Annotated in this window: 94 protein-coding genes, 6 pseudogenes and 1 riboswitch (2 of these 101 cut by a window edge); of the genes and pseudogenes, 62 read left to right on the top strand and 38 right to left on the bottom strand. The window is 71.5% G+C overall.

Going from position 1 to position 115,343, the window contains the following annotated elements:
- Both QE381_RS17725 and QE381_RS17720 read right to left on the bottom strand, forming a co-directional pair.
- On the bottom strand, positions 1–65 hold the beginning of the coding sequence (locus QE381_RS17725) for a response regulator transcription factor (protein WP_307220320.1). 598 nt of this gene lie to the left of the window's left edge; 65 of the gene's 663 nt are visible here — the first part of the coding sequence; the start codon lies at positions 63–65; its stop codon lies beyond the left edge, outside the window.
- Positions 66–74: 9 nt separating this feature from the next.
- Positions 75–1,364 (bottom strand): class I SAM-dependent RNA methyltransferase, encoded by a 1,290-nt coding sequence (locus QE381_RS17720; RefSeq protein WP_307220318.1) that lies wholly within the window; start codon positions 1,362–1,364, stop codon positions 75–77.
- A gap of 55 nt (positions 1,365–1,419) precedes the next feature.
- Between QE381_RS17720 and QE381_RS17715 the strand changes: the two genes are divergently transcribed.
- Positions 1,420–2,058, top strand: a complete 639-nt coding sequence (locus QE381_RS17715) for a nucleoside triphosphate pyrophosphatase (RefSeq protein ID WP_307220316.1) — start codon at positions 1,420–1,422, stop codon at positions 2,056–2,058.
- Between the two features lie 78 nt (positions 2,059–2,136).
- On the top strand, positions 2,137–3,903 hold the full coding sequence (locus QE381_RS17710; protein WP_307220315.1) for a biotin carboxylase N-terminal domain-containing protein: 1,767 nt from the start codon (positions 2,137–2,139) through the stop codon (positions 3,901–3,903).
- Positions 3,904–3,972: 69 nt separating this feature from the next.
- Here the strand turns inward: QE381_RS17710 and QE381_RS17705 are convergent, their stop codons facing one another.
- Entirely contained in the window at positions 3,973–5,424 is a 1,452-nt protein-coding gene (locus QE381_RS17705) for an NAD(P)H-quinone dehydrogenase (RefSeq protein WP_307220314.1), read from the bottom strand.
- 237 nt (positions 5,425–5,661) lie between these two features.
- On the opposite strand from QE381_RS17705, the gene QE381_RS17700 reads away from it, so the two are divergent.
- From QE381_RS17700 to QE381_RS17690, 3 genes are read left to right on the top strand one after another with little or no spacing between them, the layout of a single operon-like run.
- A complete protein-coding gene (locus tag QE381_RS17700) occupies positions 5,662–6,486 on the top strand; it encodes a purine-nucleoside phosphorylase (RefSeq protein WP_307220312.1) in 825 nt (274 codons plus the stop codon).
- Positions 6,483–8,147, top strand: coding sequence for a phospho-sugar mutase (locus QE381_RS17695; RefSeq protein WP_307220311.1), 1,665 nt, complete (start codon positions 6,483–6,485; stop codon positions 8,145–8,147). The genes QE381_RS17700 and QE381_RS17695 overlap by 4 nt, the downstream gene beginning before the upstream one ends.
- A complete protein-coding gene (locus QE381_RS17690; protein WP_307220309.1) occupies positions 8,144–8,740 on the top strand; it encodes a GNAT family N-acetyltransferase in 597 nt (198 codons plus the stop codon). Before QE381_RS17695 ends, QE381_RS17690 begins: the two co-directional genes overlap by 4 nt.
- 5 nt (positions 8,741–8,745) lie before the next feature.
- On the opposite strand, the gene QE381_RS17685 is transcribed toward QE381_RS17690, so the two are convergent.
- Positions 8,746–11,046: a helix-turn-helix transcriptional regulator gene (locus QE381_RS17685; protein WP_307220307.1), complete on the bottom strand. Its 2,301-nt coding sequence runs from the start codon at positions 11,044–11,046 to the stop codon at positions 8,746–8,748.
- A gap of 406 nt (positions 11,047–11,452) precedes the next feature.
- On the opposite strand from QE381_RS17685, the gene QE381_RS17680 reads away from it, so the two are divergent.
- From QE381_RS17680 to wecB, 5 genes are read left to right on the top strand one after another with little or no spacing between them, the layout of a single operon-like run.
- On the top strand, positions 11,453–12,691 hold the full coding sequence (locus QE381_RS17680; RefSeq protein ID WP_307220305.1) for a choice-of-anchor G family protein: 1,239 nt from the start codon (positions 11,453–11,455) through the stop codon (positions 12,689–12,691).
- Between the two features lie 4 nt (positions 12,692–12,695).
- On the top strand, positions 12,696–12,890 hold the full coding sequence (locus tag QE381_RS17675) for a hypothetical protein (RefSeq protein WP_307220303.1): 195 nt from the start codon (positions 12,696–12,698) through the stop codon (positions 12,888–12,890).
- A complete protein-coding gene (locus tag QE381_RS17670) occupies positions 12,887–14,245 on the top strand; it encodes a glycosyltransferase family 2 protein (protein WP_307220302.1) in 1,359 nt (452 codons plus the stop codon). Before QE381_RS17675 ends, QE381_RS17670 begins: the two co-directional genes overlap by 4 nt.
- Positions 14,242–14,907, top strand: coding sequence for an exosortase S (gene xrtS / locus QE381_RS17665; RefSeq protein ID WP_307220300.1), 666 nt, complete (start codon positions 14,242–14,244; stop codon positions 14,905–14,907). The genes QE381_RS17670 and xrtS overlap by 4 nt, the downstream gene beginning before the upstream one ends.
- The gene (gene wecB, locus QE381_RS17660) at positions 14,904–16,049 is read left to right on the top strand and encodes a non-hydrolyzing UDP-N-acetylglucosamine 2-epimerase (protein ID WP_307220298.1); all 1,146 of its coding nucleotides are present in this window, start codon (positions 14,904–14,906) and stop codon (positions 16,047–16,049) included. Before xrtS ends, wecB begins: the two co-directional genes overlap by 4 nt.
- A gap of 28 nt (positions 16,050–16,077) precedes the next feature.
- On the opposite strand, the gene QE381_RS17655 is transcribed toward wecB, so the two are convergent.
- Positions 16,078–17,985, bottom strand: coding sequence for a transcription antiterminator (locus tag QE381_RS17655; protein ID WP_307220296.1), 1,908 nt, complete (start codon positions 17,983–17,985; stop codon positions 16,078–16,080).
- 122 nt (positions 17,986–18,107) lie between these two features.
- Here QE381_RS17655 and QE381_RS17650 point away from each other — a divergent pair, with 122 nt between their 5' ends.
- The 5 genes and pseudogenes from QE381_RS17650 (at position 18,108) to QE381_RS17630 (ending at position 23,374) form a co-directional block, all read left to right on the top strand.
- A complete protein-coding gene (locus tag QE381_RS17650; protein ID WP_307220294.1) occupies positions 18,108–18,404 on the top strand; it encodes a PTS sugar transporter subunit IIB in 297 nt (98 codons plus the stop codon).
- 17 nt (positions 18,405–18,421) lie between these two features.
- Entirely contained in the window at positions 18,422–20,101 is a 1,680-nt protein-coding gene (ptsP, locus tag QE381_RS17645; protein ID WP_307220292.1) for a phosphoenolpyruvate--protein phosphotransferase, read from the top strand.
- Between the two features lie 29 nt (positions 20,102–20,130).
- Positions 20,131–21,682 (top strand): annotated as a pseudogene (locus tag QE381_RS17640) (PTS mannitol transporter subunit IICB).
- 109 nt (positions 21,683–21,791) lie between these two features.
- A complete protein-coding gene (locus QE381_RS17635; RefSeq protein ID WP_307220290.1) occupies positions 21,792–22,229 on the top strand; it encodes a PTS sugar transporter subunit IIA in 438 nt (145 codons plus the stop codon).
- Complete coding sequence (locus QE381_RS17630; protein WP_307220289.1) at positions 22,226–23,374, top strand: mannitol-1-phosphate 5-dehydrogenase; 1,149 nt, start codon at positions 22,226–22,228, stop codon at positions 23,372–23,374. Before QE381_RS17635 ends, QE381_RS17630 begins: the two co-directional genes overlap by 4 nt.
- A gap of 85 nt (positions 23,375–23,459) precedes the next feature.
- Here QE381_RS17630 and QE381_RS17625 read toward each other — a convergent pair whose 3' ends face one another.
- From QE381_RS17625 to QE381_RS17590, 8 genes and pseudogenes are all read right to left on the bottom strand, one after another.
- Entirely contained in the window at positions 23,460–24,575 is a 1,116-nt protein-coding gene (locus QE381_RS17625) for an adenosine deaminase (protein WP_307220288.1), read from the bottom strand.
- A gap of 20 nt (positions 24,576–24,595) precedes the next feature.
- Entirely contained in the window at positions 24,596–25,888 is a 1,293-nt protein-coding gene (locus QE381_RS17620) for a thymidine phosphorylase (protein WP_307220287.1), read from the bottom strand.
- Between the two features lie 97 nt (positions 25,889–25,985).
- On the bottom strand, positions 25,986–26,387 hold the full coding sequence (locus tag QE381_RS17615; RefSeq protein WP_307220286.1) for a cytidine deaminase: 402 nt from the start codon (positions 26,385–26,387) through the stop codon (positions 25,986–25,988).
- A 7-nt stretch (positions 26,388–26,394) separates the two neighbouring features.
- Positions 26,395–27,672, bottom strand: coding sequence for an ABC transporter permease (locus QE381_RS17610; RefSeq protein ID WP_307220284.1), 1,278 nt, complete (start codon positions 27,670–27,672; stop codon positions 26,395–26,397).
- A pseudogene (locus QE381_RS17605) lies at positions 27,669–28,998 on the bottom strand (ABC transporter permease). Before QE381_RS17605 ends, QE381_RS17610 begins: the two are co-directional and overlap by 4 nt.
- On the bottom strand, positions 28,995–30,509 hold the full coding sequence (locus QE381_RS17600) for an ABC transporter ATP-binding protein (RefSeq protein WP_307220282.1): 1,515 nt from the start codon (positions 30,507–30,509) through the stop codon (positions 28,995–28,997). The pseudogene QE381_RS17605 and the gene QE381_RS17600 overlap by 4 nt, the downstream one beginning before the upstream one ends.
- 111 nt (positions 30,510–30,620) lie before the next feature.
- Entirely contained in the window at positions 30,621–31,745 is a 1,125-nt protein-coding gene (locus QE381_RS17595) for a BMP family protein (RefSeq protein ID WP_373426964.1), read from the bottom strand.
- A gap of 180 nt (positions 31,746–31,925) precedes the next feature.
- A complete protein-coding gene (locus QE381_RS17590; RefSeq protein WP_307220280.1) occupies positions 31,926–33,041 on the bottom strand; it encodes a mannose-1-phosphate guanylyltransferase in 1,116 nt (371 codons plus the stop codon).
- A 196-nt stretch (positions 33,042–33,237) separates the two neighbouring features.
- Between QE381_RS17590 and sdhC the strand changes: the two genes are divergently transcribed.
- The 9 genes from sdhC (at position 33,238) to trpS (ending at position 42,129) form a co-directional block, all read left to right on the top strand.
- Entirely contained in the window at positions 33,238–33,672 is a 435-nt protein-coding gene (sdhC, locus tag QE381_RS17585) for a succinate dehydrogenase, cytochrome b556 subunit (protein WP_307220278.1), read from the top strand.
- Positions 33,672–34,115, top strand: a complete 444-nt coding sequence (locus tag QE381_RS17580) for a succinate dehydrogenase hydrophobic membrane anchor subunit (RefSeq protein ID WP_307220276.1) — start codon at positions 33,672–33,674, stop codon at positions 34,113–34,115. Before sdhC ends, QE381_RS17580 begins: the two co-directional genes overlap by 1 nt.
- A 34-nt stretch (positions 34,116–34,149) precedes the next feature.
- Positions 34,150–35,979 (top strand): succinate dehydrogenase flavoprotein subunit, encoded by a 1,830-nt coding sequence (gene sdhA / locus QE381_RS17575; RefSeq protein WP_307220274.1) that lies wholly within the window; start codon positions 34,150–34,152, stop codon positions 35,977–35,979.
- Positions 35,979–36,749 carry a succinate dehydrogenase iron-sulfur subunit gene (locus tag QE381_RS17570; RefSeq protein ID WP_307220272.1) on the top strand — a complete coding sequence of 257 codons (771 nt, stop codon included), beginning with the start codon at positions 35,979–35,981 and terminating at the stop codon, positions 36,747–36,749. The genes sdhA and QE381_RS17570 overlap by 1 nt, the downstream gene beginning before the upstream one ends.
- Positions 36,750–37,241: 492 nt before the next feature.
- A complete protein-coding gene (locus QE381_RS17565) occupies positions 37,242–38,099 on the top strand; it encodes a helix-turn-helix transcriptional regulator (protein WP_307220271.1) in 858 nt (285 codons plus the stop codon).
- A gap of 16 nt (positions 38,100–38,115) precedes the next feature.
- The gene (locus QE381_RS17560) at positions 38,116–38,943 is read left to right on the top strand and encodes a helix-turn-helix transcriptional regulator (protein ID WP_307220269.1); all 828 of its coding nucleotides are present in this window, start codon (positions 38,116–38,118) and stop codon (positions 38,941–38,943) included.
- Positions 38,944–39,098: 155 nt separating this feature from the next.
- Positions 39,099–40,226, top strand: coding sequence for a YihY/virulence factor BrkB family protein (locus tag QE381_RS17555; RefSeq protein ID WP_373427001.1), 1,128 nt, complete (start codon positions 39,099–39,101; stop codon positions 40,224–40,226).
- A 9-nt stretch (positions 40,227–40,235) separates the two neighbouring features.
- Positions 40,236–41,084, top strand: coding sequence for an exodeoxyribonuclease III (locus QE381_RS17550; RefSeq protein ID WP_307220266.1), 849 nt, complete (start codon positions 40,236–40,238; stop codon positions 41,082–41,084).
- A gap of 40 nt (positions 41,085–41,124) precedes the next feature.
- A complete protein-coding gene (trpS, locus tag QE381_RS17545) occupies positions 41,125–42,129 on the top strand; it encodes a tryptophan--tRNA ligase (protein WP_307220264.1) in 1,005 nt (334 codons plus the stop codon).
- A 126-nt stretch (positions 42,130–42,255) separates the two neighbouring features.
- Here trpS and QE381_RS17540 read toward each other — a convergent pair whose 3' ends face one another.
- Positions 42,256–43,113 (bottom strand): type IV toxin-antitoxin system AbiEi family antitoxin domain-containing protein, encoded by an 858-nt coding sequence (locus QE381_RS17540; RefSeq protein ID WP_307220263.1) that lies wholly within the window; start codon positions 43,111–43,113, stop codon positions 42,256–42,258.
- A 334-nt stretch (positions 43,114–43,447) separates the two neighbouring features.
- On the opposite strand from QE381_RS17540, the pseudogene QE381_RS17535 reads away from it, so the two are divergent.
- A pseudogene (locus QE381_RS17535) lies at positions 43,448–44,429 on the top strand (IS481 family transposase).
- A 66-nt stretch (positions 44,430–44,495) separates the two neighbouring features.
- Here QE381_RS17535 and QE381_RS17530 read toward each other — a convergent pair.
- Positions 44,496–45,221, bottom strand: coding sequence for a FadR/GntR family transcriptional regulator (locus tag QE381_RS17530; protein WP_307220261.1), 726 nt, complete (start codon positions 45,219–45,221; stop codon positions 44,496–44,498).
- Between the two features lie 86 nt (positions 45,222–45,307).
- Here QE381_RS17530 and QE381_RS17525 point away from each other — a divergent pair, with 86 nt between their 5' ends.
- From QE381_RS17525 to QE381_RS17515, 3 genes are all read left to right on the top strand, one after another.
- Complete coding sequence (locus tag QE381_RS17525) at positions 45,308–46,564, top strand: alpha-hydroxy acid oxidase (protein WP_307220259.1); 1,257 nt, start codon at positions 45,308–45,310, stop codon at positions 46,562–46,564.
- 33 nt (positions 46,565–46,597) lie between these two features.
- Positions 46,598–47,155 (top strand): GNAT family N-acetyltransferase, encoded by a 558-nt coding sequence (locus QE381_RS17520; RefSeq protein WP_307220257.1) that lies wholly within the window; start codon positions 46,598–46,600, stop codon positions 47,153–47,155.
- A 114-nt stretch (positions 47,156–47,269) separates the two neighbouring features.
- The gene (locus QE381_RS17515; protein ID WP_307220255.1) at positions 47,270–48,133 is read left to right on the top strand and encodes an Fpg/Nei family DNA glycosylase; all 864 of its coding nucleotides are present in this window, start codon (positions 47,270–47,272) and stop codon (positions 48,131–48,133) included.
- A 6-nt stretch (positions 48,134–48,139) separates the two neighbouring features.
- On the opposite strand, the gene glpK is transcribed toward QE381_RS17515, so the two are convergent.
- The gene (gene glpK / locus QE381_RS17510) at positions 48,140–49,669 is read right to left on the bottom strand and encodes a glycerol kinase GlpK (RefSeq protein WP_307220253.1); all 1,530 of its coding nucleotides are present in this window, start codon (positions 49,667–49,669) and stop codon (positions 48,140–48,142) included.
- Between the two features lie 53 nt (positions 49,670–49,722).
- A complete protein-coding gene (locus QE381_RS17505; protein WP_307220251.1) occupies positions 49,723–51,444 on the bottom strand; it encodes a glycerol-3-phosphate dehydrogenase/oxidase in 1,722 nt (573 codons plus the stop codon).
- Between the two features lie 100 nt (positions 51,445–51,544).
- On the opposite strand from QE381_RS17505, the gene QE381_RS17500 reads away from it, so the two are divergent.
- The 9 genes and pseudogenes from QE381_RS17500 to QE381_RS17460 all read left to right on the top strand — a co-directional run bounded on the left by QE381_RS17500 (position 51,545) and on the right by QE381_RS17460 (position 60,391).
- Entirely contained in the window at positions 51,545–52,510 is a 966-nt protein-coding gene (locus QE381_RS17500) for a sugar-binding transcriptional regulator (protein WP_307220249.1), read from the top strand.
- Between the two features lie 264 nt (positions 52,511–52,774).
- Positions 52,775–53,872, top strand: a complete 1,098-nt coding sequence (ribD, locus tag QE381_RS17495; protein ID WP_307220247.1) for a bifunctional diaminohydroxyphosphoribosylaminopyrimidine deaminase/5-amino-6-(5-phosphoribosylamino)uracil reductase RibD — start codon at positions 52,775–52,777, stop codon at positions 53,870–53,872.
- Positions 53,872–54,498 (top strand): riboflavin synthase, encoded by a 627-nt coding sequence (locus QE381_RS17490; RefSeq protein WP_307220246.1) that lies wholly within the window; start codon positions 53,872–53,874, stop codon positions 54,496–54,498. The genes ribD and QE381_RS17490 overlap by 1 nt, the downstream gene beginning before the upstream one ends.
- Positions 54,495–55,775 carry a GTP cyclohydrolase II gene (ribA, locus tag QE381_RS17485; protein ID WP_307220244.1) on the top strand — a complete coding sequence of 427 codons (1,281 nt, stop codon included), beginning with the start codon at positions 54,495–54,497 and terminating at the stop codon, positions 55,773–55,775. Before QE381_RS17490 ends, ribA begins: the two co-directional genes overlap by 4 nt.
- A complete protein-coding gene (ribH, locus tag QE381_RS17480) occupies positions 55,772–56,245 on the top strand; it encodes a 6,7-dimethyl-8-ribityllumazine synthase (protein WP_307220242.1) in 474 nt (157 codons plus the stop codon). The genes ribA and ribH overlap by 4 nt, the downstream gene beginning before the upstream one ends.
- A gap of 38 nt (positions 56,246–56,283) precedes the next feature.
- Positions 56,284–56,639, top strand: a pseudogene (locus QE381_RS17475) (Fe-S protein).
- Positions 56,640–56,702: 63 nt separating this feature from the next.
- Positions 56,703–58,091, top strand: coding sequence for an MFS transporter (locus tag QE381_RS17470; protein WP_307220241.1), 1,389 nt, complete (start codon positions 56,703–56,705; stop codon positions 58,089–58,091).
- A 75-nt stretch (positions 58,092–58,166) separates the two neighbouring features.
- Positions 58,167–58,379 carry an AsnC family protein gene (locus QE381_RS17465; protein WP_307220239.1) on the top strand — a complete coding sequence of 71 codons (213 nt, stop codon included), beginning with the start codon at positions 58,167–58,169 and terminating at the stop codon, positions 58,377–58,379.
- Positions 58,380–58,422: 43 nt separating this feature from the next.
- A pseudogene (locus QE381_RS17460) lies at positions 58,423–60,391 on the top strand (ABC transporter ATP-binding protein).
- 107 nt (positions 60,392–60,498) lie between these two features.
- Here the strand turns inward: QE381_RS17460 and QE381_RS17455 are convergent.
- Positions 60,499–62,373 carry a phosphoenolpyruvate carboxykinase (GTP) gene (locus QE381_RS17455; protein WP_307220237.1) on the bottom strand — a complete coding sequence of 625 codons (1,875 nt, stop codon included), beginning with the start codon at positions 62,371–62,373 and terminating at the stop codon, positions 60,499–60,501.
- Positions 62,374–62,497: 124 nt separating this feature from the next.
- Between QE381_RS17455 and QE381_RS17450 the strand changes: the two genes are divergently transcribed.
- Positions 62,498–63,940 (top strand): XRE family transcriptional regulator, encoded by a 1,443-nt coding sequence (locus QE381_RS17450; protein ID WP_307220235.1) that lies wholly within the window; start codon positions 62,498–62,500, stop codon positions 63,938–63,940.
- 33 nt (positions 63,941–63,973) lie between these two features.
- On the opposite strand, the gene QE381_RS17445 is transcribed toward QE381_RS17450, so the two are convergent.
- From QE381_RS17445 to QE381_RS17425, 5 genes and pseudogenes are all read right to left on the bottom strand, one after another.
- A complete protein-coding gene (locus QE381_RS17445) occupies positions 63,974–65,242 on the bottom strand; it encodes a monooxygenase (protein ID WP_307220233.1) in 1,269 nt (422 codons plus the stop codon).
- 20 nt (positions 65,243–65,262) lie between these two features.
- The gene (locus QE381_RS17440) at positions 65,263–66,483 is read right to left on the bottom strand and encodes an acyl-CoA dehydrogenase family protein (protein ID WP_307220231.1); all 1,221 of its coding nucleotides are present in this window, start codon (positions 66,481–66,483) and stop codon (positions 65,263–65,265) included.
- 106 nt (positions 66,484–66,589) lie between these two features.
- Positions 66,590–68,002, bottom strand: coding sequence for an LLM class flavin-dependent oxidoreductase (locus QE381_RS17435; protein WP_307220229.1), 1,413 nt, complete (start codon positions 68,000–68,002; stop codon positions 66,590–66,592).
- Between the two features lie 150 nt (positions 68,003–68,152).
- Positions 68,153–69,100, bottom strand: coding sequence for a DUF4436 family protein (locus tag QE381_RS17430; RefSeq protein ID WP_307220226.1), 948 nt, complete (start codon positions 69,098–69,100; stop codon positions 68,153–68,155).
- An 82-nt stretch (positions 69,101–69,182) separates the two neighbouring features.
- Positions 69,183–70,656 (bottom strand): annotated as a pseudogene (locus tag QE381_RS17425) (NAD-dependent succinate-semialdehyde dehydrogenase).
- Between the two features lie 304 nt (positions 70,657–70,960).
- Between QE381_RS17425 and QE381_RS17420 the strand changes: the two are divergent.
- On the top strand, positions 70,961–72,613 hold the full coding sequence (locus QE381_RS17420) for a thiamine pyrophosphate-binding protein (protein WP_307220224.1): 1,653 nt from the start codon (positions 70,961–70,963) through the stop codon (positions 72,611–72,613).
- A gap of 72 nt (positions 72,614–72,685) precedes the next feature.
- The gene (locus QE381_RS17415) at positions 72,686–74,407 is read left to right on the top strand and encodes a Na+/H+ antiporter (protein ID WP_307220222.1); all 1,722 of its coding nucleotides are present in this window, start codon (positions 72,686–72,688) and stop codon (positions 74,405–74,407) included.
- A 74-nt stretch (positions 74,408–74,481) separates the two neighbouring features.
- On the opposite strand, the gene QE381_RS17410 is transcribed toward QE381_RS17415, so the two are convergent.
- The gene (locus tag QE381_RS17410; RefSeq protein ID WP_307220589.1) at positions 74,482–76,365 is read right to left on the bottom strand and encodes an FAD-dependent monooxygenase; all 1,884 of its coding nucleotides are present in this window, start codon (positions 76,363–76,365) and stop codon (positions 74,482–74,484) included.
- Positions 76,366–76,517: 152 nt separating this feature from the next.
- On the opposite strand from QE381_RS17410, the gene QE381_RS17405 reads away from it, so the two are divergent.
- Positions 76,518–77,222, top strand: coding sequence for an IclR family transcriptional regulator (locus tag QE381_RS17405; RefSeq protein WP_307220220.1), 705 nt, complete (start codon positions 76,518–76,520; stop codon positions 77,220–77,222).
- Between the two features lie 48 nt (positions 77,223–77,270).
- Here the strand turns inward: QE381_RS17405 and hpaB are convergent, their stop codons facing one another.
- Positions 77,271–78,728, bottom strand: coding sequence for a 4-hydroxyphenylacetate 3-monooxygenase, oxygenase component (gene hpaB / locus QE381_RS17400; RefSeq protein ID WP_307220219.1), 1,458 nt, complete (start codon positions 78,726–78,728; stop codon positions 77,271–77,273).
- A 29-nt stretch (positions 78,729–78,757) separates the two neighbouring features.
- Positions 78,758–79,303 carry a flavin reductase family protein gene (locus QE381_RS17395; RefSeq protein WP_307220216.1) on the bottom strand — a complete coding sequence of 182 codons (546 nt, stop codon included), beginning with the start codon at positions 79,301–79,303 and terminating at the stop codon, positions 78,758–78,760.
- A 193-nt stretch (positions 79,304–79,496) separates the two neighbouring features.
- Between QE381_RS17395 and QE381_RS17390 the strand changes: the two genes are divergently transcribed.
- Positions 79,497–80,453 (top strand): helix-turn-helix domain-containing protein, encoded by a 957-nt coding sequence (locus QE381_RS17390; RefSeq protein WP_307220214.1) that lies wholly within the window; start codon positions 79,497–79,499, stop codon positions 80,451–80,453.
- A 62-nt stretch (positions 80,454–80,515) separates the two neighbouring features.
- On the opposite strand, the gene QE381_RS17385 is transcribed toward QE381_RS17390, so the two are convergent.
- Together QE381_RS17385 and QE381_RS17380 are read right to left on the bottom strand one after the other, a co-directional pair.
- Complete coding sequence (locus QE381_RS17385) at positions 80,516–80,830, bottom strand: EthD family reductase (RefSeq protein ID WP_307220212.1); 315 nt, start codon at positions 80,828–80,830, stop codon at positions 80,516–80,518.
- A complete protein-coding gene (locus QE381_RS17380; protein WP_307220210.1) occupies positions 80,823–82,067 on the bottom strand; it encodes a styrene monooxygenase/indole monooxygenase family protein in 1,245 nt (414 codons plus the stop codon). The genes QE381_RS17385 and QE381_RS17380 overlap by 8 nt, the downstream gene beginning before the upstream one ends.
- A 274-nt stretch (positions 82,068–82,341) precedes the next feature.
- Here QE381_RS17380 and QE381_RS17375 point away from each other — a divergent pair, with 274 nt between their 5' ends.
- Positions 82,342–83,760 (top strand): aldehyde dehydrogenase family protein, encoded by a 1,419-nt coding sequence (locus QE381_RS17375; RefSeq protein ID WP_307220208.1) that lies wholly within the window; start codon positions 82,342–82,344, stop codon positions 83,758–83,760.
- Between the two features lie 96 nt (positions 83,761–83,856).
- On the opposite strand, the gene QE381_RS17370 is transcribed toward QE381_RS17375, so the two are convergent.
- Positions 83,857–85,230, bottom strand: a complete 1,374-nt coding sequence (locus tag QE381_RS17370; protein WP_307220206.1) for an MFS transporter — start codon at positions 85,228–85,230, stop codon at positions 83,857–83,859.
- Between the two features lie 115 nt (positions 85,231–85,345).
- Here QE381_RS17370 and QE381_RS17365 point away from each other — a divergent pair, with 115 nt between their 5' ends.
- The 6 genes from QE381_RS17365 to QE381_RS17340 are packed head-to-tail and all read left to right on the top strand — an operon-like array spanning position 85,346 to position 91,847.
- A complete protein-coding gene (locus tag QE381_RS17365; RefSeq protein WP_307220204.1) occupies positions 85,346–86,842 on the top strand; it encodes a fumarylacetoacetate hydrolase family protein in 1,497 nt (498 codons plus the stop codon).
- Complete coding sequence (locus QE381_RS17360) at positions 86,839–87,531, top strand: GntR family transcriptional regulator (RefSeq protein WP_307220202.1); 693 nt, start codon at positions 86,839–86,841, stop codon at positions 87,529–87,531. The genes QE381_RS17365 and QE381_RS17360 overlap by 4 nt, the downstream gene beginning before the upstream one ends.
- Complete coding sequence (gene hpaE / locus QE381_RS17355) at positions 87,528–89,051, top strand: 5-carboxymethyl-2-hydroxymuconate semialdehyde dehydrogenase (RefSeq protein ID WP_307220200.1); 1,524 nt, start codon at positions 87,528–87,530, stop codon at positions 89,049–89,051. Before QE381_RS17360 ends, hpaE begins: the two co-directional genes overlap by 4 nt.
- Positions 89,052–89,092: 41 nt before the next feature.
- Complete coding sequence (hpaD, locus tag QE381_RS17350) at positions 89,093–90,256, top strand: 3,4-dihydroxyphenylacetate 2,3-dioxygenase (RefSeq protein ID WP_307220198.1); 1,164 nt, start codon at positions 89,093–89,095, stop codon at positions 90,254–90,256.
- Between the two features lie 20 nt (positions 90,257–90,276).
- Positions 90,277–91,062 (top strand): fumarylacetoacetate hydrolase family protein, encoded by a 786-nt coding sequence (locus QE381_RS17345; RefSeq protein ID WP_307220196.1) that lies wholly within the window; start codon positions 90,277–90,279, stop codon positions 91,060–91,062.
- On the top strand, positions 91,047–91,847 hold the full coding sequence (locus QE381_RS17340; RefSeq protein ID WP_307220195.1) for an HpcH/HpaI aldolase/citrate lyase family protein: 801 nt from the start codon (positions 91,047–91,049) through the stop codon (positions 91,845–91,847). The genes QE381_RS17345 and QE381_RS17340 overlap by 16 nt, the downstream gene beginning before the upstream one ends.
- Before the next feature lie 97 nt (positions 91,848–91,944).
- Here the strand turns inward: QE381_RS17340 and QE381_RS17335 are convergent, their stop codons facing one another.
- The 5 genes from QE381_RS17335 to QE381_RS17315 form a co-directional block, all read right to left on the bottom strand.
- Positions 91,945–92,367, bottom strand: coding sequence for a glucose-6-phosphate dehydrogenase (locus tag QE381_RS17335; RefSeq protein WP_307220193.1), 423 nt, complete (start codon positions 92,365–92,367; stop codon positions 91,945–91,947).
- A gap of 75 nt (positions 92,368–92,442) precedes the next feature.
- Positions 92,443–93,042 (bottom strand): pyridoxamine 5'-phosphate oxidase family protein, encoded by a 600-nt coding sequence (locus QE381_RS17330; RefSeq protein ID WP_307220191.1) that lies wholly within the window; start codon positions 93,040–93,042, stop codon positions 92,443–92,445.
- A 33-nt stretch (positions 93,043–93,075) separates the two neighbouring features.
- The gene (locus tag QE381_RS17325; RefSeq protein ID WP_307220190.1) at positions 93,076–93,861 is read right to left on the bottom strand and encodes a creatininase family protein; all 786 of its coding nucleotides are present in this window, start codon (positions 93,859–93,861) and stop codon (positions 93,076–93,078) included.
- A gap of 109 nt (positions 93,862–93,970) precedes the next feature.
- Positions 93,971–95,293: an FAD-binding oxidoreductase gene (locus QE381_RS17320; protein ID WP_307220189.1), complete on the bottom strand. Its 1,323-nt coding sequence runs from the start codon at positions 95,291–95,293 to the stop codon at positions 93,971–93,973.
- Positions 95,294–95,438: 145 nt separating this feature from the next.
- Positions 95,439–96,641 (bottom strand): amidohydrolase family protein, encoded by a 1,203-nt coding sequence (locus QE381_RS17315; protein ID WP_307220187.1) that lies wholly within the window; start codon positions 96,639–96,641, stop codon positions 95,439–95,441.
- Between the two features lie 122 nt (positions 96,642–96,763).
- Between QE381_RS17315 and QE381_RS17310 the strand changes: the two genes are divergently transcribed.
- Entirely contained in the window at positions 96,764–97,726 is a 963-nt protein-coding gene (locus tag QE381_RS17310; RefSeq protein ID WP_307220186.1) for a PDR/VanB family oxidoreductase, read from the top strand.
- Between the two features lie 106 nt (positions 97,727–97,832).
- Here the strand turns inward: QE381_RS17310 and QE381_RS17305 are convergent, their stop codons facing one another.
- Entirely contained in the window at positions 97,833–99,149 is a 1,317-nt protein-coding gene (locus QE381_RS17305) for an amidohydrolase family protein (RefSeq protein ID WP_307220184.1), read from the bottom strand.
- A gap of 81 nt (positions 99,150–99,230) precedes the next feature.
- Between QE381_RS17305 and QE381_RS17300 the strand changes: the two genes are divergently transcribed.
- The 5 genes from QE381_RS17300 (at position 99,231) to QE381_RS17280 (ending at position 104,366) form a co-directional block, all read left to right on the top strand.
- Positions 99,231–99,704 (top strand): hypothetical protein, encoded by a 474-nt coding sequence (locus tag QE381_RS17300; protein ID WP_307220182.1) that lies wholly within the window; start codon positions 99,231–99,233, stop codon positions 99,702–99,704.
- 195 nt (positions 99,705–99,899) lie between these two features.
- Positions 99,900–100,967 (top strand): LLM class flavin-dependent oxidoreductase, encoded by a 1,068-nt coding sequence (locus tag QE381_RS17295; protein ID WP_307220181.1) that lies wholly within the window; start codon positions 99,900–99,902, stop codon positions 100,965–100,967.
- Positions 100,964–101,635 (top strand): cysteine hydrolase family protein, encoded by a 672-nt coding sequence (locus QE381_RS17290; RefSeq protein WP_307220179.1) that lies wholly within the window; start codon positions 100,964–100,966, stop codon positions 101,633–101,635. The genes QE381_RS17295 and QE381_RS17290 overlap by 4 nt, the downstream gene beginning before the upstream one ends.
- Positions 101,632–102,969 carry an NtaA/DmoA family FMN-dependent monooxygenase gene (locus QE381_RS17285; protein ID WP_307220178.1) on the top strand — a complete coding sequence of 446 codons (1,338 nt, stop codon included), beginning with the start codon at positions 101,632–101,634 and terminating at the stop codon, positions 102,967–102,969. The genes QE381_RS17290 and QE381_RS17285 overlap by 4 nt, the downstream gene beginning before the upstream one ends.
- Entirely contained in the window at positions 102,960–104,366 is a 1,407-nt protein-coding gene (locus tag QE381_RS17280; RefSeq protein WP_307220176.1) for an MFS transporter, read from the top strand. The genes QE381_RS17285 and QE381_RS17280 overlap by 10 nt, the downstream gene beginning before the upstream one ends.
- A 23-nt stretch (positions 104,367–104,389) precedes the next feature.
- On the opposite strand, the gene QE381_RS17275 is transcribed toward QE381_RS17280, so the two are convergent.
- Positions 104,390–105,142, bottom strand: a complete 753-nt coding sequence (locus tag QE381_RS17275) for an SDR family NAD(P)-dependent oxidoreductase (protein WP_307220174.1) — start codon at positions 105,140–105,142, stop codon at positions 104,390–104,392.
- 256 nt (positions 105,143–105,398) lie between these two features.
- On the opposite strand from QE381_RS17275, the gene QE381_RS17270 reads away from it, so the two are divergent.
- The 6 genes from QE381_RS17270 to QE381_RS17245 all read left to right on the top strand — a co-directional run bounded on the left by QE381_RS17270 (position 105,399) and on the right by QE381_RS17245 (position 111,687).
- A complete protein-coding gene (locus QE381_RS17270) occupies positions 105,399–106,496 on the top strand; it encodes an ABC transporter substrate-binding protein (RefSeq protein ID WP_307220172.1) in 1,098 nt (365 codons plus the stop codon).
- Positions 106,496–107,581, top strand: a complete 1,086-nt coding sequence (locus QE381_RS17265) for a zinc-binding dehydrogenase (RefSeq protein WP_307220170.1) — start codon at positions 106,496–106,498, stop codon at positions 107,579–107,581. Before QE381_RS17270 ends, QE381_RS17265 begins: the two co-directional genes overlap by 1 nt.
- Entirely contained in the window at positions 107,578–108,390 is an 813-nt protein-coding gene (locus QE381_RS17260; RefSeq protein ID WP_307220168.1) for an ABC transporter ATP-binding protein, read from the top strand. The genes QE381_RS17265 and QE381_RS17260 overlap by 4 nt, the downstream gene beginning before the upstream one ends.
- Entirely contained in the window at positions 108,387–109,181 is a 795-nt protein-coding gene (locus QE381_RS17255; protein WP_307220167.1) for an ABC transporter permease, read from the top strand. The genes QE381_RS17260 and QE381_RS17255 overlap by 4 nt, the downstream gene beginning before the upstream one ends.
- 12 nt (positions 109,182–109,193) lie before the next feature.
- Positions 109,194–110,234 carry a LacI family DNA-binding transcriptional regulator gene (locus QE381_RS17250; protein ID WP_307220165.1) on the top strand — a complete coding sequence of 347 codons (1,041 nt, stop codon included), beginning with the start codon at positions 109,194–109,196 and terminating at the stop codon, positions 110,232–110,234.
- Positions 110,235–110,346: 112 nt separating this feature from the next.
- Complete coding sequence (locus tag QE381_RS17245) at positions 110,347–111,687, top strand: NtaA/DmoA family FMN-dependent monooxygenase (protein WP_307220163.1); 1,341 nt, start codon at positions 110,347–110,349, stop codon at positions 111,685–111,687.
- 85 nt (positions 111,688–111,772) lie between these two features.
- Here the strand turns inward: QE381_RS17245 and QE381_RS17240 are convergent, their stop codons facing one another.
- Together QE381_RS17240 and glyA are read right to left on the bottom strand one after the other, a co-directional pair.
- Positions 111,773–112,654 (bottom strand): bifunctional methylenetetrahydrofolate dehydrogenase/methenyltetrahydrofolate cyclohydrolase, encoded by an 882-nt coding sequence (locus QE381_RS17240; RefSeq protein ID WP_307220161.1) that lies wholly within the window; start codon positions 112,652–112,654, stop codon positions 111,773–111,775.
- A 222-nt stretch (positions 112,655–112,876) separates the two neighbouring features.
- Positions 112,877–114,151, bottom strand: coding sequence for a serine hydroxymethyltransferase (glyA, locus tag QE381_RS17235; RefSeq protein WP_307220159.1), 1,275 nt, complete (start codon positions 114,149–114,151; stop codon positions 112,877–112,879).
- 36 nt (positions 114,152–114,187) lie between these two features.
- A riboswitch (ZMP/ZTP riboswitch) is annotated at positions 114,188–114,272 on the bottom strand.
- Positions 114,273–114,318: 46 nt separating this feature from the next.
- On the opposite strand from glyA, the gene QE381_RS17230 reads away from it, so the two are divergent.
- A protein-coding gene (locus QE381_RS17230) for a family 20 glycosylhydrolase (RefSeq protein ID WP_307220157.1) crosses the window boundary here: on the top strand, positions 114,319–115,343 show its 5' portion. The gene runs 385 nt beyond the window's last position; the window shows 1,025 of its 1,410 coding nt (coding positions 1–1,025); the start codon lies at positions 114,319–114,321; the stop codon falls past the right edge of the window.

Raw genomic sequence — 115,343 nt, 5'->3', positions numbered from 1 at the left:
AGGCACGCGGCTTCGACCCCGAGGCGCACCGACTCGTGGTCGTCGATGAAGGCGACGCGCGTCATGGCCACATGCTAGCCGCGCCGGTCGACGGGGATGAGCGTCGTGACCGCCTCGATGTGGTGCGAGTGCGGGAACAGATCGACGGCGCGGACCTCGTCCGCCCGATACCCCGCCTCGGCGAACACCGCGAGGTCTCGGGCGAGCGCCACCGGATCGCAGGCGACGTAGACGACGGCGCGCGGCGTCAGCCGGGCCACCGCACGGGTCACCTCGATCCCGGCCCCCGAGCGGGGCGGGTCGAGAACGACGACCCCGTCCGAGATGCGGGCGCGCTCGGCGGGGCTCGCGGTCGCCTGGAGCTGGGCGAGCCAGCGCTCGACGCGGGCGGTCTCGGCGCGCGCCCCGACCCAGTCGGCGAGGTTGGCGCCCGCGTGCTCCGTGGCGCGCTCGTCGGACTCGACGGTCGTGACCTTCGCGCCGGGCCCGATGAGGGCCCCGATCGCCGCGGCGAACAGGCCGACGCCGCCGTAGAGGTCGAGGTGCCGGGCGTCCCCGTCGAGCCCGCCCAGTCCGGCCAGGCTCTCGGTGACCATGGCGTGCAGGGTGGATGCGGCCAGCCGGTGCACCTGCCAGAAGCCGCCCGCATCGAGGCGGAACTCCCGATCGCCGGCCGTCTCCACGACCGTCTCGCGCACGAGCGGGTCGGCCGGCGCCCCGGCCGGCCGCGGCAGCACGCGCACGCGCCCGTCGGCGGGCTGGACCAGGTCGATGCGACCGGGCTTCGTCCCCCGAAGTCGTGCGGCGGCGCGTGCGACGGCCGCAGTCGCGAGCGGCAGCTCGGACACCGGCACGACGGTGTGACTGCGCGCCGCGTAGGGGCCGACGCGACCGTCCTCGTCGACGTGCAGGCTGACACGGGTCCGCCAGCCGGTCCCGTCCGCGCTCTCGGTCGCGGTGACCTCGCCGTTCGCGTCCACCCGAGGCCGGGCGCCCTCGATCTCCACCGGCACGTCGAGTCGCCCGATCCGCGCGAGCGCGTCGCGCACGACGTCCCGTTTGAGCGAACGCTGCCGTTCGAGCTCGATGTGGCCGAAATCGGCTCCGCCCGGCCGCTCGGGTGCGGGGTGGTCCAGCCCCGCCTGCGCCCACACGTGCGGCCGGCGGTCGGGCGAGGCCGTGAGGACCTCTGCCACCTCGCCGCGCCAGAAGCTCTTCTTGCGCGTCTCGGTCAGACGCACCCGCACCCGCTCGCCCGGGAGCGTGTCCGGCACGAACACGACGCGCCCCTCGTGCCGGCCGACGAACACGCCGCCGTGCGCGACCCCGGTGATCTCGAGATCGATGTGCTCACCCGCATCCATCCTCCGAGCCTCGCACACATCACGGGCGCCGGTCCGCGGCCGGTAGCGTGGGCGCATGCGCGTCCTGCTCGCCTCCACCTCCCCCGCCCGGCTCATGCTCCTGCGGCAGGCGGGCATCGAGCCGGAGACGGCGGCCCCGGACGTCGACGAGGAGGCCGTGATCGCGGCGGTCGAGCATGCGGAGGCCCGCACCCTCTCCCCCGACGAGCACGTGCTGCTGCTCGCCCGCCGCAAGGCCGCCGCGGTCGCGGCGACCCTCGACCCCGGCTTCGAGGGGCTCGTGATCGGCGGCGACTCGATGTTCGAGCTCGGCGGCGAGATCCTCGGCAAGCCCTACACCCCCGAGGCGGCGACGGCGCGGTGGCACGACATGCGCGGGCGGACGGGCACCCTGCACTCCGGCCACTGCGTCGTGCGGCTGAGTCCCGGGGCGGCGCCCGGCGAGGCGCACGCCGTGGCCGCCGCGTCCGTCACCTTCGCGGACGACGTCACCGACGCGGAGATCGACGCCTACGTCGCGACCGGCGAGCCGCTGCTGGTGGCGGGGGCGTTCACGGTGGACAGCCTGGGCGGCGCCTTCATCACGCGCGTCGAGGGCGACCCCTCGACCGTCGTGGGGATGTCGCTGTCCACGCTCCGCCGACTCGTCGCGGAGCTGGGAGTGTCCTGGCCCGACCTCTGGAACCGTTCGTAGAGAACCCCACACGATCCACCCGCGACCTTGTAGGGTGCTTGCAAAATATGGGCGGATCGCCTCTGTAGGCTGACAGTCATGCCAGAAATCGCCAAGGTCCTCATCGCGAACCGCGGCGAGATCGCCGTCCGCATCATCCGTGCCGCACGCGACTCCGGACGCGCCGCCGTCGCCGTGTACGCCGATCAGGACCGCGACGCCCTGCACGTCCGACTGGCCGACGAGGCCTACGCCCTCGACGGCGCGACGAGCGCCGACACCTACCTCTCGATCGAGAAGATCCTCTCGGTCGCCCGCCGATCGGGCGCGGACGCCGTGCACCCCGGCTACGGCTTCCTCGCCGAGAACGCCGACTTCGCCCGCGCCGTGATCGCCGCCGGTCTCGTGTGGATCGGCCCCCCGCCCGAGGCGATCGAGGCGCTGGGCGACAAGGTCACCGCCCGCCGCGTCGCGGAGAAGGTCGGCGCCCCGCTCGCACCCGGCACACCGGGACCGGTGGCCGACGCCTCCGAGGTCACGGCGTTCGCGCGCGAGGTCGGACTGCCGATCGCGATCAAGGCGGCCTACGGCGGCGGCGGGCGCGGCCTCAAGGTCGCCCGTGAGCTCGACGAGATCGAGGAGCTGTTCGAGTCCGCCACCCGCGAGGCGGTCACGGCGTTCGGCCGCGGCGAGTGCTTCGTCGAGAAGTACCTCGACCGCCCGCGTCACGTCGAGACCCAGTGCCTGGCGGATGCCGAGGGCACGGTCGTCATCGTCTCCACCCGCGACTGCTCGCTGCAGCGCCGTCACCAGAAGCTCGTGGAGGAGGCTCCCGCGCCGTTCCTCAGCGACGCGCAGAACCGCACGCTGTACGAGGCCTCCAAGGCGATCCTCCGCGAGGTCGGCTACGTGGGCGCCGGCACGTGCGAGTTCCTGATCGGCGCCGACGGCACGATCTCCTTCCTCGAGGTCAACACGCGACTCCAGGTCGAGCACCCGGTCTCGGAGGAGGTCACCGGGATCGACCTCGTGCGCGAGCAGTTCCGCATCGCCGAGGGCGGCACGCTCGAGGACGTCGATCCGGAGCCGATCGGGCACTCGATCGAGTTCCGCATCAACGGCGAGGACCCGGGCCGCGGGTTCCTGCCGCAGCCCGGCCCCATCCACGTCTTCAAGACGTTCGGCGGTCCCGGCCTCCGGCTCGACTCCGGCGTGACCGCCGGCGACACCGTCTCGGGCGCCTTCGACTCGCTGCTCGCCAAGATCATCATCACCGGCCGCGACCGCGAGGAAGCCCTCGAGCGCGCCCGACGCGCGCTCGACGAGTTCGAGGTCGCCGGGCTGCCCACCGTGCTGCCCTTCCACCGCAAGGTCGTGCGCGACCCCGCCTTCACGGCGGAGGACGGCCACTTCGGCGTGTACACGCGGTGGATCGAGACCGAGTTCGTCAACGACATCCCCGCCTGGGACGGCGAGCTCGGCGACCCGGCACCCGCCGAGGCGCGTCACACGGTCGTCGTCGAGGTCGGGGGCAAGCGCCTCGAGGTCAGCCTGCCCGACCGGATCGCCGCCTCTCCGATCGCGCCCGGACGACCCGCCGCCGTGCCGCCCTCGCGCCGCTCGCACCAGCGCACCGGCATGGCCGGCGCGTCGGGCGACGCCGTCACCTCCCCGATGCAGGCGACCGTCGTCAAGGTGGCGGTCGAGCAGGGCCAGCAGGTGCTCAAGGGCGACCTCGTGGTCGTGCTCGAGGCGATGAAGATGGAACAGCCCATCCAGGCGCACAAGGACGGCGTCATCGGCGCGATCGACGCGAGCCCGGGCTCGACCGTCTCCGCGGGACACCAGCTGCTCACGATCAGCTGACGGCTGCCCCCACGACATCCCCTCGCCGGTCCGGCGCACGTCCCCTCGGACGCGCCGGGCCGGCTGCCGTCAGTTCTCCTCGCCCTCCGTGCGCTCGACGAGGTGCATGGCGCGGACGGCGTCGGTGATGCTGCCCGAGAGGGAGGGGTACACCGCGAAGACGCGCGAGAGCTGGTCGACCGTGAGGCGCCGCTCGACGGCGATCGCGATCGGGTAGATCATGTCCGAGGCGCGCGGGCCGACGATCACGCCGCCGATGATCGTTCCACTGCCGGCACGGGCGATGATCTTGACGAAGCCGTCCTTGATGCCGATCATCTTCGCCCGGGGGTTCGCGGACAGCGGCAGCTTGTGCACGACGCCGTTGACCGCCCCCGCCGCGATGTCCTTCTCCTGCAGTCCGACCGTCGCGATCTCCGGCGCCGTGAAGATGTTCGCGGTGATGCGGCGCTGCTCCAGCGGGATGACGACATCCCCCAGCGCGTGGAAGATCGCCGTGCGCCCCTGCATCGCGGCGACCGAGGCCAGGGGCACGAAGGTCGTGCAGTCGCCGGCCGCGTAGATGTTGGGCACCGAGGTGCGTGCGACCCGGTTCACACGGATGTGCCCGGAGTCGGTGAGCTCGACGCCCGCCTCCTCCAGACCGATGCCGCGCGTGTTGGGGATCGATCCCACCGCGAGCAGGCAGTGGCTCCCCTCGACCGTGCGGCCGTCGGCGAGGGTCACGAGAACCCCCGCATCGGTGCGCACCACGCTGTCCGCGCGGGCCTTCGAGAGCAGCGTCATCCCCCCGCGCTTGAACACCTTCTCGAGCACGGCCGCCGCGTCCGGGTCCTCGCCCGGGAGCACCTGGTCGCGGCTGGAGACGAGCGTGACCTTGGCGCCGAGGTTCATGTAGGCCGAGGCGAACTCGGCGCCCGTGACACCCGATCCCACGACGATGAGGTGCTCGGGCAGGCTCTTCATGTCGTAGAGCTGGGTCCAGGTGAGGATGCGGTCGCCGTCGGGCTTCGCGCTCGGGAGCTCCCGCGGCGAGGCGCCCACCGAGACGACGAGCGTGTCGGCCTCGATCCGGTCGAAGTCGGTGCCGCCGGGACCGGTGGAGACCACGACGGCGTCACGGCCCTCGAGACGTCCGTGACCGGAGACGATGCGCACGCCCGCCTCCACGAGCGAGGAGCGCATGTCGTCGGACTGCTGCCGAGCGAGGGAGAGCAGCCGCTTGTTGACCGCGCTGAGGTTGATCGCGATCTCGGGCGTCAGCGGCTTGCCGTCGGCGCCGCGCGCGAACAGCTGCACGCCGAGGTCGCCCGACGCGGCGATGGCCACCGCCGCATCCGCCGTGGCGATGAGCGACTTGGAGGGGACGACATCCGTGATGACGGCCGCGCCTCCGACGCCCGCGCGCTCGACGAGGGTCACCTCCGCCCCGAGCTGAGCGGCGGCCAGCGCCGCCTCGTATCCACCGGGTCCGCCGCCGATGATGGCGACGCTCTGCGCATGCTCGAAGCTCAGGGACATGCCTCCATTCTTCCGTGCGATCCGGGTGCCCGCGCACAGGGGTCCGCCCGCGCGGCGGTGGCGGCTCTCCGCACGTGCGGGGATCGTGTCCGACACGCCGCGCACGGCGGGCGATCGACGGCGCGCCCCGCAGGATCCCCGCAGGTGCGGATGCCGCGTCCGGCCGGCCGGACGCCGCCACACCCGGGCGTGAAACGCGCACGATGCACGCGCGGGGTGAGATTTAGAGTGGTGCCTATGACCGCGAACCCGCTCGACGACCCCACGGCAGACCCCTTCGAGATCGCGCGCGCCGCCGCCGACGACATCGCCCGGGAGACCGGGGTCGACCGGCACGACATCGCCCTGACGCTCGGCAGCGGCTGGGGCAAGGCCGCCGAGCTCGTGGGCGAGACCGTGGCCACGGTCCCGGCCACCGCGATAACCGGGTTCAGCAAGCCGGCCCTCGAGGGCCACGTGGGCACGATCCGCAGCATCCTCGCCCCCAACGGCACCCGGGTGCTCGTGATCGGGGCGCGCACGCACTACTACGAGGGTCACGGACCGCGGCGCGTCGTGCACAGCGTGCGCACCGCCGCCGCGACCGGCGCCCGCATCATGGTGCTCACCAACGGCGCAGGCGGCATCACGCCCACGTGGAAGCCCGGCCAGCCCGTGCTCATCAGCGACCACATCAACCTCACGGGCGACTCGCCGCTCGAGGGCGCCACCTTCATCGACCTCACGGACCTGTACGCGAGGCGGCTGCGCGACATCGCCCGCACGATCGACCCGACCCTGGACGAGGGCGTCTACTGCCAGTTCCGCGGCCCGCAGTACGAGACGCCGGCCGAGGTGCAGATGGCGAAGGCGATCGGCGGCCACATCGTCGGCATGTCGACCGCGCTCGAGGCGATCGCGGCCCGCCAGGCGGGCATGGAGGTGCTGGGCTTCTCGCTCATCACGAACCTCGCGGCGGGGATCTCCCCAACCCCGCTCAGCCATGCCGAGGTCATCGAGGCGGGACGCGAGGCGGAGCCGGTGATCTCGGCGCTGCTGGCCCGCGTGATCGAGGCGCTGTGACCACGCTTCTCGACGCCGCCCGGGCGTGGCGCGACCAGGACCCGGATGCGGAGACCCGCGCCGAGCTCGACGCCCTCATCGCGCGGGCCGAGGCCGGCGAGCCCGCCCCGCTCGCGGACCGGTTCGCCGCGCGGCTGGCGTTCGGCACGGCGGGGCTGCGCGGCGAGCTGGGCGCCGGACCGAACCGCATGAACCGCGTGCTCGTGACGCAGGCCGCCGCGGGCCTGGCGGCGTACCTCGCCGAGCGGGCCGGCGGAGAGACGCCCACGGTCGTCGTGGGCTACGACGGACGCCGCAACTCCGAGGTGTTCGCGCGCGACTCGGCGGAGATCTTCGCCGGCGCGGGGCTGCGCGCCGTCCTGCTGCCCCGCACCCTGCCGACCCCGGTGCTCGCCTTCGCCGTGCGGCACCTCGACGCGGCCGCAGGGGTCATGGTCACGGCCAGCCACAACCCGCCGAACGACAACGGCTACAAGGTCTACCTGGGCGACGCCGACGGCGGATCGCAGATCGTCTCCCCCGCGGACGGCCGGATCGCGGCCTGCATCGACCGGGTGGCCGCGGGCGACATCCGTGATCTGCCCCGGGTGACCGGGTATGAGATCGCCCCGGAGTCGGTCGTGACCGCCTATGTCGCCCAGACGAGCGCGGTCGCGCCCGCCCCCGCCGGAGCGGCGGGGCTGCGCTGGGTGTACACCGCGATGCACGGCGTCGGGTGGGAGACGCTCTCCCGGATCCTGGCCGCGGCCGGGTATCCCGCGCCGGTCACGGTCGACGCGCAGCTGCACCCCGATGCGGCCTTCCCGACGGTCTCCTTCCCCAATCCCGAGGAGCCCGGGGCGATGGACCTCGCGTTCGAGACCGCACGGGAGGCGCGGGCCGAGCTCGTGCTCGCGAACGACCCCGACGCCGACCGACTCGCGGTCGCGGTTCCGGATGCCGACGCCCCCGGCGGCTGGCGCCGCCTGACGGGGAACCAGATCGGTCTGCTGCTCGGATGGCGCGCGGCAAGGCATGCGGCGGCATCCGGGGCCGGCGCCACGGCGACGCTCGCCTGCTCGCTCGTCTCCTCCCCCGGGCTGGCCGCGATCGCAGAGCACTACGGTCTCGGCTTCACGGCGACCCTGACGGGCTTCAAGTGGATCTCGCGCGCCCCCGGCCTCGTCTACGGGTTCGAGGAGGCGCTCGGCTACCTCGTGAACCCCGAGACGGTGCGCGACAAGGACGGCATCTCGGCCGCCGCCGCGATGCTCGGTCTCGTGTCCGAGGCTCGCGGCGAGGGCAGGAGCCTGCAGGACCTCCTCGACGAGTTCGACCGCACCTTCGGCTCGTTCGCCAGCGACCAGATCTCGGTGCGCGTCGAGGACGTCGGCACGATCGCGCAGATCATGCGGGCACTGCGGGCACAGCACCCCGAGACGATCGGCACGGTCGCCGTCCAGCGCGTGGACGACCTCCTGAACGGGTTCGAAGACCTGCCGCCCGGGGATGTGCTGCGCCTCTGGCTGGCCGACGGCTCACGGGTCATCGTGCGCCCGAGCGGCACCGAGCCGAAGCTCAAGCTGTATCTCGACGTGCGCGGTGACGACCCCGCGGATGCCGCATCCCGGCTCGCCGTGCTGCACGAGGGCGCGCAGGCCATGCTCGAGCGTCTGGCATGAGCACGCCCTACGCCGCGACCCCGGTGCTCGCGAACGACCGGGTACGGCTCGTCGCCCTGGCGCCCGAGCACGCCGAGGAGCTTGCGACAGCGGTCGCCGAGCACGAGCTGTGGCGCACGTGGTACACGCGCATCCCCTCTCCCGACGGCATGCCTGCCGAGATCGAGCGGCGACGAGCGCTGCAGGACGCCGGGCGCATGGCGGCATGGGCCGTGATCGACCCGAGCTCGGGCCGAGCCGTGGGCATGACGACCTACATGAACCTCGATCCCGACAACCGACGGCTCGAGATCGGCTCGACCTGGCTCGGAGTGTCCGCACAGGGCACCGGGATCAACCCCGCCGCCAAGCTCCTGCTGTTGGAGCGCGCGTTCGAGGAGCTCGGGTGCGTGGCGGTCGAGTTCCGCACGCACTGGCACAACCACCAGTCGCGCGCGGCGATCGCACGTCTCGGCGCGAAGCAGGACGGCGTGCTGCGCAACCACACGGTGATGCCCGACGGCACGCTGCGAGACACGGTCGTGTTCTCGGTCATCGAGGGCGAGTGGCCCGCCGTGCGTTCGGGGCTGGAGCACCGGCTCCGCATCCGCTGACGCGCTCAGAAGCGCTGGCTGCGTTCCATGCCCAGGCGCGTCCTTGCATGGTGGAGGTGGGACTCGACCGTGCGGATCGACAGATGCAGCCGCCCCGCGATCGCCGCGTTCGACATCCCCGACATCACCATCAACACGATCTCGCGCTCCCGCCGGGTGAGGCTCGCGAGCGCCAGCGGGGCCTTCCCGTCCAAGGCCGAGCGCAGATCGGCCATGAGCTTCGTCAGACTCGTGAGGTCCAGGCGCGACTCGTAGCCCGAGGCGCGGGCGAGCACCTCCGGAGTCGGCATGCCGGCCTGCCACGCCACGCGCAAGAGCGTGGGAAGCAGGAAGGGTGCGTGCGACTCCGCGTCCGGGAGGACCGAGGTGACGGCGTCGACCGCGTCCTTCGGGCGGCCGTCACGTTCGTTGAACACAGCCCGCACGAGCGCCCGCGTGACACCGAACAGTCCGCGCGCCCAGGGCGCAGGGACACGGTCGAGCTGCGAGAGGAGAGAGGAGCAGTGCAGCAGATCGCCCGTCTGCGCATAGGCGCCCGCACGCAGCACGTCGAACCAGATGCGCGTGGTCTCGTGCGGCACGACGTCCAGGAGGCCCAGGGTAGCGAAGACGCCCCGCCCCGACCCGTCCATGGCGTGCAGGGTCGCGTACAGCAGAGCGAGATCCCGCAGCACGTCCTGGCGGTCCTCCCACCTGGCCGCCAGCAGACGGCGCCGGGTCGCCCGGCGCACCTGGGATGTCTGGTGTCCCAGCAGCACGTGCACGAACGCGTGGCGGAGGAAGATGTCGGTCTCCGGCTCGATCTCCAGGCCATGGGTCGACGCACGCGGCTCGAGCAGGCGCAGAGCCGCCGTCCCCTGTCCGCTCAACGCGGCGATGAGCGCATCCGCCGCGTCGCGCAACGCGCGTGTCTCCTCGGACACGCCGTCCTGCTCCGGCGGCGAGAGCACACCGGGCTGGCCGCCGATCCGTGAGAAGACCCGGAAGCCCCCGTCGATGCGTTCCTGCAGCGATGCGTCGTCCGCGAACCGTTCGGAGATCTCCGTCAGATGGGCACGTGCGCGATCCCCGCCGGACTCCAACGAGAGGAGGTGCGTCATCGAGGCCTCGATCACGAGATCGGCCTCGGCCCGATCGCGTGGCGAGGGCATGTCGCGGAAGGCCTCCTCCGCCTTCTCGGGCCGGCCGATCGCGTGGTGAGCCATCACCAGGGCGGTGACGGCCCGCACGTCCCGCTCCTCCGTGGTGAGTGCCTGCGCGACTCGGATCGCCTCGGCCGGCTGTGAGGACCGCGCCAGCGTCAGCATGGCGTCCGGGATCGCGGAGCGGAAGGACTCGATGTCCAGGCGGCGCGCGCGGCGCGCGCAGAACGCCGTCAGGACCGGACTGAGCCGCGCGCCCTGCGCACGGACGGCGATGAGGCGTTCGGCGACGATCGCCCGCGTGAGACCGAGCGCTTCCTCGTCCGCGTTGGCACGGGCGACGTGGGCCACGACCTCGCTCGTGTGCACCACCCCGGGGTCGGTCGAGGGCGAGAGGAGCCCGCACGCTTTGATCCGCGCCACGTCTTCGGCTCCGATCAGCTGGTGCAGGTACGACGCCGGCACGGGCCCCAGCTCGCCGAGGACCGCGACGACGCAGCGCTGCGCGGCCGTCAGCGGCGCGAGCATGGCGTGCGAGATCTCGATGAGCCGCGGCGAGAGGGCGTCCAGGCGCAGATCGAGCGGCATCAGTGCATCCACGTCGGTGTTGAGCTCGGCGATGCCGACCAGCTCGTGGATGAGTGCGGGGCTTCCTCCGCTCAGTCGGTGCAGCGCGAGAGACCATGCGTCATCGCCCGGCCCCGTGCCGTCGTTCTGCCTCGATCGCACGCTCGCCGCCATCGCCGTGGTCGCGGCGAGCCCGAGGGGCTCCAGCGAGATCAGAGTCGGTGCCGCACCGTCGAGCACTGAGGGAAGGACGCATCGCCACGGACCGAACACCGACTCCGGCACCAGCGGAGAAGGCGCCGTCGCGATGACCGTCAGGCCGGCGTAACGGGCGGCCTCGATCGACTCCTGGAGCGTCGACGGCGGCACGCCATCGGCGTCGTCGATGGCGAGGACACGCACCCGCGTGTCGTCGCGGATGATCGAGGCGACGGGGTCCGTGGCTTCGAGGGGACCTACGGGGAACGCGCCGTTCCCCTTCAGGGAGAACCCTCGGAGCATGTCCGGCCGCAGCAGGAGCGCGGGGTCGGCGAGCGAAGAGAACACGGCGTCGAGAAGGCGCGAACGCCCGATTCCGCGCGCGCTGACCACCACCACGTCGCGTCCGAGCGCAAGCGCGCCGCGCGCTCGAGAGACCTCTTCTCCGCGCCCGACTATCGGAGAAGCAAACATCCCAAACCCCCCTCGCCCGTGAAGCATCGTGGTCGCTCCGAACAAGCTGCATCCATTTCTCTAACACAGTCCGGGTGGGTGGATCCCGATTACGGAGAGAGATCAGTGTTCTTCACCCGCTACGTAACCCTCTTTGCGGGAAACATCCGTAACGCGTACGGATGCCGTGCTCGCGTCGCCGCTCCTATGGTTCCCCCCAAACCCGCGCCCCGGTGCCGCATGGTCGACGCCAGGGCATCCACTCCGACAGGAATCAGGTGCTCCCGTGCCCAAACAGATCAGTCGCCCTCGCTCTCACCCTCTTGCCTCGACGGCCGCGGCCACCGCGATCGTGGCCGCCCTCATCGTGCCGGCGGCGTCCGCCTCCGCCGCGACCGTGGTGTCCCAGGGCACGGGCCGCCTCGTGGAGACGTCGCTGCTCAGCTCCAACGTGCTCGACACGCTCGTCGCGCTGCGCGGCGCCGTCGCGGTCAACCCGGACGCCAGCGGCGATGTCACGGTCGATCAGCCCCTGGACGCCTCCGCGATCGCCGGCCTCATCGGGCTGAGCGCGGGATCCACCGCCCTCTTCGGCGACAACGGGATCATCCGCCTGGGCGCGGTCGGTCAGTACGCCCAGGCCCGCGACGACGGGAGCTCCTCCGCGTTCTCGGGCGCGGTCTCGGCGGCGCCGAGCCTGCTCGGAGTGGGCACGAGCGTGACCGGCTCCTCCGTGGGATCGCCCACCGCGGGAGACACCGCCTCCCTCGCACTCGGCTCGTCGAGCGACCTCGTGGGTCTTCGGGTGGACCTGGGCGTGCTCGCCGCATCGGCGCAGCAGGCCGCCGATGGCACGCAGACCGGTCAGTACGTGCTCTCCGACGCCGGGTTCACCGTCGACGGGACGATCGTGTCCGGCGCGCTCGGGGTCATCAACCCCGCGCTGAACACGCTGATCACGCTCGCCAACGCGAGCGGCGCCGGGCTGACGAACCCGTTCGCCAGCGGAGCCGTGGAGCTGTCCCTCGATGACCTCACGGCCGTGGCCGGCGTCGCCAGCGTCAACGACCTGCCACCGGGAACCGACCTCCTCTCCTACGTGCCCACCGCGATCGCGCAGAAGATCACCGCGCAGGTGCAGCAGGTGCTGAACGCCGCGAGCGCCTTTGCCACGCAGCTCAAGCAGAACGTCCTGACCCTCGCCGCCGGTGTCGCCCTCGAGACTGCCGTCGCCACCGCGAACGCGACCATCGTGCCGGTGCTCAACGGGCTGACCAGCACGGTGGTGACGCCGCTCGGGAACGCGCTGACAACGCTCGCCCAGCTGCAGGTCAACGTGCAGTCGACCGGATCGGACGGGTCGTTCACGCAGACGGCGCTCCGTGTGGGTCTCGGCCCGTCGGGTTCGCTCGCCGCCGTGAACCTCGCCAGCGCGACGGTCGGACCGAACGCCGGACAGCTGGCCGTGCCGATCGCCGGCCCCGAGTCCGCCGTCCTCATCGGCGGGTTCGTCGTCCTGGCAGGGCTCGTGCTCGCCGCCCTCGTCGCGCGTGGGCGCCGCGCTCGGACCGTCGGCACGGCACGGGGCTGATTCCATGTACCGAACGGGAGGAGCGATCGGCGTCGCCGGCGGACTGGCGGTGACGGGCATCGCGGAACCGGTGGGCACCATCGTGACCGTCGGCGTCGCCGCCGCGTTCGTCGGGGCGCTCATGGTATGGCGCTCCCTCCACGTCCGGCGCTGCGTCGAGCCGCGGAAGCCCGCGGGGGCGGGAGGAGTCGAGCGATGAGCGCGCTCGACCCGCTGTTCTCCTTCTCCTTCGTGCTGCTCGTGCTCTTCCTGTGCTACACGACGCTCATCGTCGTCCCCTTCCTCCGCCGACGTCCGGCGGAGGAAGGGGACGCGAGCGCCTTCGAGTGGCACGCCTTCATTCCGTGCCGCGACGAGGCCGCCGTCGTGCACGACACCCTGACGCGCACCCGGGCACGCTTTCCCGGTGTGCACCTCTGGGTGATCGACGACGCCAGCACGGACGGCACGGCACGGATCGTCGAGCAGATCGCCGCGGCGGATCCCTCCGTCCACGCGGTCCTGCGGCGGCTGCCCGAGGCGCGGCAGGGAAAGGGCGCCGCACTGAACGCCGCATACGCGGCACTGCTGCGATGGCGTGCCGAGAAGGGCACGGCATGCCGCGAGGACGATCGCACGGTCGTGATCGTCCTCGACGCGGACGGCAGCCTCGCGCCGAACGCGCTGGCTCAGGCCGCCGGGCCGATGGCGTTCGGCGCACCGCACGTGGGCGCGGTCCAGGTCGCCGTACGGATGACGAACACGGAGGACCCCCTTCCGGGCCGCGGTCGCGTCGCCCGAGCCTGGGCGCGGTACCTCGTGCGGATGCAGGACATCGAGTTCCGCACCACGATCGCGGCCATGCAGAGCCTGCGGATGCGGACCGTGTCGGTCGGGCTCGGCGGCAACGGCCAGTTCACGCGGCTGAGCGCTCTGCAGGCCGCCTCCGCCGAGCGCAGCGCCCCCTGGGGGAACGCCCTGCTCGAGGACTACGAGGTGGGGCTGCGGATCATGCTCGCGGGGTATCGCACCGTCTACACGCATGACACCCACGTCTCGCAGGAGGCGCTCCCGTCGGCGCGACGGCTGCTCACGCAACGCACGAGGTGGTGTCAGGGCGGCCTGCAGTGCGTGCGCTATCTGCCGCGGATCTTCACATCCCGCACCTTCACCAACGCGGGCGCGCTGGAGGCCTGCTACTTCCTCGCGATCCCCTACATCCAGCTGATCGGGCTCGTCGTCTGGCCGACCGTCGCCATCGCGGTGCTGACGAACGGGATCATCGCCACCGGGAGCCTGATGGCCTGGATGGAGACGTCCGCGTGGGTGATCCCTCTCTGGCTGCTCACCGGGATCGTGCCGTTCGCGCTCTGGCCGATCGTCTACGCGCGGCGAGAGGAGCGTCATTCGCTGGGCAGGGCGGCGCTGTGGGGAATGGGGTACTGGCTGTACATGTACCAGAGCTACGTCTGCGTGGTCAGGGCGTTCGCCCGTATGCTGGCGGGCCGGCGGGGCTGGGCGAAGACCCGCCGCAACGGCGAGGTGGGCGGCCGGCTGCTGGCGGTGGAGACATGACGGTCCTCGCGGGTGCGCCGATACGCCGCACCCGTGTGGGCGGCGTATCGCGGCTCCCCCTGTCCCTGTCCCTGCTCGCGACGGCCGGACTGCTCGCGCTCGCCCAGGAGCGCGTCCGCGACGGCGAGGCCCAGCTCGCCCGCCTGCTCATCGGGCTGATCACCCCGGGTCGCGCGAGCGCCGCCGGCCCCATCGTCTACTTCGGCATCGGGACCGGCGAGGTGACGGGCCTGTCGATCACGACGATGTGCTCGACCACGGTGCTCATCCTGCCGCTGCTGCTCATCGCGGCCGTGGTGGCCGGGCTCGCCCGGACGGCGCAGCCGCGGATCATCGCCGGGCTCGCGGGAGCGCTGGCACTCGCGGTGACCTGCAACGTGATCCGGTTCGCCGGCGCCGCCTGGGCGTACGCCGCGTTCGGGATGGACGGATTCGACCTGGTCCACCGCTACATCGGCTCGCTCTTCGTCATCGCGGGCTTCATCGCCGCGATCGTGCTGTTCCTGCGGGTCTCGCTCCGCGAGCCGCGCTCGCGCCGCGCGCAGCGCCGCGCCACGGACGCGCCGGCGCCTCAGCTCGCCCCGGGAGCGCTGCGCCGAGACCTGCACGCTCGCGAGGGACGCCGAGCACACCACGACAAGGGAAGGAGACCCCGACGGTGACACGCCCACGGATCGAGATCGTCTACGGCACCCGTCCGGAGGCCGTGAAGTGCGCGCCGCTGGTCGCGGAGCTGATCGCGCGCGAGGGGGTCGACACGATCGTCACGGTGACGGGTCAGCACAGGGCCATGACGGATGAGGTCAACGACTACTTCGCCATCCGTCCCGACGCGGACCTCGACGTGTTCCGTGCGGACAGCACCCTCGCCCAGACGGCGCCGCGCATCTTCGCCGCGCTGTCCGAGCGGTGGAGCCGGGACGCCCCGGACGCCGTCGTCGTCCAGGGCGACACGGCGAGCGCGGCGCTGGCCGCGGTGGCGGCGCACTACGCCAAGGCGCTCGTCATCCACCTCGAGGCGGGCTTGCGATCGGGCGATCTCTTCTCGCCGTTCCCGGAAGAGGGCAACCGCCGGCTCATCACCTCGCTCGCCTCGCTGCACCTCGCCCCGACGGATCTCGCGGCGGGCAACCTGTTGGCCGAAGGCGTGCCGGCGGAGAACGTCGTCGTCACCGGCAACACCGGGATCGACGCCCTGTACCGTCAGCGCGCGCACCCGCAGCCGTTCGACGACCCGGCGATCGAGCTCGCCCTCGAGCACTACCCGCGCCTCGTCCTGGTCACGATGCACCGGCGCGAGTCCTGGGGCGGCGGGCTCGCCGAGGTCACCCGCGGCGTCGCCGACACGATCGCCTCCCGCACCGACACCGTCGCCGTGATCCCGCTGCATCCGAACCCGCTCGTGCGCGGCGAGGTCGGCGCAGCCGTGGCGGGTGCTCCGCGCGTCGTCCTGTGCGACGCCCTCCCCTACGCGCAGTTCGGGCGGCTGCTCGCCCGTGCGCACTGCGTGGTGACGGACTCCGGCGGCGTGCAGGAGGAGGCGCCGGCGCTCGGGGTCCCCGTGCTCGTGGCCCGGGACCGGACCGAGCGCGGCGAAGGGCTTGCGGCCGGTGCGGCGCGGCTCGTGGGGACCGACCGTGCGAACGTCTCGGCGGCACTGGCCTCGGTCCTCGACGACGACGCCGTGCACGCCTCGATGTCCCGCGCCGTGGAGCTCTACGGCGATGGCCGGGCGGCGGTGCGGGCCGCCGACGCCATCGAGACGCTCCTGGGCGTCACGCAGCGCCGCCCCGCGGCGGCCTGAGCGCACCTCGCGGGCGGAGCGGGGATCGTCATCCGTCGATGACGGCGACCAGCTCGTCGAGGAAGGCGGAGAAGTCGGTGCCGCGACGCACGATCCGCTGCACCGACTCCCACTCGCTGAACACCTCCACGAACTGCTCGAAGACGGTCTGGAACGCCTCCCGATCGCCCTCCGAGAACGCGGCGAACGCCACGACCTGCACCCGTCCGCTCCCCCATGGCCGCGGCTGGTCCGCGATCCCGATCGCGATCGCGGTGCGGGACGCCGTCATCCCCAGCGCGTGCGGGACCGCCAGGGCGTCGGTGAACGCGGTCGAGGAGAGCCGCTCCCGCTCGACCGCCCGGTCGAGGTAGTCCTCGTCGATCGCGCCGCGGGCGACCAGCATCCCGCCCAGCCGGCGGATGACGCTCTCCTCGTCGCCGTCGGCGGGCAGCCCGCGCAGGAACGCCGCCGGATCGAAGTACCGCTCCAGCTCCGCGCGGAGCCGGGCGAGGCGCTTGCCGCGGCGGATGCGGCCCGCCACGGCCTGCACCCGTTCGACGTCCGCGGGGGTGAGGAACGGCTGGATGTGCACGAACCGGTCCCCCGCGATGGGCGGATCGATCGTGGTGAGCACGAGATCGGTGTCGATCGAGGCCCAGTCCGGATCGACGCGCGTCGTCACCTCGACGACCTCGATCGCCTGGCCGAGCGAGCGGTCGATGCTCGAGCGCAGGAGCTCGTGCAGCTCGTAGTAGCCGGGGCACACGATCGTCGCCGACAGGAGCTGATCGGCGCGGCGGCTGCGCTCCAGCTGTCCGCCGACGTGCATCGCGATGTAGGCGATCTCGTCATCCAGCAGCGGGATGTCGAGGCGCTCGTGCAATCGGCTCGCGATGTACACGGCGACCTCGAAGATCATCGGGTAGGTCGCCTTGAGCGACTTCGTCAGCGGGTTGCGGCTCCACGCCTGCTCGCGCGCCCGGGCACGCAGGTTCTGCACGTGCAGCCCCAGACGCTGGACGAAGTCGGGGGCGGCGATCTCGACGAGGAACTCGGCGGCCGCCTCCGCCACGACCTCCCGCACGACCTGCTCGACCTCGGGGTCCAGGGGCGCCCGGGCCTCGGCGGCCGCGCCCGGCGCGACGACACGGGTGAGCACGAGCGTCGCCAGGTGGAGGAGGTCCCCGGCGCCGAGCACGACGTCCATGTGCTCCCCGATGAGCCGCTCCAGCAGCTGCGCGACGGCCCGCTGGGCGGGCGTGGCGACGCCGACGCCCTCCTCGAGGGGTCGCCCGGCGGCGACCCGGTCGGCCGCGATGCCGATGTGGGTGATGACGTCCGCGATGCCGTACTCGTTGACGAAGTAGCCGAGATCGGTGAGCCCGGCCACGAGCGCCGTCTTGAACGGGCCGAACGCGCGGGGGGCGACGGATCCCTCGCCGAGCGTGCGCCGCAACGCCACGAGGTCGAAGGATCCGGCATCCATCTCGTCGTGCACGAGCCGGGAGAGCAGTCGCCGCGTGCCCATCTCGGCACCGGTGAGCCGGGCGCGCGAGGCGGACCGCTCGAGCGTCAGCTCGGTGCCCGAGAGCAGACCGCGGATCCGGGAGAGATCGGCCTCGATCGTCGCGGAGCTCACGAAGAGGCGGTCCGCGGTCTCGAACACGTCGATGCCCTCGGGCACGTCCAGCAGCGCCCGGACGATCGCGTGGAGGCGGTCGCGCGGGGTCGCCGCATCCGAGGTCTCCTGCAGCGCCGCCGGCGCCTCGCTTCCGGCCCGGTACCCCTGCGGTCCCGACTCGATCGCGCCCGCCGCGCGTGCGTTGAGGGCCGTGACGTAGCTGCGGATGCTGCGGGGTGTCACGCCCAGGGCGTCCGCGAGGGCCGCCGCCGTCATCCAGTCGTGCTCGCGGACGAGCAGCGCCAGCACGCGGTCCTGTCTCGCTCTCGTCACCGGTTCCTCCGCTTCCCTCCCATTCCATCACGCCCCGGAGCCCGCTTTCCTCGGGGGCGGAAGAACATCTGGTTGAAGCCTTGTGGGCGGTTTCCCAGGATGGAGAGGAAGGAGGCGGGTCGGTGCAGATCCTCGTGGTGTGCGGCGCTGGGGCGTCGAGCACCTTCGTCGCGCAACGACTGCGGTCGGCGGCGAGCGCGGCGGGCATGGACGTCGATGCGTCGGCGGTGTCGCGGACGGCTCTCGATGCACGGCTCACGAGCGCAGATGCGGTGCTGATCGGACCGCATCTGCCGGATGCGGCCGACGTCGAGGCGGCTGCCGCGCGCCTGGGCGTGCGCGCGCTCGTCCTTCCCGCCGATGTCTTCACGGACCGCGACGGCTCCCGCACTCTCGAACTCCTCTCCACCCTCCGCTGACGAAGGAACACCAGAACATGACGCAGATCCACGGTGTCGGAATCGGACTGGGCGTGGCCGCAGGCCCCGTCGCCCGCATGGCCGCTCCCCTGCCCGCCCCCGCCGACGAGCCGAGCACGATCGGTGCCGAGGCGGAGGCTGCCCGCGCCCGCGAGGCCGTGCACGCTGTCGCCCGTGAGCTGGAGGCACGAGGAGCGCAGGCGGGCGGCGCCGCGCAGGACGTCCTCGAGGCGCAGGCCATGATGGCCGAGGACCCGACGCTCGAGTCCGAGATCACCACGCGGCTGGAGCAGGGCAAGACCGCGGAGTGGGCCGTCGCGGACGCCTTCGCCACCTTCCGCGACCAGCTCACCGCGGTCGGCGGCTATCTCGGCGAGCGCGCCGCCGACCTCGACGACGTGGCGCAGCGCGTGATCGCCCGACTGCGCGGGGTCCCCGCCCCGGGAGTGCCCGACCCCGGCCATCCCTTCGTTCTCGTCGCGACCGACCTGGCGCCCGCCGACACGGCTCTCCTCGACCTCGACCAGGTGCTTGCACTCGTCACGAGCGACGGCGGCCCGACCTCGCACACCGCGATCCTGGCCCGCGAGAAGGGCATCGTCGCGGTCGTCGGCGCGGCCCAGGCGGCCGGCCTCCGCGACGGCGAGACGGTCGTGGTGGATGCCGCCGCCGGCGCCGTCGTGCAGGACCCCTCCGACGCCGAGGTCGCCGATGCGCACCGACGTGCGGCGGAGCGCGCCGCCGCGGCGACGGCTCCCCTCACGCCCGGCGCGCTCGCGGACGGCACCGCTGTGCCGCTGCTCGCCAACCTGGGGAGCCCCGCAGGGGCCACCGAGGCGATCGAGCTCGGCGCGGAGGGCGTCGGCCTGTTCCGTACGGAGTTCCTGTTCCTCAGCTCCGCCGACGCCCCCACGGTCGCCGAGCAGCGCGACGCGTATCAGCGACTCCTCGAGGCCTTCCGCGGCCGCAAGGTCGTGGTCCGTGCCCTCGACGCGGGCGCGGACAAGCCGCTCGCGTTCCTCAACGACGCGCACGAGGAGAACCCGGCCCTGGGGCTGCGCGGGCTGCGCGCGCTCCGCGCGAGCGAGGACATCCTCCGCGAGCAGCTGACGGCGCTCGCCGAGGCGGACGCCGCGGTCGCCGCGACGGGTGAGGCCGCCGATCTGTGGGTCATGGCGCCCATGGTGGCCACCGTGGAGGAGACGCGCTACTTCACGACGCTCGCGCGGGAGTTCGGGATCCGCACCGCCGGGGTGATGGTGGAGGTCCCCTCCTCCGCGCTGCTGGCCGACCACGTCATGCGCGTGGCCGACTTCGCCTCGATCGGAACGAACGACCTGACCCAGTACACCCTGGCGGCCGACCGTCTGCTCGGCTCCGTCGCGAGCTATCAGGACCCGTGGCACCCCGCCGTGCTGCGCCTGATCCGCGAGGTCGGCACGGCCGGTGCGGCGCACGGCAAGCCCGTCGGCATCTGCGGCGAGGCCGCAGCCGACCCGCTGCTCGCGGTCGTCCTCGTCGGCTTGGGCGCGACCTCCCTCTCCATGGCGCCCGCGGCGCTCGCGGACGTGCGCGCTTCCCTCGCGCAGCACGGTCTCGACGACGCGCGCCGCATCGCACAGGCCGCTCTCGAGGCGGAGGATGCGGACTCCGCGCGCGCGGCGGCACGGGCGGTGGCGGCCACCAGCTCCTTGTAACACGCACCACCACACAGAAAGAGACGGATATGACAACGACGTCAGCCACCACGGGTGGCGGCAACCGCGCACGCGTCGGGATCCAGCGATTCGGCACGTTCCTGTCCGGCATGATCATGCCGAACATCCCGGCGTTGATCGCCTGGGGCATCTTCACGGCGTTCTTCATCCAGGTGGGGTGGACCCCCAACCCGGCGCTCGCGACCTTGGTCGGCCCCTTCATCCACTATCTGCTGCCGATCATCATCGCCTACACCGGCGGGAGCATGGTCTACGGCATCCGCGGCGGCGTCGTCGGCGCGATCGGGACGTTCGGCGCGATCGCGGGCTCCGACTATCTGATCGCGCAGTTCAACCTCACACAGCCCGCCGACAACCAGTTGGGCGAGATCCACATGTTCATCGGGGCGATGATCATGGGGCCGTTGTCGGCGTACACGATGAAGCTCCTCGACGGGCTGTGGGAGGGCAGGATCCGCGCCGGGTTCGAGATGCTCGTGAACATGTTCTCGGCCGGCATCTGGGGCTTCATCATGGCGATCGCGGGTTTCTACCCCATCGCGTGGCTCGTGAACGGCCTGATGGAGGCGCTCAGCACGGCGGTCAACTGGCTCGTTCAGAACAACCTCCTGCCCCTCACGAGCATCCTCATCGAACCCGCGAAGGTCTTCTTCCTCAACAACGCGATCAACCACGGCGTGCTGACGCCGCTCGGCACGCAGCAGGCGTCGGAGTCCGGCAAGTCGATCTTGTTCCTCTTGGAGGCGAACCCCGGCCCTGGTCTCGGCCTGCTGCTGGCGTTCGCGTTCTTCGGCATCGGCGCGGCGCGCGCCTCGGCGCCGGGCGCCGCGATCATCCAGTTCCTCGGCGGCATCCACGAGGTGTACTTCCCGTTCGCACTGATGAAGCCCGTGCTGATCGTGGCCCTCATCGCCGGTGGCATGACCGGGGTCACGACGAACATGCTGCTCGGCGGCGCCTTGCGCGCACCCGCGGCGCCAGGGAGCATCCTCGCGGTGCTGCTGCAGACCGCGCCCGGCGCCTATGCGGCGGTCATCCTATCGGTGGTCCTTTCGGCCGCCGTGACGTTCCTCATCGCGGCGGCTATCCTGCGAGCCTCCCGCAAGCGGGACCTCGCCGCCCTCGCGGCCACCGACGACGCCTTCGGCGCGGCGATCACGCAGACCGAGGCGTCCAAGGGCAAGTCCAGCGACCACCTGGAGAATCTTCGTGGTAGGGCGACGACCCAGGCGGACGACGGTGCCGCCTCCGCCACGACGGTCGAGCGTCCGATCACGAACATCGTGTTCGCCTGCGATGCCGGCATGGGCTCCTCCGCCATGGGGGCGAGCGTCCTCCGCAACAAGATCAAGAAGGCGGGCGTCGAGGGCGTCACGGTCACCAACAAGGCGATCGCGAACCTTGACGACTCCGCGGATCTGGTCATCACGCAGAACCAGCTGACCGATCGCGCCCCGCCAGCAGGCGCCCGACGCCATCCACGTCTCGGTCGACAACTTCATGAACTCGCCGCGGTATGACGAGGTCGTGGACAGGGTGGCCCAGCAGAAGGCAGAGTGAGGACCAGGGGGAGCCGCGGTATCCGGCTCCCCCTTCTCCCTTCGACCACACGGCCGGTCGGACCGGCCGGAACCCCCACAGCGCAGACAGAAACACGGAAGGACGGATCATGGCGGGCGAGGTTCTCAACATCGGGCAGGTACGCATCCATCCGGGCTCGGCGAGCCGGGACGAGGCGATCCGCGAGGCCGCCGACATGCTCGAAGCCGCCGGCGCGGTGACGCCCGCGTACTTCGACGCCATGCTGCAGCGGGAGGAGACCGTCTCGACCTATATGGGCAACGAGCTGGCGATCCCCCACGGCACGAACGAGACGAAGGACGCGATCCTCTCCTCGGCCCTCGCGGTGATCCGCTACGACGGCGGCGTCGACTGGGACGGCAACCCGGTCCGGTTCGTCATCGGGATCGCGGGCCGCGGCGACGAGCACCTCGAGATCCTGTCGCAGATCGCGATCCTGTTCTCGGACGAGGACGACGTCGAGCGGCTGAAGGCGACCCGGACCCCCGAAGCGCTGTTCCAGGAACTGTCCATGGTGAACGAATGAAGGCCGTCCAGGTCGGCGCCGGCAACATCGGCCGCGGCTTCGTGGGCCTGCTGCTGCACGAGGGCGGCTACGAGGTCGTGTTCTCCGACGTCGCGACCGCGCTGGTCGATGCGATCAACGCCGTCGACTCCTACACGGTGCACGAGATCGGCGACGGTGGCGTCGACGTCGAGGTGACCGGTTTCCGCGCGGTCGACAGCGGACGCGATCCGCAGGCCGCCGTCGACGAGATCGCCACGGCGGACGTCCTGACCACGGCGGTCGGCCCGAACGTGCTGCGCTTCGTGGCCCCCACGCTCGTTGCGGGTCTGCGGGCCCGGTCGAGCGCACTCCCCCCGCTGCAGGTCATGGCGTGCGAGAACGCGATCGGCGCGACCGACACCCTGCGCGCGCTCGCAGCGGAGTCGGCCGGCGCGGACTGGCCCGAGCTGGCCACCCGCGCCGTGTTCGCGAACACCGCGGTCGACCGCATCGTCCCGGGCCAGCCGGAGGGCATCGGAGTGGATGTCGTCGTCGAGCCGTACTTCGAGTGGGCGATCGAGCGCGCGCCCTTCGGCGACCGGCTGCCGAGCATCCCGGGCGCGCACTTCGTCGACGAGCTGACCCCCTACATCGAGCGCAAGCTCTTCACGGTCAACACGGGCCACGCGGCCACGGCCTACTTCGGAGCGCGGGCCGGCATCGAGCGGATCTCCGACGCCCTGGCGGTCGCCGAGATCGCCGAGGCGGTCTCTGCGACTCTGGCCGAGACCTCGGCCGCGCTCGTCGCGAAGCACGAGTTCGCGCCGGACGAGCTGGCGCGCTACCGCGAGACGATCATCGGCCGCTTCCGCAACCCCCGGCTGCCGGACACGGTCTGGCGAGTGGGACGTCAGCCGCTGCGCAAGCTCTCACGGCACGAGCGCTTCATCGGTCCGGCGGCGGAGGCCGCGGAGCGCGGCCTGTCCACCACGGCGCTCGTGGCGACGATCGCCGCGGCGCTCGAGTTCGCCGCTCCGGCGGACCCGGAGGCGGTCGAGCTGCAACGGCTGCTGCGCGAGCGCGACGCCGCATCCTTCACCGAGCAGGTGACGGGCCTCGACCCCGCGCATCCGCTGTTCGCGCCCGTCGCCGCGGCCGTCTCCGCGCGCCAGTCCGCCCTGTAGCCCCGCCCGCGGGTGTCCCCGCCGTCCGGCGGCGGGATCGCAGCCGGACGGCGGGTGTTCCGCGCTCGCGCGGAGGGGACACGGGCTAGGAGGCGAAGCCGTCGGAGATGAGGTCGATGAGCTCCTCGCGCTCCTCCACGGGCAGGAACGCCCCGGCCGCGGCGTTGAGCTGGAACCGCTCCAGGTCGTCGAGACCGTAGTCGAACGTCTCCGCCAGCAGTGCGAGCTCGCGCGTGAGGGAGGTACGGCACATCGTGCGGTCGTCGACGTTGACCGTCACCGAGAACCCCAGCTGATACAGCAGGTCGAAGGGGTGGTCCTCGACCTCTTCGCCCCAGGCCGCGATCGCCCCGGTCTGCAGATTCGAGGTCACCGACAGCTCGAGCGGTATCTCGCGGTCGCGGATCCAGCGGGCGAGGTCGCCGAGCACGACCTCGACCGTCTCACCCGAGCGCGAGACGACCTCGATGTCCTGCGCGATGCGCACACCGTGGCCGAGCCGGAGCGCCCTGCCGTCCAGGAGCGCCGAGCGGATCGAGGCGAGTCCGTCGGCCTCGCCGGCATGCAGGGTCACGGGGAAGAACGCGTCCGCCAGCATCGTGAGGGCCGGACGGTGCTGCGAAACGGGGAAGCCCTCCTCCGGGCCTGCCAGGTCGAAGCCCACGACCCCGCGTTCGCGCAGATCGATCGCCAGGCGCGCGACCTCGGCGGAACGACCGTTCTGCCGCATCGCCGCGAGGATCTGCCCGACGCGGATGTCGCGGCCCGCGTCGGCGGCGGCGTCCTCGCCCTCCTCGATGCCCTCCTGCACGGCCTCCACCGCCTCGGCCATGCTGAGCCCGCCCGCGACGTGGTTCTCCGGCGCCCAGCGCGTCTCGCCGTAGATGACGCCGTCGGCCGCGAGATCCTCGACGAACTCGCGCGCGATGCGACGCAGCCCCTCGCGGGTCTGCATCACCTGCGTCACGACCTCGAACGGCTTGAGGAAGTCGACGAGCGAGCCGCTGTCGGCCTGCTCTCCGATCCAGTCGCCCAGATCGTCGGCGTCCGCCACCGGCAGGGTCACGCCCATCTCGTCGGCGAGCTCCACGATCGTGTCGGGGCGCACGGCGCCGTCCAGGTGATCGTGCAACGACACCTTGGGAAGGCTCCGGATCGACACACCGTCGAGGCGGGCGTCTCCGTACTGGTCGATCGGCATGGGGTTCTCCTCGGTTCGGGTCAGGCGGTGAGACGTTCGAGTACGCGCGGGGATGCGGCCGGCTCGGTGTCCGAGATCTCCCAGGCACCGTCGACCGCCGCCAGCGCCCGCTCGAACCGGGCTCCATCATCCGCCGAGAGGGTGAACAACGGCTGACCTTGTGCGACGCGCTCCCCGAGTCCGACGTGCAGGTCGATGCCGGCGGCGTGGACCACGGCGTCGCTGGCACGGGCGCGCCCCGCGCCGAGCCGCCACGCGGCGACGCCGAAGGGAAGCGCGTCGATGCGGGAGACGACGCCCGATCGGCCCGCCGTGACGGTGTGCGTCTCGCGCGCGACCGGGAGCGCCGCATCCGGATCGCCGCCCTGGGCGCGGATCATGGCGCGCCACGTGTCCATCGCCCGGCCGTCGCGCAGCGCCTCGGCGACGTCGGCGTCGGGGAGCCCCGCGAGCGCGAGCATCTCGCGCGCGAGGGCCAGGGTGAGCTCGACGACATCGGCGGGCCCGCCGCCGGCGAGCACCTCGACCGACTCCCGCACCTCGTTCGCGTTGCCGATCGCCCGCCCGAGCGGCGTGTTCATGTCGGTGAGCAGGGCCGTCGTCGCGACGCCGGAGTCGGTGCCGAGCGCGACCATCGTGCGCGCGAGCTCGCGGGCGCGCTCGAGGTCCTGCATGAACGCGCCCGAGCCGAACTTCACGTCCAGGACCAGCGCGGCGGTGCCCTCGGCGATCTTCTTCGACATGATGCTCGAGGCGATCAGCGGGATCGCCTCGACGGTCCCGGTGACGTCACGGAGCGCGTAGAGGCGCTTGTCGGCGGGCGCGAGCCCGGCGCCGGCCGCGCAGACGACGGCGCCGACCGACGCGAGCTGGGCGAGCATCTCGTCGTTGGAGAGCGAGGCGCGCCATCCCGGGATCGACTCGAGCTTGTCGAGCGTGCCGCCGGTGTGGCCGAGCCCACGGCCTGACAGCTGCGGCACCGCGACCCCGAACGAGGCCACGAGAGGAGCGAGCGGCAGCGTGATCTTGTCGCCCACGCCGCCGGTGGAGTGCTTGTCGACCGTGGCCTTGCCGAGACTCGCGAAGCTCATCCGCTCCCCGGAGGCGATCATGGCGTCGGTCAGGACGCGGATCTCCTCGCGCTGCATGCCGTTGAGCAGCACCGCCATGGCGAACGCCGCCATCTGGGCGTCGGAGACGTATTCGCGGGTGTACGCATCCACCATCCACCGCAGCGCGTCCTCGGGAACCTCTCCCCCGTCGCGCTTGGCGCGGATGACGTCGACCGCGTCGAACGGCTCCACCGCGCTCATGCGGCATCCCTCCGCCCTGCATGTCCCAGTTCGGACCGCTCGTCGCGCCGGCGAACGGCGCAAAGCGGGACACGCACCGGTCGGAAGTGGGACATGGTCATGCGCGATACTCCTCCAGATCGCGGGGACCGAACGCGTCCGGCAGCACCTCGTCCATCGTGCGGATGCCGGACACGGTCTCCAGCAGCATGCCGGGTGCGGAGAACTCGTACAGCACCTGACGGCAGCGTCCGCACGGCATGATCGTCTCGGCGGCGCCGTTCACGCAGACGAAGGCGACCAGGAGGCCGCCGCCCGACATCCTCAGGTCTCCGACGAGCGCGCACTCCGCGCACAGGCCGACGCCGTACGAGGCGTTCTCGACGTTGCAGCCCGACACGATCCGGCCGTCGTCGGTGAGCGCGGCCGCCCCGACGCTGTAGTTCGAGTACGGCGCGTACGCGTGGGTCATCGCGTCCACGGCGGCCGCCCGCAGTGCTGCCCAGTCGATGTCGGTCACGGTGCTCCTATCCCTTGATGTACGGCTTGCCGGATGCGGCGGGTCCCCGGATCTGACCGGCGAAGCCGGCGACCGCGAGGATCGTGACGACGTACGGCAGCATGAGCATGAACTCGCTCGGGATCGGCGTCTTCAGAACCGTGAGCAGGTTCTGCAGGTTCGTCGCGAAGCCGAACAGCAGGGCCGCCAGGGTCGCGCGGATCGGGTCCCATCGGCCGAAGATCACGGCCGCGAGCGCGATGAACCCGAGACCAGCCGTCATCTCCTTGCCGAACTGGGGCACCGACACGAGGGTGAAGTAGGCGCCGCCGATGCCCGCGATCGCCCCGGCGAGCGAGACGTTCCAGAACCTCGTCGGGTTGACCCGGATGCCGACCGTGTCGGCGGCCTGGGGGTGCTCGCCCACCGCGCGCAGCCGGAGACCCCACCTGGTGCGGTAGAGCGCCCACGACACGATGACGACCGTCACGAACATGAGGTAGACGATGAAGGTCTGATCGAACAGCACCGGCCCGATGACCGGGATCTCGCTGAGGAACGGGATCGGCACCCGGCCGAATCGAGCGGGATCGTTGAGCGTGGCCTCGTTCGGCACGAGGAGCGCGCCGTAGAGGAAGCCCGTCAGCCCCGTCACCAGCACGTTCAGCACGACGCCGACGATCACCTGGTCGACGAGGTACTTGATCGCGAAGGCGGCGAGCACGAACGACACCAGCACGCCGCCGACCATCGCGCCCAGGAGACCCACGAAGGGGTTCTGCGTCAGGCTCGAGAGGACGGCCGCCGAGAACGCGCCGAGCAGCAGCTGCCCCTCGATCGCGACGTTGACGACGCCGACGCGTTCGCCGATCACACCGCCGAGCGCGCCGAACACGAGCGGCACGGAGAGCGAGACCGCGCCCACGAGCAGGCTCGGAACGGGCACGAGTCCGCCCGCGCCCGCCCACACGAGGAAGGCGAACACGCCCAGGACCGCGAACGGGATCGTCAGCCAGAGCCGCGCCGGCCGGAAGGACCACGCATCCCAGAAGGCCCAGAGGGTGAGAAGCGCGAGCACCGCCAGCACGATCCAGCACGTGGCGGCCGTCGGGACCCCGATGTCGGCGAGCGAGAGCGCGGCGTCGGGCTCGCCCAGCTTGAAGGTCGACACACCGTCGCGAGGCGAGAAGAGGAACAGCGCCGCGAGCAGGAGCGTGGCGATCGCGAGCGTGATCGGCACCTTGAACCGTCGGCGCGTGACGACGGCGAGCGGGACCGCGGTGTCAGCGGCGCGGGTGAGCGTCATGCCGTCACCGCCTTCTTCGCGGCCTTGGCTCTCGCCCTGGCGGCTTTCTCGGCATCCGTCTTGGGGAGGAAGAAGACGGCGCGCAGCAGCGGCGGGGCGGCGATGAACAGCACGATGAGCGACTGCACGACCAGCACGATGTCGACGGGGATGCCCTGTGCCTGCATCGAGAACGAGCCGGCCTTGAGCGCACCGAACAGGATGCCGGCGGCGAAAGTTCCCCACGCCCGACTCCGGCCCAGCAGCGCCACCGTGATGGCGTCGAACCCGATGCCCGCATCGATGCTGGCCGTGAACCCGGTCGTGACGTTGCCCTGGATCTGGTTCATGGCCGCGAGTCCCGCCAGCCCGCCCGCGAACAGCATCGCGTACACGTAGATGCGCTGCACGCTGATCCCGGCGGCCCCGTGCGGCGTGCGGGTTCTCGCCCACCGCCCGCATCCGGAGGCCGAGGCTCGATCGCTCGATGACCCACCACACCAGCGCCGTCGCGGCGATCACGATGACGAAGCCCCAGTCCAGCTGCGGGAAGAGCGGACCGAGCAGATCCGGGAACTGGGCCGTCGCGGGCGTGGCCTGCGTGATGGGCTGGTTGCCGCCCGGCTTCTGCAGGAGACCGGGGGTACGGATCATCCACAGCAGCAGGTAGAACGCCACGTAGTTGAGCATGATCGTGAGGATGACCTCGTGCGCGCCGGTGCGGGCCTTCAGCAGCCCGACGATGCCGCCCCACAGCGCACCGCCGACGATGCCCGCGATCAGCGTGAGCGGCAGGTGCAGCCACATCGGCAGCTGCAGGTTGAACGCGAAGAGGCCGGCGAACATCGCGCCGATCAGCATCTGGCCGCGTGCGCCGATGTTGAACAGCCCCACGCGGAACGCGAGGGCGACGCCGAGACCTGCCGCGATGAGCGGTGCGGCGAAGCCGAGCGAGTTGGTGAGCGGTCGGATCTGCGCCGCGAAGTCCGGAACGCGCGAGTTGAACACCGCCCCGCGGAACAGCGCCTCGTAGCCGTTGTAGACCGCGCTCCAGATGGCGGCGAGCGTGTCGCCGGGGCGGGCGAAGAAGTAGCCGGACGCTGCCTGCACGTCCTCGTTGGTGACGGCGATGAGGACGCCGCCCGCGACCATCGCGAGCACGATCGCCAGGATCGTGGTCACGGCGCTGCCGCGCAGCAGCTCGCGCAGGAAGATGCTCGAGCGCGGCGCGGGATGCGGCTCCGGCGTCGCTGGCGTCTCCTTCCCCGTCAGCGGGCCCGAGACGGGGGGCAGTCCCTCCGTCGCTCCCTTGCTGTCGCCGGTTCCCGGCGTCTGGTCGGTGCTCATGCGGCGGCCTCCGGCTCGGCGGCACCCGCCATCATGAGGCCGAGCGCCTCGCGGGACGTGTCGCCGGGGACGATGCCGACGATGGCGCCGCGGTACATCACCGCGATGCGGTCGGCGAGGGCGGTGACCTCGTCGAGCTCGGTGGAGACGACGACGACCGGGATGCCGGCATCCCGCGTCTCGATGATGCGTTTGTGGATGAACTCGATCGAGCCGACGTCGACGCCTCGGGTCGGCTGCGCCGCGACCAGCAGGCGGAGCTCGCGGCTCATCTCGCGCGCGATCACGACCTTCTGCTGGTTGCCGCCGGACAGAGTGCCCGCCGCCGTATGAGGCCCTTGGGCACGGATGTCGTACTCGGCGATGCGGTCGCGCGCGAAGCGCTCCAGCTCGGCGCGGCGGAGGGTCCCCGCGCGCACGAACCGAGCGTCGTCCGAACGGTCCAGCACGAGGTTCTCCGCGACGCTGAATCCGCCGACGAGACCGTCCTCCTGTCTGTCCTCGGGGACGAACCCCACCCCTTCTCCGAGGATGGCGTGCACGCTCTTGCCGACGAGCTCCGCGCCGCCGAGGCGGATCGAGCCCTCCACGCGGTCGGCGAGCCCGACGATCGCGTCGACCAGCTCGGTCTGGCCGTTGCCCTGGACGCCGGCGACGGCGAGCACCTCGCCCGGGCGGACGTCGAACGAGACGTCGTCCACCACGACGACGCCCGCGGTGGTCAGGACGCGCAGATCTCGGACCTCGAGGCCGCCCTCCCCCAGTCGCGGCGGCTCCTTCTGCACGGTGAGCTCGACGGCGCGCCCGACCATCATCGAGGCGAGCTCCGCGTTGCTCGCGGTCGGCGAGGCCTCCCCCACGACGCGACCCAGTCGGATGACGGTGATGCGGTCGGCGACCTCGCGGACCTCGCGCAGCTTGTGGGTGATGAAGACGATGGAGGTGCCCTCGGCAGCCAGCCGGCGCATGATCGCCATGAGCTCGTCGGTCTCCTGCGGGGTCAGGACCGCGGTCGGCTCGTCGAACACGAGCACGCGCGCGTCGCGCGAGAGCGCCTTGATGATCTCGACCCGCTGCTGCACGCCGACCGGCAGGTCGCCCACGACGGCGTCGGGGTCGATGTGGAAGCCGAAGCGATCGGCGACCGCGCGCACGTGGCGCCGCGCCTTGGCCAGGTCGAGCCGGCCGAGCCCCTTCGTCTCCTCGTGGCCGAGCATGACGTTCTCGGCGACCGTGAAGACCGGGACGAGCATGAAGTGCTGGTGCACCATCCCGATGCCGGCGGCCATCGCGTCACCGGGGCCCCGGAAGCGCTGGGCGCGATCGTCGAGGAGGATCTCTCCCTCGTCGGCCTGGTACAGGCCGTAGAGGACGTTCATCAACGTCGACTTGCCCGCGCCGTTCTCCCCGAGCAGTGCGTGGATCTCACCGGGCTCGACCGTGAGATCGATGTGATCGTTGGCGACGAGGGACCCGAATCGCTTCGTGATCCCTCGGAGTTCGAGCTTCATACGTTGCACCTTATCCAGTGCCCCGTCGCTGACGGAGGGGCTGTACACGGCCAGGGGAACGGACTCGGGGCGAGCAACGGATTCCGCTGCCCGCCCCGAGATCCGATCAGATCACTGCGCCTTCGGCGAGTTCGGCGAGGTCACCGTGATCTCGCCCGACACGATCTTCTCCTGCAGCGCCGAGAGCTCGTCGGTCAGGCCCGACGGCAGCTTCGACTCGAAGTCGTGGAAGCTCGAGAGCTTCACGCCGTCGTTCTTCAGCGTGCCGACGTAGGGCGTGACGTCGAACTGGCCCTTCGCGGCCGACATCGTGGTGTCGTGCACGGCGACGTCGAGCGCCTTCATGATCGAGACCAGCGTGATGTCGGCGACGCTCGAGTCGGCGACCGCGAGGTCGCTGTCGACACCGATCATGACCGTGTTCTTGCCGCTGTCGGCGATCGCCGCCGCGGCGCTCTGGTAGATCGGACCGCCGACGGGCAGGATGACGTCGACACCCTGGTCGAGCACGCCCTGCGCGGTCTGCTTGGCGGTGTCGTTCGCGGCGAAGCCGCCGGTGAAGGAGCCGGACTGCGTCGCGGTGTCCCATCCGAAGACCTGGACGTTGGCGCCCTTGTCGGTGTTGTACTTCTCGACGCCCATCTGGAAGCCGTCCATGAAGACCGCGACCGAGGGGATCTGGATGCCGCCGAAGGTGCCGACCTTGTTGACGCCGTCCTTGGCGGACCACGCCGCCGCGGCGTAGCCGCCGAGGTAGGCCGCCTGCGCCGTGTCGAACACGAGCGGCTTGATGTTGGGCGCGTCGGTCTTGCCGTCCTGGTCGACATCGGCGTAGTCGTCGATGATCGCGAACTCGAGGGTCGGGTTCGCGGTGGCGGCCTCGACGGTCGCCGCGGCCAGCTTGTAGCCGACGGAGATGATGAGGCTGCAGCCCTCGGACACGGCCTGCTGCATGTTCGGTGCGTAGTCGTTCTCGGACGTCGACTCGAGCTCGAGGCTCTTCACGCCGAGCTCGTCGGCGGCCTTGTCCATGCCGGCCTTGGCCGACTGGTTGAACGACTTGTCGTTCCAGCCGCCGTCGTCCGAGATGAGGCAGGGCTTGAAGCCCGCCGCGACATCCGCAGAGCCGCCGCTGGACGCGGTGGTGGTGGGAGCGGCGCCGCAGCCGGCGAGGATCGCGGCGGTGCCCGCGATCGCGAGGCCGGAGATCAGCGCCTTGGTCATCGTCTTCTTCATGAGTCCTCCAAGCAAAGACGTGGCCACCCCGGGGGATTCCGGGGCAGGGACTCCGTCACGTTACACAGTGTGACGACGGGAGGAGACGTCTATGCACAGGACGCAACCCAATGGTTACAAACCCGTGCACTTTCCGGCACCCGGTGCCACCGCGTCCGCGACCCGGTATCAGCCAGGCGCTCAGAGCACGTCGCCGCGGCCGGTCACCTTGAGCGCATCGACGACCTGCTTGACCCGCTGCGCGTGCTCGCTCGTCGTGACCAGCAGCGCGTCGTCGGTGTCGACGACGACGATGTCCTGCACGCCGATGAGCGAGATGACGCGCTTGGTCTGCGAGACCACGATGCCGCTCGCGGCGTCGGAGAGGATGCGGGCGTTCTCGCCGAGGATCGCCAGATCGTTCTTGCGCCCGTTCGACATGAGCTTGGTGAGGCTGGCGAAGTCGCCGACGTCGTCCCACTCGAAGTGCCCCGGCACGACTGCCAGCCGACCCTTGGCCGCGGCGGGCTCGGCGACCGTGTAGTCGATGGCGATCTTCTTCAGCTCCGGCCAGATGCGGTCCACCGCCGGCCCGCGGCGCTCGCGGTCGTCCCAGGCCTCGGCGAGCTCGATCAGCCCCGCGTGCAGCTCCGGCTCGTTGGCCTCGATCTCAGCCAGCAGCACGTCGGCGCGCGAGATGAACATGCCCGCGTTCCAGGAGTAGGCGCGGTCGGCGAAGTAGCTGCGCGCCGTCTCGAGATCCGGCTTCTCCACGAAGCGCTCCACGAGCGCCGCCTCGGGCGCCCCCTCGACCTCGAGCTCGCCGGCCCGCTTGATGTAGCCGAAGCCGGTGGAGGCCTCTGCGGGCTGGATGCCGATCGTGCAGATGTATCCGGCGCGGGCGACGGCCACCGCCTGACGCACGGCGAAGTCGAACACGCGCGGCCCACGGATCACGTGGTCCGCCGCGAACGAGCCGATGACGACATCCGGCTCGCGACGGACGAGCACGGCAGCGGCGAGCCCGATCGCGGCGGTCGAGTCGCGGGGCTCCGACTCGAGGAAGACGTTGACATCGGGGATGCCCGGCAGCTCCCGCTCCACGGCGGCTCGGTGCGCGCGCCCGGTGACGACGGCGATCCGGTCGTGACCGGCGAGCGGCTCGAGCCGATCCCACGTGTCGCGCAGCAGCGTCTGACCGGACCCGGTCAGGTCGTGCAGGAATTTCGGCGCCTCGGCGCGGGAGAGCGGCCAGAGCCGGCTGCCGACGCCGCCGGCGGGGATCACGGCGTAGAAGCCGTCGATAGGGTTCGCCATGCCCCCACGCTAGCGGCCTCAGGTTGCCGGGAAATGACGGACGGGATGTCTCGACACCGAGATGTTTAGGGTCTCCTAAACGGCGCCTGCGGAATGCCCGGGAATATGATGGCTCACAGCGCCCGAGTGACGCAGGAGTCCGTCTCCCGGAGGAGGCGTCGTCAACTCCGCACGTGTTCGATCAGGGAGGACGACTGTGTCAGCACCAGCACGGGTCACGCCAACGCTCGCCCAGACCACTTCGAAGGTTCCACGGGGCACGCTCTACCGCGGCAACGAGGGCATGTGGTCATGGGTGCTCCACCGCATCACGGGCGTGGCCATCTTCTTCTTCCTGCTGGTGCACATCCTGGACACCGCCCTGATCCGGGTCTCGCCCGAGGCCTACGACGCGGTGATCGGCACCTACAAGAACCCCGTCATGGGCATCGGCGAGGTCTTCCTGGTCGCCGCGATCGCGTACCACGCCTTCAACGGACTGCGCATCATCCTCGTCGACTTCTGGGCGAAGGGGGCGAAGTACCAGCGTCAGCTGTGGTGGATCGTCCTCGGCGTCTGGGTCGTGACGATGCTCGGCTTCGCGCCCCGTCACCTCATGAACGTCTTCGCCGCGACGGGAGGCGGTCACTGATGTCCCAGGCCATCGCCGACCCGCGCTCGCCCTTCTCGGCCCCCCGCCGCCGCGGCCCCAACCTCGAGAAGTGGGGCTGGGTGTACATGCGCGCCTCCGGCGTGCTGCTCGTGGTGCTGATCTTCGGCCACCTGTTCGTGAACCTCATGACGGGCGAAGGCATCCACCAGATCGACTTCGCCTTCGTGGCCGGCAAGCTCGCCAGCCCGTTCTGGCAGTGGTGGGACGTGCTCATGCTGTGGCTCGCCCTCATCCACGGCGGCAACGGCATGCGCACCATCGTGAACGACTACGTCACGCACTCGGCCACGCGCCGCGTGCTCGTGTGGGCCATCTGGATCGTCGCAGCGTTCCTCATCGCGCTCGGCACGCTCGTGGTCTTCACCTTCGATCCGTGCCTGGGCGTGACCAGCGACAGCTCGCTCTGGGAGCTGTGCAAGTAAGCACGTCCGCACGACACAACGACAAGAGGCATTCGTGAGCACCCACTCCAGCGCGGACACCGTCGTCAAGGACGGCGTCTACTACCACCAGTTCGACATCGTGATCGTCGGTGCCGGCGGAGCCGGCATGCGCGCCGCGATCGAGGCGGGCCCCGGCGCCAGGACGGCCGTCATCACCAAGCTCTACCCCACCCGCTCCCACACGGGCGCGGCGCAGGGCGGGATGGCTGCGGCGCTCGCCAACGTCGAAGAGGACTCGTGGGAGTGGCACACCTTCGACACCGTCAAGGGCGGCGACTACCTCGTCGACCAGGATGCGGCGGAGATCCTCGCGAAGGAGGCCATCGACGCGGTCATCGACCTGGAGAACATGGGCCTGCCCTTCAACCGCACCCCCGAGGGCAAGATCGACCAGCGCCGGTTCGGCGGCCACACCGCCGATCACGGCAAGACGCCCGTGCGCCGCGCGTGCTACGCCGCCGACCGCACCGGCCACATGATCCTGCAGACGCTCTTCCAGAACTGCGTCAAGCTCGGCATCAACTTCTTCAACGAGTTCTACGCGCTCGACCTCATCACGGTGAAGGACGCGGACGGCAACACGCAGATCGCGGGCGTCGTGGCGTACGAGCTCGCCACCGGCGACCTCCACGTCTTCCACTCCAAGGCCGTGATCTTCGCGACCGGCGGCTTCGGCAAGATCTACAAGACCACCTCCAACGCCCACACCCTCACGGGCGACGGCGTCGGCATCATCTGGCGCAAGGGTCTGCCGCTGGAGGACATCGAGTTCTTCCAGTTCCACCCGACCGGCCTCGCGGGCCTCGGCATCCTCCTGACCGAGGGCGCCCGAGGCGAGGGCGCGATCCTCCGTAACGCCTCCGGCGAGCGGTTCATGGAGCGCTACGCCCCCACGATCAAAGACCTCGCCCCCCGCGACATCGTCGCGCGCTGCATGGTCAAAGAGGTGCTCGAGGGCCGCGGCGCCGGCCCCCACAAGGACTACGTCTACCTGGACTGCACGCACCTGGGTGCGGAGGTGCTGGAGACCAAGCTCCCCGACATCACGGAGTTCGCCCGCACCTATCTCGGCGTCGACCCCGTGACCGAGCCGGTCCCGGTCATGCCGACCGCGCACTACGCGATGGGCGGCATCCCGACCAACAACAACGGCGAGGTGCTGGCCGACAACACGACGGTCGTGCCGGGTCTGTACGCCGCGGGCGAGTGCGCGTGCGTGTCCGTGCACGGCTCGAACCGTCTCGGCACGAACTCGCTGCTGGACATCAACGTCTTCGGCAAGCGCAGCGGCCGCAACGCCGTCGAGTACGTGAAGACGGCCGAATTCGTGCCGCTGCCGGAGAACCCGGCGCAGGAGGTGCGCGAGATGCTCGAGGGCCTGCGCGCCAACACCGGAACGGAGCGCGTGGCGGTGCTGCGCAAGAAGCTGCAGGAGGAGATGGACGCCAACGCCCAGGTCTTCCGCACCGAGGAGACCCTCACCAACGTGATGGGCACGATCCACGACCTGCGCCAGCGTTACAAGAACGTGCACGTCGACGACAAGGGCACCCGCTACAACACCGACCTGCTCGAGGCCGTCGAGCTCGGGTTCCTCCTGGACCTCGCCGAGATCGTCGCCTACGCCGCCCGCAACCGCAAGGAGAGCCGCGGCGGCCACATGCGCGAGGACTACCCCGACCGCGACGACGTGAACTACATGCAGCACACGATGGCCTACCTCACGGGCGATCCGCACTCCCCTGACCCGGAGGACCACATCCGGCTCGACTGGAAACCCGTGGTCTTCACCAAGAACGAGAAGGGCGAGCTCAACTACCCGCCGATGGAGAGGAAGTACTGATGTCGACCGCTGTCGTCGAACAGGACACCGTCGCAGAAGCGGCAGGCGAGGCCCCGATCCAGTCGTACCTGGTGACCTTCATCGTCCGGCGCTTCGACCCCGAGGTGGATGCCGAGCCTCGCTGGGTCGACTACGACGTCGAGATGTACCCCACCGACCGCGTGCTCGACGCACTGCACAAGATCAAGTGGGAGGTCGACGGCTCGCTCACGTTCCGTCGCTCGTGCGCGCACGGCATCTGCGGCTCGGACGCGATGCGCATCAACGGGCGCAACCGGCTCGCCTGCAAGACGCTGATCAAGGACCTCGACATCTCGAAGCCGATCTACGTCGAGGCGATCAAGGGTCTGCCGCTCGAGAAGGACCTCGTCGTCGACATGGAGCCGTTCTTCGCGTCGTACCGCGAGGTGCAGCCGTTCCTCGTCGCCAAGACGGCCGCCGAGCCCGGCAAGGAGCGCATCCAGTCGATCGCCGACCGTGAGCGCTTCGACGACACGACCAAGTGCATCCTGTGCGCGGCGTGCACGTCGTCGTGCCCGGTGTTCTGGACCGACGGCCAGTACTTCGGCCCGGCCGCGATCGTCAACGCGCACCGGTTCATCTTCGACTCGCGCGACGACGCGGGCGATGTGCGGCTCGACATCCTGAACGACAAGGAAGGCGTGTGGCGGTGCCGCACGACCTTCAACTGCACCGAGGCGTGCCCCCGCGGCATCCAGGTCACCAAGGCGATCGCCGAGGTGAAGCAGGCCGTCCTGCGCGGCGCCTGACCCCCCGTCCCTGACCGCGAGACCAGTCCGCGGCGCCGAGACCGGCGGTTTTCTCGCCGGTCTCGGCGCGCAGGACTGGTCTCGCGGTTTCAGCGACCGCCGAGTGACACGGGCAGGTCCGGCGCATCGGCCTCCGGTGTGCCTTCCCGGAGACGACGACGCCCCCAACATCCACGGCGCCGTCCCCGGGATGCGGACACCTCGTCCCCCGCGTACGGACATCACAGCGGATGGTCGGGCGGAGCCTCGAGCGTTCGGTCGACATCCGGAATTCCCACACCGGTCCGTCGAGCCGGCGCATGTTCCGCTCCGGCCGTGCGCGGACTAGGAATATCCGGACACCCCCAGGTCACGAGACCATTCCGACTCCGGGCCGATGCGGCAGGACAGGCCCGGTGTTTGCATAATGGACCCGACGCCGACCGGCGGGCGTGGGGTCCCGCAGCCGGTTCGCACCGAGTCCGGACCATTGACCCGAAGGTCAGACATCGCATGACGCAGAAGCCGCCTCCGCAGCCCGAGAACGCGCCCTCCCGCGGCGACTCCGTCTCCGCGTTCGCGCTCGACCTCGCCGAGCTGCGGCGCTCCGCCGGAAGCCCGACGCTCGACACCCTGGCGGGAACCACCGGTGTCTCCAAGAGCGTCCTCTCCGATGCCTTCGCCGCGCGCCGACTGCCGACGGAGAACACCGTGCGGCGGCTCACCGAAGCGCTGGGGGCAGACCACGCGGAGTGGGTCACCCGACGCCTGGCCCTGGATCCGCGCAGCGCGGCACCGGCCGCGGACGACCCGCCGCGGGGAGTCCCGCGCGAAGGCGCGGCTTCGGCGCGACCGTCGGCGCTGGCGCGTCCGGTGTCGCTCGGCGTGTTCCTCCTGGGCATCGCCGCGACGGCGATCGTCTCGATCGCCTGTTCCACGCTCATCGGCTGGTCTGCGCGCACGGCTCCGGCCGAGCCCGCGGTCGCGGCGTCCGCGGAGCCCAGCTACCTCCCCTACGCCGACGGCGTCGACCCGATGCAGACCGTCTGCCGGGAGGATGCGGTGCTCGCCGGCGGCGACAAGTTCCTCGACGGGCAGGCGCTGATCGAGATGATGTACTCCAACCGGTGCATGGCGGTCTGGGGCCGTGTCACCCGCTACGACGGCAAGGGATCCGGCAACACCCTGTCGGTGCGCATCTACCCGCGATCGGACCCGGAGAGCTCACGCGACCAAGAACGCACGGACACGGACGTGCAGTCCCTGTACACCACCCTGATGATCGAGCCCGACGTCAACGCCCGCGTGTGCGGAGTGGCCACCGTGACCGTGGACGGCGTGGCCACGACATCCACGCCGGTCTGCATCTGACCCCTGAGGACAGCGGATGCCGGGGGCAGACGACGGGGCGGGCGATCGGGCGGACGATGTGCGCGCCTTCGCGGCAGACCTGCGCGAGCTGCGATACGCCGCCGGGAACCCCACCCTCCAGGCGCTCGCCGCCCGGACGTACATCTCCAAGAGCGTGCTCTCCTCCGCGTTCGCAGGACGGCATCCTCCCACCCCGAACACGACCGAACGCCTGGTGACGGCACTGGGCGGCGAGGCCGAGGGATGGCAGCGGAGGCTGTCCGCGTTGCGCGCCCGCGAGAGCCCGCGTCCCGCTCGGGCCCACGTCCCGAGGACGCCGGCTCCCACGAGGGACGGGACACGGCGACGGCTGATCGTCGCAGCGACGGCCGTCGCGCTCGTGGCCGCCGTCGCCGCGAGCACCGCGGTCTGGTGGGCTCCCGACATCCGGTCCGCATCCGATTCGCGTCGCGCCCCCGCGCGTGCGGGGGCGTCCACGCTGCCGGTGGTCCCCGCCTCGGATCCGATGCAGACGGTGTGCCGTGAGGATGCGCAAGCCCGCGCCGTCGCGCCGCGTCTCGACGGAGCGCTCGTGCTCACGCTGTTCTCATCCCGCTCCTGCGGGGCGGCCTGGGCGGAGGTCACGCGGGAGGACGACACCACACGCGGCGAGCCGCTCACGATCGAGGTGTACCGCCAGGGCGACCGCTACGGCGGTCGGGGCAAGCCGCGAACCTCGACGGATGCGACATCCGTGCGCACGGGCCTGCTGCTCGACGTCGCTGCGGGAAGCGAGATCTGCGCCCTCGTGTCGATGAGCGACGCAGGTGTCCCCGTCGAGCTCGGTCCTCCGCTCTGCGCCTGATCTCCCCTCCCTCACCGCGAGACCAGTCCGCGGCGCCGAGACCGGCGGTTTTCTCGCCGGTCTCGGCGCGCAGGACTGGTCTCGCGGTCATGGGTAGGGTGTGAGCGTGACGGACGACCGGTGGCAGCTGCTGCGCGGAGCGGCTCGATGAGCCGATCGAGCGAGCCACCGACCTCACGCGACGCACGCTGGCCTGGTTCCCGATCCGCGTCTGGCGCCACTTCCTCCAGCACAACGGCTTCCTCCTCGCGGCGGGCATCAGCTACCAGTCGTTGTTCACGATCTTCTCCGGCATCTATCTCGCTGCCGCCGGCGTGGGCCTCTGGCTCGGCGGCGACGAACAGGCCGTCGCAGGCCTCATCGACATCGTCAACTCCTACATCCCCAATCTCGTCAGCGAGCACGGTCTGATCCACCCGGACACGGTGCAGGAGGTCGCCGCCAGAAGCGGCGGGAGCCTGGCCACCATCACCGGGCTCATCGCCCTCATCGTGGTCGTCTGGACCGCGATCGGCTTCGTGACCTACACCCGCCGCGCCGTGCGGGACACGTTCGGGCTGCCCTACGACGACCGCAGCTATGTGGTGCTCAAGGCGCGCGATCTGCTGGCGGCGGCACTGTTCGGGGTCTCGCTGCTCGTCGGCTGGGCGCTCGTGCAGATCACGCTCTGGGCACTCGACGTGATGTTCACCCTGATCGGCTGGAACACCGACAGCACCTGGTCGGCCGTCACGGTGCGCGTGCTGACGCTCCTCGTCGCCTTCGCGATCAACGCGCTCGCCCTCGCGCTCCTGTTCCGATTCCTCACCGGAACCTCCTTGCGCTGGCGGCGCATCTGGCCCGGCTCCCTCCTCGGCGGTGCGGCGCTCGCGGTGCTCCAGCTGGGCGCGGGCGTGCTGCTGCTCTACTCCCCCAGCAACCCGCTGCTGGCGACCTTCGCGATCTTCATCGGCTTCCTGCTGTGGTTCCGCCTCAACGGGATCGTGATGCTCGTCGCGGCGGCCTGGATCGCGGTCGCGACGGCCGACCGCGACCTGCCGCTGGTGGCCATCTCCGAGCAGGAGCGGAGACGCCGCGAACGGGAGGCGCTGCACATCGCCGCGCAGGTGCGTCTGCGCGAGGCCCGGGACGCCCGCACCCACGCCCGCTGGTGGGAGCGTCCGCGGGCTCGAGCCCGGGTGCGCGCCGCGGCGGCGGACCTCGCCCGCGTGGAGGCGGCGCTGCCGGAGTCGCCACGGCGCCTCTACGAGCACCCGACCGACGATGTCGGTGGCTCATCCTAGGCTTGATCCGTGCCCAGAGACCTCCGCATCGCCACCGTCAACGTCAACGGAATCCGCGCCGCCGTGCGCAACGGCATGGCCGGATGGCTCGATGCTGCGGATGTCGACATCCTCGCGCTGCAAGAGGTGCGCGCCGAGCGCGTCCACCTCGAGACGGCGCTGCCCGGGTGGGAGCTTGTCCACGACGAGTCGCACACCAAGGGCCGCTCCGGCGTCGCCGTCGCGAGCCGCCTGCCGATCCTCGCGTCGCGGACCGAGCTCGGCGACGACACGGTCGACTCGCAGGGCCGCTGGCTCGAGGCCGATTTCGACGTCGACGGGGAGCGCTTGACCGTCGTGAGCGCCTATGTGCACTCCGGAGAGGACGGCACCCCCAAACAGGACGCCAAGTACGGCTTCCTCGACGCGATGACCGTGCGCCTGCCCGAGCTCGCGTCGGACGGCGCGCTCGCGGCCGTCATGGGCGACCTCAACGTCGGCCACCGACCGCTCGACATCAAGAACTGGCGCGGCAATGTCAAGAAGGCGGGGTTCCTCCCCCGCGAACGCGCCTACTTCGACCGATTCCTCGGCGACGAAGGCGCCGAGATCGTCGGTGTCGACGGCTCGACCGGGACCGGTCTGGGCTGGGTCGACGTGGGGCGCCGATTCGCCGGCGAGGTCGACGGCCCCTACACGTGGTGGTCGAACCGCGGCCAGGCGTTCGACAACGACACCGGCTGGCGCATCGACTACCACCTCGTCACGCCGACGCTGGCGGAACGCGTCGTCGACTATCGTGTCGCGCGCGCCGCCGCCTACGCGGAGCGATGGAGCGACCACGCACCGGTGATCGTCGACTACCGCGTCGGCGTCTGAGCCCACGGGGTCCGTCGTCACGGTTCCCTAGACTGGAGCCGTGACCAAAGCGCGCCTCTACTCCGGAATGCAGCCCTCCGCCGATTCGCTCCAGATCGGCAACTACATCGGGGCTCTGCTGCAGTGGCGCGACCTGCAGGAGTCCTACGACGCGTTCTTCTCCGTCGTCGACCTGCACGCGATCACGGTCGCGCAGAACCCGGCCGAGCTGCGCGAGAAGACACGGCGCACGGCCGCGCAGTACATCGCGGCCGGCATCGAGCCGTCGAAGTCGACGCTGTATGTGCAGTCGCAGGTGCCGGCCCACGCCGAGCTCGCCTGGGTGCTCAGCACGATCACCGGCTTCGGCGAGGCCGGTCGGATGACGCAGTTCAAGGACAAGTCGCAGCGCTACGGCTCGGACGCCACGAGCGTCGGCCTGTTCACCTATCCGATCCTCATGGCCGCCGACATCCTGCTGTACCAGACCGACATCGTCCCGGTGGGCGATGATCAGAAGCAGCACGTCGAGCTCACCCGTGATCTCGCGGAGCGCTTCAACTCCCGCTTCGGCGAGACGTTCCGGGTTCCCACCCCCGTCATCCAGCAGGAGACCGCGCGGATCTACGACCTGCAGAACCCGACGGCGAAGATGTCGAAGTCGGCCGAATCGGATGCCGGCGTGCTGTGGCTGCTCGACGACCCCGCAGTGACGGCGAAGAAGGTCATGCGGGCGGTGACCGACTCGGAGGGGTCGGTGCGCTACGACCGGGAGAGCAAGCCGGGTGTGTCGAACCTGCTCGTCATCTACGCGGCGCTGTCCGGTCGTCAGATCCCGGCGATCGAGGACGAGTACGCCGGCCGCGGCTACGGCGACTTCAAGAAGGGCCTCGCCGAGGTCGTCGTCTCCGAGTTCGGGCCCGTGCGGGAACGCGCTCTCGAGCTGCTCGCCGACCCCGCCGAGCTCGACCGCGTGCTTGCGCACAACGCCGACCGCGCGGCATCCGTCGCCGAGGCGACGCTGGCGGACGTCTATGACCGGATCGGGTTGCTGCGCCGCCGCTGACCCGAGCGCCAACGCGCATAACTCAGGCAGAACCTGCCTCTCGGGCCGTTCTCGGCCCAGCGGCGGCAGTTCTGCCTGAGTTACGCGCAGGTGCGGTCTCGTTCACGGGTCGTGCACCGGCGCCTGTCAACCGCGACGACGACGGGCCGCGACGAGCCCGCGCACCGCGGCGACGACGTGCTCACGCTCGAAGAACAGGTCCTCGGCGAGCGGACGGAGTGTCGTCAGACCCCGCGCGGCGGCGGCGAGATCGCGGCGCCGATCCTCGCGCTGCTTCGCCCACCCCTCATGATGGGCGCGGCTGTCGCACTCGATCACGAGCCATCCCTCGACGAGGAAGTCGACTCGTCCGACGCCGCGGATCCGCACCTGCGCCTGGTAGCGCAGCCCCAGCTGCCGCAGCACGAGCCGCATGAGCGTCTCGGCGCCCGATTCGGCCGAGGCGTCCGCAAGCGAGAGGATCACCGCGTACCGCCGCGGCAGCGACGCGAAGACATCCTGCACCTCCGCGTGCGTCATCAGCCCGAGATGGAGGATGCTGTCGACCGTGGCGACCGCCGCTCTCGCCGTCTGGCAGCGCACCGCCTGAGCCAGGGCGTCGGCGAGAGCGACCACGCCGAGGGCCGGCACGTCGGACAAGGGCCACCAATGCAGCCGCGCGCGGGTCGTGTCGGCCCGACTGAAGCGCCGTGAGCGGTCGTCCGGGGAGCGAAGCCGCGACATCGTCCGTTCGAGGTGCACATGGAGCCTGCTCGTATCCAGGACGAACACTCCGAGCACCGCCAGCAGTGACACGCAGGCGAGGCGACCGCCGATCCGCACCGCCTGGTCGATCCCGTGCTGCGGCGCTCGCATGTAGCGGTCCCGTCGCAGACGTATCAGCTCACCGTCCCGCACGGCACGGGTGATGCGTCGGGGACGATACCCCGCGGCGAGCAGATCAGCCCGGCGGAGCACACCGTCGCTCCGCTCGGGATGTGTCATGCCCTCCACCGTGGCTTGCCGACATCCGCGCTGGCGCTTGCCGGGCGCAGATGTGGACATCCCGCGCCGCCGGGGCGGCTGGGGAGGAGCCGATGCCTGCGCATAACTCAGGCAGAATCGGCCGCGCAGGGGTCCGCGGACTGCTCGAGAGCGCTTCTGCCTGAGTTATGCGCAGTGGCCGGGGCGCGAAGGGCGGGGCGGAACGCGAGGGCGAGCCGGGGCGCGAAGGGCGAGAGGGGCTAGCTGTACTGACCCGGATCGTTGTTGACGTAGGAGAGACCTCCGGGGTCGAGTTGGAGTTGTCTAGGTTCCCTCGAGTCCACGGAGGTCTCTCGTGTCCCACGCTAACGCCCGGCTGACGCCGGCTGGCAGGTTGATCATGGTCCAGCGCATCCAATCTGGGCGCCCGGTCTCGCATGTTGCGGCGGAGATGGGGATCTCTCGCACGGCGGCGTGGCGGTGGTGGGCGCCGCTTCCGGGAGGACGGACCGGCGGGGCTGATCGATCGGTCCAGCGTGGCCGCGTCGCATCCTCGTCGCACGGCCCCATGTGTGGAGACGCGGGTGTTGATCATTCGGCATCTCAGCCGTCGTGGCCCGGTGTTCATCGCGGGCAGACTCGGCATGCACGCGTCGACGGTGGGGCGGGTGCTGCACCGCCACCGAGTCCCGTTGATTCGCGAGCTGGATCCCGTCACGGGCAGAATCATCCGCGCGAGGCGGGCCACTGCGGCGCGCTACGAGCACGACCACCCCGGCTCGCTGATCCATGTCGACGTGAAGAAGCTCGGCAGGATCCCGGACGGCGGCGGGTGGCGCGCGGATCCGACCCAGACCGTCGCTGTTCATCGGACGTCGCATCTGAAGATCGGATACGACTACGTCCACACCGCCATCGATGACCATTCCCGGGTCGCTTACGCCGAGGTCCACGACGACGAGAAGGGTGTCACCGCCGCGGGGTTCTTAGATCGCGCTGTCGCGTTCTACGCCGCCCTCGGAGTGAGGGTCGAGCGGGTCATCAGCGACAACGCGTTCGCCTACCGTCACTCCACCGCATTCCGCGGCGTGATCAACGCGCACGGAATCACTCAGAAGTTCATCCGCCCGCACTGCCCCTGGACCAACGGGAAAGTGGAACGCCTCAACCGAACCCTCGCGACCGAGTGGGCCTACGCCCGACCATGGAACTCGAACACCGACCGCACCGCAGCCTTGCCCACCTGGCTCGATCACTACAACCTAGACAGACACCACCTCGGCATCGGCGGCATCCCCATCGACCGAATCAACAACGGTCGAGGTCAATACAGCTAGCCGGGGCGCGGGGCGAGCGAGAGGGGTGGGGTCAGAGCGGGGGCGCGGGGTTGGCGGGCGGGGCGGTCAGGCGAGCGCGAGCGCCGCCTCCGCATACCGGATGTGCTGCTCCATGAGGTCGGCGGCGCGCGCCCCGTCACCGCCGCGAAGGGCATCGAGGATGCCGTGATGCTGCCGCTGCAGGTCGGCCGCCGTCTCATCCCAGCCCCCGGCGGACTCGATCGCCCGCAGCAACGGGTCGCGCAGCGCACCGCGGATGGCGACCGCCAGGGAAGCGACCAGCCGGTTGCCGCTGGCCTGCGCGATCGCGATGTGGAGCTCCGCGTCCGCGGCGTTGAACGCGGCTCGGTCGAGCGCCGGGTCGTCCATCCGCTCGACCAGAGCGGCGATGCCGTCGAGCGCCGCCTCCGTGGCGTGCGCGGCGGCGAGCGCGGCCGACGTGCGTTCCAGGGCGATCCGCGCGGCGATCACATCGGACATGGGGAAGTTCGCGAGCGCCACGTGGAGCCGTAGGAACCGGGTCAGCGCCGCGTCGGGCAGCGCGGCCACGAACGTGCCGGCCTCGGCGCCCGAGCCGACGCGGGATCGCAGCACGCCCTGACCCTCGAGGACCCGCACGGCTTCTCGCACGCCCGCACGGCTGACGCCGAGCCGCGCGGCGAGCTCCCGTTCGGGCGGCAGCGGGTCGGCCACGCGCAGTGCACCGGAGGTGATCTGGTCCTCGATGGCCTGGATGACGAGCTCGTGGGCCCGTGCACGCACGACCGGCTCCCACATCGCTGCGTCACTCATTCGTCCATCCTCCCGTGTCGGATTGACGACGCCGTCCGACACGCCTAGCCTACTCAGTGGTCAGACCACTAAATTAAGGATGCCGCATGAGCCCGATCCGTCGTCAGCTGCCCCACCCCGCGGAGCTCTTCGAGCTCATGCAGTTCAAGAAGCCGGACCTCAACGCCCGCCGTCGGCGGCTCAGCTCCGCGCTCACGATCGCCGACCTGCGCCGAATCGCCAAACGTCGCACCCCCGCCGCCGCGTTCGATTACACGGACGGCGCGGCGGATGCCGAGATCTCGCTCGCCCGCGCCCGCCAGGCGTTCCGCGACATCGAGTTCCACCCCTCGATCCTGCGCGACGTCTCGCACGTGGACACCTCCACGACGATCTTCGGCGGCCCGTCCGCCCTCCCCTTCGGCATCGCTCCGACCGGCTTCACGCGCCTCATGCAGACAGAAGGCGAGATCGCCGGCGCGGGCGCCGCTGGGGCAGCCGGCATCCCCTTCACGCTCTCGACCCTCGGCACGACCTCCATCGAGGACGTGAAGGCGGCGAACCCGCACGGACGCAACTGGTTCCAGCTGTATGTCATGCGTCAGCGGGAGATCTCCTACGGCCTCGTCGAGCGCGCGGCGAAGGCCGGCTTCGACACGCTCTTCTTCACGGTCGACACGCCGGTCGCGGGCGCGCGCCTGCGCGACAAGCGCAACGGCTTCTCGATCCCGCCGCAGCTCAGCCTCGGCACCGTGATCAACGCGCTGCCGCGGCCGTGGTGGTGGATCGACTTCCTCACGACGCCGAAGCTCGAGTTCGCCTCGCTGTCCTCGACGGGCGGCACCGTCGGCGAGCTGCTCGACTCGGCCATGGACCCCTCGATCTCCTTCGACGACCTCGAGATCATCCGGTCGCTGTGGCCCGGGAAGATCGTGATCAAGGGAGTGCAGAACGTCGAGGACTCCCGCCGGCTCGTCGACCTGGGAGTCGACGGGATCGTGCTCTCCAACCACGGCGGCCGCCAGCTCGACCGGGCTCCCGTGCCGTTCCACCTGCTTCCCGAGGTGGTGCGCGAGGTCGGCGCCGACACCGAGATCGCGATCGACACCGGGATCATGGACGGCGCCGACATCGTCGCCTCGATCGCGATGGGGGCCCGCTTCACGCTCATCGGCCGCGCCTATCTGTACGGCCTCATGGCGGGCGGCCGCGCGGGTGTCGACCGGGCGATCCAGATCCTCGCCGAGCAGGTCGTGCGCACCATGAAGCTCCTGCAGGTGCAGACGCTCGAGGAGCTCACCCCCGCGCACGTGACGCAGCTGGACCGGCTCGTGCCGCGCGGCTCGGCCTCGGTGCGCGTCTGACCCGCGGCCGACGCGGCGCATAGGGTGGCGGACATGGAACCCGTCACCCTGCGCACCGATCGGCTCGAGCTCTCGATACCGCGCGGAGCGGACGCGGACGCGATCTTCGTCGCATGCCAGGACGACGGCATCCAGCGTTTCACGACCGTGCCGAACCCGTACACGCGCAGGGATGCCGCGGGCTTCCCCGTGAAGGCGGCCGCCGGATGGGCGGAGGTGAGCGAGACGACGTGGGCGCTGCGGCGGGACGGCGTTCTCGCCGGGATGATCGGCCTGCACGGCCTCGGCCGCGGCGCGGGAGAGATCGGGTACTGGCTGGCGCCGGGGTCGCGCGGCGAGGGGCTCATGACGGAGGCCGCGGCCGCCGTCGTGGACTGGGGCTTCGAAGGTCCCCTCGGACTCGCGCGCATCGAGTGGCGCGCCGTCGTGGGCAACACGGCGTCTGCGCGGGTCGCGGCCTCCCTGGGCTTCCGCTACGGCGGCGGTCTGCGCCGCGCGCTCGTGAACGGCTCTGGCGTGCGCAGCGACGCCTGGATCGCCGACCTGCTCCCCGGAGACCCGCGGGAGCCCGTGACGTGGCCCGTGCTCTGAGCCGCCCGCACCGGATCAGGCCATCTCGCGGGAGCAGGATGTCTGCGCCGCAGACCCGCCTGTTCTCGCCCACGGGCCTGCCCCGGCGTGGGCACACCGTGGCAGGATGTCGGCATGCCTGAGATGCCGGAGGTGCAGGGACTCGTCGACTTCCTCGGCGAGCGCATCACCGGGCTGCGCATCGAGCGCGCACGCGTTCTCGCGATCTCGGCGCTGAAGACCTATGCCCCGCCGATCGAGGTGCTCGAGGGCGCCCGGGTGGCCGCCGTCGCGCGGCACGGCAAGTTCGTGGACATCGCGACGGATGCCGGTGCGCACCTCGTGTTCCACCTCGCCAAGGCCGGGTGGCTGCGCTGGTACGACGAGGCCCCGCGCACGCCGGTGCGCCCCGGCCGCAGCCCGCTCGCGCTGCGCGTGGCGTTCGAGGACGGCTCGGGGTTCGATCTGACCGAGGCGGGAACCAAGAAGTCGCTCGCGGTGTACGTGGCGGCGGATCCGGCGGACGTCCCCGGCATCGCCCGGCTCGGCCCGGACCCCCTGGATGGGACGTTCACGCGCGAGACCCTGACGGGACTCCTCGCCGGACGCCGCACGCAGATCAAGGGCGTGCTGCGCGATCAGTCGATCATCGCGGGCGTCGGAAACGCCTACTCCGACGAGATCCTGCACGCCGCTCGGATGTCGCCCTACGCGCTGGCGGCGACACTCGACGACGCGGAGGTCGACCGCCTGTTCGGCGCGATGCGGGAGACCCTCGCGGATGCGGTGGCCACGGCGTCCGGAAAGCCGCCCGCCGACCTCAAGGACGCGAAGCGGCGCGGCATGCGCGTGCACGGACGGCGCGGCCAGGCGTGCCCCGTGTGCGGCGACGAGGTGCGCAGCGTCTTCTTCGCCGACAACAGCCTGGAGTACTGCCCGACCTGCCAGACGGGCGGGAAGCTCCTCGCCGACCGGCGGCTGTCGCGGCTGCTGAAGTGAGACGCGTCAGCCCGTCGTGCCCATGAGGATGCGGGCGTCCTCGTCGACCCAGTCGAACGAGCGACGTACGGCCTTGCGCCACATGCGGATGCGGCGGTCGCGCTCGTCGCCGTCCATCCGCGGCTCCCACCGCTCCCCCTCGCGCCAGTGGGTGCGCAGCTCGTCGAGGTCGGCCCACACGCCGACCGCGAGGCCGGCCGCATAGGCGGCGCCGAGCGCCGTCGTCTCGACGACCTCCGGACGCACCACGGGGATGCCCAGCAGGTCCGCCTGGAACTGCATCAGCAGGCCGTTGCGGGTCATGCCGCCGTCGACGCGCAGCTCGGTGAGCGGCGTCCCGGTGTCGGCGACGACCGCCTCGATCACGTCGAGGCTCTGGAAGGCGGTCGCCTCGAGCGCGGCCCGAGCGATGTGGCTCCTGTTGACGTAGCGCGTGAGGCCGACGAGCGCGCCGCGGGCATCCGGTCGCCAGTACGGGGCGAACAGACCGGAGAACGCCGGCACGAAATAGGCACCGCCGTTGTCCTCGACGGACTCGGCCAGCCGCTGCACGTCGCTCGAGTCGGAGATGAGCCCGAGGTTGTCGCGCAGCCACTGCACGAGGGAGCCGGTCACGGCGATCGAGCCCTCCACCGCGTAGTGGGCCGGCTCGCCCTCGCGCTGGTAGGCGACGGTCGTGATCAGTCCGTGCTGCGAGCGCACGATCTCGGTCCCGGTGCCCACCAGCAGGAAGTTCCCCGTGCCGTAGGTGTTCTTCGACTCGCCGGCCGCGAACGCCGCCTGCCCGAAGGTCGCGGCCTGCTGGTCGCCGAGGATCCCGGCGATGGGGACGCCCGCGAGCGATGACGGGTCGGCGATCTCGGCGACCACGCCCGAGGACGGCACGATCTCGGGCAGCATCGCGCGCGGGATGCGGAACACGTCCAGCATCCGCTCGGACCAGTCGAGGGTCGACAGGTCCATGAGCAGCGTGCGGCTCGCGTTGGTCACGTCCGTGACGTGACGCGCGCCCCTCGTGAGGTTCCACACGAGCCAGGAGTCGGGCGTGCCGAACAGCAGGTCCCCCGCCTCCGCCGCGGCGCGGGCGCCCGGCACGTTGTCGAGGATCCAGGCGATCTTGGAGGCCGAGAAGTAGGTCGCCAGCGGCAGGCCCGTGACGTCGGCGTAGCGGTCGTACCACGCGTCGTCGCCGGCGAGCTGGTCGATCGCCGGCTGGGTCCGCGTGTCCTGCCACACGAGGGCGTTGTGCACCGGCAGACCGGTGCGCCGGTCCCAGACGATCGCGGTCTCCCGCTGGTTGGTGATGCCGAGGGCCGCGATGTCGGCGGCCGCGAGCCGCGCCTGGGAGAGGACGGTCTCCAGCGCCCACACCGCATTGGTCCAGATCTCGGTCGCGTCGTGCTCGACCCGCCCCGCGCGGGGGAAGATCTGCTCGTGTTCCCGCTGCGCGGTCGCGACGATCCGTCCGCGCGCGTCGAACACGATCGCGCGCGTGGACGTCGTGCCCTGGTCGAGGGCGATCACATGCTCGGCCACGTCGTCGTGCTCCTCCCGGGCGGCGTCTCCGCCCGCGTGTCGATTATCTCGGCTCAGTGTGCGGCGGCGTGCGCACGGGTCGCGGCGGCCTTCGCGGGCTCGGCGGCGCGGACCGCGGCGAGGCCGGCGTCGACCTCCGCCTCGCGGCGGGCCTCGTCCCAGCCGAGGACGGGCGCGATGACGGTCGCGACCTCGTCCGCGGCCGCGACGGCACCGCCCGTGAAGGCCAGGTCCGTGCGGCGCAGCAGCACGTCGGCGAGGTGCACGACGCGCTCCGTGTGGGCGAGGTGGCGCAGCTCCGCCGTGGAGTAGGCCGGTGCCGTCGCGAGCGGGGCGTCGTCCGCGTCCGCCGTGATCGCGGCGATGACCTGGCTCGCCCGCGTGCCGTATCGCTCGAGCAGCTGCGCCACGCGCGGGCGGGGCAGCCCGGCGCCGTTGTCCTCCACCCATGCGGCGAACTGGCGCGGGGTCTTCGGGTAGTCGCGGCCGCCGCCGATCGCGAGCCCCTGCGTCGAGAGGCGGCGATCGCGGCCGAGGATGCCGAGCACGTCGTCGGCGAGACGTTCGGCCGAGGCGCGGAAGGTCGTCCACTTGCCGCCGACGAGACTGAGGACGGCGGTGCCGCCGGGCAGCTCGCGGTGCTCGATCCGGTAGTCGCGCGAGACGAAGCCCGGGGCCACATCGCCGTGGCCGGGGAGGGGACGCACGCCGGAGAACCGGTACACGATCTGCTCGCGCGAGACGGCGATCGTGGGGAAGACGTGGCGGATGAGGTCGAAGAAGTAGTCGACCTCCTCCTCGGTGCACACGGCGGGCTCCGCCATGTCGTGCTCGAGGTCGGTCGTGCCCACCAGCACGCGCCCGTGAAGCGGGTAGACGAGGACGATGCGGCCGTCGTTGTGCTCGAAGAAGATCTCACGCCCGCCCGTCGCCGCCAGCAGCTCGGGGTTGTCGAGCACGATGTGCGAGCCCTTGGTCCCGCCCATGAAGCGGGACGGCTCGCCCAGCGCCGCGTTGGTGAGATCCGTCCAGGGTCCCGAGGCGTTGACCACGACGGATGCGCGGAAGACGATCTCTTCGCCGCTCTCGGCGTCGCGCAGCACGACGCCGCCCTCCGCGGCCCCGGCGGCGGCGGCGACGTAGGTCGCCGCCCGCGCACGGTCGCCTCCGGCGTCGATGCCGTCGCGCAGCACGTCCAGCCCCAGCCGCTCGGGCTCGCGCAGCGAGGCATCCCAGTAGGTCGCGGTGTACCGGAGCGAGTCGTTGAGGTCGGGCAGGAGCTCGAGCGAGCGACGACGGCCGTGGAAGGCGTGGGGCCGGACCTGCCCGCCGCCGCGCGAGAAGGAGTCGTAGATCATGAGGCCGATCTTGATGAGCGCCGCGCCGCGTTCGCGCGGCCTCGACGATCCGTGGCGGAGCAGGCGCAAGGGTGCCGCGAGGATGCCGGAGAACGTCGAGAAGATCGGAATGGTCGTCTGCAGCGGACGCACGTAGTGGGCGGCCGTGCGCAGCAGGTCGTTGCGCTCGACGACGGCCTCGTGCACGAGCCGGAGCTCGCCGTTCTCGAGGTAGCGCACACCGCCGTGGATCATGTGGCTGGATGCGGCCGAGGCGCCCGAGATGACGTCGCCCTTCTCCACCAGCACGACGTCGACGCCCTGCAGGGCGAGGTCCCGGAACGTCGCGACGCCGTTGATGCCACCGCCGACGATCAGCACCTCCGCCTGCGGTCGTTCGGTCAGCGCTCGCCATTCGGGGCGTGTCGCGGCATCCATCGTGTTACCTCCTGTCGGCGTCGAGCGCGCCGTCATCACATCGTTTCCGCTCTCGGACCATCGTTGCAACTCCGGTGCACGAACGTGCAAACTGTTCTCCGTGACCGATGCGACCCTCCCCCGCGATCTCTCGTCCGCACTGTCCGCTGCGACGGCGTACTACCTCCACGGCGACACGATGGAGGCGATCGCGCAACGCATGGCGGTCTCGCGCTCGACCGTGTCGCGTCTGCTCAAGCAGGCTCGGGACACCGGACTCGTCGAGATCCGGGTGCGGTCGCCGCTCGAGGCTCCGCGGCTTCTCGCCCAGCAGCTGCGGCGCAGCTACGGCATCTCCGCCCGCCCCGTCCCCGTGCCCGAGGAGGCGAGCGACGTCGAGCGCCTCGAGCTGGTGGCGACCGCGGCCGCCGAGCTGCTGGAGACCCGCATCGGTGCACATATGACCGTGGGCGTGGCCTGGGGATCGACGATCGCGGCGGTGTCCCGGCACCTGCGTGCCACCCCGACGACCGGCACGGTCTTCGTCCAGCTCAACGGCTCGGGGAACACCCGCACGACCGGCCTCGGCTACGCGAGCGAGATCCTCTCGCGGTTCGGGCGTGCGTTCGCGGCGCAGGTGCAGCAGTTCCCCGTGCCCGCCTTCTTCGACGATCCGGACACGCGCACCGCGTTCTGGCGCGAACGGTCGATGCAGCGCATCCTGTCGTTGCAGGAACGGATGGATGCGGTCGTGTTCAGCGTCGGATCGGCCGACTCGTCCGTCCCGAGCCACGTGTATGCCGGCGGCTACCTCGACCCCGCCGACCTCGACGAGCTCGGGCGCTCCGGCGTCATCGGCGACGTCGCGACCGTGTTCTACCGCGCCGACGGCTCGAGCGCCGACATCGGCCTCAACGCACGGGCGACCGGCCCCTCGCTCGACCGGCTGGCCCGGGTGAAGCGAAGGATCTGCATCGTGTCCGGCTCCTCCAAGCTCGCGAGCCTGCGCGGCGCGCTGGCGGCAGGGCTCGTCACCGACCTCGTGATCGACGAGCCGACCGCACGCGCGCTCGCCGAGCTTCCGTGACGTTTCTGGACGGGGAATTCCCCGCCGCCACCGGCGTTGAGTAGGATCAGTGCAACAACGTGCTCCGGGGTCGGTGAGAATCCGAACCGGCGGTGACAGTCCGCGAGCGCCGGGCCTGCGAAAGCAGTCCGGTGCCGATCCGGTGGAATTCCGGGACCGACGGTGATGCGATGCCCAGGCGTCGCGAGTCCGGATGGGAGGCAGCACGCGCGTCAGCCGTACGCGCCGCCCGTCGACCCTGCCCCGGAGGGATCAGGAGAACGGATGTCGGCGACCGCCGCGGAACGCGAGGCGATGGCCCGCGCGCTCGCCGCCGCCCGGCGCGGCCCCCGGGGGCTCAATCCCCAGGTCGGCGCCGTCATCCTCGCCCCCGACGGCGGCGTCATCGCGGAGGGCTGGCACGGCGGGGCCGGAACACCGCACGCCGAGGTCGACGCGCTCGCGCACCTCGCGCCGGGAGCGGCTCGCGGAGCGACGGCCGTCGTGACGCTCGAGCCCTGCAACCACACCGGGCGCACGGGCCCCTGCGCACAGGCGCTCATCGATGCGGGCATCGCCCGCGTCGTGTACGCCCTGGACGATCCGACCCCGGTCGCGGCGGGCGGCGCGGAGCGGCTGCGGCGCGCGGACGTCGAGGTCGAGGGCGGCGTGCTCGCCGACGAGGCCCGTGCGCTCCTCGACTCGTGGCTCGTCGTGCAGCGACTCGGGCGCCCGCACGTCACCGTCAAGTGGGCCCAGAGCCTCGACGGGCGCGCCGCCGCGGCCGACGGCACGAGCCGGTGGGTCACGGGCCCGGCCGCGCGCGCCGATGTCCACCGGCGTCGTTCGGAGGCCGACGCGATCGTCGTCGGCACGGGCACGCTCCTCGCGGATGACCCCACGCTCACGGCCCGCCGGCCCGACGGCACGCTCTACCCCGACCAGCCGCTCCCGGTCGTGCTGGGCGATCGGCCGATCCCCGCGGATGCCGCGGTCCGGCGGCATCCGCGGGGGTACCTGCACCGCAGCGGCGCCGACCTCTTCGGCGAGCGCGACGGCGACGCCCATCCGGCATCGTCCGCGGACTCGGTGCTCGGGCAGCTGCGACGAGAGGGCGTCCACCGCGTGTTCGTGGAGGGCGGCCCGACGATCGCGAGCGCGTTCCTCCGACAGGGGCTGGCCGACGAGATCCTCGTCTACGTCGCCCCCACCCTGATCGGCGCGGGCTCCGACGGAGCCGACCGCCCGGCGCTGCGCGCGATCGGCGTCGACACGATCGCGGATCAGCGCCGCCTCGATCTGCACGGTCTCGACCGTCTCGGCGACGACCTGCTCCTCATCGCACACCCCCGACCCCTCGCCCCGACCCCTCAGGAGGCCTGATGTTCACCGGAATCGTGGAAGAGCTCGGCACGATCACCGCGGTCGAGCCCGCCGGCGACGGCCTGCGCCTGACCGTCCGCGCCCCTCTGGCGGTCTCGGACGCCGCCCACGGCGACTCGATCGCCGTCTCCGGGGTGTGCCTCACGGTCATCGACCAGGGCCCCGACTGGTTCACGGCCGATGTCATGCGCCAGACCGTGGACATGACCGCCGTGGGCCGGCTCGCCCCCGGCGCGGTCGTCAACATCGAGCGGGCCACGGCTGCCGGCGGGCGCCTGGGCGGCCACATCGTGCAGGGCCACGTCGACGGCACGGGCCGGGTGCTCGAGGTCCGGCCCGGGGAGAAGTGGCAGGTCGTGCGCGTCTCGATCCCCGCCGAGCTCGCCCCGCTCGTGGTCGACAAGGGCTCGATCACGCTCGACGGCGTCTCGCTGACCGTCAGCGCGGTCAGCGAGGCCACGGCCGCGGAGCACTGGCTCGAGGTGTCGCTCATCCCCGAGACGCTCGCGGCCACGACGCTGGGCCGGCGCGAGCCCGGCGACGTCGTCAACCTCGAGACCGACGTGCTAGCCCGCCACGTGCAGCGGATGCTCGCGTTCGCCACCACAGAAGGGGGCTCACGATGAGCCTTTCCACCATCCCCGAGGCGATCGACGCCCTCCGCGCGGGTCGCCCCGTCATCGTCGCCGACGACGAGAACCGTGAGAACGAGGGCGATGCGATCATCTCCGCCGAGCTCGCGACGCCGGAGTGGATCGCCTGGATCGTGCGCCACTCGAGCGGCTTCATCTGCGCGCCGATGCCGGCGGACTGGGCCGACCGGCTCGACCTGCCGCCCATGGTCGCGGTCAACGAGGATGCCCGCGGCACCGCCTACACCGTGAGCGTCGACGCCGCGGACCGCGTCAGCACCGGCATCTCGGCCAGCGACCGCTCGCACACCCTCAACGTGCTGGCGAACCCCGCGTCGACCCCGCAGAGCGTCATCCGCCCCGGCCATGTGCTGCCCCTGCGGGCCGTGGACGGCGGCGTGCGCGAACGCGGCGGGCACACCGAGGCCGCCGTGGACCTCATGCGACTCGCGGGGCTGCAGCCCGTCGGCGCCATCTGCGAGATCGTCGCCGACGACGGCAGCATGATGCGTCTGCCCGGGCTGATCGAGCTCGGCGCGCGCGACGACATCCCGGTCATCACGATCGAGCAGCTCGCCGCGTATCTCGACGAGACCGCACCGGACGGCGCCGCCACGACGACCGCGCCGGCGCGGCGTCGGGTGAGCCTGCGTGCGCAGTCGACCGTCCCCACCTCGCACGGCGTCTTCCGCTTCCTCGCGTACAAGGACCGCGTGACGGGGACCGATCACCTCGCCGTCGTCTCCGGCGACCTGGATGCCGAGGCACCGCTCGTGCGCGTGCACTCCGAGTGCCTCACGGGCGAGGCCTTCGGCTCGCTCAAATGCGAGTGCGGGCCCCAGCTGGATGCCGCCCTAGACGCGATCGAGCAGGACGGCGGCGTCGTGATCTACATGCGCGGCCACGAGGGCCGCGGCATCGGGCTCATCAACAAGCTCCGCGCGTACAGCCTGCAGGAGCGGGGACTGGACACGGTCGACGCGAACCTCGCGCTCGGGCTTCCGGCGGACGCCCGCGACTACGCGGCGGCGGCCGGCATCCTCGCCGATCTCGGCATCGAGAAGGTGCGGCTGCTGACCAACAACACGGACAAGGTCGCGCAGCTGCGCGCTCTCGGCCTCGAGATCGTCGAGCAGGTTCCGCTGCTCGTGGGCGTGGGCCCCAACAACCACCAGTACCTCGCGACGAAGCGCGACCGGATGGGGCACGTGCTGCCCGACGCCGAGTTCGCGGACGCGATCGAGCACATGAAGGAGAACGCGGAGCGATGAGCGGCAAGGGAGCGCCCCAGGCGCAGGCAGTGGACGGCACGGGACTGCGGGTCGTCGTGGTCGCCGGCGCCTGGCACGAGACGATCACGGAGGGGCTGATCGCCGGCGCCGCGCGCACGCTCGACGCGTCCGGCGCGGAGTGGTCACTCGTGCGCGTGCCCGGATCGTTCGAGCTGCCGGTCGCGGCCAAGACGGCTCTGGAGAACGGTGCGGATGCGGCGGTCGCACTCGGCGTCATCATCCGTGGCGGGACGCCGCACTTCGAGTACGTCTCCGCCGCGGCGACCGACGGTCTGACCCGCGTCGCCCTCGACTGCGGCAAGCCCGTCGGCTTCGGCGTGCTGACGCTCGACGACGAGCAGCAGGGCCTCGACCGGGCGGGCCTGCCGGGCTCGCGCGAGGACAAGGGCGCCGAGGCCGCGGATGCGGCGCTGCGCACCGCTCTCGCCCTGCGCGCCCTGCGCGTCTAGGGAACGGGAGATCGCGAACCTTCAGCTAGGCTGAGGGCATGGAGATCCTGCGACACGTCGTCGTCCTCGTCCACCTCGTCGGTTTCGCGACCCTGTTCGGCGCCTGGCTCGTCGAGGCGGTGAGTCGACGCATCCGCGTCACCCGCCTCATGACCTGGGGCATGGTGATCGCCGCGGTCGCCGGCCTCGCCCTCGCCGCGCCCTGGGGGCCGGACTACCCGCTCGACTACGCCAAGCTCGGCGTGAAGCTCGTCGTGCTCCTGGTGATCGGCGCGCTGCTCGGCATCGGCTCGGCCCGCCAGCGCCGCACGGGGAGCCTGTCGCCCGCGATCTTCCGTGGCCGATCGGCATCCTGACGCTGCTGAACGCGGCCATCGCGGTGCTCTGGCGCTGACCGCCTCGGTGGCGGCGGGCGAGAGGATTAGGATCGAAAGATCGTCTGATCCGAGGTTTCCGCATGTCTTCCGTCGCCACCACAGCCCCTGCCAACCCCCGCTCGCGCGTCATCACCGCGAGTCTGGTCGGCACCACGATCGAGTTCTACGACTTCTACGCCTACGCGACCGCCGCGGTCCTGGTCTTCCCGACGCTCTTCTTCCCCACCGGCGATGACACGACGGCGCTCCTGAGCTCGTTCGCGGTCTTCGGGGCCGCGATGGTCGCCCGCCCCATCGGGGCCATCGTGTTCGGACACTTCGGCGATCGCTTCGGGCGCAAGGCGACGCTGGTCGCATCCCTGCTCACGATGGGGATCGCGACGTTCCTGATCGGCTGCCTGCCCACGTATCAGGGCATCGGCTGGTGGGCGGCCTTCCTCCTGCTCATCCTGCGCCTGGCCCAGGGCTTCGCCCTCGGCGGCGAGTGGTCGGGAGCGGCGCTGGTGGCCACCGAGAACGCCCCGGCCGGCAAACGCGCCTGGTACGGCACGTTCCCGCAGCTGGGTGCGCCGATCGGCTTCATCATCGCGAACGCGGTCTTCCTCACGATCAACTTCGCCCTCCCGCACCCGGACGGAACGGCGCAGCGCTCCGCCGAGTTCCTGGCGTGGGGCTGGCGCGTGCCGTTCTGGTTCTCCGCCGTCATGGTCATCATCGGGCTGTGGGTGCGACTGAAGCTCGTCGAGTCCGAGACCTTCGTGAAGGCCGAGCGCTCGGGCGCGATCCGCCGCTTCCCCCTGGGCGGCGTGCTGCGCCGCCACTGGTGGCACCTCATCCTCGGCACGTTCATCATGCTGGCCACCTACGTGCTCTTCTACCTGATGACGAGCTTCACGCTCTCCTACGGCACGGCCAAGACGACTGCCGCGGTGCCGGGGCTCGGCTTCGCCTACACCGATTTCGTCATCATGCAGATCATCGGCGTGGTGTTCTTCGGCGTCTTCACGCTGCTGTCCGGTCCCATCGCCGACGCCATCGGACGCCGCCGTCTCCTGCTCTGGGTCACGGCCGCGATCGTCGTCTTCGGCTTGACCTTCAACGTCTTCCTCCTGCCCTACGCGGACCCGAAGTTCACGGGCGCGCTCGTGCAGGCCTTCCTCATCTTCGGGTTCATGCTGATGGGAGCGACGTTCGGTCCGATGGGCGCCGTGCTGCCCGAGCTCTTCCCGACGAACGTCCGCTACACCGGATCGGCGATCTCGTACAACGTGTCCTCGATCCTCGGAGCCGCCGTCGCGCCGCTCATCGCGGTGGGCCTGTGGTCAGCGGCCGGCGGGCAGCCGTGGCTCGTGGGGATCTATCTGGCGGGTTCCGGCATCCTCACCTTCATCGCGCTCCTGCTCTCGAAGGAGACCAAGGATGTCGACTACTCCGGCGACCTCGGCGTCGGCGTCACGGGATCGCTCTGACCGATCGCGGCGGTCGGGCGATGGCGCGTCAACGAAGGTTGACCAGCAGACACGGCGTCAACTATGGTTGACGGCATGACGAACGACATCCGCACCGCCCTCGGCGCGGTGGACGGCGGCGAGCCGCTCGCGCAGCTCCGCGAGATCGCGCGGCTGCGCGCCGAGCTCGCCCGCGTCGAAGAGGCACAGGTGCGGCGCGCACGGCTCACCGGCCACTCCTGGGTCGCGGTCGCCGACGCACTGGGGGTCAGCAAGCAAGCGGCGCACAAGAAGTACGGTCGACGGTGAGCACACCGTCCGCCCGGCCGTCACGGCCGGAGAAGGAGCACGCATGAGCACGACCACCCCGCCGCGGCGCGGTCCGTTCAGCCGCCTGGCGAAGGACGAGGGGCCGCGCGCGAGCCTGCGGCAGCTCCTGCCCTTCGTGTTCGAGCAGAAGGGGGTGCTCGCATGGGTGGCGCTGCTCAGCGTCGTGGGTGCGGCGCTCACGCTCGCGCAGCCGCTCGTGGTCGGCACCGTCATCTCGCGCGTGCAGGCCGGCGACACGCTCGGACTCCTGGTGTGGCTGCTCGTCGCGCTCGTCATCGTCTCGTCGGTGATCTCCGGCTACCAGCACTACCTGCTCCAGCGCACCGGCACCGCGGTCGTGTTCTCGAGTAGGCGGCGACTGATCGCACGGCTGCTGCACCTGCCGATCCGCGAGTTCGACGCCCGGCGCACGGGCGACCTCGTGTCGCGGGTCGGCACCGATACGACCCTCCTCTACGCCGTGCTCACGCAGGGGCTCGCGGACTCGGCCGGCAACGCACTCATCTTCGTGGGAGCGGTGATCGCGATGCTCGTGATCGACCCGGTCCTCCTGCTGCTGATCCTCGTCGTGATCGGGCTGTCGATCGCGGCGGTCGGCGGCTTGAGCGTCCGCATCCGCCGCGCGACGCGCCTCCAGCAGGAGAAGGTCGGCGAGCTCGCCTCCGGCGTGGAGCGCGCCATCGGCTCGATCCGCACGGTGCGGGCCGCCGGCGCCTCGGCCCGCGAGCAGGAGGCGATCACCCGGACGGCGCGGGAGGCGTACGACGTCGGGGTCCGGGTCGCGAAGGCCTCGGCGCTCGTCGTCCCGGTCGCGGGGATCGCCCTGCAGCTCTCGCTGCTGGTCGTGCTCGGGGTCGGCGGCTTCCGTGTCGCGAGCGGCGACCTCACGATCGCGTCGCTCGTGACCTTCGTGATGTTCCTGTTCTTCCTCGTGCAGCCGCTCGGCTCGTTCTTCGGGGCCATCACCTCGGTGAACCAGGCGCTCGGTGCGCTCGGCCGCATCCAAGAGGTGCTCGACCTGCCCACGGAGGAGCAGGACGACGCCGCGATCGCCGCATCCGTCGCCACCGACGATCCGCCGCGGAGTGGGACACCCGGGGGAAGGACCAGCCCGGCCGACGGGACCCTGCTCGCCGAGCAGCGCCTCTCGATCGCGGCGGAACCCGCCGCGATCGAGTTCGACGGACGTGCGCTTCCGCTACCCCCGCACGGTGATCCAGGCGCGGCAGCGCGCCGAGTCCGAGGCGCTCGCGACCCTCGCTGGCGCCCGCATCGACACCTCCGCGATCGAGACCGCGACGGAGCAGGACGACGAGGTGCTGCGGGGTGTGTCGTTCCGCGTGCCGCACGGTTCGCGCGTGGCATTGGTCGGCCCCTCCGGCGCCGGGAAGAGCACGACCCTCGCGCTCATCGAGCGCTTCTACGACCCGACCGAGGGAGCGATCCGCCTCGACGGCCGCGACATCCGCACGCTCGCCCGTGAGGAGCTGCGCGCCCGGCTCGGCTACGTCGAGCAGGATGCGCCGACCCTGGCCGGCACGATCGCCGACAACCTGCGGCTCGCCTCCCCGACCGCCTCCGACGGCGACTGCGAGCGGGTGCTGCGGTCCGTGAACCTCGGCGACGTCGTCGATCGCTCGCCGCTCGGCCTGGACGCCCCGGTCGGCGAGGCGGGCGTCATGCTCTCCGGCGGGGAGCGTCAGCGGCTCGCGATCGCCCGCGCCCTGCTGGCCGCGCCCCCGATCCTGCTGCTGGACGAGTCGACGTCCTCGCTCGACGGCCTCAACGAGCAGCGCATGCGCGAGGCGATCGACGCCGTCGCCCACGGGCGCACGCTCCTCGTGATCGCGCACCGGCTCTCCACGGTCGTCGACAGCGACCTCATCGTCGTCCTCGACCACGGCCGGGTGGTCGGCCAGGGCACGCACTCCGAGCTCGTGTCCACGACGCCGCTCTACCGTGACCTCGCGAAGCACCAGCTGCTCGTCTGACCCCGGCCGGCCGTTCATAACTCAGGCAGAACCGGCGCCCGCCGGCCGGAACCCGGCCACGAGGGCGATTCTGCCTGAGTTATGCGCAGTGGCGCGAGCGCCCCGGGTCAGGCCTGCTTGAGCCGGTACCGCAGGGACGAGAGCTCGGCGCGCAACGACGACGGGATGCGGTCGCCGAACGTGTCGTAGAACTCCTCGGTCAGGTCGGCCTCGGCCAGCCATGAGTCGGGATCGATCGCGAACAGTTCCTCGAGGTCGGCTTCGGACACCTCCATGCCGTCGAGGTTGAGGTCCTCGATGCGCGGCAGGCGCCCGATCGGGCTGTCCACCGCGGGCACGCGCCCCTCGACACGGCGGATGATCCAGTCGATCACGCGCGAGTTGTCGCCGAAGCCCGGCCAGAGGAACCGGCCGTCGGCGCCCTTGCGGAACCAGTTGACCTGGAAGATGCGCGGCGCGCGGTCGAAGCGGAGCCTCTGCCCGATCGAGACCCAGTGGCCGAAGTAGTCGGCCATGTTGTACCCGCAGAAGGGAAGCATGGCGAACGGGTCCCGGCGCAGCTCCCCGACGGTGCCCTCCGCGGCGGCGGTGCGCTCGGACGAGATCGTCGAGCCGAGGAAGACCCCGTGCGTCCAGTCGGTGGCCTCGACCACGAGCGGAACGTTCGTGGCACGGCGTCCGCCGAACAGGATCGCGTCCAGCGGAACCCCCTCGGGGGTGTCCCAGTCGGCCGCGATCTGCGGGCACTGGGCGGCGGCGACCGTGAAGCGCGAGTTCGGGTGCGCCGCGGGTCGGCCGCTGTCCGGCGTCCAGGGGTTGCCCTCCCAGTCGATCAGCTCGGCGGGTGCCTGGTCGGTGAGCCCCTCCCACCACACGTCGCCGTCGGGGCGCAGCGCGACGTTCGTGAAGATCGTGTTGCCCCACAGCGTCTCGACCGCCGTGACGTTGGTCGACTCGCCCGTGCCGGGTGCGACGCCGAAGAAGCCGGCCTCGGGGTTGATGGCCCAGAGCCGTCCATCCTCGCCCGGACGGATCCAGGCGATGTCGTCGCCCAGCGTCTCGACACGCCAGCCCGGGATCGTCGGACGCAGCATCGCCAGGTTGGTCTTGCCGCACGCCGACGGGAACGCCGCCGCCACGTGGTAGGCCTTGCCCTCGGGGCTGATCACGCGGATGAGGAGCATGTGCTCGGCCAGCCAGCCCTCGTCGCGGCCGATGACCGAGGCGATGCGCAGCGCGAAGCACTTCTTGGCGAGGATCGCGTTGCCGCCGTAGCCGGAGCCGAAGGACCACACCTCGAGGGTGTCCGGGAAGTGCACGATGTACTTCTCGTCGTTGCAGGGCCACGCGACGTCCTGCTGGCCGGGCTCCAAAGGAGCGCCGACCGAGTGCACCGTCTTGACCCACGGCGCACCGTCGGCGATCTGCCGGACGACCTCGGTGCCGACGCGCGTCATGATGCCGATCGAGGCGACCGCGTACGCGCTGTCGGTCACCTGCACGCCGATGTGCGAGAGCGGGCCGCCGACCGCGCCCATCGAGAACGGGACGACGTACATCGTGCGTCCGCGCATCGACCCCTCGAAGACGCCCTCGAGCGTCGCCCGGATCTCGGCCGGCGCCGCCCAGTTGTTCGTGGGGCCGGCGGCCTCCTCCTTCTCCGAGGCGATGAAGGTACGCGCCTCGGTGCGTGCCACGTCACTGGGGTGCGAACGGGCGAGGTACGACCCGGGCCGCCACTCGGGGTTGAGCTTGATGAGCTTGCCCTCGTCGACCATCTCGCGCAGCAGGTACTCGTTCTCCGCCCGCGAGCCGTCGACCCAGTGGATGTGATCCGGCTGCGTGAGGGCGGCGATCCCTTCGACCCACTCGACGAGGGCCGCCATGCCCGGACCGTCGATGGCGGGGCGTTCGCCGTACGTCGCCGGCAGGCTCCGGCTCGGTCCGGTCTGCGTGCGGGTGACGATGTCGGCGATGGCCATGGTCGCTCCTTCTCGGGGTCTGGTCGTTCAGAACCTCAGTTCTCTCCCACTATCGCTCCCTCCAGGCCCCTCTTCTCCCGACGTAAGCGTGAAAATCTCCGCATTCTTTCGCTATGCTCAAGGAATGCCCCAGGGGACGCTCGAACTCACGACGCTCGGTCACCGCATCCGGCACTTCCGGCTCGCGAAGAACATGACCCTCGACGAGCTCGGGGCACAGGTCGGGGTCGCGGGATCGCACCTCAGCCTGATCGAGAACGGCAAGCGCGAGCCGAAGCTCTCACTGCTCCAGGAGATCGCCGCCGCGACCGGAATCGAGCTCTCGCAGCTCCTCTCCGCCGAGCCGCCGAACCGGCGCGCGGCGCTGGAGATCGAGCTCGAGCGCGCGCAGTCGAGCCAGGTCTTCCGCCGGCTGGGCGTGCCGGCCGTCAAGGTCTCGAAGGGGATCAGCGACGAGACGCTCGAGTCGATCCTCGGACTGCACCGCGAACTGCAGCGGCGCGAGCGCGAGGCCATCGCGACACCCGAGGAGGCGCGTCGGGCGAACACCGAGCTCCGGCTCGGGATGCGCGCCCGCAACAACTACCTGCCCGAGATCGAGCGGCTCGCGGAGAAGCAGCTCAAGTCGGCGGGGCACACGAGCGGTGCGCTGACGCACCGCAGCGTCAGCGTCATGGCGTCGCAGCTCGGGTTCGAGCTCATCTACGTGAACGACCTGCCCCACTCGACCCGCTCGATCACCGACCTCGAGAACGGCCGCATCTACCTGCCGCCCGCCTCCATCCCCGGCGGGCACGGACTGCGCTCCATGGCGCTGCAGGCCATGGCGCACCGGCTGCTCGGGCATCGCCCGCCCGCGGACTACGGCGAGTTCCTGCAGCAGCGCCTCGAGATCAACTACTACGCCGCCTGCTGCCTGATGCCGGAGACGAACGCGGTCGCGTTCCTCGCACAGGCGAAGAAGGAGCGCGATCTCGCCGTCGAGGACTTCCGCGACGCCTTCGGGGTCACGCACGAGGCGGCGGGCATGCGGCTGACGAACCTGCTCACCCAGCACTTCGACATCCCCCTGCACTTCCTGCGCGTCGACGGCTCGGGTGCCATCTCGCGGGTCTACGAGAACGACGAGCTGCCGCTGCCGATGGATGTCACGGGCGCGGTCGAGGGGCAGATCGTCTGCCGCTGGTTCGCGTCGCGCTCCGCGTTCGAGGAGCAGAACCGCACGACCGAGCACTACCAGTACACGGACACGCCGAGCGGCACCTACTGGTGCTCGTCACAGACCGGCACGACCGCCGACGGCGAGTTCTCGATCACCGTCGGCGTGCCGTTCGACGATGCGCGGTGGTTCCGCGGCCGGGAGACGAGCAAGCGCGCCGTGTCCACCTGTCCCGACGAGTCGTGCTGCCGCCGTCCCGCGGGGGATGCCGCGGACCGCTGGAAGGACAAGTCCTGGCCGAGCGCCCGCGTGCACATGCAGATGTTCTCCCCGCTGCCGCGGGGGGCGTTCCCCGGTGTGGACGACAACGAGGTGTACGCGTTCCTCGATCGGCACGCCGAGAGCTGAGTCCGCGAGCTTCCTGCCCCCCGCGCGGGGCGGTCAGGACGTCGCGGGAGCCCGCGTCGCGTCGACCCCGATGCCCCAGAGCGGCTGCGGCAGCGCGTCGCTGAGGACCCACTCCCCCACCCACCGGTTCTTGAAGAGCACCGGGTTGTGGCTGGAGACCGTCCGGGCGTTGCGCCAGTGCCGGTCCAGCGCCTTGGCGGTCGACGTCGCGGAGGCCGCGAGCGCGTCGAACAGCCGGCTCGTGAGCTGCTGCACGGCGGCGGTCGCGAACGACTGCGCCTGAGCCGTGCGGATCTCGGCGAAGCCGGCCGCCCGCCGCGCGGCCTCGGCGCGGCGCTCGTCACCCGGCGCCTCCCGCCAGGCGAGCGCGGCGCGATAGGCCTCCTCCAGGGCATCGGCGGAGGCGACCACGGTCGCCTCGACGGCGAACGCGGATGCGGCCTGCTCGCCGATGAGCGCCTGGATCTGGGAGTCATCGCGGGCGAGGGCGGCATTGCCGTGGCTGAAGACGCGGCTGCGCTCGCGCACGGCGCGGGCGAAGTCCTCGACCGCCGCGTGGGCGACGCCGGCGAGCACGGCCAGCAGCAGGAACTGGTACAGCGCCGTCTGATAGCCGAAACGCTCCGCGACCGGAAGCACGTCGCCGGGCTCGACGACGGCGCCGTCGAACACGATCGTGCCGGTGCCGGTCAGCTTCTGACCGAACCCGTCCCAGTCGTCGCGGACCTCGACGCCGGGCTGATCGAGCCGCACGAGGGCCGTGACCTCGGTGTCGTCCGAGAGCCGGTGCGCGACCGTGTCGGTCCACTCCGCGAAGATGCTGCCGGTGGTGTAGAACTTGCGTCCGGTGATCCGGAGCGTGCCGTCCGGGTCCGCGACGAGCTCGGTCGAGGAGCGTGCCGTCGTCGAGCCGCTCGGCTCGCTCCACGAGTTCCCCGCGATCTCGCCGCCCACGATCCTGTCGGTCCACCGGCGGCGGAAGGCGGCATCCGGTACCGTGAGCACCTGCTCGACGAGCGCGATGTGACCGCGCAGGATCTGCGGGAGGTTGCTGTCGGCCGCGGCGACGGCGATCAGAAGTCGCCCGAACGTGGGCCAGTCGAGCCCGAGCCCGCCCTCCTCGCGCGGCAGACGCGCGAGCGGCAGCCCCGCCTCCCGCAGCAGCGCGAGCTCCGCCGCGGGAAGGACGCGGTTCACCTCCCGATCGACGGTTCCGAGCGAGATGCGCTCGAGCACCGGACGGAACCGCTCGACGATGTCGTCCGGCAGCCGGCTGAACAGCGTGTCGGTGAAGTCGGTCATGATGTGCTCGTCTTCCGGGTTCAGGTGTAGAGGGAGATCGGCTGGACGACGCCGGTGAGGAAGTGCGCCCCGACCTCGAGCTTCTTGTAGTCGACCGGGTCGTGGAGGGAGTGGGTGCGCGCGTTGCGCCAGTGGAGGTCGAGTCCGACCTTCGAGGCGGTCGAGCTGGAGCCGGTGGCCTCGAACACCCGGTTCGACACGTCGATCGCGGTGTCGGAGGAGACGACCTTCAGCTGCGCGATGCGCTGCGCGAGCTCGGCGCGATCGTCGGAGGTGACCGCATCGCCCTTCCCGATCGAACGGTCGTACGCACGGTTCACGCTGTCCGCGAGGGCTTCGACGGCGGCGACCTGGGCCACCAGCTCGCCGTAGAGCCGCTGCACGAAGGGGTCGTCCCGGTAGCGCTCGACGCCGGAGAGGAACCAGGAGTTCGGCCGGGCGTTCGTCAGCTCACGCGCCTGGGCGAGCGCGCCCTGGGCGATGCCGAGGTACAGGTTGCCGAACACGAGCTGGATCGCCGGGGTGACGTAGCTCTGGATCGGCTCGTCCGTGCCGAAGCCGAGCACGTGCTCGGGCCCGACCTGCGCACCGTGGTAGCGCACGGTGTTGCTCGCTGACAGCCGCTGACCGAGGTTGTCCCAGTCGTCGACCAGCTCGACGCCGGGGTGGCCGTAGGGCAGCACGAGGTAGGCCAGCTCGCCGTCGTGCTCGCCGCCGGCGACGACCGCGTTGACCAGCAGCGCCTCCCCGACACCGGAACCGGTGGAGAAGCGCTTGAAGCCGTCGAGGCGGAATCCCTCGCCCGTGTCCGTGAGGGTCAGGTTGGGGTCGACGGGGTTGACCGAGTCGCCCCACACCCAGCGACCCGCGATCGTGGCACGGAACCACCGCTCACGCTCCCCGGCCGGCGCCACCAGGGCGATGTTGGCCTCGTTGACGTAGTGGTATCCGAGCAGCTGTGCGATCGACGCGTCGGTGCGGCCGATGACGCGCACGGCGCGGAACGCCGACTCCCAGTGACCGCCGCCGCCCCCGTACTCGGCGGGGTCCAGCAGTGTCGTCAGACCGGACTCCTGCAGCAGCCGCGCCTCGGCGAAGGGCTGCGCGTTGGCCCGGTCGCGGTCCAGCGCGTCGGTGCGGAGGGTGTCGGCCACACGGGTCGCGACGGCGTCCCAGCGGGCGAGCTCCTCGTCCGAGGCGACACCGGACCAGTGGGTGCGCGGAAGGGTCTGGGTGGGCATGGGGTCTCCTTCGGGGTGGTTCACAACTCAGGCAGAACCGGGGCTCGGCGGGCGTCCGGGGCCGTGGAAGGCGAAAGAGCCTGAGTTGTGAACGGGTCGGGCGGGGTCAAGCGGTCACGAGCGAGGCGTTGCCGTCGGCGGCGCTGCGCGCGCCGGCGTAGGCACCGCGATACCGGGCGGCGGGGTGCCAGTCCGGCACCGCGGAGCTTCCGGAGAGCCGGTCACGGAGCGTGCCCTCGGGATACTCGTCCCAGACACGGCCGCGGCGGCGGAGCTCCGGGACCAGCAGGTCGACGATGTCCGCGAACGTCCCGGGCGTGACGACGTAGGCGAGGTTGAAGCCGTCGACGCCGCCCACCTCGACCCATCGTTCGAGCTCATCGGCCACCGTGGCGGGACTGCCGACGATGACCGCGCCGATCCCGCCGATCCCGACGTACTCGGCGATCTCGCGGGGTGTCCACTGCCGGGTCGGGTCGGCCTTGGTGAAGATCGACAGCGCCGAGCGGGCGGCATCCGTGTCGACGTAGGCGAGCGGCTCGTCGGGATCGAGCGCGGACAGGTCGACGCCGGACCAGCCGCCGTAGAGGGCCAGCGCGCCCTCGATCGAGACGTAGCGACGGTAGTCGGCGTACTTCTCCTGCGCCGCCTCGTCGGTCTCGGCGACGATGACGGTCGCGAGGGTCAGGATCTTGACGCTCGCGCGCGGACGACCCGCCGCATCGGCCTTGTCCCGGATCGCGTCGGTCGTGCGTCGCGTGAGCTCGGGGGTCAGGCCGTTGATGAAGATCGCCTCACCATGGCGCGCCGCGAACTCCTGCCCGCGCGGCGAGGCGCCGGCCTGGAAGATCACCGGCGTCCGCTGCGGTGAGGGCTCGGCGAGATGGATGCCCGGAACGTCGAAGTGCTCGCCGTGGTGGTCGATGGGGTGCACGAGCTCGGGGTCGGTGAACACGCCGGCCTCACGGTCGCGACGCACGGCGGCGTCCTCCCACGACCCCTCCCACAGCTTGTAGGTCACGTCGAGGAACTCGTCGGCGATGCCGTAGCGGTCGTCGTGGGCGATCTGGTCGCCGAGTCCGAGGTTGCGCGCGGCGCTGTTGAGATAGCTCGTGACGACGTTCCAGCCGATCCGGCCGCCCGTGAAGTGGTCGAGGGTCGAGAGGGTGCGGGCCAGCGCGTAGGGCTGCGAGTACGTCGAGGCGATCGTGACACCGAAGCCGAGGTGCGAGGTCGCTGCAGCCATCGCGGGGATCTGCAGCAGCGGATCGCCCACCGGGATCTGCGCGGCATCCCGGAGCGCCGGGGCGGCCGAGTCTCGATACACGTCGTAGACGCCGACGACGTCGGCGAGGAACACCGCGTCGAAGGTGCCCCGCTCCAGGAGCTTGGCGAGCTCGATCCAGTACTCCAGCCGGTTGTACTCGTCGGCGCGGTTGTCGGGGTGGCGCCAGAGTCCCGGAGCCTGATGCGTGACGCAGCTCATCTCGAACGCGTTGAGAATGATGCGCTGCGCCATCCTGACCCCTTCCGGCGGCGCTCTGCCGCATCGGCGGCTAACGTATCCATCCCACGCGGATGGCGCGACTCGGGACGACACACGGCGTCACCGGTCGTCACATTGCGTCACCCGAGGGTCCGGACGGCGCGTCGGAGGGCGGCCCCGACGTCAGGGACGTCGGTCGGGCGCGGCGGAGCGCTGGGATGTCGGCGGGTCGCCGAGCGGCGCACGTCGCAGCCACGCCGTGACGAACAGCGCGAGGCCGGCGACGAGCCCCACCATCACCCACAGCACGATCAGGTAGTCGATCCACGATCCGATCGGCGGCGCACCGGGCAGGAAGTTGCGCAGCGGCAGAGTGGCGAACAGCATCGCGCCGATCCAGCTCGTGAGCGTCGCCTCGACCTTGCGTCTGCCGCGGAAGGCCGCCGTCGCGACCAGGAGCACGAGGACCGGGATGACGACCATGAGCGAGAGCAGCACGATCCCGAAGGCGACGGTCGAGGCGGACCGGGATGCCGTGAGCACGATGCCCCTCGGCGTCACGGTCTCGCCGTCGACCTGCACGGGGTCGCCGGCGTCGAAGGTCGTCGCCCGGATGTTCCATCCGGGCACGCGGCCCTCCGCGACGACGGCAGTCGGCAGCGCCTCCGCGACGCCGTTGCCGTTCGTGTCCGCCGCCGCCACGATGAGGCTCGTCGCCGTGTAGGTGTCGAAGGGCCACTGCTCGATGTGGCCGTCGGTGACCAGGTGCACCTCGGTCGAGGAGATCAGCTGCTCGGCCGGGTAGTCGATCGCACGGGATCCGTCCGTCCCGGAGACGAGCAGGCTGAAGGACTTGTCGCTGATGATGCCGCTGTCGTCGACGTAGCCCGGCCCCGCCGTCGGCAGCAGCGAGACGGTGATGCGGTTCCCGGAGGCGTTGACCGAATCGGCCGACAGCCGCACGACGACCGAGCCCTGCGCGACGTCGGGCTCGGTCGGGGTCGTCACCCGGCTGCCGATCGCGTAGAGCGCGACCACGACGCCGTAGACCAGAGCGGCCACGACGACGATCACCCCGACCGTCACGGCGGTGCGGCGGCGTGAGGTGCGAGGAGGAGCGGGGGTCGTCACGCTCACAGTGTGCCAGAACGCCGGCGGCCCGCCGGGTCCGCCGCCGCCCGGGGCGCCGTGTCACGGTCGAGGGCGGCCCCGGTCAGGCGAACGGATTCGGCGTCAGCGTGTACTTGGTCTGCAGGTACTCGTGGATGCCCTCGGCGCCGCCTTCGCGGCCCAGCCCGGAGAGCTTCCACCCGCCGAAGGGAGCCGCGGCGTTCGAGACGACGCCGATGTTGAGCCCCATCATGCCGGTCTCGAGCCGCTCGATCATGCGCTGGCCTCGCGCGAGGTTCTCGGTGTACACGTAGGACACCAGACCGTACTCGGTGCTGTTGGCCAGGCGGACGGCCTCGTCCTCGGTGTCGAAGGGCACGATCGCCAGGACGGGCCCGAAGATCTCCTCGCGGAGGATGTCGCTGCCCTCGGGCACGTCGCTCAGCACGGTCGCCTGGTAGAACGTCCCCTCGCCCTCGATCGCCGCGCCCCCGGCGCGGAGCGTCGCGCCGCGCGCCACCGCATCCTGGACCAGCTGGGAGGCCTTCGCGACGGCGCGGTCGTCGATGAGGGGACCGATCGTGACACCCTCCTCGGTGCCGCGTCCGACGCGGAAGGCGGTGACGCGCTCGGTCACGCGACTCGCGAACTCCTCCGCGACCGAGCGGTGCACGATGAAGCGGTTCGCGGCCGTGCAGGCCTGGCCGATGTTGCGGAACTTCGCGGCGATCGCGCCGTCGACGGCCTTGTCGAGGTCGGCGTCGTCGAACACGACGAAGGGCGCGTTCCCGCCGAGCTCCATCGAGGTGCGCAGGACCCCCTGCGAGGCCTGGGCCAGCAGCTGCTGCCCCACCGGGGTGGAGCCGGTGAAGGAGAGCTTGCGCAGCCGCGGGTCACGGATGATCGCCTCGGACAGCGGCCCCGAGGACGAGGTCGTGACGACGTTCACGACGCCGGCGGGGAGGCCCGCATCCTGCAGGAGCTTTGCGAAGTAGAGGGTCGTGAGCGGGGTCAGCGCCGCGGGCTTGACGACGACCGTGCAGCCGGCGGCGAGCGCCGGGGCGATCTTGCGGGTCGCCATCGCGAGCGGGAAGTTCCACGGGGTGATGAGGAAGCACGGTCCCACGGGGTGCTGCGTGACGATCATGCGGCCCGTGCCCTCCGGGTTCGCGCCGTAGCGCCCCTGCACGTGCGCGGCCTCCTCGCTGAACCACCGCAGGAACTCGCCGCCGTAGGCCACCTCGCCGCGCGCCTCGGCGAGCGGCTTGCCCATCTCGAGCGTCATGAGCAGGGCGAAGTCCTCCTTGCGCTCCTGCAGCAGGTCGAAGGCACGGCGCAGGATCTCCGCACGCTCCCGGACGGGCGTCGCCGCCCAGCTCGGGAAGGTGTCGGCGGCCGCGTCCATCGCCGCCGCGCCGTCGGCGACCGAGGCGCTCGCGATGGACTTGATGACCCGGCCGGTCGAGGGATCGGAGACCTCGAGGGTCTTCCCCGCCTCGGCGGGCGCGCCATTCTCCTCCGATGAACAGCCCGTCGGGCACGTCGGCCAGCAGTGCGGACTCGCGGTTCTCGGTCATGCGGACTCCTTCGTCGGGATGCGGCGCATCGCCGGTCGAGTGGGACGGCGTCGCTCGACTCAGATCGTATATGATCTCCGCCGGCAACACACCCATTCTCGGACGCCGCCCACGCGTTGTCGCTGTCCACCGCGGCGGACGACACCGCCGGCATACGCCATCGCGGACACCACCGGGATCTCCTATACTCGCCCTGTCCGGCTTCCACGACGACGCCGGTGCTCGAAAAATGGGCACGCAGCCGCCCGCGGGGTGCGCGAGACACATACGGCCTCACCTCCGTCCCGTCTCGAAAGGCTCCCCCATGCCCAGCGTCTCCGCGCACGTCGCCACGACCCTCGCCCGCCACGTCGACCACGTGTTCGGGGTGATGGGCAACGGCAACGCCTACTTCCTCGACGCGATCGAGACCGCCACCGACGCGACCTACACCGCCATGCGCCATGAGGCGGGAGGCGTCGCCGCCGCCGATGCCTACTTCCGCGCCAGCGGGCGGCTCGCGGCCGCGACCGCGACCTACGGCGCCGGCTTCACCAACGTGCTGACCGCCCTCGCCGAAGCCGTCCAGGCCCGCGTCCCGCTCGTGCTCGTCGTCGGCGACGAGCCGACCTCCGGCCCTCGCCCCTGGGACGTCGACCAGGTGGCGCTCGCCTCGGCGGTCGGCGCCCGCACGTACACGGCGGGGCGGACGGATGCCGCGGCCACCACCGTGATCGCGATCGAGCACGCGCTGTCCTACCGGGTCCCCGTCGTCCTCGCGATCCCCTACGACGTCGCGCGACTCGAGGCCGGCGAAGCGCCCGAGACGCCGGAGCCGGTCGTGCCCGCGGCCGCCGGGGCCGGGACCGAGTTCTCCCGGGCGACGCTGACGAGCATGGCCGAGGCGTTCGCCGAGGCGCGGCATCCGCTGCTCCTGGCCGGCCGCGGCGCGCACCTCAGCGGCGCCGGTCCGGCCCTCGGCGCGCTCGCCGACGCGACGGGCGCGCTGACGACGACCACTGCGCTCGGTCGGGGCCTGTTCCCCGACGCCCGCTACGACCTGGGCGTCGCGGGAGGCTTCGGCGCGGAGGGCGCGATGGCCCTCGTGCGCGAGGCCGACGTCGCGATCGTCTTCGGCGCCTCGCTCAACCAGTTCACGATGCGCTTCGGCGAGCTGTTCGCGCCGGGCACGCGGGTCTTCCAGGTCGACGTCGCCCCGACGGCCACGCACCCGCACGTCGGCGGCTACGTGCGGGGCGACGCGGCCGACATCGCGCGGACGCTCGTGGAACGGCTGCGCGACCTGTCCGCCGCCCCGAGCGGCTGGCGCGAGCGCGTCGACCTCTCGTCTGCCCGCGCCCACGACGCCGGCGACGGCATCGCACCCGACGGCCGGCTCGACCCCCGCTCGGCGGCCGCGCGCATCGGCGAGCTGCTGCCCGCCGACCGCGTCGTCGTGTCCGACGGCGGCCACTTCATCGGCTGGGCGAACATGTACTGGCCGGTCGCCGCTCCCGACCGCATGCTGATGGTCGGCACGGCGTACCAGTCGATCGGGCTCGGCTTCCCGTCGGTGCCCGGCGCGGCGCTCGCGCGACCGACATCCACGGTCGTCCTCTCGACCGGCGACGGCGGCGGGCTCATGGCGCTCGCGGACCTCGAGTCGGCGGTGCGGGTCGCGGGCGGACGCGGACTCGCGGTCGTCTGGAACGACGCGGCCTACGGCGCCGAGGTGAACCTGTACGGGCTGAAGGGGCTCGCCGAGGCGCCGATGCGCATCCCCGAGGTCGACTTCGCGGGGCTCACGCGTGCGGTCGGGGCGCGCGGCGAGACGATCCGGCGGGTCGAGGATCTCGAGGTGCTCGGCGAGTGGGCGGACACACCGGCATCCGAGCGTCCGTTCCTGCTGCTCGATCTCCGTGTCTCCGAGCGTGTGATCGCGCCGTATCAACAGGAGATCATCCGCGTGAACTCGTGAGGCGGGAATGCCGGGGGACTCCCGCGCGCTGTGCATGGGGCGCAGAATGGTGGCGCGAGGAACGGGGAGCGCATGGCAGGTCTCGAAGTCACGGTCATGCTCGGGCTGGCGATCGTCGTCGGCACCGTGCTCGCCCCGCGCCTGCGGATGGCGACGCCCCTCGTGCTGCTCGTGATCGGCCTTCTGCTGGGCTTCGTGCCGGCGCTGCGGGAGGTGCAGCTGCCGCCCGAGACGGTGCTGCTGCTGTTCCTTCCGGTGCTGCTGTTCCGCGAGAGCTGGACGACCTCGCTGCGCTCGGTCCGGCGCTCGCTGCGCTACATCGTGCCGATGAGCACGCTGCTGGTCGTCGCCTCCGCGTTCGCCGTCGCCGGCATCGCGGCGGCGATGGGACTCCCCTGGCCGGCCGCGCTGATCCTCGGCGCCGCCGTCGCCCCGCCGGATGCGACGGCGGTCGGCGCGCTCGGTCGGCTGCTGCCCACACGCACACTCATGAAGCTCAAGGCCGAGAGCCTCACCAACGACGGCACGGCGCTGGTCATCTACGCCATCGCGGTCTCGATCGCGGTCGGCGGTCAGGTCACGCCGCTGACGGTGACGGCCACGGTCCTGCTGTCCTACCTCGGCGGGGCGGCGGCCGGGATCGTGACGGCGGCGCTGGCCGCGGCGGCGCTGCGGCGGATGCACGCGAGCCTGACGATCAACCTCACGATGCTGCTGGTCCCGTTCGCGGCGTTCCTGCTCGCGGAGCTCATCTCCGCGTCCGGCGTGCTCGCCGTCGTGTTCGCGGGGCTCATCGTGGCCTGGTTCGCCCCGCGGATCACGACCGCGGCGTCGCGTCGGCAGGCGGATGCCGCGTGGCCGCTCGGTGTCTACGCGCTCAACGGCGCGCTGTTCGTCCTGATCGGCCTCGAGGTGCAGTTCGTCCTGCACGACATCTCGCCCAGTGAGATCGGGTGGCTGCTGCTCGTGACGGTGGCCGCGTGGGTGGCGCTGCTGGTCGTGCGGTACCTGTTCCAGATGCTGTTCTCGCCGTTCACGAGCGGGCGCCCGAGCGGGTCGACCGCCGGCAGCCGTCACCGGGCGCGGGTCGTGAGCACCATCGCGGGCTTCCGCGGCGCGGTGTCACTCGCCATCGCGCTCTCCGTGCCGCTGTCGACGGAGGCCGGTGCTCCGCTCGCCGGACGCGACGCCGTCGTGTTCGTCACGGCCGGGGTGATCGTGCTGAGCCTGCTCGTGCAGGGACCGCTGCTGCCCGCCGTCGTGCGGTGGGCACGGCTGCCCGGAGACGGCGCCGAGCAGGACGAGCTCGAGATCGCCCAGCGCGCGATCTCGACCGCGGCGCTGGCCGCGCTGGACGAGATCGCCGAGGCGGAGCACATCCACGACGACGTCCGCGACCGCGCGCGCCGTGAGGGCTACGAGCAGCTGGAGCTCGCGAACGCGAAGGCGCTGGCGCGTCAGCGCGCCGCGGAGGATGCGGCGATCGCGGCGCTCGAGTCGATGCTCGAGGACGACTCCGCGGATGTCGCACCGACTCCGCCGCTGGGCGGATCCTCCTCGTCGGGCTCACTCGAGATGCTCACCGCGCAGGGCCCGGTCGACCTCGCGCAGCGCTCGCCGCTCACCCGGCACGAGGAGGCGACGCGCCTGAAGCTCGCGCTGATCCAGCGCAAGCGCGAGGTGCTGCTCAAGCTCCGCCGCGACGGCACGGTCGACGACCTCATCGTGCGGCGACTGCAGGCCAGCCTCGACGTGGACGAGATCCGCCTCCGCGGCCCCGAACGCTTCGACTAGACCGCGAGACCAGTCCTCCGCGCCGAGACCGGCGAGAAAACCACCGGTCTCGGCGGGCGAGACTGGTCTCGCGGTCAGTGGGCGGGGAGCAGTGCGGCGTCGAAGAACGCGGCGAGGGCGTCGGTCGCCGACAGCGGCAGGACGTGCGCGACGTACTGGTCCGGACGCACGACCACCACCACGCCGTCGCGGGAGAGCCCGCGCTCGGCGAAGACGTCGCTCTCGTTCCAGCGGCTGGGCCCGGCCGTGAAGACCTTCTCCCAGTCGGTCACCCCCAGCGTCCCGTTGCGGGGCCGGAACACGGCAGGCACGGTCTTGACGTCGACCCGGTCGAAGGGCTGCTGATAGATCGCCTTCACGTCGAAGACGGCGTCGAGCGGGTCTCCCGCCGGCGTGAACCGCCGCACCGGGGACTGCTCGGACGCATCGAGCCAGGCAGCCCAGCGGGCCAGGGCCGAGTCGGCGCCGAGTCCGTCCGCATCCGCGAAGGCATAGATGCGCCAGCGCCCGTCGGCGCGCGCGTGGTGGCCGAGGTGCACGACGTTGCCGTCGCAGGCGCGTACGACGGGCGAGGACGCGAACCGCTTCCCCACCGGGAAACCCGTCGCGAGCTCCTGCGCCGGCCGGGCCGCCACGATCTCGGACGGTCCGTACTGCGTCATGAACCCGGAGGGGAACTCCGCCGTCGCCAGGTAGTAGGTCGCGAGGTCCTCGGGGTCCGAGATCTCCTCGGGCTTGCGCGCCATGAGCGTCGACCACTCCTTGTCGAAGTCGATGAGCTGCTGCGCGACGGGCTGGCGCTCGGCAGAGTACGTCTCCAACAGCGACTCCGGGCTGCGTCCCGTGAGCACGGAGCCGAGCTTCCACCCGAGGTTGAAGCCGTCCTGCATCGACACGTTCATGCCCTGCCCCGCCTTCGCGCTGTGCGTGTGGCAGGCGTCCCCGGTGAGGAACACACGCGGGGCGAGGGATGCGTCATCCGCCATGTCGTCGAAGCGGTCGGTGACGCGGTGGCCGACCTCGTAGACGCTGTGCCAGGCGACGTCCCTCACCTCGATCGAGTACGGGTGCAGGATCTCGTTCGCGCGGCGCACGATCTCCTCGATCGGCGTCTGGCGCACGCGGTGGTCGTCGTCGGCGGCGACCTCGCCGAGATCGATGTACATGCGACTCAGATAGCCGCCCTCGCGCGGGATGTGGAGGATGTTGCCGGCGTCGGCGTTGATCGCGCACTTGATGCGCCAGTCGGGGAAGTCGGTCTCGACGACGACGTCCATGACGCCCCAGGCATGCTGCGAGACGTCTCCGACATGGTGGCGCCCGATCGCCGTGCGCACGGCGCTGCGCGCGCCGTCGCACCCCACGACGTAACGCGCACGCACGACGCGCTCGGAGCCGGAGGCCTCGCGCAGCCGCACCGCCAGTGGGAAGGACTGGGTGTCGTCCCGCTGAAGCCCCAGGAACTCCACCCCGTAGTCGGGCACGATCCGGGCCGGGCCGTGCGCGGCCGCCTCGGCGAAGTAGTCGAGCACGCGCGCCTGGTTGACGATGAGATGCGGGAACTCGCTGATGTCGAAGGCGTAGTCGGCGGTCCGCGAGCGGCGCACGATCCGGCTCGGGTCGTCGGGGTCCGGGCCCCAGAAGTTCATCCAGCCGATGTTGTAGGCCTCGGCGACGATCCGCTCGGCGAATCCGAACGCCTGGAACGTCTCGACGCTGCGGGGCTGGATGCCGTCGGCCTGGCCGAGGACGAGGCGCCCCTCGCGCTTCTCGACGATGCGCGTGACGACGCTCGGGTACTGCGAGAGCTGGGCGGCGAGCAGCATCCCGGCGGGACCGGACCCGACGATGAGGACGTCGACCTCGTCCGGGATGTCGGCGGGCCGGTCGAGAGCGGTGCCGGCGGCGGGCTGCACGCGCGGGTCTCCGGAGACGTAACCGTTGTGGTGGAACTGCATCGTCATCGATCCTTTCCGGCGGCGGTGCCGGGTCTTGCAGGTGAGCCAAACGTGTTCTATATTCGAACTCATCGTTCTACTTCTGAACATGATCGTAGACAACCGGCGACCCGGTGGCAATCCCGTGCGCCGCGCCCGCGACAAGGAGCCCCATGGCCACGACCACGCCGGCCTCGCAGACGCTCAGCCGCGGCATCCGGGTGCTGGAGCTGCTGGCGGAGGAGCGCGACGCGCTCGCGATCGACGAGCTCGCCCGTCGGCTGGGCGTGCACCGGTCGATCGTGTACCGGCTGGTGCGCACGCTCGAGGACCACGGGCTCGTCGGCCGCGACCCCCGCGGCCTCGTCGCGCTCGGCCCGCGGGTCGCCGCTCTCGCCGCCGGCGTGTCGCACGATCTGCAGAGCGAGGCGCTCCCCGAGCTGACGGCGGTCGCGAACGATCTGGGCATGACGTGCTTCCTGGCCGTGCTCGACCGCGACGAGTGCATCACGATCGCGAGCGTCGAGCCGAGGCACGCGGTCGCCTCCGTCGCCCAGCGCCCTGGAGCGCGGCATCCGATCACCGTCGGAGCTCCGAGCAAGGCGATCCTGTCCGCTCTGTCCCCCGCGGCCTGGCCGGAAGGGATCGACGCGGCGCTGCGCGCCGACGTCGAGGCTGCCGCGGTGCGCGGTCACGCGACGAGCCACGACGAGGTCATCCCGACGGTGACCTCCGTCGCCGTGCCGCTCGCGCTGCGCGCACCCCAGCGCCCGGCCGCGATCGCCGTCGTGTCGGTGGGTGCGGTCGCCGACGAGGCGGCCGTCGCCGCGCGTCTCGCGCGATCCGCCACGACCATCCGCAACGCCCTGGGCGGCTGAGCGCGCCGTGAGCGGACCGCCCCGCGGTCGCCTTCCCCCCCCCGGGCGTCAGCGCTCGCGGTCGAGAAGGTCACGGACGCGATCCTGCGCCGGTCCCAGATCGTACGAGCCGACGAGGGCCGCGGCCATGCGCACGGGGTCGCCGAAGAAGAACTGCTCGTAGAGCGTCTGACGACCGGCAAACCCCGACACCGCGGCGTCGGCGGCGAGCCGGAACAGGGCGGTGCGATCCACCGCGCCGCACGTGGCGGACTGCAGGTACAGCTCGAGATCGCCATGGGCGTCGGCCGCGAAGTCCGCCTCGGACGGCGTCGCCATGAGCCCCGACGCACCGAAGGTGCGCACGATCTCGGTCAGCCGCGGCGCCACGTGCGTGGGGTACCAGTTGCGTGCGGCGTTGAGGGTCTCCCACCGGGGCAGGAACACGCCGTGCTCGTTGGACGTGCCCTCCACCTCCGCCGCCCGCAGCAGCGCGCGCTCGATCTCGACGTAGGAGATGAGCTCGGCGATCTGCTGCTGGATGTGGGCGAAGCCCGAGATGCCGATCGCCTCGGCCATGGACGACGCGAGACCGAGGAAGAACTCCGTCTTGGCGAGCGTTCGCGTCACCACCTGATGCGTCATGAGAGCGCCCGCCCCGGTCTCGCTGTACAGCGTGTTGCAGAGCTCGGGGCGTCCGAGGAGGAAGACCCGCTCGCTCGGCACGAACACGTCGTCGAAGACGGCGATGGCATCCATCTCGTCGAAGCGCGAGGCGAGCGGCTCGTCGAAGGCGCCGCCGCCGCGATGGAGCGAGGATCGGCAGTGGAAGCGGAGGCCGGGCGCGTCCGTCGGCACCGCGAACGCGAAGCTGTACGGCGCATCCTCGGGCGCGTTGCGGAGCACGGTGGAGGGCAGCACGAGGAGCTCGTCGGCGATCGGCGCGGCCGTGGCGAGCAGCCGCGCCCCGCGCACGACGATCCCGTCGGACCGCTCGTGGACGATGTGCGTCGCGAGCGCGCCGTCGCCCTGCCGCACCGCGGGCACGGCGCGGTTGACCTGCGGCGGGACGAGCGTGTGCGCCAGCAGCAGGTCCTCCTCGCGCATCCGGTCGGCGTAGCGCAGCATCCGCTCCGCGAACACGTCGCCCGCACGCGCGAAGAACGCGGGGGCCGCGCCGAAGGCCGTCAGCGCGGAGGCGAGGTAGTCGGGTGTGCGGCCGAGGAACCCCGCCGAGTCGCGCGCCCAGACCTGCATCCCGGCGCGACGGCGGACGAGGTCGTCGGTCGTGCGCGGGGCGAGGAAGGACACGGGCACCGGCTCCCCGGTGGCCGGCGAGGGGAAGGTCAGGTCCCCGCGGTGCGCGGGATCGTGCTGCAGGTCGTAGAGCCGCGCGAACGAGCGCGCGACGGACGAGAACGCGGGATGCCGCGACACGGCGGAGGTGACGACCTCGCCATCGATGTGGATCTCGGTCGTGCGATCGTCGAGTCGGGCGAGGTACTGGGAGCCGGTGCGGGCGGGCATGTCGTTCCGATCGTGGAGGGCGGGACGGGTCAGAAGATGAGCTCGTGACCGCGGGGGGCCTCCGGGACCGTCGTGAACTGCCCGTTGACGAAGCCCAGGGCATCGCCGGAGCGGTAGGCGAAGGCGCAGACCTCGCCGACGAAGAGCGTGTGGTCGCCGCCGTCGTACTGGGCCCAGGGCGCGCACTCGAACCAGCCGAGCACGCCCGCGAGCCGTGGCGCGCGCTCGCCCTCCTCCCAGACCGGGTCGATCTGAGGGCGCCCCGCGAAGTGCAGCGCGAGCGCCTGCTGCTCGGCACCGAGGATGTTGATCGCGAACGGGCCCTCGCCCAGCATCTCGTGCGTGCGGACGGTGCGCTGGATGGAGACCAGCACGAGCGGGGGCTCCATGGACACCGAGGTGAACGAGTTCACCGTGATGCCGTGTCGGAGCGGCTCCCCGGTCGCATCGACCGTGTCGAAGGTCACGACCGCGACACCGGTCACGAAGCGGCCGAGGCCGCCCCGGAAGAAGTGCGCCGTCGGGCGGAAGAGCGCCGACTCCGGCGGGAACGAGCCGATCGTGGTCATCATCATGTCGCGGTCCTCTCTGACCTGGTCGCTCCATGCTGCGCCCCCGACGCGCCCCGGGTCTGGTGCGTCCGCGAGCGACGCTTGGCTCTGAGCGCCGCGATCCGCTCTCGCCCGCACGAGCGGGGCGCGACCTAGCATGGTGGGAACGCGGGTGCGGGCCGGCCGCACCGATCACGACGATGTGAGGGAGACGCGCATGGAACCGTCCCATCGAGCCGAGATCCTCCCGGGGCTCATCCGCGAGCAGGCCTGTGCCCGCGAGGAGTGGCAGGCGATCGCCTCGCGGTCGTTCGTGCCGCTGCTCGTGGATGCGCCGCGCGCCGCGCCGTTCCATGCACGGCTCGAGGGTCGCGTCAACGACGGCGTGCTGTTCTCGACGATCCGGGCGAGCGGGCACTCGGTGACCCGTTCCCCCGAGCTCGTCGCCGCGTCATCCGAGTCCTACGTCAAGCTCACGCTGCAGCTGAGCGGCGCCGGGCTGCTCGCACAGGACGAGCGCACGGCCACGCTGGCGCCGGGCGACATCGTCCTGTACGACACGAGCCGGCCCTACACGCTCGAGTTCAGCGAGGACATCGCGGCGGTGGTCGTGATGTTCCCGCACCGCATGATCAACGTCGACGCGACGATCCTGCGCGGGCTGACGGCCGTGCGCATCCCCGGCGACCAGGGTTTCGCCCGCGCGATCGGGCACTTCCTCGCGGGGCTCGCGAGCGCGCTGCCGTCCCTCGACGAGGCGACAGGGCTCCAGGTCACCCACAACACGATGGACCTCATCGCCACCATGGTCGGGCACGAGCTCCGTGACGCACCGTGGTCGGATCCGCACGCCGAGATCCTGTTCCGCATCGACCGGTACATCAACGCGCACCTCGCCGATCCCGATCTCGGGCCGGAGCGGATCGCCGCGGCGGCCTACATCTCGACCCGGCACCTGCACACGCTCTTCCAGCGACGCGGCACGACGGTCTCGCACTGGGTGCGCGACCGTCGGCTCGACCACGTGCGGCGGGATCTGCGCGACCCGCGCCGCGCCCGCGACGGCGTCGCCGCGATCGCAGCGTCCTGGGGCTTCACCGACCCGTCGCACTTCAGCAAGCTGTTCCGCGCCGAGACGGGCACCTCGCCGAGCGCCTACCGGGCCGGGGACTGACCCCGAGGTCCTCGCGGACGGCGACGGGACGGAGCACGCGCCCCGTCCCGTCGCCGTCGTCCTCAGACCCGCACGAGCTCCTCGGCGGCGAAGGTCAGCACGGTGGCACCGCCCGTCGCGTAGTTCGGCACGTCCGCCTGCACGGCCGCGCCCTCGGGCGAGCCGAGCGCCGCCCCCAGCGCCTCCGCCGAGTCGAAGACCGCCTCGAAGACCGCGAAGTACGGCGCCGGCTCCGGTCCGTCGTCCACACGGAGCGAGAACGTGATCTCCCGCACCCCCGGCAGCTTCTCGCACAGCGGCAGGTGGACGGACCGGTAGTGCTCCTCGAAGGCGACCCGATCGAGGGGCTCGGGGTAGAGGACCATGAGCTTATGCACCGATGTGCTCCTTCCGGGCGTTGCGGGAGATCGCGGCGGCCGCGATCTCGGGTGAGCCGAGCACAGTGTCCCACTGCGCGACCGGATCGTTGAAGTTCTGGGTGAACTCGTCCGCGAGCGATCGCGACGTGCTCATGGCTCCGAGCAGGCCGATGAGGTGATCCGCGGGCGGCACCTGCACCATGAGGTTCGTCCAGTCGCTCACCTTCTCGACCCGCTCGCGCCGACGCTCCGCCGCGCGGCGGCCGAGGTCGGCGCCGAACCCGCGGTCCTCGAGGATCTCCTGGCCGACGGTGTACCCGGAGTAGGACGCCGAGTTGCCGCCCTGACCGATGACCGGATCGAGGACGGAGTGCACGTCACCGGCGGCGATCACGACCGTGCCGTTCTCGAGCACCCGGTAGTCGTTGCGCAGGACCGGGGTCACCGCGCCCTGCAGCAGGTCCTGCGGCCGTGCCAGCGCGAACGAGGCCTCGTCCACCCGCCGCGCGACCGTGGGATGGTAGGCGCGCAGCTTCTCGAGCACGAGCCGGCGGAAGGCCTCGGGGTCGTCGTCGTAGCGGGCGTCGGCGAGCACCTCGGTGTCGCCGCCGATGATGTTCTCGAACAGCAGCGCGTGCGTGTGCCCCGCGAAGCTGAACAGCGGGATGTCGAGCAGCTCGCCGTGCCCCGGCGCGATGCTCAGCGTCACGCTCCTCGTGTCCTCGTCCTCGACGCCGTGCCACAGCGCGACCATGAGCCGGCGCTGCGGAGACGTGTAGGGCGACTTCGCCCGGTTGACGCCGAAGAACTCCCCGAGCGACCGCTTCCCGGAGGCGACCACCAGTGCGTCGTGGCCCGCGCTCAGCGCGTCCAGGTCCTCCGCCTCGACGGAGCGGATCTCGATCCGGCCGCCGCGGTCCTCGAAGTCGCCCATGAGCGCGGGCTGGTAGATGCGGTAGTCGACGGCCCGCGAGGGGCTGGCGAAGTCGCCGCGGAAGAAGAGGTCCGCTCCACCGCCGACCCAGTGGTGATGGCAGAAGTAGCCGAACTCCTCGACCGGCCAGTGGTCGACCCCGAGCTCCCGCTCGCGGGCCACCGTGACGGCGTGGTGGGCGACGCTGTTGGGCAGACGTCCCGCCGCGACCTGCTCGGCGGTGCGGTCGGTGTAGATGGTGACGGGGATGTCGTGCTGTCGGAGCAGCAGGCCCAGATGCAGGCCTGCCGTCCCGGCGCCGACGATGCCGATGTTCGTCATAGCAGCTCCTTCGGATGCGTCCGCGCGGCGCTTCGCTGCAGCCGCGCGTGCCGCCGACGGTAGCCCGCCGAGCATGCCGTGCGGAACGTCGCGCCTCCGGGACGGGCGCCCACGCACCAGATGACCGCGTCGACGGACCAGGCCGCGCGGATGTGCACGCTGCGACCAGTCCCGTGCACGTCGCGACCACGGGCGACGGTCGTCGCCGACCGAGAATGGCCCCAGGCGGCGGGGCGCGTCCGCTCCGCCCGTGCGTCGATCGAGGAGGATCACCATGACCCGAACCACCGCTTCCCGTCCGCTGCTCGAGCGCATCACGGTCGCAGAGGGCGAGGGCCGGGCGATCCAGGATGCCGCGACCCGCGAGGTGATCGGCCACGCACCCGTGCACACGACCGAGGACCTCGACCGTGCGATCGCCGCCGCGCGCGCGGCGCAGCCCGCGTGGGCTGCGCTCGGGCACGCCGAGCGCAGCCGCATCCTGCGCGCGATCGCCGATGACATCGAGGCCGAGGCCGAGGATCTGGCCCGCCTTCTGTCGCGCGAGCAGGGCAAGCCGCTGAACGGGCCGAACGCACGGTTCGAGGTCGGCGCGTGCGCCGTGTGGACCCGCAACGCCGCCGACACCCCCCTCGAACCGGAGGTCGTGTTCGAGGCGGGCGCCTCTCGCGCGGAGGTGCACTACGACCCCCTCGGTGTGGTCGCGGCGATCGGCCCGTGGAACTGGCCCATGATGATCACGGTCTGGCAGATCGCACCGTCGCTGCGGATGGGCAACACGGTCGTCGTCAAGCCGAGCGAGCACACCCCGCTCTCCGTGCTCGCCCTCGTCGACGTGTTCGCCCGTCACCTGCCCTCAGGCGTGGTCGCCGCGGTCTCGGGCGACCGCGAGGTGGGCGCCGCGATCGCCGGGCACGAGGGCGTCGACAAGGTGATGTTCACCGGATCGACCGCGACCGGGCGCCGCATCGTGGAGTCCTCCGCCCAGAACCTCGCGCGGCTCACGCTGGAGCTCGGCGGCAACGACGCGGGCATCGTGCTTCCGGACACGGATGTCGCGGCCATCGCGCAGGACCTGTTCTGGGGAATCTTCATCAACACGGGACAGACCTGCGCCTCGCTCAAGCGCCTCTACGTGCACGAGTCGCAGTACGAGCAGGTCGTGCAGGCCCTCGCCGATCTGGCCGCGTCGACTCCCATGGGGCACGGGCTCGACGAGGCCAACGTGCTCGGGCCGTTGCAGAACGAGACGCAGTTCCAGATCGTGTCGAGGCTCGTCGACGACGCCCGTGCCCGCGGCGCGCGCATCGTCGCGGGCGGGCATCCCGCCCCCGCCCTGGGCCCGCTGTTCTTCGAGGCGACGGTCGTCGCCGACATCGACGACGCGGCGCCCCTGGTGGTCGAGGAGCAGTTCGGGCCGGTGATCCCGGTGCTCGCCTACACCGACGTCGAGGAGGCCGTGCGCCGGGCGAACGACTCCGCGCAGGGCCTGGGCGCCTCGGTCTGGTCGCAGGACCTCGACGCCGCCAAAGCCGTCGCCGCCCGGCTTCAGGCGGGGACGGTGTGGATCAACCAGCACGGCGGGCTCAACCCACAGGTTCCGTTCGGCGGGGTCAAGGCGTCGGGGTACGGCCAGGAGTTCGGCGTCGCGGGGCTGAAGGCGGTCGCCGCCCCGAAGGTGATCTCGTACTGACGAGGCGGCCGGTGGCGGCTGCACACCGGGCCGACGCATCCGTCCGTCCTGCAGCTGCCGGGAGGAGGGGCGGCCCCGCGAGGCCGCCCCTCCGGCTCACTTCAGGCCGTAGATCGGATCGGGTGCGCCCTCCTTCTCCGCGCTGAGGCCGAGCGGCACGTTCGTGCGATCGCGCAGCAGCAGGGTCGCGGCGAAGGCGATCACCATGACGGCCGCGATGTACCACGCGACGGCCCAGCTGGTGCCGGTGGCCTGGACCAGCCAGGCCGAGATGAGCGGAGCGAAGGCGCCGCCGAGGATCGCGCCGATCGCGTAGGCGATCGAGACGCCCGAGTAGCGGATGGATGCGGGGAAGAGCTCCGTGAAGTAGGCGGCCTGCGGCCCGTAGGTCAACCCGTTCCCGACCGTGAACAGCGCGATCCCGACGAAGAACAGCCACGCGTTGCCGGTGTTCACGAACGGGAACAGCAGCCACACCGTGATGAGGAACACGATCCATCCGATGATGTAGGTGTTGCGCCGGCCGATCCGGTCGGAGACCGCGCCGCCGATCCAGGTGAACAGGAGCCACACGAGCGCCGAGGCGGCGACGGCGAGCAGCACGGGAGTGCGCTCCATGCCGACGTGGCCGCCGTCGGCGACCGGCGTGGTCGCATAGCTCTGCAGGAAGCCGCCGGTGGTCATGTAGCCCGCCGCGTTGTTGCCGGCGAAGGTGAGCGCGGCGAGGATGACGAGAAGCCAGTGCCTGCGGAACAGCTGGACGGCCGGCATCCGCGTGCGCTCGCGCTTCTGCGACAGCTCGGTGAACACGGGGCTCTCCTCGACCGTGCGGCGGACGAGGATGCCGACCACGATCAGCACGAAGCTGAGGAGGAAGGGGATGCGCCAGCCCCACTCCACGAAGGCCTGACCGGGCGAGATCACGCCGGTCATGAGGGCGAGCATGCCGGACGCCAGCAGCATGCCCAGCGGCACGCCCATCTGCGGGAACGCCCCCATGCGGCCGCGCCGCCCCTGCGGGGCGTGCTCGACGGCCATGAGCACCGCGCCGCCCCACTCGCCGCCCGTGGACAGCCCCTGCAGGACGCGCAGGAGCACGAGCAGGATCGGCGCGAGCATGCCGATCTGGGCATACGTCGGGAGCACGCCGATGAGGGTCGTCGCGCCGCCCATGAGGATCAGCGTCCACACGAGCATCGCCTTGCGGCCGATCCGGTCGCCGAAGTGACCGGCGAGGAACGCGCCGAGGGGACGGAACAGGAAGCTGACCCCGACGGTCGCGAAGGACAGCAGCACGCCCGCCTGGGCCCCGGCCGGCTGGAAGAACAGCGTCGCGAACACCAGGCCGGCCGCGTTGGCATAGAGGAAGAAGTCGTACCACTCGATCGTGGTCCCGATGACGGTCGCGACGGCGACCTTCCTCATGTCCGCACCCGTGGCGATGCGGTTCGTGAATGGTGAGGCGCTCATGCGCGATGACTCCTTCGTCTGGTGGACTGCGTCGTCCGGAAAGCCGGTGCACGGCTTGCCGTGGCACTCACGGATCATATACGATCCAAACCGACCTGCAAGAGCGAGGGAGCTCATGACCACCCACACGACCGACGGCGCGGACCCCCGCTTCGCCGCACTGCCGCAGCGGCCGGGCAAGATCATCGCGGTGCACCTCAGCTATCCCTCCCGCGCCGACCAGCGCGGGAGACGCCCCTCCGCGCCGTCCTACTTCTTCAAGCCGTCGAGCTCCGTCGCCGCCTCCGGCGCGACGATCGAGCGCCCCGCCGGCACCGAGCTGCTCGCCTTCGAGGGCGAGGTCGCGATCGTGATCGGCGAACCGACGCGCCGGGTGCCGATCGAGCGGGCGTGGGAGCACGTCGGCTGGGTCACGGCATCCAACGACTTCGGACTGTACGACCTGCGCGCGAACGACCGCGGGTCGAACGTCCGCTCCAAGGGGGGCGACGGCTACACCCCCGTCGGACCCGCGCTCATCGACGCCCGCGCGGTGGATCCGGAGGCGCTGCGGGTGCGGGTGTGGGTCAACGGACGGCTCGCACAGGACGACACGACCACGGACCTGCTCTTCCCCCTCGCCCAGATCGTCGCGGACCTCTCGCAGCACTTCACGCTCGAGTGCGGCGACGTCATCCTCACGGGCACCCCGGCGGGATCCTCCGTCGTCGTGCCCGGGGACGTCGTCGAGGTCGAGGTCGACGCGCCGACCGCGCCGGGCGCACCCTCCTCGGGACGGCTCGTGACGACCGTCGTGCCCGGCGAGCGCGGATTCGACCCGGCGCTCGGCTCGCTTCCCGCCGTCGACGACCTCCAGCGCGCCGAGGCGTGGGGCTCGCCCGAGGCGGCGGGGCTCCCCGCGCCCGAGGAGCCCGCGCCCGTGCTCACCGACGCGCTGCGCGCCAAGCTCGAGCGCGTGCCGGTCGCCGGTCTCTCCCAGCAGCTGCGCAGACGCGGGCTCGACAACGTGACGATCGACGGGGTACATCCCGTCCACCCCGGCGCCAAGCTCGTCGGCACGGCGCGAACGCTCCGATTCGTCCCGAACCGCGAGGACCTCTTCGCCGCGCACGGCGGCGGCTACAACGCTCAGAAGCGCGCCTTCGACACGGTCGGCCCCGGCGAGGTGATCGTGATCGAGGCCCGCGGCGAGTCGGGCTCCGGCACGCTCGGCGACGTGCTCGCCATCCGCGCCCACGCCCGCGGCGCCGCCGGCATCGTCACCGACGGCGGCGTGCGCGACTACGACGCGGTCGCCGCGGTCGGCATCCCCGTCTACACGGCCGGCGCTCACCCGGCGGTCCTCGGTCGCAAGCACGTTCCCTGGGAGCACGACGTCACGATCGGCTGCGGCGGCACGACCGTGCAGCCCGGCGACATCCTCGTCGGCGACGCCGACGGCGTGATCGTCCTGCCGCCCGCGCTCGCCGAGGAGGTCGCGGATGCCGCGCTCGCCCAGGAGGACGAGGACGCCTGGATCGCGGCCCGCGTCGCCGAGGGTCACCCGGTCGAGGGCCTGTTCCCGCTGAACGCCGAGTGGCGGGCGCGCTACGAGGACGAGCGCGGGCGATGACCGAGACGACGCTGGCGGCGAGCAAGTCCGAGCGCGCCTACGACTGGCTGCGCGCCCGCATCGTCGGACGCGAGTACCACGCCGGGCACCGCCTCGTGCTCGGCGCGATCGCCGACGAGCTGGGCATGAGCGTCGTCCCCGTGCGCGAGGCGATCCGCCGCCTCGAGGCCGAGGGGCTCGTGAGCTTCGAGCGCAACGTGGGCGCACGCGTCGCCTACCTCGACGAGCGCGAGTACGTGTTCGCGATGCAGACGCTGGGTCTCGTCGAGGGGGCCGCGACCTCGCTGTCGGCGCCACTGCTCTCCGCCTCCGACCTCGAGCGGGCGCTCGATGTCAACGAGCGCATGACCATCCTCCTCGACGACTTCGACCCGCACGAGTTCACGGTCCTCAACCAGCAGTTCCACTCCGTGCTCTACGAGCCGTGCCCGAACCCGCACATCCTCGACCTCGTCCACCGCGGGTGGGGTCGCCTCGCGAACCTGCGCGACACCACCTTCGCGTTCGTGCCGGGGCGCGCCCACCACTCCGTCGCCGAGCACGTCGAGATCATCGACCTCATCCGTGCCGGCGCGGACCCGATCGAGATCGAGCTCGCAGCCCGCAACCACCGCTGGCGCACGACGGACGCCTTCCTCGCCGCCCGGCGCCACGACTCCCCCCGCCCCACCGAATCGGAGGCATCATGACCGATACCGCTCCCCGTCTGGACGCCCGGCACGTGCCGGCGGACCTGCCCGACCGCATCCGGCACTACATCGACGGCGCCTTCGTCGACTCGGAGGACGGCGACACCTTCGAGGTGCTGGAGCCGGTCTCCAACGAGGTCTACGTCCGGGCCGCCGCCGGCAAGAAGGCCGACATCGACCGCGCCGTCGCGGCCGCGAAGCGTGCGTTCGACGAGGGTCCCTGGCCGCGCATGCTGCCCCGCGAGCGCTCCCGCGTCCTCCACCGCATCGCCGACATCGTGGAGTCGCGCGACGCCCGGCTCGCCGAGCTCGAGTCCTTCGACTCGGGGCTGCCGATCACGCAGGCGCTCGGTCAGGCACGCCGCGCCGCGGAGAACTTCCGGTTCTTCGGCGACCTGATCGTCGCCCAGGCCGACGACACCTTCAAGGTGCCGGGACGTCAGATCAACTACGTCAACCGCAAGCCGATCGGTGTGGCGGGCCTCATCACCCCGTGGAACACGCCGTTCATGCTCGAGTCGTGGAAGCTCGGCCCCGCGCTCGCCACCGGCAACACGGTCGTGCTCAAGCCCGCCGAGTTCACCCCCCTGTCGGCATCGCTGTGGGCCGGGATCTTCGAGGAGGCCGGGCTGCCGCAGGGCGTGTTCAACCTCGTGAACGGACTGGGCGAGGATGCCGGGGACGCGCTCGTGAAGCACCCCGACGTCCCGCTCATCTCCTTCACCGGTGAGAGCCGTACGGGGCAGATCATCTTCGGCAACGCGGCCCCGCACCTCAAGGGCCTGTCGATGGAGCTCGGCGGCAAGAGCCCCGCCATCGTGTTCGCCGACGCGGACCTCGACGCCGCGATCGACGCCACGATCTTCGGCGTGTTCTCGCTCAACGGCGAACGGTGCACGGCGGGCAGCCGCATCCTCGTGCAGCGCGAGGTCTACGACGAGTTCGTCGAGCGTTACGCGGCGCAGGCCCGGCGCGTCGTCGTGGGCTACCCGCACGACCCGAGGACCGAGGTCGGGGCGCTCGTGCACCCGGAGCACTTCGCGAAGGTCATGGGCTACATCGAGATCGGCAAGGGCGAGGGACGCCTCGTCGCCGGTGGCGGCCGGCCCGACGGCTTCGCCTTCGGCAACTTCGTGGCCCCGACGGTGTTCGCCGACGTGCCGCCCACGGCCCGCATCTTCCAGGAGGAGATCTTCGGCCCCGTCGTGGCGATCACCCCGTTCGACACGGACGAGGAGGCCCTCGCCCTCGCGAACGACACGAAGTACGGCCTCGCCGCATACGTCTGGACCAACGACCTGAAGCGCTCCCACAACATCGCCCAGAGCATCGAGGCCGGCATGGTCTGGCTCAACTCGAACAACGTGCGCGACCTGCGCACCCCGTTCGGCGGCGTCAAGGCGTCGGGGCTCGGCCACGAGGGCGGGTACCGCTCGATCGACTTCTACACCGACCAGCAGGCGGTGCACATCACGCTCGGCGAGGTGCACAACCCCACGTTCGGCAAGCAGGACCGCTAGGCCCTCTCCCGAGGACCCGACCAGAGAGCAAGGACGCTGACATGACCACACGCGACGACATGACCCTCACCTCTTCCGGCTTCTACGTGTCGCAGGAGGCCCCCATCACGACCGACGACCCGGTCCCGACGCCCTCGGCGCCCGCGCCCGACATCCTGCGCTGCGCGTACATGGAGCTCGTGGTGACCGACCTCGCCGCCTCGCGGCGGTTCTACGTCGACGTGCTGGGGCTGACGGTCACCGAGGAGGACGAGAGCACGATCTACCTGCGCTCGCTCGAGGAGTTCATCCACCACAACCTCGTGCTGCGCCAGGGACCGGTCGCCGCCGTCGCCGCGTTCAGCTACCGCGTGCGCTCGACCGAGGACCTCGACCGAGCCGTCGCCTTCTACACCGAGCTGGGCTGCGACGTCCGCCGCAACCCGGACGGCTTCACGAAGGGCATCGGCGACTCGGTGCGCGTCGTCGACCCGCTGGGCTTCCCGTACGAGTTCTTCCACGACGTCGAGCACGTCGAGCGTCTCGCCTGGCGCTACGACCTCTACACCCCCGGCGCGCTCGTGCGCCTGGACCACTTCAACCAGGTCACCCCCGACGTCCCCCGCGCGACGAGGTTCATGCAGGACCTCGGCTTCCGGGTGACCGAGGACATCCAGGACGAGGAGGGCACGGTGTACGCGGCCTGGATGCGCCGCAAGCCCACCGTGCACGACACGGCCATGACCGGCGGCGACGGACCGCGCATGCACCACGTCGCGTTCTCGACGCACGAGAAGCACAACATCCTCGCGATCTGCGACAAGCTGGGCGCGCTGCGCATCTCGGACCGCATCGAGCGGGGACCCGGGCGCCACGGCGTCTCGAACGCGTTCTACCTGTACCTGCGCGACCCCGACGGCCACCGCGTCGAGATCTACACCCAGGACTACTACACGGGCGACCCCGACAACCCCGTCGTCACCTGGGACGTGCACGACAACCAGCGTCGCGACTTCTGGGGCAACCCCGTGGTCCCCAGCTGGTACACCGAGGCCTCGCTCGTCCTCGACCTCGACGGCAACCCGCAGCCGGTGCGCGCCCGCACGGACTCCAGCGAGATGGCGGCCACGATCGGTGCGGACGGCTTCAGCTACACCCGCGCCGGCGAGGACGAGTCCCTCCCCGCGTGGAAGCAGGGCGAGTACAAGCTGGGCCACCAGCTCTGACGCCCGATGGAGCGAACCGGATGTTGACCCCCGCACAGATCGAGCAGATCGCCGGCGAGCTCGCCGACGCCGACCGCGACCACACCGTGGTCCCCCGCATCACGGCGCGCTTCCCGGAGGCGACGATCGAGGACTCCTACACCATCCAGCGGGTCTGGCGCGACCGGCAGCTCGCCGCAGGGCGCCGGCTCGTGGGCCGCAAGATCGGGCTCACCTCCAAGGCGATGCAGCAGGCGACGGGGATCACCGAGCCCGACTACGGCGTCATGTTCGACGACACGGTCTACCCCTCCGGCTCCGAGATCCCGGTCGCGCACTTCTCGAACGTGCGCATCGAGGTGGAGCTCGCCTTCGTCCTCGCCGCCCCGCTCGAGGGACCCGGTGTGACGCTCGAGGACGTCCTGGCCGCGACCGACCACGTCGTCCCCGCACTCGAGGTGCTCAACTCGCACATCGAGCTCGAGGGGCGCACGATCGTCGACACGATCAGCGACAACGCCGCCTACGGCGCCATGGTGCTCGGCGACACCCGCAGGAAGGTCGACGAGATCGACCTCCGCTGGGTGCCGGCACTGCTGGCGCGCAACGGCGAGATCGAGGAGACGGGTGTCGCCGCGGGCGTCCTGGGGCACCCCGCGACGGGCGTCGCGTGGCTGGCCGACAAGTTCCACCAGCATGGTGCACGCTTGGAGGCGGGTGAGATCATCCTGGCGGGCTCGTTCACGAGGCCGATGTGGGTCGGCCGCGGCGACGAGGTCCGCGCCGACTACGGACCGATGGGAGTCGTGGAATGCCGCTTCATCTGAGCCCGACCCTCCGCGACCGGCTGACTGCGGCATCCGGACCGCTGGCGGGGATCTGGGTGTGCTCGGGCTCTCCGCTCGTGGCGGAGATCTGCGCCGGCTCCGGGATGGACTGGACGCTCATCGACATGGAGCACTCCCCCAACGGGCTGGAGTCCGTGCTCGCGCAGCTGCAGGCGGTCGCCGCGTACCCGATCACGCCGGTCGTGCGCGTTCCCGTCGCCGACACGGTCGTGATCAAGCAGGTGCTGGACCTCGGCGCGCAGAACCTCCTGGTGCCCATGGTCTCGTCGGCGGAGGAGGCCCGTCGGGTCGTCGAGGCGGTGCGCTATCCGCCGCGCGGACGTCGCGGCGTGGGCTCGGCGCTCGCCCGGTCCGCGCGATGGAACCGGGTCGAGGACTATCTCGCGAACGCCGATGCGCACGTGTCGCTGTTCGTGCAGGTCGAGACCGTCGCGGCCGTCGAGGCGGCGGGCGAGATCGCCGCGGTGGACGGGGTCGACGGGGTGTTCGTGGGGCCGAGCGACCTGGCGGCGTCCATGGGACTGCTGGGTCAGCAGACGCATCCGGATGTCGTGGCCGCCGTGCGCCGTGCGTTCGACGCGGTGCGCGCAGCCGGCACGCCGGTCGGGGTCAACGCCTTCGATCCCGTCGCGGCCGACGACTACGTCGCGGCCGGAGCGTCGTTCCTGCTGGTGGGCGCCGATGTCGCGATCCTCGCGCGCGGGTCGGAGGCTCTCGCCGCGCGCTGGTCGGCTCCGTCGGCCTCCCCCACCGCGTCCTACTGACCCCGATTTTCAGCGAGACCAGTCCGCCGCGCCGAGACCAGCGGGTAACCCACCGGTCTCGGCGCGCGGGACTGGTCTCGCGGTCAGCGGCTGGCGGTCAGCGCGCGACCGGCTCCCCGCAGGAGCCGCACACACCCGTGGGCGGCACCTCCATGAAGCACGTCGGGCACACCGCGCGCGGACGCTCGACCACGGCGGGACGTCGCGGCGCCCGCTCGGCGCGCGGCTCCGCGGCACGCGAGCCCGCACGTCCGTGCGCAGCGCGCGCCGCCGGAGCAGTCACCGCGGGAGCGGCCACGACCGCCGCGGGCACGTGCTCGGCGCAGTAGAAGCGCACGTAGCCGCCGTGGTCGCGAGGGTGTCGATGCTTGTAGGCGAGCAGCTGCTCGCGGGCCACCGCATCCGCCGTCGGGCCGCAGGCGACGCAGCGCGCGGGCTCTCCCGGCACGAGCTCGGCGAGCACGACGGGCACCTCGAAGGCGAGCGTGTCCCGCCAGTCCGACCCAGAGTTCACCCGCACGACGCTCTCCTCCCGGTACGGCGACGACATCGCCCCGGCGAGTTTACGCGTCCCGGGTGAACGGCGGGTCACGGCTCAGCCGGGCAGGTACCGCCGCTCCCACCCGGACGCGGTGCGCACGTACTCGACACGGCGACTGGCCGCATCCGGATTCGCCACCCAGAACAGCAGACGGTGCGGCCGGACGCCGTAGCCCACCCACTCGGCGGGCTGGGCCGGCTCGGGGTGCTCCTCGCGGAACGCCGCCCACGTCGCCTCGCGGGTGGCCAGCGGCATCCGCGCGTACTCGAAGGTGTTCTGCCACGCCAGCTGCTTCAGATACGGCGAGCGCCGCCGGAACGCGTCCGACAGCTCCTCCTCGGATGCCGGCAGCGCCGTCCCCTGCACGACCAGCTGCCGCGAGAAGTCGGGCCAGAGCACGGTCAGCGACACCCGCGGATCCGCCCGCAGATCCGTCACCTTGCGACTGCGCGCATCCGTGTGGAAGAAGAAGCGCTCACCGTCGAACTCGCTGAGCAGCAGCGTGCGGCTGCGGGGGAAGCCGTCCGCGTCGATCGTCGCGACGACCATCCGCATCGGGTCCTCGTCCGGTCCCGGCAACCAGGACGCCGCGAGAGCGGCGGGGTCGTCGGCGGGGGCGTCCCCCTGCACGGGATCGGCCTCGAAACGCGCCATGGTCATCTCCTCGATTCCGTAGGGTGCGTCCGCCTAGGCGAACTCGAACCCGTCGATCTCCGTCAGCGCCTCCGTGACGAACCGCACCGCGCCGGCGAACAGCGCGGACCCCGCCTCGGCGTTGGCGCCCGTGGGGTCGCCGATGACGCCGCTCGGCCCGAAGTCGTCGCTCGTCCACCCGAACATGACGGGCTTGCCGTTGAAGCCGATGTGCCGCATCCCGGCGATCCTCTCCGGCACGTTTCGCGGCGGGAACGGCTCGCGCACGAGGTGCGGTGCGATGTGCATCACGACGGATGTCTCGGCGAAGCCGGCGTGGATGCCCTGGCCGAGCTCGTCGGGCCGCCCGTCGTGACCGTCGCCCGCGCCGCCGATGCTCGCGGGCATCGAGAACGATCGGAGCCCGAATCGGCGGTGCAGCTCGCGGTTGGCCCAGCCGAGGAGCATGACGTTGCCGCCGTGCCCGTTGACGAACGCCACAGTGCGGGCGGGCGTCATCGCGATCGACCGCCCGATCTCGACCAGCTGGTCGAGCAGCGTCGTGCCCTCCAGCCACAGCGTTCCGGGGGCCCAGTGGTGCTCGTCCGACTTGCCGTACGACACGGTCGGCAGGAGCCACGCGTCCACCCCCGCGGCCGCCGCGCGCTCGACGGCGGCGGATGCCACCGTCTCGGCGACGAGGGCATCGGTCGACAGCGGCAGGTGCGGCCCGTGGTGCTCGATCGCGCCGATCGGCACGACCGCGATGGAGCGATCGGTGAGGGTCTCGTTCAGCGCGGGCCCGGGCAGGTCGGCCCAGCGACGCGACGCGGCGGTCATCGCGACGCCTCCGCCGGGAAGGATGCCGCAGGTCGCAGGACGAGACGGATGTCGCAGCGTTCGGGCGTGATCGTGCGACGCCCGCGCCATTGTGCGACGGTGACCCCGGTCATCGGATCGCTCCCTTGGTCGGGCCCGCGTACTCGGGATTGAGCTTGCCCGGGTTGAGGAGGCCGTCGGGGTCGGTCGTGCGGGCGAGCTCGACCGTCTCCTCGAGCCGGAAGTCGACGTTCCACTGATGCGGGTTGTGCACGCCGACGCCGAGCTCGCCGAGCCGCTCGATGCCCTCGTACACCGCCTCGGGGCTCTCGTAGACGCCCGCGAGCATCCCGATCGGCGCGGTGTGGCCGGCCTCGATGTGCAGGAGGCCGCCCGGGTACACCGCGTGCACCTCGTCGATCCGATCGACGAGGGCGTCGCCGGAGACCTCGACGTGGAAGTAGACGCCGGGCTCGGACTTCTGCAGCCACTCGATCGGGTGGTTGTAGCTGAGCACCGACAGCGCGGCGGAGGCCTGCGGTCCCTCGCGCACGTCCTCGATGCGGCCGCCTGCTCCCTCGATGACGGCGGTCGCCATCGCGAGGATCGCGGGATCGGCGATCATCCGCAGCGAGCTGCGGCCCTCCGGGAAGGCCGGGTCCGGCGGCAGCTGCGCCGTGATGTGCACGGTGTCGGCCGAGACGAGCCGCGGCGCGGGCTGGAGCCGTCCGAGCTCGCGCAGCACCGAGAGGGAGCCCGCGAAGTCGGGGAACGAGGCGTAGAGCCCCCGCCAGTCCTGGAGCGGCTCGAGGCGCACGGTCGCCCGGGCGATGATCCCGGCCGTGCCGTAGTTGTGCACGAAGCCGTTGGCCTCTTCGCCCTCGAGGTGGAGGAGAGCGGGGGCCGAGGCCGGCGTCACGACGTCGAGCGCCACGACGAACCCCATGTGGTTGGCCCCGTGGGCGATGGTCCCGGTGCCGCCGGAACCACCGGCGAGGAAGCCGCCGACCGTGGTGTGCACGGTCGAGGGGTACATCCACAGCTCCTGACCGGCCTGGCGGGCGGCCTGCTCGAGCGCGTTCATGGGGGCACCGGCATCCGCCGTGATGAACCCCTCGCCGACCTCGACGATCGTGCGGGCGCGGGACGTGTCGAGCACGAGGCCGCCCTGCATCGGGATCGCCTGGCCGTAGTTGCCGGTGCCCTTGCCGCGGGGCGTGATCGGGACGCCGTGGCGGACTGCGAGGCCCACGACGGCGCCGATCTCCTCGGCCGTGGCGGGGAAGGCGACGAGGTCGGCGACGCCGAGCGGCAGGAGCTCGGCGATGATCGGCGACATCCTCGCGCCGTCGACGGACGCCTTCTCACGCTGACGGAGATCGGATGAGACCCCGCGGGGTCCGAGCAGCTCCCTGAGCTCGGCTTCGAGGGCGTCGTAGTCGGGTCTGGTCATGGTGGTCCTCCATCGCAGTGCATCTCCCGACGAAGGGGCGCGGTGAGCCGGGTGATGAGTCACTCGCCGCGCTGGCTGTGCCGAGACCATGATGCGCGCTGCATGTTTCAGCCGTGCAACACGCCGTTTTCCGGATGCGGTCGCGTCAGCCGATCGCGAGCCAGCGGCTCGTGCGGGTGTCCGCCACGATCGCGCCGCGACGGATCACGAGACGATCGGCCGGTGCATCCGCGACCGCCTCGACCAGCGAGCCGGCCCGGATCGCGAGGAGGTCGGCGGGCGCGCCGGGGACCACGCCGGCCGCGGGAAGCCCCATGACCTCGCGCGCCCCGGTCGAGACGGCGACGTAGGCCTCGTCGACCGTCAGGTGGGATGCCGCCACCAGCAGCATTGCCGTCTCCAGCGCATCGCTGCGTCCGAGCGGGTTGAACGGGTCGCGCACGTTGTCGGCACCGGCCGCGAAGCGCGCGCCCGCGGCCCGCAGCGCGCGGGCCGGCGCGATGCCGCGCGGCGTCGCGACCTCCTCCCCCCAGCCCTGCAGGTACAGGTTCGTGATCGGGTTGGCGATGATGCCGATGCCGCTGGCGACGACACCCGCGATCACCTCGTCGCGCGCGCCGACGTCCAGCGTCCCGAGCCGGACGCAGTGCCCGGCGGACCGGTTCTGCGCCCATCCGGCCGTGCGGCGCGCGTAGGCGCCGAGCGTGACCGCCGCGGCGAGTCCCTCGTCGGTGTGCAGGTCGACCGGCACGCCGCGCCGCTCGGCGACGTCGAGCAGCCGGTGGAGGTCCGCGATCGGGTCGTCGGCCAGGTGGGAGGCGCCCCCGACGACGTCCGCGCCCGCGTCCAGCGCGGCCTCCAGGTGCGCCGTCGGGACGTCGGGACCGGCGAGCGCGACGATCTGGATGTCCAGGAGATCGTGGAGCTGCTCGCGGACCGCCACGAGCGCCTCGATGCCGCGCAGCGGCGCCTCGCCGAGGAGCACGTCGACGTGCGTGCGGATCGCGGTCGTGCCGGCGGCCAGCATCCGCAGCGCCTGCGTGCGGGCGCGCGCCTCGACGTCCGCCGTCGTCATGGTCGCGGCGTATCCGCGCCACGCCGCGATCGCCGCGCGCAGGTCTCCCATCGGCGGGCGGATCGCGTCCCAGCTGAGCGCTTTGTCGAGGTGCGCGTGGGGCTCGGCGGTCGCGGGCAGCAGCAGGTGACCGCTCAGGTCCAGGTCGGCGCCGGTGAGCGATCCCGCCGTCTCGACCGCGACGATCAGGCCGTCCTCGATGACGACGTCGGCCGCGCGACCGTCGGACAGCGTGGCACCCGTCAGCGTGCGCACCGCTCGTGCTGTCGGCATCCCCGTCTCCGTTCCCGGGGCGCCGCGGAGCGCCCCGCCCCACCGTAGCCGCCTCCGCACGGGCGTGGTCACACGCTCGCGGGTGTGATCTGGCCGACACATCCGGGTACTACCGTGACCGGGTGAGTTACTTCAGCGACGTCGAACGCGACCTCGTGGTCGCCGAGCGCACAGACCTCGCCGACGGCGTGGTCGCGCTCGACCTCGTGGCCCACAACGGCCGCGACCTGCCCGCGTGGACACCCGGCTCCCATGTCGACCTGATCCTCGGGCCCGGCCTCGAACGCCAGTACTCGTTGTGCGGAGACGCCGAGGACCGCACGCGCTGGCGCGTCGCCGTCCTGCGCGAGACGGCCGGCCGCGGCGGCTCGATGCGCGTGCACGACGAGGTCGTGGTGGGTCAGCGGCTCCGGGTCCGCGGGCCGCGGAACCACTTCGCGTTCGAGCCCGCCCCCGGGATGCGTTACCGGTTCGTGGCGGGCGGGATCGGCATCACGCCGATCCGTGGGATGGTGCGGGCGGCGGAGGCCGCGGGCGCGGACTGGACGCTGGACTACGCGGGCCGCTCGCGGTCGACGATGGCGTTCGCGACCGCGCTGACAGAGGCGTTCGGCGACCGCGTGCACGTGCACGCCGCCGACGAGGGCGGGCGGCTGGACGTCGCCGGCTTCGCGGCCGGGCTCGAGGAGACCGACGCCGTCTACGTGTGCGGGCCGGCGCGGCTGATCCAGGCGCTGGAGTCGGCGGTGCCGGAAGGCCGCCTGCACGTCGAGCGGTTCGAGGCGAAGGAGTTCGGCGCGCCGGTGTGGCCGGAGCCGTTCGAGGTGGAGCTGGCGACATCCGGGGAGATCGTGACGGTCGCCCCGGAGCAGTCGGTCCTCGAGGCGATCGAGGAGCAGGCTCCCGACACGCTCGTGCTCTCGAGCTGCCGCCGCGGCACCTGCGGGACCTGCGAGGTCGCGGTGCTGGAGGGCGAGGTCGAGCACCGCGACTCGGTGCTCACCCCGCTCGAGCAGGAGGGCGACACGATCATGATGATCTGCGTGTCCCGCGCGGCCTGCCCGCGCCTCGTGCTGGACCTCTGACCCGGTCCCCGTTCCCGGCCGTCCCGCCCGGCGGATCGGGCTCCGTCTCCCCGACGCCGCGACCGAGGGCAGGATGTCGACGGCACGGGCCGCGCGGAGCGGACCGTCACGCCGACGCGGCCAGCCGGCGGCGCAGCCCCGCCACCAGCGCCCGCTCGTCGACGCCCACCAGCCGGTAGTCGCGCACCACGACGCGGCCTCCCACCACGACGTGGCGGGGCCGGCGCCCGGGGGCCGCCCAGAGGAGCCCCGCGACCGGATCGGCGACGCCCGCGTCGGCGACGCCGGAGACATCCCACACGCACAGGTCGGCGCGGGCCCCGATGCGCAGATGGCCGATGTCGTCCCGCCCGAGCCCGGTCGCCCCGCCCGCCGTCGCCATGCCGAGCACGGTGCGCGCCGCGAGCGGCGTGCCGACCAGGCCCGAGACCTGCATCGCCAGCCGCGCGTCGGCCAGCAGATGGCCCGCGTCGTTGGAGCCGCCGCCGGAGGTCCCCAGGCCGACCGCGATCCCCGCCTCCTGCAGCGCGGCCACCGGCGCGATCCCCCAGCCCATGGGGACGTCGCATCCGGGCGCGTGGGTCGCCGTCACCCCGGCCGTCGCGAGGCGCGAGATCTCCGCGGGCTGCACGTCGCACAGATGCGCGATCGTGACGTCGGGCGCGAGCCAGCCCCACTCCTCGAGCAGGTCGAGCGGGCGCCGGCCGTACCGTTCGAGCGCGATCTCGGTGTCGACCTGCTCGTTGGCCTGCGTCCGGCGTCGGAGGCCGTGGCGCGCCGCGACCTCGCCGAGCCGGCGGAACGTCGCCTCGGAGTCGGAGTGGACACCCGCCGGACCGACGGCGACCTGCAGCATGCCGTCCGCCGTCGCCCCGCCGGCCCCGGGCGCGAACGAGGACACGATCGCCTCGGCGCTCTCGGCCGCGAGCCCGGGGTCGTCGCGCGCGGTGCCGCGGACGAAGACGAGGCGCGCGCCGAGCGCGCGTGCCGCCTCCGCGATCGCCTGCGCGATCGCGACCGTCTCGCCCACCGGGTCGGCCGACCCCTCGGGCGAGGGCCAGTTGAGCTGGTGGTCCGCGACCGTGGTCACCCCGCACAGGAGCGACTCGGCGAGCCCGACGGAGGCGGTCGCCGCCACGAGCGATGCGTCGATGCCCGCCCGCGCGTAGGCGCTCGCCATGGCGGGAAGCCACTCGCGCATGGGGACGCCGCGCGTGTCCGGCAGCGTGCGGAACCCGCTCTGCAGGAGATGGTGGTGGGCGTTGACGAGTCCCGGCGTCACGACGGCGCCGGAGACATCCAGCTCCTCGGTCGACGCGTCGGCGGATGCGGCGATCCGGCCATCCGCCCCGATGGCGAGGTCGCCGCGGGTCTCGACGCCGCTGTCCACCCAGATGTGTGCGGCATCCTTCAGCACGAGCATCAGGCGATGCTCGCAGACCCACATGACGGGCACGTTTCGCGGGCGGCCGTAGGCTGGTCGATCATCCGAGGGGACACCGTCATGCGCGAACTCAGGCCGGCCGCAGGGGTCGGATTCGCGGCGGACGTGCGCGTGGACACGGATCAGGAGTGGGGGCGGTTCGCCCCGTCCTCGGCCGAGCGCGCGGCGCTGGCCGCACTCGGCGATGGGCTCGGGGTGCGGATCCGGCCCGCACGCCTCCGGCTCGCCGACGGCAGCCGCGTGGAGATCGACGGGGCATCCGAGGACGGCGCCGTCGTTGTGCAGCTCCCGCTGCGCGGCGGCGAGTTCACCTCGCAGCACCGGAACAAGATCATGGCCGACATGTTCAAGCTGAGCTGGCTCCGCGAGCATGCCGCTCCGGGCGCGCGCTGCGTGCTCTGCGTGAGGGAGAACGCCCGCGGCGCCTTCCGCGGGGGCGGCTGGCTCGCGCGGGCGGCGACGGACTCCGGCATCGAGGTCATCGAGTGGGACGACGCCGGTCTGCGCACGCTCGTGCCGGACCGTCGCGGCTGACCGGCTCGGTTTGCCACCCCCTCGCCGGATGGGCTATCGTCTGGGTCACTTGCGTGGACCTCCGCCGGGCCACCGCGAACACGTTCGCCCGGCACGCTTTCCATGGCCGTCGATCCTGTCTCGATTTCCTGGAGGCCTCATGGTCTGCTCCACCCCGACAACCGCCGAACGACGCCGCGTCGCGGGACACCGCGCATGAGCGCCACCGAGTACGGCGTCTTCCTCCCCAACGCCTCCGGCGGCTGGCTCATCTCCGAGTCCGCCCCGTATCCGCCCGCCTCCTACGACTACAACCGGCGCGTCGCCGTGCTGGGCGAGCAGATCGGCCTCGACTTCGTCATGGCGATGGCCAAGTGGCGCGGCTTCGGCGGCACGACCGACCACTGGGGCGAGACGCTCGAGTCGGTGACCATGATGGCCGGGATCGCCGAGGCGACCTCGCGCGTCAAGATCTGGGCGACGATCCACGCCAACATGCAGAATCCGGCGTTCGCGGCGAAGGTCTTCGCCACGCTGCAGCAGGTCAGCGGCGGCCGTGCGGGCATGAACATCGTCAACGGCTCGTACATCGACGAGTTCGAGCAGATGGGCATCTGGGACCCCGACATGACCCATGCCGAGCGGTACCGGATGACCGAGGAGTGGACCCGGCTCGTGCTGCGGCTGTGGACGGAGGACAGCGTGACCGAGGAGGGCGAGTTCTTCACCCTCCGCGACTGTCAGTCGCGACCGCACCCGACTCCGCTCCCCGAGCTCATCAGCGCCGGCCGGTCGGAGAGCGGCCGCGCGTTCCAGGCCCGGTACGCGGACGGCGCGTTCCTGGCCGCCGAGAGCCTGCAGGAGATGGCGGCCTACTCCCGCGACGTGCACGAGCGCGCGGCCTCCCAGGGGCGCACGGTGCGGACGTACTCGATGCTGACGGTCGTCCTCGGCGAGACGGATGCGGCCGCCGCCGAGCGTGCCGCCTCCTACGCCGCCGGGATCGACCGCGCGGCGCTGGCGAACATGCGGCGATCGTGGGGATGGGACGCCCAGCGCGCGCTGTCGTGGGCGACCGACGCAGAGGGCGAGGAGGCGTTCCAGACACCGTACGTGACCGGCTCCCCCGCGACCGTCGTCGAGCGGATCCGCGAGCTCGTCACGGGAGCGGAGCTGGACGGGCTCATGCTGATCTTCCCCGACTATCTGGAGGACATGCCGCTCTTCGGCGAGACGGTGCTGCCCGCGCTGCGCACGACGCCGGACGGGAGCGCATCCTCGTGAACGCCTCGCCCGACGCGCTCCGGACGCGCCAGCTCTCCGCGCTGCGGGCGCGCGCCGGCCGCGGCGCACTGCTCGTCGTCGATGTCCAGCGCTCCTTCGCCGACCCCGAGTTCGTGGCGCCCTACGGCCTGGGCGAGGACGATCTCGCACGGCTGGACGCCGCGGTCGCGCGCTGCGAGCGACTCGTCGCCGAGGCCCGCGAGATCGGCGTGCCCGTGATCTGGCTCGAGCTGGAGAGCGGCCCGGGCGCGCACTGGAGAGCGAGCTCCTGGCTCACGCTCGGCGACGCGGCGGCACCGCTGATCAACGCGCCCTGCGTCGCCGGCACGGTCGGCGCCGACTGGTACCGTCTGAGCCCCCTGGCGGGCGAGAAGCGGATCCGCAAGCACCGCTACAGCGGGTTCGTGGGCACGGATCTGGAGAGCCACCTCGCCGCCTCGGGGGTCGAGTGGGTCGCCGTGGCCGGGCTGACGACCGAGTGCTGCGTCGCCGCGACCGCCTTCGACGCGTTCCAGCGCGATCTGCTGGTCACGATCCCCGCCGACGCGACGACCGCGTACGAGGCCGGCCTGCACGAGGCGACGCTCGCGGCGCTCGCCCTCAACGTCGCGCTCGTCGTGACCGGGGACGAGCTGGTCGGGCTGTGGCGGCGGGAGGCCACGGCATGAGCGGCGGCATCCACACCGCCTTCGATCTCTCCTTCACGCACACGGAGGGCCGCTGGGCCCGACCGGGCTCCTGGATCGGCCGCGACTTCCCGGACGTGCGGATGTTCCAGGAGATCGCCGTCACGGCGGAGCGGGCCGGGGTCGATCTGCTCTTCTTCGGCGACGGCAGCGGCATCCCCGACACCTGGCGCGGCTCCATCGCGCCCGCCGTGGAGTGGGGCATCCAGTGGCCGCGCCACGACATGAGCCCGATCGTGGCGGCGATGGCGGGAGTGACGAGTGAGATCGGCTTCGGGCTGACCTACTCCTCGACGTTCATGCACCCGTTCTACGTCGCGCGGCTGCTCAACTCGCTCGATCACGTGACCTCCGGCAGGATCGCGTTCAACGTGGTGGCCTCGACCCGCAGCGCGGATGCGGCCAACTACGGCTTCGACGAGCTCATGGCGCACGACGAGCGCTACGAGCGGATGGCGGAGTTCATCGGCGTGTGCCGGGCCCTGTGGCGCTCGGTCGAGCCGGATGCGATCCTCCGCGACCGCGCGACGGGGCGCTTCGCCGACCCGAGCAAGGTGCACCCGATCGACCACCGCGGGCGGTACTTCTCCGTCAAGGGTCCGCTCAGCGCCGTGCCGAGCCCCCAGATCGAGCCGGTTCTCGTGCAGGCCGGAGGCTCCCCCGCCGGGATCCGCACCTCGGCGGCCTTCGTCGAGCTCGCCTTCGGGTTCGGCGGCTCCGTGGCGGCGCAGCAGCGGTACCGGACGGCGCTCGACGAGGCGCTGACGGCTGCGGGCCGCGATCCGGCGCGGGTGGGCATCCTGTGGGCGACGCAGGTGATCGTGGCGCCGACGGCCGAGTCCGCCGCGGCGCGGCGCCGCGACATCCTCTCCTTCTGGGACGAGGAGGCCGTCGGCGCGCACCTCTCGCACAACGCCGGGTTCGATTTCTCCGGCCTCCCCCGCGAGTTCCGCCTGGGCGATCTGGCCGAGCGGATCCGCGCCGCGCAGGCGACCCCCGGAGGGCTCGTCGGGATGCTCGTCGACACCTACGGGGAGGACCACCGGATCAGCCGCGCGGACTTCTTCGAGCACGGCTGGCGGCACGCGACCGGCCTGGACCACACGCTCTGCGGCACGGCGGAGTCGGTCGCGGACGCCCTCGAGGAGAACTTCGCGGCGACCGGGGCCCGCGGCGGGTACATGTTCAGCTCCCCGCTGGCCACGCCGTCGGGGCTGGCGGATGTCGCCGAGCTGCTCCTGCCGGAGCTGCGGCGTCGCGGCGCGCTGGCGCCCCGTTCGGCGGGCTCCACCCTGCGCGAGCGTCTGTGCGTCTGATCGGGGCAGGTCGTGCACGCCCGCCCCGCGGCGCCTCGCCGTGGCTCGCGCTGACCGCGCTGTGCCTCGGCTTCTTCCTCCTGCTGCTGGACAGCACGATCGTCGCGGTCGCGATCCCGGCGATCTCGGCGGGCATGGGCGTCTCGACCGCTGCGACGGTGTGGGTCAACAGCGGATACCTGTTCGCCTACGCCGTTCCGCTGCTGTTCGCAGGGCGATGGGGCGACCGGACCGGCCCGCGCCGCGTCTATCTGATCGGCCTGGTGCTGTTCGTCGCGGCATCGGCCGCAGGCGGACTCTCCCCGACCCTGCCGCTGCTCACGCTCTCGCGCATCGCCCAGGGGCTGGGGGCGGCGCTCATGACACCGCAGACGCTCGCGATCATCCGTCGGAGCTTCGACCGGGCGGCGCTGCCGATCGCCCTGGGGATCTGGGGCAGCGTCGGCGGGGTGGCGGCAGCGGCGGGCCCCGTGCTCGGCGGGCTCCTCGTCGCCTGGCTGGGATGGCCATCGATCTTCCTGGCGAACGTCCCCCTCGGCGCTCTCGCGGTGCTGCTGACGCTGCTGTGGGTGCCCGATGTGCCCCGGACACGGGGAACGATCCCGGTCGCGACCGTCCTGCTGAGCGCCGCGGGGGTGTTCCTGGTCGTCCTGGGCATCCACGAGGCCGGCGCGTGGCCGGCGGACCGCTCCGCGGGGCTGGCCGCGGCCGGCGCAGCGCTCCTCGTCGTCGCGTTCGTCGTCCAGCCGCGGGCGCCGGAGCGGGCGCTCGTCCCGGCGCTCCTCGTGCGGCGACGCGCCTTCGTGCTGGCGACCGGCGCGGCGACCGGCGCGAGCTTCATCGTCGGCTCGGCGCTCGTGCCGATCATGGTCTCGCTCCAGGAGGACCAGGGGCTCGACGTCTCCCGGTCCACCCTCGCCCTTCTGCCGCTGGGCGTCGTCTCGGCGCTGACGGCGCCGGTGGCCGGCCGGAGCGTGGCACGATGGGGCGCGCGGCCGGTCGCGCTCCTGGGGGCCCTCGCGCTCACCGGCTCGATCCTCGGCTGTGCACTCGCGGTGCAGCAGCAGGCGGGACCCGTCCCGATCGCCGTGGCGATGGGGGTCTTCGGTCTGGGCAACTCGTTCGTGTGGTCGCCGCTGGCCACGACGGCCATGACGGCGGTGCCGACCGCGTATGCCGGGTCCGCATCGGGGGCCTACAACGCGACCCGGCAGGGCGGCGCGGTGATCGGCAGCGCCGTCGTCGCGGCGACGATCGCGGCATCCGGGCCCGCCGCCTCGCTGTGGGTCCTGGGCGCGGCCGGGGTGGCGACCCTGGTGTGCGCCGCCGGCATCCCCCGCGGCGCGGGGCGCACCCCGCCCATCGAGGATGCGGGAACGTCACCCGCGAACGGCTGAGGCCGGATGTCGCGTCCCCGGCCTCAGTGCATGACCATCCCGCCCGTGATGTTGAGGGCCTGCCCCGTCATGTAGCGCCCGTCCGCGGAGGCGAGGAAGAGCGCGAGCCCGGCGATGTCGTCCGGCATCCCGAGTCGTCCGAGGGGCGAGTAGCTCGACCACAGCGCGACCTGCTCGGGCGTGCGGGTGCCCGCCCCCATCTCGGTGAGCACGTACCCCGGGCATAACGCGTTCACGCGCACGTCGTGCTCCCCCAGCTCGAGGGCCGCGACCCGCGTCAGCGCGACGACCGCGGCTTTGGAGGCCGCGTAGGCGACCTGCCCCTCGCCGCCGGTCTTGGCCGCCATGGACGCGAGATTGATGATGGATCCGCCGCGTCCCGCGTCGATCATCGCGCGCGCGGCCGCCTGGATCGTGAGCAGCATGGAGCGGCTGTTGATGGCGAACACCTCGTCCCACTCCTCCGGCGAGGTCTCCAGCACGGATCCGAAGCGGAGGGTCCCGGCGTTGTTGACCAGCACGTCCACCCCGCCCAGCGACGAGATCGCGCTCGTGGTCGCCTCGTGCACCGCCCGCACATCGCGCAGGTCCACCTGGACGAAGCCGCCGCCGATCGCGGCGGCATGGACCTCGCCCTCCGCACGGAGGCGATCGAGGATGACGACGGCGGCGCCCTCCGATGCGAACCGCTGGGCGATCGCCGCGCCGATGCCGCGCGCCCCGCCGGTGACGATGACCTTCGCTCCCCCGAATCGATGGGACGGGGACGTTTCCACGGGCTTCGCTCCCGACACGGCTCTCCTCTCATCCGCGCTCTCGCACGACGTGACGAGTTCAGGATGTCAGCTGGGTCCGCGCCGTCCCCCGCGGAGCAAAAAGCTTTTACACGCCCGAAATAAAACGATTTAGATCGTGACTCGATTCCTTGTTAGCGTCCCCCTCACGCGCTCGACCCGAAGCCACATCCCCCGCGCGCAGGCACCACCCCATATCAGCCAGCCGACACATCGGCGCCGCATGGAAGGTCCCACCATGACGACATCCGTCTCCCGCTTCACCGCCACCCCGGCGATCGCTCTCGCCTCCCTCACCGCCCTCACCCTGCTGCTCTCGGCCTGCTCGGGATCCGCCGGCGATGCGCCCTCCGGCGACAGCAGCCTCATCAGCGCCGACCGCTGTGCCGAGAACAAGGCCGCCGGTCCGATCACCTTCCTCACCTCCTACAACTACGTCGCATCCCCCGGGCTCCTCGACGTCATCACCGCGAAGGAGCAGGGGCTGTTCGCCGACCTCTGCCTGGACGTCACGATCCAGCCGGGATCGAACAACGCCCAGCTCGTCAGCGCGGGCACGGCGCAGTTCGCGGGCGTCGGGAGCCCGTCCGATGTCATGGTCGCGATCGCCAACGGCGCCGACATCTCCGGCATCGCGACGTACGGGAACACGACCGCGAACAGCCTGCTGACGATGCCCTCGATCACCTCGCTCACGCAGCTCGAGGGGACGACGGTCGGATACAAGGGCGCCATCCCGCCGCAGATCTCGGCCATGCTCGCCGCCGCCGGCGTCGACAGCAGCAAGATCAACTGGGTCTCCGTCGGCTACGACCCCACGATCCTCCCGCAGGGGCAGGTCACCGGTCTCACGGCGTACAAGTCGAACGAGCCGCTCGTGCTCGCCGCCAAGGGCGAGAAGGTCACGGAGTGGGATCCGGCCAGCTACGACGTCAAGTCGGCGTTCAACACCCAGATCGTCAACAACACCTTCAAGAAGGAGCACCCGACCGCCGTCGAGGACTTCCTCCGCGCCAGCCTCCACGCGTACGGCTGGATCAACGAGTCGGATGACAACCTGACTCAGGCGTTGGGCTACGCCTCCGCCCTCTCCGACGCCGGCTACGACATGGATCTCAGCCGTGAGCGCTGGAAGACGGAGGTCGGACTCGTCGAGAAGACCCAGCCCGCCGACCTTCCGATCGGCGGCCAGAACGTCGCCCAGTGGACGCCGGAGGCCGACATGCTCGTGCAGTACAAGCTCGTCCCGTCGGCTCCCGACCTGAGCGCGGCGATCGACACGAGCTTCATCGACGCGATCTACACGGGGACGACGCTGATCTGGCCCGCCTCCTGATGAAGGCCTGGGTCCAGACCGGCTTCGGCGGACCGGAGGTGCGGCGACTGATCGAGGTCGCCGCACCCTCCGCCGCCCCGGACGAGGTCGTCGTGCGCACGCTCGCGCTCGCGCTGAACCGGCTGGACGTGCTGCAGCGGCGCGAGCCGGTCGTGGCGGGGATGTCGGTCCCCCACGTGGCCGGGATGGACCTGGTCGGCGAGGTCGTGACGGTCGGCTCGTCTCCGGAGAGCAGGCGGCTGCTCGGGGCGACGGTCCTCGTGGATCCGGTGGTCAGCTGCGGCGACTGCGACTACTGCCGCGCGAACACCCCGACGTACTGCTCCGCCTTCGCGACGATCGGCTCCACGCGGCCGGGCGGCATGGCCGAGCTCGTCGCCGTGCCCGCCCGCAACTGCACCGTCGTCGACGTGGATCCCGGAGACGACGCGCGCATCGCCGAGCTGGCGGCGCTTCCGGTGGCCTGCGCCACCGCGTGGCGGGGGCTGCTCGGCGCCGGCCGCCTGGAGGCGGGCGAGACGGTCGTGATCCCCGGCGCGGGGTCGGGGCTGGGCGCCGCCGGAGTGCAGATCGCCCTGTCCCGCGGAGCGAAGGTCATCACGATGGTCTCCGGAGCGGCGAAGGCCGTGCGCGCCGCAGGGCTCGGCGCGCACCACGTGATCGACCGCACGGCGACGAGCGACTGGGTCGCGGAGGTGCACCGTCTCACCGGCGGCGTCGGCGCGGACATGGTCTGGGACCACGTCGGCGGCGAGTTCCTCGGCGCGTCGCTGCGCGCGACGCGCCCCGGCGGGCGCGTCGTGCTCTCGGGCACCACCGCGGGCCTGGACATGCGCCTGCACCTTCCCGACCTGTACCAGCCGGGGCGCAGCATCCTGGGACACGGCAGCTACAGCCGCCAGGACATGTCGTCGGCGATCGCGGCGTTCACGGACGGGCAGTTCTCGGTCGTGCTCGACTCGGTCTGGCCGTTCGAACGGCTGGACGAGGCCGAGGCCCGGCTCGAGTCGAACGAGTTCTTCGGGAAGATCGTCGTGCGGGGGCCGGGCGCGGTCGTCGCGGCAGAAGGGCAGGAAACGCCATGAAGGAAGCAGTCACCTCGACCACGACGATCGATCTGCGCGGCGTGGGCAGGACCTACGTGAAGGGCAAGAAGTCCGTCACCGCCCTCACCGGCGTCGACCTGACGATCCGCCGCGGCGAGTTCGTCACCCTGTTCGGGCCATCCGGCTGCGGAAAGTCCACGCTGCTGCGGCTGATCGCGGGGCTCGACACCCAGACCTCTGGCGAGATCTCGGTCTTCGGCCAGACGCCGCGAACCGCGTCGCGCCACAAGGACATCGCGTGGATCCCGCAGTCCTCCGCGCTCCTGCCGTGGCTCGACATCCGGGCCAACGCCTCACTGTCCTCGATGGTGAACAAGAAGGCGGACCGGGCGGGTCTGACCTCCCGCCGGCCGGAGGACGCGGACGCCCTGCTGAAGGAGGTCGGACTCGGGGACTTCGCCGACTCCCGGCCCGCACAGCTCTCCGGCGGCATGCGCCAGCGAGCCTCCATCGCGCGCGGATTCGCCCAGGGGGCGCCCCTCATGCTGATGGACGAGCCGTTCTCGGCCCTCGACGAGCTCACGCGCGACACGCTGCGCATCCGGCTGCTCGAGCTCTGGGACCGCCACAAGAAGACGATCGTGTTCGTGACCCACTCCGCCGACGAGGCCGTGCTCCTCAGCGACCGGGTCGTGGTGATGAGCCCGCGCCCGGGGCGCATCCATCGCGTGGTGGATGTGGGGCTTCCACGCCCGCGGACGTGGGAGCTGACGGAGTCCCCCGAGTTCGTGGCGAAGGTCGCCGAGGTCAAACACGTGCTGTGGAGCGCGTGGGGAGGAGACGAATGAACGCCGACACGGCCCTGCGCGGCACTCCTCGTCGTCGTGCGTCGATCTCGGCACGCACGGGCGGCTGGCTGCTGACGGTCCTCGCCCCGCTCGTGCTGTTCGCCGTGCTCGCCGTGCTGTGGCAGTGGACGGCGAGCGTCTTCAAGAGCGTCCTCCCGCCGATCCAGGACATCCTGGCCGACATCGCGCGGCGTCCGCCGTTCTACCTGTCGAACCTCGGCGTCACGCTGCAGTCCGCGTTGCTCGGACTCCTCTTCGGCGTCGTGGTCGCGCTCGCCCTCGGGGCGGCCGTCGTGCACTTCCGGTTCCTTCGCGCGGCGATCATGCCCGTCGCGCTCCTCCTGAACGTCACCCCGATCGTCGCGATCGCCCCGGCGCTCGTGGTCGCCTTCGGGTTCAACGAGACGCCGCGGATCATCGTCGCAGCCCTCAGCGCCTTCTTCCCCATGCTGATCAACGCGATCGCCGGGCTGCGGGCGGTCGATCCCCAGGCACTGGAGGTCTTCGACGCGATGGCGGCCAGTCGCCGGGAGATCTTCTTCCGCCTGCGGGTGCCCTCGAGCCTGCCCTATCTGTTCGCCGGCGCGCGGCTGGCCATCACCGCCGCCATGGTGGGCGCGGTCGTGTCGGAGTTCAGCGGGTCCAGCAAGGGATTGGGGGCGGTGATCGTGACCGCGACGACATACCTCAACCTGCCGCAGATGTGGGCGGCGATCCTCTTCTCCGCTCTGACGACGCTCTGTCTCATGGGCCTGGTCGGCCTTCTGGAGCGGCTGATCGTGCGCTGGTAGCGTGTGCGACATATGCGTACATCGCAGCAGGGCCGCGGAGCCGTGACGCTCCGGGATGTCGCCGAGCACGCCCGGGTGAGCATCGCGACGGCGAGCAACGCGCTCACCGGATCGCGCAAGGTCAGCGACGCGAGCATCGCCCGCGTGCTCCGGTCGGCGAAGGAGCTGGGCTACCGGCGCAACGAGGCGGCGCGCAGCCTGCGCACGGGGCTCAGGAACACGATCGGGCTCGTGGTCCCGGATGTCACCAATCCGTTCTGGGGCGGCATGATCAGCACCGTGGAGCGCCTGGCCGGGCAGGCCGAGTTCCAGGTGGCGTTGACGAACACCGACTTCGATCCGCGGCGCGAGTCGACCGCGCTCGCCCGGCTGGCGAGCCGGGTCGACGGCGTCATGCTCTTCTCGACCCGGCCCGACGCGAGCGCCCTGCGCCCGCTCGTCGAGTCGGGGGTCCCGGTGGTCGCCTGCGACGAGGTGTTCGATGTGCCCGGCATCGGCGGCGCGTACTCCGACAACGAGGGCGGCGCCCGCCGGGCCGCCGAGCACCTCGTCGCGGCCGGCGGGACGGTGTTCGGCCTGCTCGAGGGGCCGTCGCGGCTCACGACCGCCGTGCAGCGACGGTCCGGCTTCCTCGAGGGCCTGCGGGCGCACGGGGTGGAGGCCCGACACATCCACCGCGAGAGCGCGGAGTACTCGTTCGAGGGCGGGCGCGAGGGCGTTCGTCGCCTCATCGAGCGGCACCCCGACGTGGACGCGCTCTTCGCGTGCACGGACAACCAGGCGATCGGGGCCATCTTCGAGGCGATCGATCTCGGCCGCGCCATTCCGGACGACCTGCTGGTCTGCGGGTTCGACGACATCAGCTGGTCCTCCCGCGTCTCCCCGTCCCTCACGACCGTGCGGCAGGACGCGGAAGGCATGGCGACGTACGCCGTCACGATGCTTCTCGAGATGATCGTGGACGGTGCGGCGCCGGAGGTGCGGGTGTTCCCCGTCGAGTTGATCGAACGCGGCACGACCAGACGCGACGCCGACACGGTCGCCGGCGGCTGACGGTTACTTTTGTGTAAAACGATTTAGAGAACGCTGGGCTCTCGACCGATCTCCCTCCAGGCTGGAGACGTCACGACCTCACGTGACCCGCCACCACGACCGGGAGACCGACATGACCACGCTCCGCCTCGGCGTCTTCGAGATCCTCACCCCCTCCAACGGGGTGCCGACCTGGCGTCACCCCGCCGGTCGGGCGTACCGCTACGACCAGGTGTCCTACTGGACCGGGCTCGCCCGCACACTGGACGACGCGGGCTTCGACTTCCTCTTCTTCGCCGACAGCTACGGCTATCCGATCGTCGACGGGGTCGTGCCCGAGGAGGTGATGACGCACGGCATCCTCTTCCCCGGCTACGACCCGATGCTGCTGGTGAGCGCCGCCTCCCAGGCCGCGCCGGGGCTCGGCATCGTGGTCACCTCGTCCACGTCGCTCGAGCAGCCGTTCCCCACGGCGCGACGCTTCGCCACGCTCGACCAGTTCACGAACGGGCACATCGGCTGGAACATCGTCACCGGCAGCACCGCCCAGGTCACGGAGGGCCTGTTCGGCATCACGCATGCCGACCACGATCGGCGTTACGACATCGCGGACGAGTTCGTGGACCTCTGCCGCACCCTGTGGGAGGACGGGTGGGACGACGGCGCGGTGGTCCGCGACCGCGAGGCCGACATGCTGATCGATCCGTCCCGCGTGCACGAGATCGCCTACCGCGGGACCCACTTCTCCAGCCACGGACTGTTCAAGGTGCCGCCGGGACCGCAGCGCACCCCGGTGCTCTTCCAGGCCGGCGCCTCGGGACGCGGGCGCGACTTCGGCGCGCGCAACGCCGAGGCGATGTTCATCCAGGGCCAGAACAAGGAGCAGGCGCTCACCGCATCCCGCGACATCCGAGCCCGCGTCGCCGCGGCAGGCCGCGACCCGCACGACATGCGCCTGCTGAGCGGCGTCACCGTGACGGTCGCGCCCACGAGCGAGGAGGCCCACCGCAAGCGACGCGAGCTGGAGGAGCTGTTCTCGATGGACGACGCCGCCGTGCTGTTCGCCGGCTTCACGGGGATCGACCTGCGCGGCCTCGACCCGGCGATGCGCATCGAGGACGTCGCGGGCACGGATCAGGGCCGGACGCCGCTCGATCGTTACCGCACGGTGTCCGGTGTGGAGACCGTGCGAGACGTCCTCGAGGCCTTCCGGGTGCAGGAACGCGGCTTCGTCGTGACCGGCTCCCCGCGGGAGGTGGCCGAGGAGCTCGTCGAGACGGCGGAGTTCAGCGACATCGACGGATACATGCTCGAACCCACGTTCGGCGACGACGGCGCCTACCGCGAGTTCATCGACCTCGTCCTGCCCGAGCTGGTGCGCATGGGCGCACGCCCCCGCGAGACGGATCGCGCGCTCACGCTGCGCGAGCGCCTCGGGTTCCCCGCCGGCGCACCGCGCTTCCGCCCCTCCTGACCGCGAGACCAGTCCGCGGCGCCGAGACCGGTGGTTTTCTCGCCGGTCTCGGCGCGCAGGACTGGTCTCGCGGTCTGATGACGGATCAGGATGCGGCGCGCTCGGCGGCCTCGACGACGTTCGTCATGAGCAGCGCCACCGTCATGGGCCCGACGCCGCCGGGGTTGGGCGAGAGCCAGCCGGCGACATCGGCGACATCCGGGGCGACGTCGCCGTAGACCTTCGACTTGCCGGTCTCCGGGTCGTCCTTGCGGGTGACGCCGACGTCGAGGACGGCGGCGCCGGGCTTCACATCGGCCGCGGTCACGAGGTGCGCGACCCCCGCCGCGGCGACGATCACATCGCCCTGGCGCAGGTAGCTCGGGAGGTCGACGGTGCCGGTGTGGGTCAGGGTGACCGTCGCGTTGATGTCGCGGCGCGTGAGCAGCAGCCCGATCGAACGCCCGATCGTCACGCCGCGACCCACGACGACGACGTGCTTGCCCGCGAGGTCGTAGCCGTTGCGGGTGAGCAGCTCGATCACCCCGCGCGGCGTGCACGGCAGCGGCGAGGTGATGGGGGTGTTCACGTTGAGCACCAGCCGGCCGAGGTTGGTCGGGTGGAGGCCGTCGGCATCCTTGTCCGGGTCGATGCGTTCGAGGATCGCGTCCGTGTCGAGGTGCTTCGGCAGCGGCAGCTGGACGATGTAGCCGTGGCACGCCGGGTCGGCGTTGAGCTCGTCGATGAGCGCCTCGACCTGTTCCTGCGTCGCATCGGCGGGCAGCTCGCGCTGGATCGAGTTCATGCCGATCGCCTCGGACTGCTTGTGCTTCATCCCCACGTAGAGCTGGGATGCGGGGTCCGCACCCACGAGCACGGTCGCGATCCCGGGCGTCACTCCGCGGGCCTTGAGCGCCGCGACACGCTCGGTGAGCTCCGCCTTGATCGCGGCTGCGGTGGCCACGCCGTCCAGTTTGATCGCCGTCATCCGATTCTCCTCTTCGAGTCCTTCACATCACTATGCCCATAGGTATCCCCCCACGCAACCCCCTCCGCTCCCCGCCCGCCGCTCCCCGCCCGACTCCCCGCGAGACCAGTCCCGCCCGCCGAGACCGGCGAGAAAACCACCGGTCTCGGCGCCGCGGACTGGTCTCGCGGTCAAGAGCGGGGGGCGGGCGGGGGGCGGGGGCGGGGGGGCGGGGGCGGGGGGCTACTGCTGCAGGGAGGGGTACAGCGGGAAGGCGGCCGTCAGGGCGGCGACGCGGGTGCGGAGCGCGGTCACGTCCGCATCCGGCAGCAGCGCGCGGGCGATCACATCCGCCACCTCGGTGAACTCGGCGTCGCCGAAGCCGCGCGTCGCGAGCGCGGGGGTGCCGATGCGCAGACCCGAGGTCGTCATCGGCGGCCGCGGGTCGTTGGGAACCGAGTTGCGGTTGACCGTGATGTGGATCTCGTGCAGCAGATCCTCCGCCTGACGGCCGTCGATCGCGGCGTTGCGCAGGTCCACCAGCACGAGGTGGACGTCGGTGCCCCCCGAGCGCACCGAGATCCCGGCCGCGGCGACGTCCTCCTGCTGCAGCCGGTCGGCGAGGATGCGGGCACCGCGGAGCGTGCGCTCCTGCCGATCCCGGAACTCGGGGGTGGCCGCGAGCTTGAACGCGGTCGCCTTGGCGGCGATCACGTGCATGAGCGGACCGCCCTGCTGCCCCGGGAACACGGCCGTGTTGATCTTCTTCGCCAGGTCGGCGTCGTCGGTCAGGATGAAGCCGGAGCGCGGGCCGCCGATCGTCTTGTGCACGGTCGAGGAGACCACGTGCGCGTAGGGCATGGGGTTGGGGTGCACGCCCGCGGCGACGAGGCCGGCGAAGTGCGCCATGTCGACCCACAGGTAGGCACCGACCTCGTCGGCGATCTCACGGAAACGTGCGAAGTCGAGCTGACGCGGGTAGGCCGACCACCCCGCGACGATCACCTTGGGCTTGTGCTCGCGGGCGAGTCGGGCGACCTCGTCCATGTCGATCAGGCTGGTCTCGGCATCCACGCCGTAGGCGACGATGTCGTAGAGCCGGCCGGAGAAGTTGATCTTCATGCCGTGCGTGAGGTGGCCGCCGTGGTCGAGCGAGAGCCCCAGCAGCGTGTCGCCCGGTCGCGCCAGCGCGTGCATGACGGCGGCGTTGGCCGTCGCGCCGGAGTGCGGCTGGACGTTGGCGTAGGCCGCGCCGAACAGCGACTTGGCACGCTCGATGGCGAGCTCCTCGGCGACGTCGACCTCTTCGCAGCCGCCGTAGTAGCGCTTGCCGGGGTAGCCCTCGGCGTACTTGTTGGTGAGCACGGAGCCCTGGGACTGCAGCACGGAGACGGGGACGAAGTTCTCGGACGCGATCATCTCGAGATACCCGCGCTGACGTTCGAGCTCGCGCTCGAGGACCTGGGCGATCTCCGGGTCGACCTCGGCGAGCGGGGCGGTGAAATACGGGTCGGTCATGACGGCCTCCTGGACAGCGGCTTGCAGGGAGAGTTCCACATCGGCCCAGGCGCGCGGTCGAATGCCGTTGTCGGTCGCTCCCCGGTGGTGGCCCACCTCAACGCCAGTCGCGACTCGTCGATCATAACGGATGCGGCGGCACACCCCGGTTTGTTAGGGTTCCTTACATGAACGGCGACCTCCCGCTCGTCCCTTTCCCCCGCGCGGTGCGGCGCCTCTCCGGCGGCCCCGCTCGCCTGCCGGTCACCGCGTCGTCACCGGACGTTCCCGAGGCGGTCCTGCGCCGGGTGTCGGGCGGTCGGCCCGAGTCCTACCGGCTGCGGTCCGACGCGCGCGGGGTCACGATCGAGGGGGTGGATGCGGCGGGGCTCGCACACGGCGCTCGCACCCTGGCGCAGCTCGCCCGGCGCGAGGGCGAGGAGTGGGTCGTGCCGGCCGTCGAGATCGACGACGCGCCGCGGTTCTCGCACCGCGGCCTCCTCCTCGACGTCGCGCGCCACTTCTTCGGGGTGGATGTCGTCTGCCGCGTGATCGACGCGATCGCCGCATGCAAGCTCAACGTGCTCCACCTGCATCTGAGCGACGACCAGGGCTGGCGCCTCGCGATGACGAGCCGACCGGACCTGGCCGCCCGCGCCAGCGGATCAGCGATCGGGGGCGACCCCGGCGGCTGCTACACGGCGGAGGACTACCGCGCGATCCTCGCGCACGCGGCATCCCGGCAGGTGACGGTCGTCCCCGAGATCGATGGCCCGGGACACACGCACGCGGTCGGTCTCGCCTATCCCGAGCTCCTGGCCGAGCCCGTGGTCACGGACGAGGTGCGCGCCGCCGTCGACGCCTACGGCGGGGGCCTGCCGGTCACAGGGGTGCCGTACACCGGGCTCGCCGTCGGGTTCTCGTCGTTGCGGATCGGCGACCCCGCGGTCGAGGCGTTCCTGGACGACGTGTTCGGCGAGCTCGCCGCGCTCACCCCCGGACCCTACGTGCACGTCGGCGGCGACGAGGCCCTCGGCACCCGCCCCGAGGCGTACGCCGCGTATCTGCGGGGCGTCACCGAGCGGGTGCGACGCCTCGGCAAGACCCCGATCGCGTGGCACGAGGCGGGAGGGGTCGCGGCACCCGGCACGGTCGGCCAGTACTGGGGGTTCCGTACGCCCATCGACGACGCCGGCGAGCGGGCGCGCGCGTT

It is taken from the genome of Microbacterium sp. SORGH_AS_0888 (genome assembly GCF_030818905.1).
In the GTDB taxonomy this organism is placed as follows: Bacteria; Actinomycetota; Actinomycetes; order Actinomycetales; family Microbacteriaceae; genus Microbacterium.
This window is presented reverse-complemented; position numbering and strand designations above follow the sequence as displayed.

Coding starts and splice junctions, on each gene's coding strand:
- QE381_RS17720 (WP_307220318.1), bottom strand. CDS start 1,364: ATGGATGCGGGTGAGCACATCGATCTCGAGATCACCGGGGTCGCGCAC.
- QE381_RS17715 (WP_307220316.1), top strand. CDS start 1,420: ATGCGCGTCCTGCTCGCCTCCACCTCCCCCGCCCGGCTCATGCTCCTG.
- QE381_RS17710 (WP_307220315.1), top strand. CDS start 2,137: ATGCCAGAAATCGCCAAGGTCCTCATCGCGAACCGCGGCGAGATCGCC.
- QE381_RS17705 (WP_307220314.1), bottom strand. CDS start 5,424: ATGTCCCTGAGCTTCGAGCATGCGCAGAGCGTCGCCATCATCGGCGGC.
- QE381_RS17700 (WP_307220312.1), top strand. CDS start 5,662: ATGACCGCGAACCCGCTCGACGACCCCACGGCAGACCCCTTCGAGATC.
- QE381_RS17690 (WP_307220309.1), top strand. CDS start 8,144: ATGAGCACGCCCTACGCCGCGACCCCGGTGCTCGCGAACGACCGGGTA.
- QE381_RS17675 (WP_307220303.1), top strand. CDS start 12,696: ATGTACCGAACGGGAGGAGCGATCGGCGTCGCCGGCGGACTGGCGGTG.
- QE381_RS17670 (WP_307220302.1), top strand. CDS start 12,887: ATGAGCGCGCTCGACCCGCTGTTCTCCTTCTCCTTCGTGCTGCTCGTG.
- xrtS (WP_307220300.1), top strand. CDS start 14,242: ATGACGGTCCTCGCGGGTGCGCCGATACGCCGCACCCGTGTGGGCGGC.
- ptsP (WP_307220292.1), top strand. CDS start 18,422: ATGACGCAGATCCACGGTGTCGGAATCGGACTGGGCGTGGCCGCAGGC.
- QE381_RS17635 (WP_307220290.1), top strand. CDS start 21,792: ATGGCGGGCGAGGTTCTCAACATCGGGCAGGTACGCATCCATCCGGGC.
- QE381_RS17630 (WP_307220289.1), top strand. CDS start 22,226: ATGAAGGCCGTCCAGGTCGGCGCCGGCAACATCGGCCGCGGCTTCGTG.
- QE381_RS17625 (WP_307220288.1), bottom strand. CDS start 24,575: ATGCCGATCGACCAGTACGGAGACGCCCGCCTCGACGGTGTGTCGATC.
- QE381_RS17620 (WP_307220287.1), bottom strand. CDS start 25,888: ATGAGCGCGGTGGAGCCGTTCGACGCGGTCGACGTCATCCGCGCCAAG.
- QE381_RS17610 (WP_307220284.1), bottom strand. CDS start 27,672: ATGACGCTCACCCGCGCCGCTGACACCGCGGTCCCGCTCGCCGTCGTC.
- QE381_RS17600 (WP_307220282.1), bottom strand. CDS start 30,509: ATGAAGCTCGAACTCCGAGGGATCACGAAGCGATTCGGGTCCCTCGTC.
- QE381_RS17595 (WP_373426964.1), bottom strand. CDS start 31,745: ATGAAGAAGACGATGACCAAGGCGCTGATCTCCGGCCTCGCGATCGCG.
- QE381_RS17590 (WP_307220280.1), bottom strand. CDS start 33,041: ATGGCGAACCCTATCGACGGCTTCTACGCCGTGATCCCCGCCGGCGGC.
- QE381_RS17580 (WP_307220276.1), top strand. CDS start 33,672: ATGTCCCAGGCCATCGCCGACCCGCGCTCGCCCTTCTCGGCCCCCCGC.
- QE381_RS17570 (WP_307220272.1), top strand. CDS start 35,979: ATGTCGACCGCTGTCGTCGAACAGGACACCGTCGCAGAAGCGGCAGGC.
- QE381_RS17565 (WP_307220271.1), top strand. CDS start 37,242: ATGACGCAGAAGCCGCCTCCGCAGCCCGAGAACGCGCCCTCCCGCGGC.
- QE381_RS17560 (WP_307220269.1), top strand. CDS start 38,116: ATGCCGGGGGCAGACGACGGGGCGGGCGATCGGGCGGACGATGTGCGC.
- QE381_RS17540 (WP_307220263.1), bottom strand. CDS start 43,113: ATGACACATCCCGAGCGGAGCGACGGTGTGCTCCGCCGGGCTGATCTG.
- QE381_RS17530 (WP_307220261.1), bottom strand. CDS start 45,221: ATGAGTGACGCAGCGATGTGGGAGCCGGTCGTGCGTGCACGGGCCCAC.
- QE381_RS17525 (WP_307220259.1), top strand. CDS start 45,308: ATGAGCCCGATCCGTCGTCAGCTGCCCCACCCCGCGGAGCTCTTCGAG.
- QE381_RS17520 (WP_307220257.1), top strand. CDS start 46,598: ATGGAACCCGTCACCCTGCGCACCGATCGGCTCGAGCTCTCGATACCG.
- QE381_RS17515 (WP_307220255.1), top strand. CDS start 47,270: ATGCCTGAGATGCCGGAGGTGCAGGGACTCGTCGACTTCCTCGGCGAG.
- QE381_RS17505 (WP_307220251.1), bottom strand. CDS start 51,444: ATGGATGCCGCGACACGCCCCGAATGGCGAGCGCTGACCGAACGACCG.
- ribD (WP_307220247.1), top strand. CDS start 52,775: ATGTCGGCGACCGCCGCGGAACGCGAGGCGATGGCCCGCGCGCTCGCC.
- QE381_RS17490 (WP_307220246.1), top strand. CDS start 53,872: ATGTTCACCGGAATCGTGGAAGAGCTCGGCACGATCACCGCGGTCGAG.
- ribA (WP_307220244.1), top strand. CDS start 54,495: ATGAGCCTTTCCACCATCCCCGAGGCGATCGACGCCCTCCGCGCGGGT.
- ribH (WP_307220242.1), top strand. CDS start 55,772: ATGAGCGGCAAGGGAGCGCCCCAGGCGCAGGCAGTGGACGGCACGGGA.
- QE381_RS17470 (WP_307220241.1), top strand. CDS start 56,703: ATGTCTTCCGTCGCCACCACAGCCCCTGCCAACCCCCGCTCGCGCGTC.
- QE381_RS17465 (WP_307220239.1), top strand. CDS start 58,167: ATGACGAACGACATCCGCACCGCCCTCGGCGCGGTGGACGGCGGCGAG.
- QE381_RS17455 (WP_307220237.1), bottom strand. CDS start 62,373: ATGGCCATCGCCGACATCGTCACCCGCACGCAGACCGGACCGAGCCGG.
- QE381_RS17450 (WP_307220235.1), top strand. CDS start 62,498: ATGCCCCAGGGGACGCTCGAACTCACGACGCTCGGTCACCGCATCCGG.
- QE381_RS17445 (WP_307220233.1), bottom strand. CDS start 65,242: ATGACCGACTTCACCGACACGCTGTTCAGCCGGCTGCCGGACGACATC.
- QE381_RS17440 (WP_307220231.1), bottom strand. CDS start 66,483: ATGCCCACCCAGACCCTTCCGCGCACCCACTGGTCCGGTGTCGCCTCG.
- QE381_RS17435 (WP_307220229.1), bottom strand. CDS start 68,002: ATGGCGCAGCGCATCATTCTCAACGCGTTCGAGATGAGCTGCGTCACG.
- QE381_RS17420 (WP_307220224.1), top strand. CDS start 70,961: ATGCCCAGCGTCTCCGCGCACGTCGCCACGACCCTCGCCCGCCACGTC.
- QE381_RS17415 (WP_307220222.1), top strand. CDS start 72,686: ATGGCAGGTCTCGAAGTCACGGTCATGCTCGGGCTGGCGATCGTCGTC.
- QE381_RS17410 (WP_307220589.1), bottom strand. CDS start 76,365: ATGCAGTTCCACCACAACGGTTACGTCTCCGGAGACCCGCGCGTGCAG.
- QE381_RS17405 (WP_307220220.1), top strand. CDS start 76,518: ATGGCCACGACCACGCCGGCCTCGCAGACGCTCAGCCGCGGCATCCGG.
- hpaB (WP_307220219.1), bottom strand. CDS start 78,728: ATGCCCGCCCGCACCGGCTCCCAGTACCTCGCCCGACTCGACGATCGC.
- QE381_RS17395 (WP_307220216.1), bottom strand. CDS start 79,303: ATGATGATGACCACGATCGGCTCGTTCCCGCCGGAGTCGGCGCTCTTC.
- QE381_RS17390 (WP_307220214.1), top strand. CDS start 79,497: ATGGAACCGTCCCATCGAGCCGAGATCCTCCCGGGGCTCATCCGCGAG.
- QE381_RS17380 (WP_307220210.1), bottom strand. CDS start 82,067: ATGACGAACATCGGCATCGTCGGCGCCGGGACGGCAGGCCTGCATCTG.
- QE381_RS17375 (WP_307220208.1), top strand. CDS start 82,342: ATGACCCGAACCACCGCTTCCCGTCCGCTGCTCGAGCGCATCACGGTC.
- QE381_RS17370 (WP_307220206.1), bottom strand. CDS start 85,230: ATGAGCGCCTCACCATTCACGAACCGCATCGCCACGGGTGCGGACATG.
- QE381_RS17365 (WP_307220204.1), top strand. CDS start 85,346: ATGACCACCCACACGACCGACGGCGCGGACCCCCGCTTCGCCGCACTG.
- QE381_RS17360 (WP_307220202.1), top strand. CDS start 86,839: ATGACCGAGACGACGCTGGCGGCGAGCAAGTCCGAGCGCGCCTACGAC.
- hpaE (WP_307220200.1), top strand. CDS start 87,528: ATGACCGATACCGCTCCCCGTCTGGACGCCCGGCACGTGCCGGCGGAC.
- hpaD (WP_307220198.1), top strand. CDS start 89,093: ATGACCACACGCGACGACATGACCCTCACCTCTTCCGGCTTCTACGTG.
- QE381_RS17345 (WP_307220196.1), top strand. CDS start 90,277: ATGTTGACCCCCGCACAGATCGAGCAGATCGCCGGCGAGCTCGCCGAC.
- QE381_RS17340 (WP_307220195.1), top strand. CDS start 91,047: ATGCCGCTTCATCTGAGCCCGACCCTCCGCGACCGGCTGACTGCGGCA.
- QE381_RS17330 (WP_307220191.1), bottom strand. CDS start 93,042: ATGGCGCGTTTCGAGGCCGATCCCGTGCAGGGGGACGCCCCCGCCGAC.
- QE381_RS17325 (WP_307220190.1), bottom strand. CDS start 93,861: ATGACCGCCGCGTCGCGTCGCTGGGCCGACCTGCCCGGGCCCGCGCTG.
- QE381_RS17320 (WP_307220189.1), bottom strand. CDS start 95,293: ATGACCAGACCCGACTACGACGCCCTCGAAGCCGAGCTCAGGGAGCTG.
- QE381_RS17315 (WP_307220187.1), bottom strand. CDS start 96,641: ATGCCGACAGCACGAGCGGTGCGCACGCTGACGGGTGCCACGCTGTCC.
- QE381_RS17305 (WP_307220184.1), bottom strand. CDS start 99,149: ATGCTCGTGCTGAAGGATGCCGCACACATCTGGGTGGACAGCGGCGTC.
- QE381_RS17300 (WP_307220182.1), top strand. CDS start 99,231: ATGCGCGAACTCAGGCCGGCCGCAGGGGTCGGATTCGCGGCGGACGTG.
- QE381_RS17295 (WP_307220181.1), top strand. CDS start 99,900: ATGAGCGCCACCGAGTACGGCGTCTTCCTCCCCAACGCCTCCGGCGGC.
- QE381_RS17285 (WP_307220178.1), top strand. CDS start 101,632: ATGAGCGGCGGCATCCACACCGCCTTCGATCTCTCCTTCACGCACACG.
- QE381_RS17270 (WP_307220172.1), top strand. CDS start 105,399: ATGACGACATCCGTCTCCCGCTTCACCGCCACCCCGGCGATCGCTCTC.
- QE381_RS17265 (WP_307220170.1), top strand. CDS start 106,496: ATGAAGGCCTGGGTCCAGACCGGCTTCGGCGGACCGGAGGTGCGGCGA.
- QE381_RS17260 (WP_307220168.1), top strand. CDS start 107,578: ATGAAGGAAGCAGTCACCTCGACCACGACGATCGATCTGCGCGGCGTG.
- QE381_RS17255 (WP_307220167.1), top strand. CDS start 108,387: ATGAACGCCGACACGGCCCTGCGCGGCACTCCTCGTCGTCGTGCGTCG.
- QE381_RS17250 (WP_307220165.1), top strand. CDS start 109,194: ATGCGTACATCGCAGCAGGGCCGCGGAGCCGTGACGCTCCGGGATGTC.
- QE381_RS17245 (WP_307220163.1), top strand. CDS start 110,347: ATGACCACGCTCCGCCTCGGCGTCTTCGAGATCCTCACCCCCTCCAAC.
- QE381_RS17240 (WP_307220161.1), bottom strand. CDS start 112,654: ATGACGGCGATCAAACTGGACGGCGTGGCCACCGCAGCCGCGATCAAG.
- glyA (WP_307220159.1), bottom strand. CDS start 114,151: ATGACCGACCCGTATTTCACCGCCCCGCTCGCCGAGGTCGACCCGGAG.